Annotated in this window: 110 protein-coding genes, 8 tRNA genes, 1 other RNA gene and 2 pseudogenes (1 of these 121 only partly in view); 58 read left to right on the forward strand and 63 right to left on the reverse strand. The window is 70.5% G+C overall.

The window, feature by feature from the left end; all coding sequences use genetic code 11:
• Window positions 1-95: 95 nt before the first annotated feature.
• Window positions 96-764: a histone deacetylase gene (locus tag DN051_RS20270; RefSeq protein ID WP_079000943.1), complete on the forward strand. Its 669-nt coding sequence runs from the start codon at window positions 96-98 to the stop codon at window positions 762-764.
• 103 nt (window positions 765-867) lie between these two features.
• On the opposite strand, the pseudogene DN051_RS20275 reads toward DN051_RS20270, so the two are convergent.
• The 3 genes and pseudogenes from DN051_RS20275 to DN051_RS20285 all read right to left on the reverse strand — a co-directional run.
• Window positions 868-999 (reverse strand): annotated as a pseudogene (locus tag DN051_RS20275) (DinB family protein); the annotation flags it as partial.
• Between the two features lie 5 nt (window positions 1000-1004).
• Window positions 1005-1430, reverse strand: a complete 426-nt coding sequence (locus tag DN051_RS20280) for a hypothetical protein (RefSeq protein WP_053759361.1) — start codon at window positions 1428-1430, stop codon at window positions 1005-1007.
• 170 nt (window positions 1431-1600) lie between these two features.
• On the reverse strand, window positions 1601-2473 hold the full coding sequence (locus DN051_RS20285) for a bifunctional DNA primase/polymerase (protein ID WP_112439236.1): 873 nt from the start codon (window positions 2471-2473) through the stop codon (window positions 1601-1603).
• A gap of 359 nt (window positions 2474-2832) precedes the next feature.
• On the opposite strand from DN051_RS20285, the gene DN051_RS20290 reads away from it, so the two are divergent.
• From DN051_RS20290 to DN051_RS20315, 6 genes are all read left to right on the forward strand, one after another.
• Complete coding sequence (locus DN051_RS20290; RefSeq protein WP_053759363.1) at window positions 2833-3159, forward strand: hypothetical protein; 327 nt, start codon at window positions 2833-2835, stop codon at window positions 3157-3159.
• 318 nt (window positions 3160-3477) lie between these two features.
• A complete protein-coding gene (locus tag DN051_RS20295) occupies window positions 3478-4434 on the forward strand; it encodes a bifunctional MaoC family dehydratase N-terminal/OB-fold nucleic acid binding domain-containing protein (RefSeq protein ID WP_053759364.1) in 957 nt (318 codons plus the stop codon).
• A gap of 2 nt (window positions 4435-4436) precedes the next feature.
• Window positions 4437-4832 carry a MaoC/PaaZ C-terminal domain-containing protein gene (locus DN051_RS20300; protein WP_053759365.1) on the forward strand — a complete coding sequence of 132 codons (396 nt, stop codon included), beginning with the start codon at window positions 4437-4439 and terminating at the stop codon, window positions 4830-4832.
• A complete protein-coding gene (locus tag DN051_RS20305; RefSeq protein WP_053759366.1) occupies window positions 4829-5977 on the forward strand; it encodes a lipid-transfer protein in 1149 nt (382 codons plus the stop codon). The genes DN051_RS20300 and DN051_RS20305 overlap by 4 nt, the downstream gene beginning before the upstream one ends.
• 149 nt (window positions 5978-6126) lie before the next feature.
• The gene (locus tag DN051_RS20310; protein WP_053759367.1) at window positions 6127-6693 is read left to right on the forward strand and encodes a SigE family RNA polymerase sigma factor; all 567 of its coding nucleotides are present in this window, start codon (window positions 6127-6129) and stop codon (window positions 6691-6693) included.
• Between the two features lie 125 nt (window positions 6694-6818).
• The gene (locus DN051_RS20315; protein ID WP_112439237.1) at window positions 6819-8495 is read left to right on the forward strand and encodes a long-chain fatty acid--CoA ligase; all 1677 of its coding nucleotides are present in this window, start codon (window positions 6819-6821) and stop codon (window positions 8493-8495) included.
• A 100-nt stretch (window positions 8496-8595) separates the two neighbouring features.
• On the opposite strand, the gene DN051_RS20320 is transcribed toward DN051_RS20315, so the two are convergent.
• Window positions 8596-12768: a PAS domain-containing protein gene (locus DN051_RS20320; protein ID WP_112439238.1), complete on the reverse strand. Its 4173-nt coding sequence runs from the start codon at window positions 12766-12768 to the stop codon at window positions 8596-8598.
• A gap of 298 nt (window positions 12769-13066) precedes the next feature.
• The gene (locus tag DN051_RS20325) at window positions 13067-13603 is read right to left on the reverse strand and encodes an SSI family serine proteinase inhibitor (RefSeq protein WP_112439239.1); all 537 of its coding nucleotides are present in this window, start codon (window positions 13601-13603) and stop codon (window positions 13067-13069) included.
• A gap of 170 nt (window positions 13604-13773) precedes the next feature.
• Here DN051_RS20325 and DN051_RS20330 point away from each other — a divergent pair.
• Together DN051_RS20330 and DN051_RS20335 are read left to right on the forward strand one after the other, a co-directional pair.
• Window positions 13774-13864: transfer RNA gene (locus tag DN051_RS20330), tRNA-Ser, on the forward strand.
• 191 nt (window positions 13865-14055) lie between these two features.
• Window positions 14056-14128, forward strand: a tRNA-Arg gene (locus DN051_RS20335).
• Between the two features lie 136 nt (window positions 14129-14264).
• Here DN051_RS20335 and DN051_RS20340 read toward each other — a convergent pair.
• Window positions 14265-15332: a CU044_5270 family protein gene (locus DN051_RS20340; protein WP_112439240.1), complete on the reverse strand. Its 1068-nt coding sequence runs from the start codon at window positions 15330-15332 to the stop codon at window positions 14265-14267.
• Window positions 15329-15949 carry an RNA polymerase sigma factor gene (locus DN051_RS20345; protein WP_053759377.1) on the reverse strand — a complete coding sequence of 207 codons (621 nt, stop codon included), beginning with the start codon at window positions 15947-15949 and terminating at the stop codon, window positions 15329-15331. The genes DN051_RS20340 and DN051_RS20345 overlap by 4 nt, the downstream gene beginning before the upstream one ends.
• Window positions 15950-16190: 241 nt before the next feature.
• On the opposite strand from DN051_RS20345, the gene DN051_RS20350 reads away from it, so the two are divergent.
• Together DN051_RS20350 and DN051_RS20355 are read left to right on the forward strand one after the other, a co-directional pair.
• Window positions 16191-17066, forward strand: a complete 876-nt coding sequence (locus DN051_RS20350) for a DUF2797 domain-containing protein (protein ID WP_112439241.1) — start codon at window positions 16191-16193, stop codon at window positions 17064-17066.
• Window positions 17067-17264: 198 nt separating this feature from the next.
• On the forward strand, window positions 17265-18005 hold the full coding sequence (locus tag DN051_RS20355; RefSeq protein ID WP_063797306.1) for a response regulator transcription factor: 741 nt from the start codon (window positions 17265-17267) through the stop codon (window positions 18003-18005).
• A 74-nt stretch (window positions 18006-18079) separates the two neighbouring features.
• Here the strand turns inward: DN051_RS20355 and DN051_RS20360 are convergent, their stop codons facing one another.
• On the reverse strand, window positions 18080-18550 hold the full coding sequence (locus DN051_RS20360) for a PPOX class F420-dependent oxidoreductase (RefSeq protein WP_053759380.1): 471 nt from the start codon (window positions 18548-18550) through the stop codon (window positions 18080-18082).
• 326 nt (window positions 18551-18876) lie between these two features.
• On the reverse strand, window positions 18877-19245 hold the full coding sequence (locus tag DN051_RS46575) for an STAS domain-containing protein (protein ID WP_053759381.1): 369 nt from the start codon (window positions 19243-19245) through the stop codon (window positions 18877-18879).
• Window positions 19246-19504: 259 nt separating this feature from the next.
• Between DN051_RS46575 and DN051_RS20370 the strand changes: the two genes are divergently transcribed.
• Together DN051_RS20370 and DN051_RS20375 are read left to right on the forward strand one after the other, a co-directional pair.
• Entirely contained in the window at window positions 19505-20248 is a 744-nt protein-coding gene (locus DN051_RS20370) for an ANTAR domain-containing protein (RefSeq protein WP_053759382.1), read from the forward strand.
• 89 nt (window positions 20249-20337) lie between these two features.
• Window positions 20338-21048, forward strand: coding sequence for a GAF and ANTAR domain-containing protein (locus tag DN051_RS20375; RefSeq protein ID WP_053759383.1), 711 nt, complete (start codon window positions 20338-20340; stop codon window positions 21046-21048).
• Here the strand turns inward: DN051_RS20375 and DN051_RS20380 are convergent.
• From DN051_RS20380 to DN051_RS20390, 3 genes are all read right to left on the reverse strand, one after another.
• Window positions 21028-21852 (reverse strand): YceI family protein, encoded by an 825-nt coding sequence (locus tag DN051_RS20380; protein WP_112439242.1) that lies wholly within the window; start codon window positions 21850-21852, stop codon window positions 21028-21030. The two genes, DN051_RS20375 and DN051_RS20380, sit on opposite strands and share 21 nt — an antisense overlap.
• 96 nt (window positions 21853-21948) lie before the next feature.
• A complete protein-coding gene (locus DN051_RS20385) occupies window positions 21949-24393 on the reverse strand; it encodes an MFS transporter (protein ID WP_053759429.1) in 2445 nt (814 codons plus the stop codon).
• 96 nt (window positions 24394-24489) lie between these two features.
• Window positions 24490-24981 (reverse strand): MarR family winged helix-turn-helix transcriptional regulator, encoded by a 492-nt coding sequence (locus DN051_RS20390; RefSeq protein WP_053759385.1) that lies wholly within the window; start codon window positions 24979-24981, stop codon window positions 24490-24492.
• 246 nt (window positions 24982-25227) lie between these two features.
• Between DN051_RS20390 and DN051_RS20395 the strand changes: the two genes are divergently transcribed.
• Complete coding sequence (locus tag DN051_RS20395; RefSeq protein ID WP_053759386.1) at window positions 25228-25422, forward strand: hypothetical protein; 195 nt, start codon at window positions 25228-25230, stop codon at window positions 25420-25422.
• A gap of 1 nt (window position 25423) precedes the next feature.
• On the opposite strand, the gene DN051_RS20400 is transcribed toward DN051_RS20395, so the two are convergent.
• The 9 genes from DN051_RS20400 to DN051_RS20440 all read right to left on the reverse strand — a co-directional run bounded on the left by DN051_RS20400 (window position 25424) and on the right by DN051_RS20440 (window position 31161).
• Entirely contained in the window at window positions 25424-26215 is a 792-nt protein-coding gene (locus DN051_RS20400) for a hypothetical protein (protein ID WP_053759387.1), read from the reverse strand.
• Window positions 26216-26254: 39 nt separating this feature from the next.
• On the reverse strand, window positions 26255-27199 hold the full coding sequence (locus DN051_RS20405; RefSeq protein ID WP_053759388.1) for an RNA polymerase sigma factor SigF: 945 nt from the start codon (window positions 27197-27199) through the stop codon (window positions 26255-26257).
• Between the two features lie 660 nt (window positions 27200-27859).
• Window positions 27860-28717, reverse strand: coding sequence for an RNA polymerase sigma factor SigF (locus DN051_RS20410; RefSeq protein ID WP_112439244.1), 858 nt, complete (start codon window positions 28715-28717; stop codon window positions 27860-27862).
• A 131-nt stretch (window positions 28718-28848) separates the two neighbouring features.
• Window positions 28849-29142, reverse strand: a complete 294-nt coding sequence (locus DN051_RS20415; protein ID WP_053759390.1) for a Dabb family protein — start codon at window positions 29140-29142, stop codon at window positions 28849-28851.
• Window positions 29139-29318: a hypothetical protein gene (locus DN051_RS20420; RefSeq protein WP_053759391.1), complete on the reverse strand. Its 180-nt coding sequence runs from the start codon at window positions 29316-29318 to the stop codon at window positions 29139-29141. The genes DN051_RS20415 and DN051_RS20420 overlap by 4 nt, the downstream gene beginning before the upstream one ends.
• Before the next feature lie 155 nt (window positions 29319-29473).
• A tRNA-Ser gene (locus DN051_RS20425) sits at window positions 29474-29558 on the reverse strand.
• Window positions 29559-29603: 45 nt separating this feature from the next.
• On the reverse strand, window positions 29604-30035 hold the full coding sequence (tadA, locus tag DN051_RS20430; protein WP_199314626.1) for a tRNA adenosine(34) deaminase TadA: 432 nt from the start codon (window positions 30033-30035) through the stop codon (window positions 29604-29606).
• Window positions 30036-30091: 56 nt separating this feature from the next.
• Complete coding sequence (locus tag DN051_RS20435) at window positions 30092-30628, reverse strand: tRNA adenosine deaminase-associated protein (protein ID WP_112439245.1); 537 nt, start codon at window positions 30626-30628, stop codon at window positions 30092-30094.
• A 302-nt stretch (window positions 30629-30930) separates the two neighbouring features.
• Window positions 30931-31161, reverse strand: coding sequence for a hypothetical protein (locus DN051_RS20440; RefSeq protein WP_053759394.1), 231 nt, complete (start codon window positions 31159-31161; stop codon window positions 30931-30933).
• 95 nt (window positions 31162-31256) lie between these two features.
• Here DN051_RS20440 and upp point away from each other — a divergent pair, with 95 nt between their 5' ends.
• On the forward strand, window positions 31257-31892 hold the full coding sequence (gene upp, locus DN051_RS20445) for a uracil phosphoribosyltransferase (protein ID WP_053759395.1): 636 nt from the start codon (window positions 31257-31259) through the stop codon (window positions 31890-31892).
• Between the two features lie 45 nt (window positions 31893-31937).
• On the opposite strand, the gene DN051_RS20450 is transcribed toward upp, so the two are convergent.
• Window positions 31938-32552 (reverse strand): LytR C-terminal domain-containing protein, encoded by a 615-nt coding sequence (locus DN051_RS20450; protein WP_112439246.1) that lies wholly within the window; start codon window positions 32550-32552, stop codon window positions 31938-31940.
• A gap of 146 nt (window positions 32553-32698) precedes the next feature.
• Window positions 32699-32995 (reverse strand): type II toxin-antitoxin system VapB family antitoxin, encoded by a 297-nt coding sequence (locus tag DN051_RS20455; protein WP_053759397.1) that lies wholly within the window; start codon window positions 32993-32995, stop codon window positions 32699-32701.
• Between the two features lie 105 nt (window positions 32996-33100).
• Here DN051_RS20455 and DN051_RS20460 point away from each other — a divergent pair.
• Window positions 33101-34011, forward strand: a pseudogene (locus tag DN051_RS20460) (helicase HerA-like domain-containing protein).
• On the opposite strand, the gene DN051_RS45110 reads toward DN051_RS20460, so the two are convergent.
• The 5 genes from DN051_RS45110 to DN051_RS20480 form a co-directional block, all read right to left on the reverse strand.
• Window positions 33986-34123, reverse strand: a complete 138-nt coding sequence (locus tag DN051_RS45110; RefSeq protein ID WP_159054066.1) for a hypothetical protein — start codon at window positions 34121-34123, stop codon at window positions 33986-33988. The pseudogene DN051_RS20460 and the gene DN051_RS45110 overlap by 26 nt on opposite strands.
• A 65-nt stretch (window positions 34124-34188) precedes the next feature.
• Window positions 34189-34515, reverse strand: a complete 327-nt coding sequence (locus DN051_RS20465; protein WP_234388815.1) for a hypothetical protein — start codon at window positions 34513-34515, stop codon at window positions 34189-34191.
• Window positions 34516-34599: 84 nt separating this feature from the next.
• The gene (locus DN051_RS20470) at window positions 34600-35277 is read right to left on the reverse strand and encodes an HdeD family acid-resistance protein (RefSeq protein WP_053759399.1); all 678 of its coding nucleotides are present in this window, start codon (window positions 35275-35277) and stop codon (window positions 34600-34602) included.
• Window positions 35278-35338: 61 nt separating this feature from the next.
• The gene (locus tag DN051_RS20475; protein WP_053759400.1) at window positions 35339-35932 is read right to left on the reverse strand and encodes an HhH-GPD-type base excision DNA repair protein; all 594 of its coding nucleotides are present in this window, start codon (window positions 35930-35932) and stop codon (window positions 35339-35341) included.
• 24 nt (window positions 35933-35956) lie between these two features.
• Window positions 35957-36667 (reverse strand): siderophore-interacting protein, encoded by a 711-nt coding sequence (locus DN051_RS20480; RefSeq protein ID WP_112439247.1) that lies wholly within the window; start codon window positions 36665-36667, stop codon window positions 35957-35959.
• 80 nt (window positions 36668-36747) lie between these two features.
• On the opposite strand from DN051_RS20480, the gene DN051_RS20485 reads away from it, so the two are divergent.
• The 8 genes from DN051_RS20485 to DN051_RS20520 all read left to right on the forward strand — a co-directional run bounded on the left by DN051_RS20485 (window position 36748) and on the right by DN051_RS20520 (window position 46213).
• A complete protein-coding gene (locus tag DN051_RS20485; RefSeq protein WP_112439248.1) occupies window positions 36748-38811 on the forward strand; it encodes a penicillin acylase family protein in 2064 nt (687 codons plus the stop codon).
• A complete protein-coding gene (locus DN051_RS20490; RefSeq protein WP_112439249.1) occupies window positions 38804-39412 on the forward strand; it encodes a GNAT family N-acetyltransferase in 609 nt (202 codons plus the stop codon). The genes DN051_RS20485 and DN051_RS20490 overlap by 8 nt, the downstream gene beginning before the upstream one ends.
• Window positions 39409-39882, forward strand: coding sequence for a cupin domain-containing protein (locus DN051_RS20495; RefSeq protein WP_112439250.1), 474 nt, complete (start codon window positions 39409-39411; stop codon window positions 39880-39882). Before DN051_RS20490 ends, DN051_RS20495 begins: the two co-directional genes overlap by 4 nt.
• Window positions 39879-40637 carry an SDR family NAD(P)-dependent oxidoreductase gene (locus DN051_RS20500; protein ID WP_112439251.1) on the forward strand — a complete coding sequence of 253 codons (759 nt, stop codon included), beginning with the start codon at window positions 39879-39881 and terminating at the stop codon, window positions 40635-40637. Before DN051_RS20495 ends, DN051_RS20500 begins: the two co-directional genes overlap by 4 nt.
• 97 nt (window positions 40638-40734) lie before the next feature.
• Entirely contained in the window at window positions 40735-42810 is a 2076-nt protein-coding gene (locus DN051_RS20505; protein ID WP_112439252.1) for a copper resistance CopC/CopD family protein, read from the forward strand.
• A 222-nt stretch (window positions 42811-43032) separates the two neighbouring features.
• Window positions 43033-44343 carry an ABC transporter substrate-binding protein gene (locus DN051_RS20510; RefSeq protein ID WP_053759406.1) on the forward strand — a complete coding sequence of 437 codons (1311 nt, stop codon included), beginning with the start codon at window positions 43033-43035 and terminating at the stop codon, window positions 44341-44343.
• Complete coding sequence (locus DN051_RS20515; RefSeq protein WP_053759407.1) at window positions 44340-45320, forward strand: carbohydrate ABC transporter permease; 981 nt, start codon at window positions 44340-44342, stop codon at window positions 45318-45320. Before DN051_RS20510 ends, DN051_RS20515 begins: the two co-directional genes overlap by 4 nt.
• Window positions 45317-46213, forward strand: a complete 897-nt coding sequence (locus tag DN051_RS20520; protein ID WP_112439253.1) for a carbohydrate ABC transporter permease — start codon at window positions 45317-45319, stop codon at window positions 46211-46213. The genes DN051_RS20515 and DN051_RS20520 overlap by 4 nt, the downstream gene beginning before the upstream one ends.
• Window positions 46214-46271: 58 nt before the next feature.
• Here the strand turns inward: DN051_RS20520 and DN051_RS20525 are convergent, their stop codons facing one another.
• From DN051_RS20525 to DN051_RS20535, 3 genes are read right to left on the reverse strand one after another with little or no spacing between them, the layout of a single operon-like run.
• Entirely contained in the window at window positions 46272-48482 is a 2211-nt protein-coding gene (locus tag DN051_RS20525; protein ID WP_112439254.1) for a bifunctional serine/threonine-protein kinase/ABC transporter substrate-binding protein, read from the reverse strand.
• A 52-nt stretch (window positions 48483-48534) separates the two neighbouring features.
• Window positions 48535-50679, reverse strand: a complete 2145-nt coding sequence (locus DN051_RS20530; RefSeq protein WP_112439255.1) for a bifunctional serine/threonine-protein kinase/ABC transporter substrate-binding protein — start codon at window positions 50677-50679, stop codon at window positions 48535-48537.
• Window positions 50679-51569, reverse strand: coding sequence for a hypothetical protein (locus DN051_RS20535; protein ID WP_112439256.1), 891 nt, complete (start codon window positions 51567-51569; stop codon window positions 50679-50681). Before DN051_RS20535 ends, DN051_RS20530 begins: the two co-directional genes overlap by 1 nt.
• Before the next feature lie 737 nt (window positions 51570-52306).
• Between DN051_RS20535 and DN051_RS20540 the strand changes: the two genes are divergently transcribed.
• On the forward strand, window positions 52307-52534 hold the full coding sequence (locus DN051_RS20540; RefSeq protein WP_112439257.1) for a hypothetical protein: 228 nt from the start codon (window positions 52307-52309) through the stop codon (window positions 52532-52534).
• A gap of 118 nt (window positions 52535-52652) precedes the next feature.
• Window positions 52653-53324 (forward strand): 8-oxoguanine DNA glycosylase OGG fold protein, encoded by a 672-nt coding sequence (locus DN051_RS20545; RefSeq protein ID WP_246040643.1) that lies wholly within the window; start codon window positions 52653-52655, stop codon window positions 53322-53324.
• Window positions 53325-54020: 696 nt separating this feature from the next.
• Here the strand turns inward: DN051_RS20545 and DN051_RS20550 are convergent.
• The 6 genes from DN051_RS20550 to DN051_RS20570 form a co-directional block, all read right to left on the reverse strand.
• Entirely contained in the window at window positions 54021-54956 is a 936-nt protein-coding gene (locus tag DN051_RS20550; RefSeq protein WP_162624959.1) for a hypothetical protein, read from the reverse strand.
• Window positions 54957-55711: 755 nt separating this feature from the next.
• Window positions 55712-56317 carry a macro domain-containing protein gene (locus DN051_RS45115; protein ID WP_162624960.1) on the reverse strand — a complete coding sequence of 202 codons (606 nt, stop codon included), beginning with the start codon at window positions 56315-56317 and terminating at the stop codon, window positions 55712-55714.
• Window positions 56318-56601: 284 nt separating this feature from the next.
• A complete protein-coding gene (locus DN051_RS20555; RefSeq protein ID WP_342781446.1) occupies window positions 56602-57426 on the reverse strand; it encodes a hypothetical protein in 825 nt (274 codons plus the stop codon).
• Between the two features lie 307 nt (window positions 57427-57733).
• Window positions 57734-58183 (reverse strand): hypothetical protein, encoded by a 450-nt coding sequence (locus DN051_RS46580; protein WP_246041105.1) that lies wholly within the window; start codon window positions 58181-58183, stop codon window positions 57734-57736.
• The gene (locus DN051_RS20565; RefSeq protein ID WP_053759414.1) at window positions 58183-58611 is read right to left on the reverse strand and encodes an ATP-binding protein; all 429 of its coding nucleotides are present in this window, start codon (window positions 58609-58611) and stop codon (window positions 58183-58185) included. Before DN051_RS20565 ends, DN051_RS46580 begins: the two co-directional genes overlap by 1 nt.
• Window positions 58612-58657: 46 nt before the next feature.
• On the reverse strand, window positions 58658-59065 hold the full coding sequence (locus DN051_RS20570) for an NUDIX hydrolase (RefSeq protein ID WP_053759415.1): 408 nt from the start codon (window positions 59063-59065) through the stop codon (window positions 58658-58660).
• 110 nt (window positions 59066-59175) lie between these two features.
• Between DN051_RS20570 and DN051_RS20575 the strand changes: the two genes are divergently transcribed.
• The 10 genes from DN051_RS20575 (at window position 59176) to DN051_RS20620 (ending at window position 66172) form a co-directional block, all read left to right on the forward strand.
• Window positions 59176-59967 carry a GntR family transcriptional regulator gene (locus DN051_RS20575; RefSeq protein WP_053759416.1) on the forward strand — a complete coding sequence of 264 codons (792 nt, stop codon included), beginning with the start codon at window positions 59176-59178 and terminating at the stop codon, window positions 59965-59967.
• A 168-nt stretch (window positions 59968-60135) separates the two neighbouring features.
• Window positions 60136-60492, forward strand: a complete 357-nt coding sequence (locus DN051_RS20580; protein WP_053759417.1) for an SCO3933 family regulatory protein — start codon at window positions 60136-60138, stop codon at window positions 60490-60492.
• Window positions 60492-61868 (forward strand): FtsK/SpoIIIE domain-containing protein, encoded by a 1377-nt coding sequence (locus tag DN051_RS20585; RefSeq protein WP_053759418.1) that lies wholly within the window; start codon window positions 60492-60494, stop codon window positions 61866-61868. The genes DN051_RS20580 and DN051_RS20585 overlap by 1 nt, the downstream gene beginning before the upstream one ends.
• Before the next feature lie 85 nt (window positions 61869-61953).
• Window positions 61954-62580 (forward strand): DUF2637 domain-containing protein, encoded by a 627-nt coding sequence (locus DN051_RS20590; RefSeq protein ID WP_053759419.1) that lies wholly within the window; start codon window positions 61954-61956, stop codon window positions 62578-62580.
• A gap of 11 nt (window positions 62581-62591) precedes the next feature.
• Entirely contained in the window at window positions 62592-62783 is a 192-nt protein-coding gene (locus tag DN051_RS20595; protein WP_053759420.1) for a mobile element transfer protein, read from the forward strand.
• Window positions 62784-62799: 16 nt separating this feature from the next.
• Entirely contained in the window at window positions 62800-62994 is a 195-nt protein-coding gene (locus tag DN051_RS20600) for a hypothetical protein (protein ID WP_053759421.1), read from the forward strand.
• A gap of 24 nt (window positions 62995-63018) precedes the next feature.
• Window positions 63019-63267: a hypothetical protein gene (locus tag DN051_RS20605; protein WP_053759422.1), complete on the forward strand. Its 249-nt coding sequence runs from the start codon at window positions 63019-63021 to the stop codon at window positions 63265-63267.
• Between the two features lie 158 nt (window positions 63268-63425).
• Window positions 63426-64712: a replication initiator gene (locus tag DN051_RS20610; RefSeq protein WP_053757701.1), complete on the forward strand. Its 1287-nt coding sequence runs from the start codon at window positions 63426-63428 to the stop codon at window positions 64710-64712.
• Window positions 64705-64911 (forward strand): excisionase family DNA-binding protein, encoded by a 207-nt coding sequence (locus tag DN051_RS20615; protein WP_053757697.1) that lies wholly within the window; start codon window positions 64705-64707, stop codon window positions 64909-64911. The genes DN051_RS20610 and DN051_RS20615 overlap by 8 nt, the downstream gene beginning before the upstream one ends.
• 10 nt (window positions 64912-64921) lie before the next feature.
• Window positions 64922-66172 (forward strand): tyrosine-type recombinase/integrase, encoded by a 1251-nt coding sequence (locus DN051_RS20620; RefSeq protein ID WP_053757698.1) that lies wholly within the window; start codon window positions 64922-64924, stop codon window positions 66170-66172.
• Window positions 66173-66991: 819 nt separating this feature from the next.
• Here the strand turns inward: DN051_RS20620 and DN051_RS20625 are convergent.
• The 8 genes from DN051_RS20625 to DN051_RS45125 all read right to left on the reverse strand — a co-directional run bounded on the left by DN051_RS20625 (window position 66992) and on the right by DN051_RS45125 (window position 74382).
• The gene (locus DN051_RS20625; protein WP_162624961.1) at window positions 66992-69733 is read right to left on the reverse strand and encodes a DNA primase family protein; all 2742 of its coding nucleotides are present in this window, start codon (window positions 69731-69733) and stop codon (window positions 66992-66994) included.
• Between the two features lie 352 nt (window positions 69734-70085).
• Entirely contained in the window at window positions 70086-70295 is a 210-nt protein-coding gene (locus tag DN051_RS20630; RefSeq protein WP_112439261.1) for a hypothetical protein, read from the reverse strand.
• Window positions 70292-70555, reverse strand: a complete 264-nt coding sequence (locus DN051_RS45120; RefSeq protein ID WP_162624962.1) for a hypothetical protein — start codon at window positions 70553-70555, stop codon at window positions 70292-70294. Before DN051_RS45120 ends, DN051_RS20630 begins: the two co-directional genes overlap by 4 nt.
• 714 nt (window positions 70556-71269) lie before the next feature.
• A complete protein-coding gene (locus tag DN051_RS20635) occupies window positions 71270-71974 on the reverse strand; it encodes a hypothetical protein (RefSeq protein ID WP_162624963.1) in 705 nt (234 codons plus the stop codon).
• Window positions 71975-72207: 233 nt separating this feature from the next.
• Complete coding sequence (locus DN051_RS20640; RefSeq protein ID WP_112439263.1) at window positions 72208-72570, reverse strand: hypothetical protein; 363 nt, start codon at window positions 72568-72570, stop codon at window positions 72208-72210.
• Between the two features lie 244 nt (window positions 72571-72814).
• Entirely contained in the window at window positions 72815-73045 is a 231-nt protein-coding gene (locus DN051_RS20645; protein WP_112439264.1) for a hypothetical protein, read from the reverse strand.
• 85 nt (window positions 73046-73130) lie between these two features.
• The gene (locus tag DN051_RS20650; protein ID WP_112439265.1) at window positions 73131-73583 is read right to left on the reverse strand and encodes a hypothetical protein; all 453 of its coding nucleotides are present in this window, start codon (window positions 73581-73583) and stop codon (window positions 73131-73133) included.
• Window positions 73584-73968: 385 nt separating this feature from the next.
• Complete coding sequence (locus tag DN051_RS45125; protein ID WP_162624964.1) at window positions 73969-74382, reverse strand: hypothetical protein; 414 nt, start codon at window positions 74380-74382, stop codon at window positions 73969-73971.
• A gap of 262 nt (window positions 74383-74644) precedes the next feature.
• Between DN051_RS45125 and DN051_RS20665 the strand changes: the two genes are divergently transcribed.
• Complete coding sequence (locus DN051_RS20665; protein WP_162624965.1) at window positions 74645-75106, forward strand: hypothetical protein; 462 nt, start codon at window positions 74645-74647, stop codon at window positions 75104-75106.
• 291 nt (window positions 75107-75397) lie between these two features.
• Window positions 75398-76009: a hypothetical protein gene (locus tag DN051_RS20670; protein WP_162624966.1), complete on the forward strand. Its 612-nt coding sequence runs from the start codon at window positions 75398-75400 to the stop codon at window positions 76007-76009.
• 21 nt (window positions 76010-76030) lie between these two features.
• Here DN051_RS20670 and DN051_RS20675 read toward each other — a convergent pair whose 3' ends face one another.
• Window positions 76031-76375, reverse strand: coding sequence for a hypothetical protein (locus DN051_RS20675; RefSeq protein WP_162624967.1), 345 nt, complete (start codon window positions 76373-76375; stop codon window positions 76031-76033).
• Between the two features lie 355 nt (window positions 76376-76730).
• Here DN051_RS20675 and DN051_RS20680 point away from each other — a divergent pair, with 355 nt between their 5' ends.
• On the forward strand, window positions 76731-77303 hold the full coding sequence (locus DN051_RS20680) for a uracil-DNA glycosylase (RefSeq protein WP_162624968.1): 573 nt from the start codon (window positions 76731-76733) through the stop codon (window positions 77301-77303).
• Between the two features lie 73 nt (window positions 77304-77376).
• Here the strand turns inward: DN051_RS20680 and DN051_RS20685 are convergent, their stop codons facing one another.
• Window positions 77377-77718, reverse strand: coding sequence for a hypothetical protein (locus tag DN051_RS20685; RefSeq protein WP_246040644.1), 342 nt, complete (start codon window positions 77716-77718; stop codon window positions 77377-77379).
• Window positions 77719-78159: 441 nt separating this feature from the next.
• On the opposite strand from DN051_RS20685, the gene DN051_RS46585 reads away from it, so the two are divergent.
• Window positions 78160-78594 (forward strand): GntR family transcriptional regulator, encoded by a 435-nt coding sequence (locus DN051_RS46585; RefSeq protein ID WP_246040645.1) that lies wholly within the window; start codon window positions 78160-78162, stop codon window positions 78592-78594.
• On the opposite strand, the gene DN051_RS20695 is transcribed toward DN051_RS46585, so the two are convergent.
• The 3 genes from DN051_RS20695 to DN051_RS20705 all read right to left on the reverse strand — a co-directional run bounded on the left by DN051_RS20695 (window position 78482) and on the right by DN051_RS20705 (window position 81493).
• Window positions 78482-79918, reverse strand: a complete 1437-nt coding sequence (locus DN051_RS20695; RefSeq protein WP_425471787.1) for an IS1380 family transposase — start codon at window positions 79916-79918, stop codon at window positions 78482-78484. The genes DN051_RS46585 and DN051_RS20695 overlap by 113 nt on opposite strands.
• 214 nt (window positions 79919-80132) lie before the next feature.
• The gene (locus tag DN051_RS20700; protein WP_162624969.1) at window positions 80133-81272 is read right to left on the reverse strand and encodes a tyrosine-type recombinase/integrase; all 1140 of its coding nucleotides are present in this window, start codon (window positions 81270-81272) and stop codon (window positions 80133-80135) included.
• A gap of 133 nt (window positions 81273-81405) precedes the next feature.
• Window positions 81406-81493, reverse strand: a tRNA-Ser gene (locus tag DN051_RS20705).
• A 72-nt stretch (window positions 81494-81565) separates the two neighbouring features.
• Between DN051_RS20705 and ffs the strand changes: the two genes are divergently transcribed.
• The 6 genes from ffs (at window position 81566) to DN051_RS20735 (ending at window position 91010) form a co-directional block, all read left to right on the forward strand.
• Window positions 81566-81664, forward strand: an RNA gene (gene ffs, locus DN051_RS20710) — signal recognition particle sRNA small type.
• Between the two features lie 140 nt (window positions 81665-81804).
• A complete protein-coding gene (locus DN051_RS20715; protein WP_112439273.1) occupies window positions 81805-84237 on the forward strand; it encodes a DNA polymerase III subunit gamma and tau in 2433 nt (810 codons plus the stop codon).
• A 362-nt stretch (window positions 84238-84599) separates the two neighbouring features.
• Window positions 84600-85850, forward strand: a complete 1251-nt coding sequence (gene purD / locus DN051_RS20720; RefSeq protein ID WP_112439274.1) for a phosphoribosylamine--glycine ligase — start codon at window positions 84600-84602, stop codon at window positions 85848-85850.
• Window positions 85851-86145: 295 nt separating this feature from the next.
• Window positions 86146-88176 carry a M48 family metalloprotease gene (locus DN051_RS20725; RefSeq protein ID WP_246041110.1) on the forward strand — a complete coding sequence of 677 codons (2031 nt, stop codon included), beginning with the start codon at window positions 86146-86148 and terminating at the stop codon, window positions 88174-88176.
• A 276-nt stretch (window positions 88177-88452) separates the two neighbouring features.
• Window positions 88453-89961: a N,N-dimethylformamidase beta subunit family domain-containing protein gene (locus DN051_RS20730; protein WP_112439276.1), complete on the forward strand. Its 1509-nt coding sequence runs from the start codon at window positions 88453-88455 to the stop codon at window positions 89959-89961.
• A gap of 149 nt (window positions 89962-90110) precedes the next feature.
• Entirely contained in the window at window positions 90111-91010 is a 900-nt protein-coding gene (locus tag DN051_RS20735; protein WP_053763371.1) for a phosphoribosylaminoimidazolesuccinocarboxamide synthase, read from the forward strand.
• A gap of 46 nt (window positions 91011-91056) precedes the next feature.
• On the opposite strand, the gene DN051_RS20740 is transcribed toward DN051_RS20735, so the two are convergent.
• The 8 genes from DN051_RS20740 to DN051_RS20775 all read right to left on the reverse strand — a co-directional run bounded on the left by DN051_RS20740 (window position 91057) and on the right by DN051_RS20775 (window position 95601).
• Window positions 91057-91129, reverse strand: a tRNA-Gly gene (locus DN051_RS20740).
• 23 nt (window positions 91130-91152) lie between these two features.
• Complete coding sequence (locus tag DN051_RS20745; protein ID WP_053763370.1) at window positions 91153-91761, reverse strand: response regulator transcription factor; 609 nt, start codon at window positions 91759-91761, stop codon at window positions 91153-91155.
• Window positions 91758-93029 carry a sensor histidine kinase gene (locus DN051_RS20750; protein ID WP_053763376.1) on the reverse strand — a complete coding sequence of 424 codons (1272 nt, stop codon included), beginning with the start codon at window positions 93027-93029 and terminating at the stop codon, window positions 91758-91760. Before DN051_RS20750 ends, DN051_RS20745 begins: the two co-directional genes overlap by 4 nt.
• Before the next feature lie 40 nt (window positions 93030-93069).
• Window positions 93070-93837, reverse strand: a complete 768-nt coding sequence (locus DN051_RS20755; protein WP_053763369.1) for an ABC transporter permease — start codon at window positions 93835-93837, stop codon at window positions 93070-93072.
• Window positions 93834-94796 (reverse strand): ABC transporter ATP-binding protein, encoded by a 963-nt coding sequence (locus tag DN051_RS20760; RefSeq protein WP_112439277.1) that lies wholly within the window; start codon window positions 94794-94796, stop codon window positions 93834-93836. The genes DN051_RS20755 and DN051_RS20760 overlap by 4 nt, the downstream gene beginning before the upstream one ends.
• A 123-nt stretch (window positions 94797-94919) precedes the next feature.
• Window positions 94920-94995, reverse strand: a tRNA-Gly gene (locus tag DN051_RS20765).
• A gap of 80 nt (window positions 94996-95075) precedes the next feature.
• A tRNA-Gly gene (locus DN051_RS20770) sits at window positions 95076-95147 on the reverse strand.
• A 136-nt stretch (window positions 95148-95283) separates the two neighbouring features.
• Window positions 95284-95601 carry a histone-like nucleoid-structuring protein Lsr2 gene (locus DN051_RS20775; protein ID WP_053763367.1) on the reverse strand — a complete coding sequence of 106 codons (318 nt, stop codon included), beginning with the start codon at window positions 95599-95601 and terminating at the stop codon, window positions 95284-95286.
• A 349-nt stretch (window positions 95602-95950) separates the two neighbouring features.
• On the opposite strand from DN051_RS20775, the gene purS reads away from it, so the two are divergent.
• The 10 genes from purS (at window position 95951) to purM (ending at window position 105125) form a co-directional block, all read left to right on the forward strand.
• On the forward strand, window positions 95951-96214 hold the full coding sequence (gene purS / locus DN051_RS20780; RefSeq protein ID WP_053763366.1) for a phosphoribosylformylglycinamidine synthase subunit PurS: 264 nt from the start codon (window positions 95951-95953) through the stop codon (window positions 96212-96214).
• The gene (gene purQ / locus DN051_RS20785; RefSeq protein WP_053763365.1) at window positions 96211-96891 is read left to right on the forward strand and encodes a phosphoribosylformylglycinamidine synthase subunit PurQ; all 681 of its coding nucleotides are present in this window, start codon (window positions 96211-96213) and stop codon (window positions 96889-96891) included. Before purS ends, purQ begins: the two co-directional genes overlap by 4 nt.
• Window positions 96888-99146: a phosphoribosylformylglycinamidine synthase subunit PurL gene (gene purL / locus DN051_RS20790; protein ID WP_053763364.1), complete on the forward strand. Its 2259-nt coding sequence runs from the start codon at window positions 96888-96890 to the stop codon at window positions 99144-99146. The genes purQ and purL overlap by 4 nt, the downstream gene beginning before the upstream one ends.
• 109 nt (window positions 99147-99255) lie before the next feature.
• A complete protein-coding gene (locus DN051_RS20795; protein WP_053763363.1) occupies window positions 99256-99756 on the forward strand; it encodes an ArsR/SmtB family transcription factor in 501 nt (166 codons plus the stop codon).
• 37 nt (window positions 99757-99793) lie between these two features.
• Window positions 99794-100099: a hypothetical protein gene (locus tag DN051_RS47805; protein WP_162624970.1), complete on the forward strand. Its 306-nt coding sequence runs from the start codon at window positions 99794-99796 to the stop codon at window positions 100097-100099.
• Window positions 100015-100725 (forward strand): M23 family metallopeptidase, encoded by a 711-nt coding sequence (locus DN051_RS20800; protein ID WP_162624971.1) that lies wholly within the window; start codon window positions 100015-100017, stop codon window positions 100723-100725. Before DN051_RS47805 ends, DN051_RS20800 begins: the two co-directional genes overlap by 85 nt.
• 4 nt (window positions 100726-100729) lie before the next feature.
• The gene (locus DN051_RS20805) at window positions 100730-101527 is read left to right on the forward strand and encodes a maleylpyruvate isomerase family mycothiol-dependent enzyme (RefSeq protein ID WP_112439278.1); all 798 of its coding nucleotides are present in this window, start codon (window positions 100730-100732) and stop codon (window positions 101525-101527) included.
• Between the two features lie 60 nt (window positions 101528-101587).
• Complete coding sequence (locus DN051_RS20810) at window positions 101588-102391, forward strand: META domain-containing protein (RefSeq protein WP_112439279.1); 804 nt, start codon at window positions 101588-101590, stop codon at window positions 102389-102391.
• Window positions 102392-102452: 61 nt separating this feature from the next.
• Complete coding sequence (gene purF, locus DN051_RS20815) at window positions 102453-103979, forward strand: amidophosphoribosyltransferase (RefSeq protein WP_053763359.1); 1527 nt, start codon at window positions 102453-102455, stop codon at window positions 103977-103979.
• A 75-nt stretch (window positions 103980-104054) separates the two neighbouring features.
• Entirely contained in the window at window positions 104055-105125 is a 1071-nt protein-coding gene (gene purM, locus DN051_RS20820) for a phosphoribosylformylglycinamidine cyclo-ligase (protein ID WP_053763358.1), read from the forward strand.
• Window positions 105126-105194: 69 nt separating this feature from the next.
• On the opposite strand, the gene DN051_RS20825 is transcribed toward purM, so the two are convergent.
• Both DN051_RS20825 and DN051_RS20830 read right to left on the reverse strand, forming a co-directional pair.
• Complete coding sequence (locus DN051_RS20825) at window positions 105195-105443, reverse strand: DUF3073 domain-containing protein (RefSeq protein ID WP_053763357.1); 249 nt, start codon at window positions 105441-105443, stop codon at window positions 105195-105197.
• A gap of 303 nt (window positions 105444-105746) precedes the next feature.
• Window positions 105747-106838, reverse strand: coding sequence for a Leu/Phe/Val dehydrogenase (locus DN051_RS20830; protein WP_053763356.1), 1092 nt, complete (start codon window positions 106836-106838; stop codon window positions 105747-105749).
• 252 nt (window positions 106839-107090) lie between these two features.
• On the opposite strand from DN051_RS20830, the gene DN051_RS20835 reads away from it, so the two are divergent.
• The gene (locus tag DN051_RS20835) at window positions 107091-107942 is read left to right on the forward strand and encodes a DUF8083 family protein (RefSeq protein WP_053763355.1); all 852 of its coding nucleotides are present in this window, start codon (window positions 107091-107093) and stop codon (window positions 107940-107942) included.
• A 510-nt stretch (window positions 107943-108452) separates the two neighbouring features.
• A complete protein-coding gene (bldC, locus tag DN051_RS20840; protein ID WP_003949541.1) occupies window positions 108453-108659 on the forward strand; it encodes a developmental transcriptional regulator BldC in 207 nt (68 codons plus the stop codon).
• A gap of 458 nt (window positions 108660-109117) precedes the next feature.
• Here the strand turns inward: bldC and DN051_RS20845 are convergent, their stop codons facing one another.
• The 3 genes from DN051_RS20845 to hrpA form a co-directional block, all read right to left on the reverse strand.
• Window positions 109118-109309, reverse strand: coding sequence for a DUF6274 family protein (locus DN051_RS20845; protein ID WP_053763354.1), 192 nt, complete (start codon window positions 109307-109309; stop codon window positions 109118-109120).
• A 121-nt stretch (window positions 109310-109430) separates the two neighbouring features.
• Window positions 109431-109505: transfer RNA gene (locus tag DN051_RS20850), tRNA-Asp, on the reverse strand.
• Window positions 109506-109597: 92 nt separating this feature from the next.
• Window positions 109598-112443, reverse strand: the 3' portion of a protein-coding gene (gene hrpA, locus DN051_RS20855) for an ATP-dependent RNA helicase HrpA (RefSeq protein ID WP_112439280.1). The gene runs 1132 nt beyond the window's last position; the window shows 2846 of its 3978 coding nt (coding positions 1133-3978); the start codon falls outside the window, past its right edge; the stop codon is at window positions 109598-109600.

The raw sequence follows: 112443 nt of genomic DNA on the forward strand, positions 1-112443 counted from the left end.
GCCCGCGGTCGTGCCCCCGTGGCTGTCCGGCCACGCGCGGGGTACGACGGAGATGACCGCCCTCCGCGGGACCCCGTCCGTCAGGAGCTCGCCGGGTGAAAGCGCTCACGACGATCGACCCGACGCCGCCTCCGCGGACGCGGCCCGAGCGGGTCTGGTACACCTCCTACGGCTCCAACACGCACCTCGGCCGGCTCGCCCACTACATCCGCGGCGGCCGCCCACCCGGGGCGGTCAGGGCGTATCCAGGTTGCCGCGACCCGGCGATGCCGCCGTGCTCGCTCCCGGTGGAGCTGACCGGCGCGCTGTACTTCGCCACCGAGTCGCCGGTCTGGGGCGGCGGCCGGGCCTTCTACGACCCCGACGCGAGCGGTCGGGTGCTGGCCAGGGCCCATCTGGTGTCCGCGGACCAGTTCTCCGACATCGCGGCGCAGGAGATGTACCGCGAGCCCGGCCCCGCGCTCGATCTGACCGAGGTGCTGACCGAGGGCCGGTCGGTCCTGGGGGAGGGCCGTTACGAGACGCTCGTCTGCCCGGGGCAGGTGGACGGCCTGCCGGTGCTCACCTTCACCGCCCCGTGGGGGATGCACGACGTGCCGTGGGTCGCGCCTTCCCGCGCCTATGTGCGGTTCCTGGCCGCGGGTCTGCTGTCCGCGGGCGCCTGGGACGGCGACGCGGTGGCCGAGTACGTGGCGGCGTGCCCGGGCGCGCTCGACCACTGGTCGCGGGAGGCCGTCGTCGAGCTGCTGCGCGAAAGGGCGTAGCCACCTTCGTACGGCCGGCGGCGGGCGGGGACGTGGGCCGTGCGGGTCACCCGGAGCCGTACCGCCCGGACCGGGAGGTGCTGCTTACGGCGGGGTCCGCCGCGCACAGGGCGGCCGGCTCCCAGAGGAAGTCCTCGGGGACGAGACGGTCCAGGTGGTACGCGAACAGCGACCAGGTCAGGTCGAACTGCCCGCGCAGCAGCGCGGATCGGGCGGCGGTCGTCCGACGGTTCACTCCGCTCAGAGCTCGTGGTCCTGCGCCAGCCGCTCCCACTCCACGTCCCGCAGCCCCGGGTCGGCCTCGTGCCCAGCCGGGGCCTGCGGCACCGGCTGGAACCAGACGACGGTGAGGTGGGACCGGTGCAGTACGGGGTCGTGGTCGAGGGCCTCGGAGTGGAAGGCGCCGACGCAGGCCACGGCCGGCAGCATCTCGACCGGGCCGAAGCCCCCCGCCGGCTGGTCGGGCCGCTCGCGCGGCGGCGTGACGAGGTGCACCGGCGTGGTCGGGTAGGCGCGTTGGGCGGTGCGCAGCAAGGCGTTGATCTTCATGTCGTTGATGCGCTCGCAGGGATAGCCCTCCAGCATCCCGGCGTACGTAGAGGTCATCCGCAACTCCGTGAGGTCGATCGAACGGCCGGAGGACAGGACGACTCGGGTCAGCGACATGGGCCCCACCCTAGGACGGCGCCCGCCCTCGCCGCCCGGGATTTCCGGGGCGACCCCCGCCCCCGGAGCAGCCCGAACGGCGACCCCCGCCCCCGGAGCAGCCCGAACGGTCACCCCCGCCGCCGGAGCGGCCCGAACGGTCACCCCCGCCGCCGGAGCGGCCCGAACGGTCACCCCCGCCCCCGCGTCAACCGTGCCGCCGACGCGATCGTCGCCCGGGCTTCCCGCTCGCTGAGGCCGGTCCCCCGGGCCGCTTCGATCAGGGCCGGGATCAGGGCGGGCCCCAGGCCGTTCTCGTAGGCGCGGCAGGCCGCCCAGAAGAGGCGGGTGTTGCGCTGGCCCTCGTGGGCGGCGAGGACGAACTGGACCAGGCCCTGCCCGTGTCCGGCGGTGGATGTCCCGCTCCCCGTGCGCGATGCGGCGCGGGGCGGCGGGAGCAGCAGGCGCAGCAGGGCGCGCGGACAGGGGGCGGGCGGCAGGTGCGCGGTGCCCGGGGCGGCGCCGTACACACCGTGTTCGGTGCGGGAGCCGGGTCCGACGAGGTAGCCGCCGGCGCCGCGGACGTCGATCCCGGGAGCGAGGCGGCCCGCCGAGTTGGGGACGGCCACGTCGGGCGGTCCGGTCAGCCACAGGTGGCGGCCGCCGCTGGGCGTGAGGACGACCACGGTCGGAGGGATGGTGAACAGGTGCCGCAGGGCCAGTTCGCGCAGCGCGGTCGAGGAGTCCGTGCCCGATTTGGTGTCCAGGTCGATGCCGATGAGGTGGTGCGGGGGCAGTCCGCAGGCGATGCCGTAACCGGTGGCCCAGGGTGCGGCGGCGAACAGCTCGCGGATGCGGCGCGCATCGGTCGAGGCGTCGTACACACCGTGTCCGAAGCGGCCGCATTCGCCGTGGCAGACGGGCGCGGCGGGGTTGTCGCGGTGGGGGGAGCGCAGGGCCGGGAGTTTCGTCCGGGTCAGCGGGATGACGGCCAGCCCGCGTTCGGCGGCTGTCAGGGCGTGTGCGAGGGCCAGCGTCGTGGCCTGCCGGTCGGTGGTGGCCATGGGATCATTTTCGTACGAGTGTTCGAAGAAGGGAAGAGGGGGTCGTCCTGGCGTGCCACGGAGGGTGCGCGGGGCCGGGCTGCTGCCGGAACGCTTCGCCTCTTGTGCCGCTTGGGGTGGAGAGGTCTGACCTGCACCGACCTGTGGATGGATGTGGCGAAAGGGGTTTATCGACTTGTCATCACGCTTGAGGGCGAATCACGCCTTCCGGGGTGGTTCGCCGGGGATCGATGGGCAACTCTGATCTTGCGACGTCGTGCTCACAGCACCGGGGCGGTCGGCCAACTGCCCTGGAACTAGCCGTTACTTCAGCGCTCTCGGCCGTTCGGCCGGTGCGTCATCGTTCTGGAGGAACAAACATGGCAAGCATCCGTACCGCCCGCGTTGTCGCAGCCGTCTCCGCCCTTCCGCTCGCGGCCGCTCTCTTCACCGGTGTCGCGAGTGCGGACAACGGCTCGTTCGCGGACAACGGATCGACCGCCTCCGTCACCAACGCCTCCGCGGGCATCGTCGGCAGCGGCGTCGGCGACGACAACAACGGCAACTCGTCCACCACCCAGCAGCAGGCCGTCGGGTCCGGCGCGTCCAACCAGAGCAACACCGCGCAGGTCGACGGCTCCGCGTTCACGGCGATCAACCAGGGCAACGACAACACGGCCGTGAACTTCACCCCCCTCTGGTGGTGATCCGAGGGGGCCGGCGCACCGGCGTCCGGCCCCCTCGTTCTTCGTGTGGGGTGCGCTCTGTGGGGTGAGCAAGGTCCGTCCGCGCGGCGGTGCTTCGGCACCGCCGCGCCGGCGTTTCCGGACGGTCTTGACACCCGGCTGTATCTGACGGACAGTCAGAAACCGTGCCGGAGGGCCGGGACGGATCCGGAGCCGAGGCGGGAGCCTGGGTTGAGGCGGAAGCCCGAGCATGGGTCGAGGCGGAAACCGAAGCCCGGGCGGAGGCCGGAGCCGTACCCGGAGCCGGGCGGGACGCGCCGAGCGGGAGGGGGCACCACCGTGGACGACGACGACCTGTCCGTACGCCTCAAGGCCTACGAGGGACGGCCCGCCGCCGTCGCCGGAACAGGCCACGACCCCGTGAACCTGCCCATGATCCGGCACTGGTGCGAGGCGCTCGGCGACACCAACCCGGCCTACACCGGACCCGGCGCCGTCGCCCCGCCCGCCATGCTCCAGGTCTGGACGATGGGCGGCCTCGGCGGGCACACGGCGCGCACGACGGCGTACGACGAACTCCTCGGCCTGCTCGACGCGGCGGGCTGCGTCGCGGTCGTGGCCACCGACTGCGAGCAGGAGTACCTGCGCCCGCTGCGACCGGGCGACGAGATCACCTTCGACACGGTGATCGAGTCGGTGTCGGCGCGGAAGACCACCAGGCTCGGCTCCGGGTACTTCGTCACCACCCGCACCGACGTCCGGGCGGGCGGCGAACTCGCCGGCACCCACCGCTTCCGCATCCTCAAGTACGCGCCCGCGGCACGGCAGCGCACCGCGCCGCGCGACCGCCGCCCCCGGCCCGTCGTCAACCGCGACAACGCCGGATTCTGGGCGGGCGTCGAGCGGGGCGAGCTGCTGATCCAGCGCTGCGCCGGCTGCCGGACGCCGCGCTTCCCCTGGCTCCCCGGCTGTCCCGACTGCGGCGGCCCCGACTGGGACACCGTCCGGGCGAGCGGCGAGGGCACGGTCCACTCGTACGTCGTCATGCACCACCCGCCGTTCCCGGCGTTCACCGAAGCCGACGACACCGAGGGGGCAGAGGGGGCCGAGGACACCGAGGCGACGGCGGGTCCCTACGCCGTGGGGCTGATCGAACTGGCCGAGGGGGTGCGGATGGTGAGCAATGTGATCGGGGTGCCGTACGACAAGGTGCGGATCGGGATGCCGGTGCGGCTGGAGTTCCGGCGGTACGACGACGAGCTGGTGCTGCCCGTGTTCCGAGGGGGGACGCCGTGAGCGTGCGCGTGGGCGACGAGCTGCCGCCGCTGGAGATCGAGATCACCCGCACGCTGATCGTGGCGGGGGCGATCGCCTCGCGGGACCACCAGGACGTGCACCACGACCACGAGGCGGCCCGGCAGAAGGGCTCCCCCGATGTCTTCATGAACATCCTGACGACGAACGGCCTGGTCGGCCGCTACGTCACCGATCATTTCGGACCGGCGGCCGTCCTGCGCGGGGTGGCCGTCCGGCTCGGCGCGCCCAACCACCCCGGCGACACCATGGTGCTCACCGGCCGGGTCGAGGAGGTCGACGGACGCACGGCCGTCGTCCGGGTGACCGGCGACAACGGCGTCGGCAGGCATGTGACCGGCACCGTGAAGGTCACGCTGCCCGAAGGGGCGCGCCCATGAGCGCCCGGGTCGCCGCGATCGCCGGCATCGGCGCCACCGAGTTCTCCAAGGACTCCGGGCGCAGCGAGCTGCGGCTGGCCGTGGAGGCGGTGCGGGCTGCCCTCGACGACGCCGGGCTGACACCGGCCGACGTGGACGGCATGGTCACGTTCACCATGGACACCAACCCGGAGATCACCGTCGCCCAGGCCTGCGGAATGGGTGAGTTGTCCTTCTTCTCCCGGGTTCACTACGGGGGTGGCGCGGCGTGCGCGACCGTTCAGCAGGCGGCGCTGGCGGTGGCGGCGGGCGCGGCGGAGGTGGTCGTCTGCTACCGCGCCTTCAACGAGCGGTCGGGGCGCCGCTTCGGCTCCGGAGTGCGGCACCGGGAACCGTCGGCGGAGGGTGTGGCACTCGGCTGGGTGATGCCGTACGGGCTGCTCACCCCGGCCTCCTGGGTGGCGATGGCCGCCCAGCGCTATCTGCACACCTACGGGCTGACCCCGCAGGAGGCCTTCGGCCCGGTCGCGGTGACCGCCCGCCGGCACGCGGCGACCAACCCGGCGGCGTACTTCCACGGTCGTCCGATCACGCTCGCCGACCACGCGGCCTCCCGGTGGATCGCCGAGCCGCTGCGCCTGCTGGACTGCTGCCAGGAGACGGACGGCGGCCAGGCGCTGGTCGTCACGACCCTCGAACGGGCCCGTGACCTGCCGCGTCCGCCGGCCGTCGTGACGGCCGCCGCGCAGGGCGCCGGCCGCGGGCAGGAGCAGATGACCGGCTTCCACCGCGGCGACCTGACCGCGCTGCGCGAGTCGGCGGTGGTCGCCCGGCAGCTGTGGCGGACGTCGGGACTCGGCCCGGCCGACATCGACGTGGGGATCGTCTACGACCACTTCACGCCGTTCGTCCTCATGCAACTGGAGGCGTACGGGTTCTGCGGGCCCGGCGAGGCGGCCGGCTTCGTCGCCGCGGACCGGCTGCCGCTGAACACCCACGGAGGCCAGCTCGGAGAGGCGTACCTGCACGGCATGAACGGCATCGCGGAGGCCGTGCGCCAGGTGCGGGGCACCTCCCCGAACCAGGTGCCGGGCGCGGCACGGGCCCTGGTGACGGCGGGGACCGGAGTGCCGACCTCGGGGCTCGTCCTCACGGCCGACGGATGAGGCCCCCCAGGGGTAAACCCGCAGGAGGTCTCGACCCCCGCTCCACCTCCAGGAGGTGCACCCGGCACCACCCCTACAACCTGAGGGGGAGTCGTCTTCGGGACCTCCGGCCGATCCGCCCGAGGCGGTCTCGAACCTAGCGTGGAGACATGACCACACCCGTCTGCACCAGCGCTTCGACCGCTGCTACGACAGCGAGGCAGACCCATCCGTACGCGGCGTACCCGTCCTTCTCGTCGTACGTACGGGCCCGCGGGCCGGTGCTGCTGCGTACCGCCCGGTCGCTCACCGCGAACCCGTGCGACGCGGAGGACCTGCTCCAGACCGCGCTCACCAAGACGTATGTCGCGTGGGAGCGCATCGAGGACCACCGCGCGCTGGACGGCTACGTCCGCCGCGCGCTGCTGAACACCCGCACCTCGCAGTGGCGCAAGCGCAAGGTGGACGAGTTCGCCTGCGACGAACTGCCCGAGCCGGAGCCGGTGGCCGCGGCGGACGACCCGGCCGAACACCAGGCGCTGCACGACGCGATGTGGCGGGCGATCATGCGGCTGCCCGCGCGGCAGCGGGCGATGGTCGTCCTCAGGTACTACGAGGATCTGAGCGAGGCGCAGACGGCCGAGGTGCTCGACGTGTCGGTGGGCACCGTCAAGTCGGCGGTGTCCCGGGCGCTGGGCAAGCTGCGGGAGGACCCCGAACTGGGGCTGGTCCGCTGAGCTGCGACTTGTTCGATCGCGCGCCGTCGTGTCCGGCAACGTGACGTGATCGATCACCCGGATCTAGTGACATACCGCGCGGTATGTGCGCAGAATCAGGCGCACACCTTACCGCCGCGTAGGCAATGTCGCCCCGGGAGGACGCCGTGCTGAGCACGATGCAGGACGTACCGCTGCTGATTTCGAGGATCCTGACCCACGGTTCCACGGTCCACGGCTCGTCACAGGTGATCACCTGGACCGGCGAGGAGGAGGCGCAGCGCCGCTCGTTCGCCGAGATCGGCACCCGAGCCGCCCAGTTGGCCCACGCCCTGCGCGACGACCTGGGGGTACGCGACGACGACCGGGTCGCCACGCTCGCCTGGAACAACGCCGAGCACGTCGAGGCCTACTTCGCGATCCCCTCCATGGGCGCGGTCCTGCACACCCTCAACCTCCGGCTGCCCCCGGAGCAGCTCGCCTGGATCGTCAACCACGCCGCCGACCGCGTGATCATCGCCAACGGTTCGCTGCTGCCGCTGCTCGCCCCGCTGCTGCCGCACCTGAAGACGGTCGAACACGTCGTCGTCACCGGCCCCGGCGACCGCGCGCTGCTGGCCGACGCCTCCGCCCAGGTGCACGAGTACGAGGACCTGCTCGCCGGCAAGCCCACCGCCTACGACTGGCCGGAGCTGGACGAGCGCTCCGCCGCCGCCATGTGCTACACCTCGGGCACCACGGGCGACCCCAAGGGCGTGGTCTACAGCCACCGTTCGGTCTATCTGCACTCGATGCAGGTCAACATGACCCAGTCGATGGGCCTGACCGACCAGGACACCTCCCTCGTCGTGGTCCCCCAGTTCCACGTCAACGCCTGGGGCCTGCCGCACGCCACCTTCATGACCGGCGTGAACCTGCTGATGCCGGACCGCTTCCTGCAGCCCGCGCCGCTCGCCGCGATGATCGAACGCGAGAAGCCGACGCACGCCGCCGCCGTGCCCACCATCTGGCAGGGCCTGCTCGCCGAACTCACCGCGAACCCCCGCGACGTCTCCTCCCTCACCCAGGTCACGATCGGCGGCTCCGCCTGTCCGCCCTCCCTGATGGAGGCCTTCGACCGGCTGGGCATGCGGGTCTGCCACGCCTGGGGCATGACCGAGACGTCCCCGCTCGGCACCGTCGCCCGCCCGCCGGCCCACGCGGTGGGCACCGACGAGGAGTTGGCCTACCGCCTCACCCAGGGCCGCTTCCCGGCCGGCGTCGAGGGCCGGCTGACCGGCCCCGGCGGCGACCGGCTCCCCTGGGACGGCGAGTCCGCCGGCGAGCTGGAGGTCCGCGGCCCGTGGATCGCCGGCGCCTACTACAACGGCCCCGACGCCGAACCGCTGCGCCCGCAGGACAAGTTCAGCGAGGACGGCTGGCTGAAGACCGGCGACGTCGGCACCATCAGCCCGGACGGCTACCTCACCCTCACCGACCGCGCCAAGGACGTCATCAAGTCCGGCGGCGAGTGGATCTCCTCGGTGGAGCTGGAGAACGCCCTGATGGCCCACCCGGCCGTCGCGGAGGCCGCCGTGGTCGCCGTCCCCGACGACAAGTGGGGCGAACGCCCGCTGGCCACGGTCGTGCTCAAGGACGGCGCCACCGCCGACTTCGAGACCCTGCGGGCCTTCCTCGCCGCCGAGGGCAAGATCGCCAAGTGGCAGCTGCCGGAGCGCTGGACGGTCATCCCGTCGGTCCCGAAGACCAGCGTCGGCAAGTTCGACAAGAAGGTGCTGCGCCGGCAGTACGCCGACGGGGCGCTCGAAGTCACCCGCCTCTGACGGACGCGCGCGGCGGTACGGCGGTGCACCTCACCGCCGTACCGCCGCGCACCCGTTTCCGATGACGGCCACCGGCCGCCGACGCGCCCGCCGTCCGGACTCAGTTGGTCCCGATGCGGGCCAGCAGGTCCACGATCCGGACCTGCACCTCCGCGCTGGTGGACCGCTCCGCGAGGAACAGCACCGTCTCGCCCGAGGCCAGCCGGGGCAGGTCCGCCTGGTCGACGGCGGCCGTGTAGACGACCAGCGGCGTGCGGTTCAGCTGCCCGTTCGCCCGCAGCCAGTCGACGATGCCGGCCCGGCCCCGGTGCACCTGGTGCAGATCCATCACGACCAGGTTCGGCCGGAACTGCCCCGCCAGCGTCACCGCGTCCGTGTCGCTCGCCGCGCGGGCGACCTGCATCCCGCGCCGTTCCAGCGTCGCCGTCAGCGCCAGCGCGATCTCCGCGTGCTCCTCGATGAGCAGGACCCGCGGCGGGTGCTGCTCGCTGTCGCGCGGCGCGAGCGCCTTCAGCAGCACCGCCGGATCGGCGCCGTACGCCGCCTCGCGTGTCGCCTGCCCGAGCCCGGCCGTGACCATGACCGGCACCTCGGCGGCCACCGCCGCCTGCCGCAGCGACTGGAGCGCGGTCCGGGTGATCGGCCCGGTCAGTGGATCGACGAACAGGGCCGCCGGGAACGCGGCGATCTGCGCGTCGACCTCCTCGCGCGAGTGCACGATCACCGGCCGGTAGCCGCGCTCGCTGAGCGCCTGCTGGGTCGACACGTCCGGCGCGGGCCAGACCAGCAGCCGGCGCGGGTTGTCCAGCGGCTCCGGCGGCAACTCGTCGTCCATCGGCTGCGGCCGGGGCGTATCGGCGACCTCCACGGCACCGCCCGGACCGTCCAGCGGCTCGGGTCCCTCGGCGGCGTTCTCGTCCGGTGCGCCTATGGCGTACGACCGTCCGGCACCCTCACTGGGCTGCGCGGGCAGCCGTGACTGCCCCGCCGCGGCCGGCTGCGGCTGCTGCGGTACGGGGGTCTGCTCGGCCGGCGGATGCGGACGCGCCCCGGCCGGGTCGGGCGGCGTACCGAGCTTGCGGCGCCGTCCCCCGGCGGTCGACTGCTGCGGGGGAGGAGTGGCGCCCGCCGCCGGCTGCTGCACCTGCGCCGCCTGCCGGTTGAACGGAACACCCTGCCCGAGCGTCCGCACGCTGATCGCCCGGCCCTGTGTGGAGTTCGGGTCCACCGGCGCGGCGGCGGTCTCGGCGGGCAGCGGCTGCGCCGTCCGCGTCCGCGCCGCGGCGGCCTGCGCCTCGGGGGGCAGCGGGGTACCGGGGGCCGGGGTCGGCGCACCGGCCTCGGCCGGGGTCCGCACCGCCGCGGCGTCGGGCGGCACGGCCGCTCCCGCGGGCGGTACCGGGGCGCCCGCGCCGGAGGTGTCGTCGTGTCCGGCCGCCGTGCCGGGCCACTGCGGCGGGGCCGGAGTGGCGGCCCCGGGCGTCGCCTCCGCCGGGAGCGGCCGGGCCGCGGCACCGGGGCTCTGCGCGGGCTGCGCGACCGGCTCGGCGACCGCGGGCGCGGGCAGACCGAGCTGTCCGGACGGGTGCTGCGCGGGCACGCCCTGGCGCCGGTCGGCCGTCGCCGGGCCCGGTTGCGCGGCCGGGGCCGGCTGCGCGGGCCGGGCCTGCGCCGGAGCCATCTGGTCCGGGGTCATCTGGGCCGGGATGGCCTGCGGGGCGACGGTCGCCGTCTCCGCCTGCTGGGCGACGGCCCGCCGGCGACGGCCGGTCGGGGCGCTCGCGGGGTGCGGCTGGGGCGGCGTGTGGTCCTCGGACTGGTCGTGCGGCACCGCGTCGTGCCGTCCGCGGTCGTCGGCGGGCCCGGCGCCCGGAGCACCCTGGCTCGGCAACTGCGCGGCGGGTGCCTGGACGGCGACGGCGGTCTGCCCGGCGGCGGCCCCGCCGTCCGGCGTCCGGTCAGCCTCGGCCGGCGGCAGCGCGAACACCGTGCGCGGTCCCGTGTCCTGTGCGGCGGCACGCTCCTGTGCGGCGGCGAGGGCACGCCTGCGGCGCCCGGTCGGTTCCTGGTCCTCCGCGCCGGAGTCGGCCGGAGCGGCCGCGGGCAGCGCCGGCGGCAGGGCGTTCTGCTCGCCCGCGGCCCGCCGGGCCCGCCGTCCACCGCCGGACGCGGGCACACCCTGCGGCGGAACGGTCCCGCCCAGACCCGTACCGACGGCCGCGGAGCCCGCGGCGTGCTCGGCGGCCGTGACCACGGCGCCCTCGGAGACACCGTCCGCCGCGTCCTGCGCCGTACCGTCCGCCGCGCCGGCGACCTCGGCCGGCCGCCCGCGCCGCCGCCCGGTGCCGCTCGTGACCTCGGTCGCCGCGACCGGCGCCTCCAGGGCCGGGGGCGCGGCACGCCTGCGCCTGCGCCCCGTCGGCGCCGCCGCCTCCGTCCCGGGTACGGCGATCTCCGTCCCGGGCGCGGACTGCGCGGTGTCGCTCTCCAGGAAGGCGTCCACGGAGGCCCGCCGGGACCGCCGCCGCCCACCGCCGCCGGAGGTCTGATCGGAGGCGTCGGTGCTGTCGTCACCGGCGGACTCCGGCGCGGCCGGCGCGGAGACCGCCCCCGCCCCGCCCCCGAGCGGAACCTCCAGGACGAACGCGCTGCCGCTCATCCCCGGCACCTCGTGCGTCTGGAGCACACCACCGTGGGCCCGCACGATCCCGCGCACGATCGGCTCGTGCACCGGGTCTCCCCCGGCGTACGGCCCGCGCACCTCGATCCGTACGACCTCACCGCGCTGCGCCGCCGCCACCACGACGGTGTTGTCCAGGTAACCACCGGCCGAGACGGGCGAGTTGCCGGTCGCGTCCACCCCGGCGACATCGGCGACGAGGTGCGCGAGGGCGGTGGCGAGCAGCTGCGGGTCGACCTCGGCCTCGATGGGCGGCGCGTGCACGGCGAACTGCACGCGGCCGGGCCCGATCAGTTCCACGGCCCCGTCGACACCGGCCGCGACGACACCGTCGAGCATCACCTTCGTACGGGTGATCGCCGCGGTACCGGCGTCCAGCTGCTGGTAGCCGAGGACGTTGTCGATGAGCTGGGTGATCCGGGAGTACCCGGCCGACAGGTGGTGCAGCACCTGGTTGGCCTCGGGCCACAGCTGCCCCGCGTCGTCGGCGGCCAGCGCCGCCAGCTCGCGGCGCAGCTCGTCCAGCGGTCCGCGCAGCGACCGGCCGAGCAGCGTCAGCAGCTGATCGTGCCGCCCCGCCAGAGCCTCGTACCGGTCCTTCTCCCGCTCGGCGAGGGCGGCGTACCGGTCGTCGCCGGCCGCCAGTTCCTCCTCGTGCTGCTCGCGCAGCTCCTCCAGCTCCGTGACGTGCTGCTGGCGCAGGGCGGTGAGGTCGCTGGCGTGCTCCTCGGCGAGCCGCTCCAGCTCCTCCGCGTGCCGCTTCTGCGCGACCTGCTTCTCCTCGGCGAGCACGTCGTAGGGCCGCCGGTCGGTGAAGGTCATCACGGCGCCGACCAGTTGGTCGCCGTCGCGCACCGGCGCGGTGGTCAGGTCGACGGCCACCTTGGTGCCGCTCTTGGACCACAGCGCCTGCCCGCGCACCCGGTGCTTGCGCCCCGAACGCAGGGTGTCGGCGAGCGGGGACTCGTCGTACGGGAAGGGGGAGCCGTCGGCGCGCGAGTGCAGTACGAGCGTGTGCAGTTCCTTGCCGCCGAGTTCGCCGGCGCGGTAGCCCAGTATCTGCGCGGCGGCCGGGTTGACGAGGACGATCCGCCCGTCGGTGTCGGTGCCCACCACACCCTCGGCGGCGGCCCGCAGGATCATCTCGGTCTGCCGCTGCGAACGGGCCAGCTCGGCCTCGGTGTCGACGGTCCCCGACAGGTCCCGCACGACGAGCATCAGCAACTCGTCCTGGGTGTAGCCGTGACTGTCGTAGGCCTGCTGGGCGTTCTCGAGGTTCGCGCTGGTGACCTCGACCGGGAACTCGCTGCCGTCGGTCCGCCGGGCGATCATCCGGGTCGGCTTGGTCCGGCCGCGCGGATCGATGTGGTCGGGGCGGCGCATGGAGCCGGGGATCAGCTTGGAGTCGAACTGCGGCAGCAGATCGAGCAGCCCGCGTCCGACCAGCGCGGTGCCCGGCGCCTCGAAGGCCTCCAGCGCGATGGTGTTGGCGTTGACGACGGTCCCGTTGGCGTTGACCAGCACCAACGCGTCGGGCAGCGCGTCGAGTATGGCTGCGAGGCGAGCAGCGCCTCGGGATGGCCTGCTGCTCACGAGACGCTTCCTCCCTGTTACCGCACCTTGCCGACCGCTCGGGCCATCTTGCCAACCTGCCCGCGACGTGTCACGCGAGGGAGTCTAAAGGCTGGGGTTGTGCTCGCGACCCAGGATGAGACAGAGGCCGCATCACGAGGTGACGACGGCCGGACGGCGCACCCGCGCGAATCGGGGAAGCCCGCACATCGGCGGCACGCCCCCTCCGTGCGGCCTGCGCCAGACCTTCACGGCGGCGTCGTCCCCGGTTGTCCGCGCCGTCGCCGGCGGGCCGCCCCGGAGGGACGTCCGGCGGCCGTCACGCCCCCGTCGCGGGCAGCAGCGGCACGAGCCGGTCCCAGCGGGCGATCTCGCACCCGTTGCTGCGGTCGAACGTCGCGTCGACGGGGCGTCCGGACCAGGTCCCGGTGACCCGCGCGGTGGCGGGCCCGCCGTACTGCATGGTGCAGACGCTGTCCCCCGGAACCGGCGCGAAGGCGTCGCTCCCCCATCGCGTCTCCCGGTCCAGGGCCCGGCACGCGCCGCCGGCGTCCGGATGACTGCCCCCGGCCGGATTGCACCGCAGCTCGTACGTCCTCGCGCCCTGCCCGCCGGCGTCCCGGACGGTGACGGTGAGGCGATCACCGTCCCGGGCGGCGCCGAGGGCACCCGCCGGGAATTGACCGGCGGGTGCGGTGGGCGTGACGGGTGTGCCGGGAGCGGCGGGCGTGGCGGACGCGGGGCCCGCGGACAGGGCGGTGATCGCGGCGAGCGGGGCACCGGCGGCGAGGAGGAGCCGCCGAAGGGCCGTGCCGGGCGCGCGAAGGGCGGGGGAGGCGGGGGTGACCTGCGACATGACCTGACTAACGCGACAGGTCCCCGGATGTTGCGGCCCCGGCCCGCCGCCCGCGGGGCCCTTTGCTCTGCGGGCCGCCTGCCTAGTACCGTGGGGGGCGATTGGTGACAGCACGCTCGACTGTGTCATCATCTGCACGCACCTTTCGCGCTCGCGCGAGGGGTTGTGCTGGAGGCGTCGCCTAGTCCGGTCTATGGCGCCGCACTGCTAATGCGGTTTGGGCCTTAAAGCCCATCGAGGGTTCAAATCCCTCCGCCTCCGCTTGATCGCCGAAGCCCCGGTCCATCGACCGGGGCTTCGTCGTTTCCGGGCCTCGATGGATGAGTTTGTGCAGGTCGCAAGGGGTATGGCTAACGGATTTCACATGGCGGCGGCAGTCATGTAATGTTCTTCCTGTCGCCGCGAGCGGGCCGAAAGGGCCGGGAACGGCGGGGAAAACAGAACAAAGACAAGCACTCGTAGCTTAACGGATAGAGCATCTGACTACGGATCAGAAGGTTGCAGGTTCGAATCCTGCCGAGTGCACAGTGACCGGAAGCCCTGTGGAGTGATCCACAGGGCTTCCGGCTTTTGCCGTGGACGCGGCCTGACGGCGTGGTACTTCCACCGGCACCCCGCGGGCGATCCGGGCCCGGAGGCCGCCCCCGCCCGCGGGCCGGATTCAGCCGGCGGTCTTCGCGGGCACCTCGCCGTGCCGGTCGACGACCCCGCGCTTCATGACGGCGTCGATGCCGAACAGCACGTCGCCCGTGGTCCCCCCGGCCTCGGTCCCGTCGCTGACGAGGTACCCCTGCGAGCCGGTGTAGGCGAGCGTCTCCTTGTCGAAGATCAACACGGTGCGGGTCGCGGAACCGGGGTCCTCGTGGGTGATGCCGATGCCGTGGCGCCCCGCCGCGTCGACGGCGTCGGGGATCCAGGTGACGCCGGGAATCCTGGCGACGGCCTTGTACAGGGCGGAGGCGGTCGCGGGCGGCATGATCACACTGCCCAGCAGCTCGCCGATCGTCCTGAAGACCGCCTCGTCCTTCGAATCGCCCTTTTCCACCGTGGTCTGGGAGTAGAGCAGCTCGAGCAGCGCCTCGGGGTCGGTGGGCAGCGAGGCCAGCCACGCGTAGGTGGGGTACCACAGTCCGGGGCCCACGGGCGAGGCGGACGTGATGGGGCCCAGCTGACCAGGCATCACGGCGTCCTTGCCGCTCGAGCGGAGCCAGCCGGTCGTGGTGACGCGGCCGGGCTTCTGAGCCATCCAGATCTCTTCCTTGTGCGCGGCGCCGAGCACCACCGGACCGCCGAGGGCGCCCTTGTTCACGCGCGCCAGGCGCTCGACGTACACGAACTGGTCCTCCCTCACCGGCGTCGCGTCCGTCTTCATGGCCGCGGCGGCGATCCGGCCGAGGGTGACGGACGCCTTGGTCGCCCGGGCCGGTGCGGAGGCGGTGGACCCGGCCGCGGGGGCGGAGCCGTGCTCACCGGCGGAGAACGTGACGACCAGGGCACCGGCCAGGGCCAGTGACGTGGCGGGCAACACCAGGGCCAGGCGGGGCAGCCAGCGGCGGGAGGGAGCGGGCGACGTCGCGTCGGCGGCGCTGTGGTCGAGGTCGATCTGCTGCATCAGAAGGTCCTTGTGGTGAAGACGGCGGCTCGGCGAGAGGTCCCAGTCGGCCGAGGCTGCCAGCAGTTCTTCCGCCTCGCTCCGGGCGGAGCCGGCGCGCGGGTTGTCGGCGTTCATCGGGTTTCCTCCCGCAGGAACAGGGCCGCGATCGCGGCCTCACTCTCTTTCTCTCCGCGACGACCACGCGGTTCCGCGTCCTCGCGAGCCGCTGGACCGGCGCTGTACCGGGCCAGTCGCGCCCGGGCGCGCGAGAGCCGGGACCTCACGGTGCCGACCGGGATGCCCAGTGCCTCGGCGGCCTGCCGGTAGTCCAGTCCGGCACCCACGCACAGGGCGATCACCTCACGGTCCGGGCGGTTCAGCCGACGCAGGGCCGCGTGGACCGACGCGAGGCGGCGGGTGTCGTCGATCCGGCCGGCCGTCTCGTCCGCGAAGTCCTCCACCGAACGGGGCTCCGGGCTGCGGGCCAGGAAGGCGAGCCGCCGGCGCAGACCGCGGTTGGCGTTGTGCGCCTTGTGCGTCGCGATACCGAGCAGCCACGGTGTGAGTGAACCGCCCTCCGGATCCACCGTCTCCCGGGTACGCCAGGCGCCGAGGAAGGTCTCCGACATCACTTCCTCGGCCTCGGACCAGTTGCCGGTCAGCCGCAGGGCATGGGTGTAGACCGCGCGAGCGTTCTGGTCGTACAGGTCCGCGAACGCCGCACGGTCCCCTGCCCGTACTCGCGCCCGCAACGACTCACTGGGTTCTGTATGACTCACACTGTTTTCTCTCCGCCGACCCGGCCCCGTTCCCGTGTCCTGCGCCACACCGCCGCGACGGTGGGGAGGACGAGATGCCGCCGCAGCAAGAACAGGACGAGGCCCCGGCCCACGCCGTCATTGTCCCCGGCGGTCGGGACGAGCCGGGGGCGGGACCACCGCGGCGGCGGAGCCGGCGCTCCGTTGTCAGTGCTGCGTCCTACGCTTCGGGGTGATGGTTCGTATGTGGAGGTGCTCGGGGCTGCGGTGGGCGTCCGAAGGGCCCGAGTTGGTGTGGAGCGGGGGGCGCGGCAGCGCGCTGACCCGGGGGAAGCGAGTGGCCTTCGAGGTCGCCGAGGGGGGTGTGCGGACCTGCGTCGGAGCGCGGGGGCACGCGTGTCCGGGGCGGACCGCCGTGTCCGGCCGGGGCACGGGTGCGCGGTGCGAGGAGTGCGCCCGGCTGGACCGTGCGCACTCGGTGGCCGCCGACGGGGTCCCCGACGATCCCCGGCCGTATCGCGTCTATCTGGCGTGGTTCGGGCCCGGTATGGCCAAGGTGGGGATCACGGCCGTCGAGCGGGGTTCGTCGCGGCTGCGGGAGCAGGGGGCGGTGTGCTTCAGCTGGCTCGGGACCGGGCCGCTGATGGCCGCGCGGCGAGCCGAGGAGCTGCTGCGGGCGGCACTGCGCGTACCGGACCGGATCCCGTACGCCGAGAAGCGGGCGGTGCGGGCCGCGCTGCCGCCCACGGAGGCGGAGCGCGCCGCGGAGATCGCGGAGCTGCACGGGCGGGCGGTGGCGCTCGGCGGCTGGCCGGAATCGCTGACCCGGGAGCCGTTCCGGACGGTGGACCACCTGGAGTTGTTCGGGCTGGAGGGGGCGCCGGCCGCGGTCGGGGAGGTGAGTGAGCTGGTCGCGGGTGGAGCGGTGATCGGGGAGTTGGTGGCCGCCGCGGGGCCCGATCTGCATCTGGCGTGCGCGGGGCGGGGTGTCGTCGTCCTGGACACGCGGCTGATGACCGGATGGGGGCTGATGCCGGCCGGCGGCGGGGAAACCACCGTGCCGGTGCGGGAGTTCAGGAGCGGAGGCGCGTCGCAGGACGGGTTGTTCTGAGGCGGGACGGACGTGGGAGCGCGCGGGGGACCGGGAGTTGCCGTGCCGCGGTCGAGCCGTCGCGCGCTGGTGCCGCGTCCGGCGCTTCTGTTCCCGGGGGCGTTCCCGAGCGGTTCCTGAGAGACGGCTGTGTGTTTCTCAGGAAAATCACATGCCGGGGAAAGGGCGCTCTCACCGGACGTCGACACAGTGGCCGCCATGACTACGACCTCGCCCCAGGGGCGTACCGAACTGCTCAGGCCGGACGGGAGTCCCGTCCGCGTGCTCGTCGTGGACGACGAGCAGTCCGTCACCGAGCTGCTGTCCATGGCACTGCGCTACGAGGGCTGGCAGATCCGCAGCGCGGGGGACGGCCGGGGCGCCGTCCGGAACGCGCGGGAGTTCCGGCCCGACGCCGTCGTCCTCGACATGATGCTGCCCGACATGGACGGGCTGGCCGTCCTCGGGCGGTTGCGGCGGGAGCTGCCCGACGTACCGGTGCTGTTCCTGACGTCCAAGGACGCGCTGGAGGACCGGATCGCGGGGCTGACGGCGGGCGGTGACGACTACGTCACCAAGCCGTTCGGCCTCGAGGACGTCGTCGCCCGGCTGCGCGGGCTGATTCGCCGCGCCGGTGCCGCCGACCGGCGGTCCGACTCCGTGCTCGTCGTGGGCGATCTGACCCTGGACGAGGACAGCCACGAGGTCACCCGGGCCGGTGAGGGCATCCATCTGACGGCCACCGAGTTCGAGCTGCTGCGCTTCCTCATGCGCAATCCCCGGCGCGTGCTCAGCAAGGCGCAGATCCTCGACCGGGTCTGGTCGTACGACTTCGGCGGGCAGGCCAACGTGGTCGAGCTGTACATCTCGTACCTGCGCAGGAAGATCGACGCCGGGCGGGAGCCGATGATCCACACCCGGCGCGGCGCCGGCTATCTGATCAAGCCCGCCACCACATGACCCCCGACGGCTGCTCACGGCACGCCATGAGGGCGGTGAATGCGGGCATCGGTGCGAAGGTCGCCCGGGGCTGACTACTCGTCGGCCACCAGCCGCGCCGGGAAGCCCCCGGTCGCCACCGGTCCCCACCGCTCGGGGGTGACCCGGATGATCGACTTGCCCTGTCTGGCCATGGCCTCCCGGTACTCGGCCCAGTCCGGGTGCTCGCCGGCGATGTTCCGGTAGTACTCCACCAGGGGTTCCACGGAGTCGGGCGTGTCGATGACCTCGGCGGTGCCGTCGATCTGGACCCAGGGCCCGTTCCAGTCGTCGCTCAGCACCAGCACGCCGACCCGGGGGTCCCGCTTGGCGTTGCGCGTCTTGGCGCGCTCCGGGTAGGTCGAGACCACGATCCGGCCCGAGTCGTCGACGCCGCAGGTCAGCGGGGAGGCCTGCGGGCTGCCGTCGGCCCGCCGGGTGAACAGGATGGCGCGGTGCCTGGGGCGTACGAAGTCCAGCAGCTCGTCCAGGGACACGCGGGTGTTGGTCGCGATGTTCGGTGCCATGAGCGGCAGCCTAGGGCTTGTCGGACAGGCCCCGGGGCGCGGCGCGCGCCGGATGCCCGACCCCGCTGTGCGTACGTCCGCACCGCCATCGTCACCGCCATCGCCGTCGTCGGGCCGTCGTACCGTCAGCGCCTCCGCGGGGCCGTCGTACCCAGCGCCTCCGCCGGGCCGTCGTACCGTCAGCGCCTCCGCCGGGCCGTCACGGCCTGAGTGCATTCGTCTCCCCCGGGCCGTCGTACCGTCAGCCCTTCCGCCGGGCCGTCATGCCCTGAGTGCATCCGCCTCCCCCGGCCGTCACGGCCTCACCGCATCCGCCTCCCCGGCCGTCACGCCGCCAGGGCCTCCGCCAGGTCGTCGTAGACCGGCACGTCGCGCCGTACCCCGGTGACCTCCAGTACCCGGCCGGGCAGCCCGAAGGGCACCGCCACGATCCGCAGTCCGATGTGCGGGGCCAGATACCGGCGGACGTCCTCGACGAGCCGGGCGCCCTGGGAGTCCATGAAGGGGGTCCTCGTCAGGTCCAGCACCATCAGCCGCAGCCGGTCGGCGCGGGCTTCGGCGGCACGGGCGTCGGCGGTGGAGGTGACGGCCGCGTACAGGGCCGTGGCGTTGCTGAGGTCGATCTCGCAGGGCAGGGAGAACAGGATGCAGCCGGGCAGGTCTCGTACCCAGCAGGGACTCGGGAAGTGGATCACGGCACTCACCTGGCAGACGGCGGACGGCACACGGCGTACGGGGACGGACGTCCGGAGTTCGGGGTCCGCCTCCCGAGCAGGCCGCTTTCTGACCCGTCGACCCCATTCCACCACGCCCGAAGTCGAGTTCAAAGGTGTCCGGAAAGACCGTCGGCGGGCGTCACCCCGATGCAACCGAGCAGCTAAAGTGGCTGCTCGTCCTGTGCTCGCAGTCGGGAATGTGCTGCGGAGCTCTCCTGCGCGCGGTCTTTGGCCGTGCATGCCGAAGAGGTTCGTGGTGACTGCGTCCGAGTTTTCTGGTTTGCCCCGTTTCCCGGTTGGTTTCGAGCTGGCCGAAGCCCTGACGGCGGCGGCTCAGCAACTGCACGAGACGATCAGTCCCGCCAACACCCTGGACACCGCGGTCCGGTTGGCCGTGCACCTGCTGCCCGGCGCCGAGCACGCCGCCATCTCCGTCATAGAGCGCGGCGACCTGCGCCGCACCGTCGCCTGGTCCGACGAGGTGGTGCGTGCCGCCGAGAGCCCGCGCGACGACCGGGACGACGCTCACGCGGACGGCTCCCGGCCCCCGTACTGGACCCGGCTGTGGAACGCGCCCGTCGTCCATCTCGCGGACGGTGACGCCGAGGCGGGCGCCGCCGTCCCGGCCGCCTTCGGCCTGCGCTCCGCGCTCGCCCTCAGACTGCGCGCGGACCGGCGCAGCCTGACCGTGCTCACCGCCTACGCCCGCAAGCCGCGGGCCTTCGGCGACGACGCCACCCGGATCGGCCGCCTGTTCACCGCGCACGTCAGCATCGCCCTCGACTCGGCGACCGTGCGCGAGCAGCTGACCCAGGCCATGCACACCCGCGACCTGATCGGCCAGGCCACCGGCATCCTCATGGAACGCCTCGACATCGACGCGGCGGAGGCCTTCGAGAGCCTGGTCAGGGCCTCGCAGCGGGAGAACATCAAGCTGCGCGATCTCGCCCGGCGCCTCGTCGAGGCGCATCCCCCGCGGTGACGACCGGCCGCCCCGGCGCGCCTCGCCGCACCACCCCGAGGCCCTGAACCTCCCTTTTGCGAGGGCGTTTCCGGGATACCCGTACCTTCATGAGACCTGAGACGCCCGAGACGCTGGACAAGGCGATGTCGCGCAGCACCGGCCTCGACACCCTGCTGCGCGACCTGACCGACCGTGCGGTCGAGGCGGTGCCCGGGGTCGCCGCGTGCAGCGTCACCGTCCGCCGTGCGGAACGCCTGCTCACCCTGGCCGGGAGCCGGGGTCTGCCCAGCGGGCTCGACCAGCGCCAGTACGAGAACGGCTCGGGCCCTTGTGTGGAGGCAGCCGACACCGGCGTCGAACAGTACGCGGCCGACCTGGTCACGGAGGACCGCTGGCCGGAGTACCGGTCGTACGCGCTGTCCGTCGGCGTCCGCAGCGTGCTGGCGTTGCCGCTGCGGACGACCGGCGGGCGCAGCGGTGCCGCGCTCAACTTCTACGGCACCGGACCCGGCGCGCTGGGCGGCAGCCGCGACGCCGCCCGGGAGTTCGCCTCGCGCGCGCGGGACGCGATCGACATCGCGCTGCGCATCGAGCACGAGCGCACCTCGGCCGGCGATGTGCGCACCGCGCTGCTCTCCCGCAGCGTCATCGACCAGGCGATCGGCATCCTGATGGCGCAGGAGCGTGTCGACGCCCACGCCGCCCTGGCCCGGCTGCGCCGCGTCTCCCAGAAACGCAACGTCAAACTGCGGGACCTGTGCACCGAACTGGTGGCGGGCGTCGCGCGGGGCGGCGGGTCAGCCGGCCGCCGGCAGTGACTCGCCCCGCACCGCCTGCACGTCCAGTTCCACCTTCAGTGTCGCCCCGACGGCGGCGATGCCCGCCCGCACCACCTGGTTGTAGTGCATGGCGAAGTCCTCGCGCCGCAGCTCCGTCGTGGCCCGGAACGCGGCCCGGGTGCCGCCCCACGGATCGGCGCCGGTGCCGAGCCGGGTGAGGTCGAGGTCCACCGGCCGGACGATGCCGCGCAGCGCGAGTTCGCCGTGCACCGTCCAGCGGTCGGCGCCCGCGGCCGTCAGTCCGGTGGACCGGTAGGTGATGTCCGGGCAGCGCTCCACGTCCAGGAAGTCCGCGGACCGCAGGTGCCGGTCGCGCACGTCGTTGCCGGTGCTGATGGAGGAGGCCCGGATGACCGCCTCCACCCGGGACTTGGTGATGTCGTCCGGGGCGATCTCGATGGTGCCGGCGAAATCCGTGAACCGGCCGTGCACGCTGGAGATCCCCAGGTGCTGGGCGACGGCCGCCACGCTGGAGTGCGCCGGGTCGATGGTCCACGGCCCCGGCGCGGGCAGCTCCGCCCCGTCCTGCCGGCCCAGCGTCACCGTGCCCAGTTCGGCGCGTCCGCTCGCGGTGACGATCGCGCCGGCCGCCGCGGGCCCGTATCCGACCGCGGTCACGACGGCGGTGTACGCCCCCGGCACCAGCGGTGCCGGGTCCCGGACCGCGCCCTCGCCGTCCGCCTCGGCCCGCAGCACCTGGACGCCCCTCGCGTCCATCACCGTGACGACCGCGTGCGACACGGCCCATCCGTCGCGGGTACGGATCCTCGCGGTCAGTCCCATGTCCTTCAAACTCCTTGCCGCAAATGGAACCGGTCCGCGGCGGGGCGCACCTCCGCTCAGAGCGCGCCCCCACCGCGGACCGGGGCTTTTCGGGAACTACTCGCCGGGGTGGCCGAGTGCGATGTCGTGGCCGTCGACGCCGGGGCCGGTGACCGTCAGGGCCGTCGCCACCGGCGGGTAGCCGGTCGCGATGACCGTGTACTCGCCGCCGTCCAGGTCGGTGAAGGCGTAGGCCCCGTCCGTCCCGGTCGTCGCGGTGCCCACGACGTTGCCCGCCGCGTCCACCAGCGTCACCCGCGCGTCGGCCAGCGGCCCGTGCGGGGCCCGTACGACGCCGAGCAGCCGGGCACCCGCGTCCAGGTCGACCTCGACCCGGGTCACGCCCGTGCCGCCCACCTCGACGGGCAGCGCCCGCGGCCGGTACCCGGCGGCGTTCACCGCGACCGTCACCGGCCCCGGCACCAGCTCCGAGAAGCCGAACTCGCCGAATTCGCCGGTGGTCCGGGCGGCCAGCAGATCGCCGCGCACATCGGTGACGACGACCATCGCGTCCTTCACCGGCAGCGCGCTGCCGGCGGCTCGCACCACACCGGTCAGCCCGCTGGTGCCCGAGAGCAGGATGTCGTACGCCAGCGGCTCGCCGTTCACCACGATCGTGGCCGCCTGCGGCTGGAACCCGTCGGCGGCGGCGATCAGGACGTACGAACCGGTGCCCGGCGCGTCCAGCGTGTACGAGCCGTCGGCCTGGGCGACCGACCGGCCCAGCTGGCGGCCCGACAGGGAGATCAGCGTGACCGCCGCCTGCGGGACGGGGGCGCTCTCGGCGTCGCGGACGTGCCCGCGGACCGGGACCCCGATGCCGCCGGTGGTGGCCGGACCGGCCGCGGCCGAGGCCACCGCCGCGAGCCGCTGGGTGCCCTCGGGACCGGCCTGCGGCACGGCGGCGGCGACGGCCGGGACCTTCTCCTCGACCGGCGTGCCGGTCCCGGCCGCGAAGTCCGGGTCTGGCGTGGCGGATTCGGTGGTCTGCGCCAGCGCGGCCTTCGTCTTCAGCGGGACCTCCTTGATGAACAGGGAGCACAGCAGCGCCAGCAGCGCGACGGGCGCGGCGTAGAGGAAGACGTCGGCGATCGCGTGGCCGTAGGCGCTCTCCAGGAGGGTGCGCAGCGGGCCGGGCAGGGCGTCCAGGTCGGGGATGCTGCCGCTGGAGGAGCCCGACTCGGCGAGCGCGGAGGCGTACTTGCGCGGCAGGGCGGCGGCACCGTCCTCGACGTAGTCCGCGATCCGGTGGGTCATCACGGCGCCCAGCGCGGAGACACCCACCGCGCCGCCCAGGGAACGGAAGAAGTTCACCACCGAACTCGCGACGCCCAGGTCGCCCGGCGCCACCTGGTTCTGCGTGGCCAGCACCAGGTTCTGCATCATCATGCCGACGCCGAGGCCCAGCATGGCCATGTAGACGGCGACGTGCCAGTAGGCCGTGTCGTACCGGATCATGCCGAGCAGGCCGAGGCCCGCCGTCACCAGCACACCGCCGGCGAGCAGCCACGCCTTCCAGCGTCCGGTGCGGGTGATGACCTGGCCGGAGACGGTGGACGAGACGAACAGGCCGCCGATCAGCGGGATGGTCAGGATGCCGGACATGGTCGGCGACTCGTCGCGGGCCAGCTGGAAGTACTGGCTGAAGAAGATGGTGCCGGCGAACATCGCGATACCGACGAACAGGGAGGCGAGCGAGGCCAGCGTGATGGTGCGGTTGCGGAACAGCCGCATCGGGATGATCGGCTGGGACGCCTTCGACTCGACCAGTACGAAGACCAGCAGCAGCGCGACCGTGCCGCCGACCATCGCGTACGACTGCCAGGACACCCAGTCGTACTTGTCGCCCGCGAAGGTCACCCAGACCAGCAGCAGGCAGACCGCGGCCGTGATGAACAGCGCGCCCGCCCAGTCGACCTTGACGCGCCGCTTGACCACCGGCAGGTGCAGGGTGCGCTGGAGCACGAACAGGGCTATCACCGCGAACGGCACGCCGACGTAGAAGCACCAGCGCCAGCCCAGCCAGTCGGTGTCGGTGATGACACCGCCGATCAGCGGGCCGCCCACCATCGCGGTCGCGAACGTGGCGCCGAGGTAGCCGTTGTAGCGGCCGCGCTCGCGCGGCGAGATCATCGCCGCGAGGATGATCTGCGCCAGCGAGGACAGACCGCCCATACCGATGCCCTGGACGGCGCGGAAGGTGATCAGGGTCGCCGCGTTCTGCGACAGTCCGGCAGCGGCCGAGCCCAGTACGAAGACCACCAGCGCCAGCTGGATCAGCAGCTTCTTGGAGAAGAGGTCGGCCAGCTTGCCCCACAGCGGGGTGGACGCGGTCATCGCCAGCAGCGACGCGGTCACCACCCAGGTGTAGGCGCTCTGGCCGCCGCCCAGGTCCTGGATGATGTCCGGCAGGGCGTTGGAGACGATCGTCGACGAGAGGATCGCGACGAACATGCCGAGCAGCAGCCCGGTCAGTGCCTCCATGATCTGCCGGTGCGTCATCGGCGCGCCGTCGGCGGAACCGTGCGCGCCTCCTCCGTGCTTGGCGTGGGCCCGCACACCGGCTGGTGTGGTCGTTGCCATGGGCTTCCTTTTCTCTTACGTGTTCGCGGGCGTACGGGTGGTCGCCTCGGGTACGGGAGGCGCTGTCCGGTGGGTGGACCGGCAGTCGCCGAAACTCGTGCGGAGCCGGGACATCAGCCGCGCGAGCTGACCGACCTCCTCGTCGCTCCAGTCCCCGAGCCGCTCGGCCAGCAGGTCGGTGGCGCGCCGGGACAGCTCGTCGAGCCTGGCGCGGCCGACCGGCGTCAGGCGCAGGATGCGCGAGCGCTTGTCCGCCGGGTCGGGGGAGCGCTCGATCCAGCCGCGCTCGGCGGCGTGCGCGACATGGCGGCTGGTGACCGACATGTCCACGGCCAGCAGCTCGCCGAGCCGGCCGATACGCATGTCGCCGTGCCGGTCGAGCAGGGTCAGTACGGCGGCCGAACCGGCCGGGCAGTCCGTCGGCAGGGTCCGGGCCAGCTCACGCTTCACGGCGGCGATGCCGCTGAGCTGGCGGGCCAGCTCCTCGTACTGCCCCTGTCCGGCCATGACGTCTCCCGAGTTTGTTGCTTAGAGCAACCATAGGAACAGTTGGTTGCCGCAGGCAAACTAAAAGGGGTGTACCCGACATAAAAACTTGGCAAAGGCAACTATTGGCGGGTGTAAAGGGCCCGGTGGGGTGGGTGAGGGGTGGTGCGCACACCCCCCGGCCGGGATGACCGGCGGCGGAGGGGCCGAGGCCCACCGGGAACCCGCACTTGGGCAGCCCCGGCATATTCGCTAGGGTCTGGGCGCATGGCCAACACCCAGAACCCGCAGGGCAACCACGACCCCGCAGGCAGCACCCAGATGTTCCGCGCGTTCGTCGACGAGGAGCCCCAGGCCCGGCAGCAGGCCGCCGCCCCGGCGGGTCCGCGCATCGGCCTCATCCTCGGCATCGCGGCCGCCGTCGTGGTGGTCGCCGCGGTCGTCTGGCTGGCGCTGAAGTAGCTCACTTCCACCGGACGTCGACGTCGCGCGTCTCGATGTGCATGCCGAGCGGCACGCGCCAGGCGTCGACGCACACCGTCCAGGTCCCTTCCTTCCGGGCGCCGGCCCCGATCGGCGCCGGAAGCGCCACCTCGGACTCCAGGGTCGCCCAGTCGATCCCGAGCGCGCCGATCACATGCGTCCCGAAGGTCACCGTGCCCGAACGCACCGCGCTCGCGCCGGTGTTGTGAAAGGCGAGGGTGACCTTCTCGCACCAGCGCCGGTCGGTGGGCTCCCGTTCGGGCGCGCCGACACTCAGCACCGCCGGACCCGGGGGTGCCGCCGGAGTGGGGGAGGGCGTCGAGGGCCGCGGACTCCCCGCCGCGGGTCCGGGGCGCGCACCCTCGCCCGAGGGGGCGTCGGCGCCCGGCGCGTCCGCCCGGCCGCCGCTCGCGGCCGCGGAGCCCGCACCGTCCGATCCGTCGCCGCCGTCCGGTCCGGTCGCGCCGTCCGGGTCGCCCGTCGGATCCGAACCGGGCCCTGTCTCCGTCGACGACCGGCCTGAACCCGCGCCCTCGGCGGCGGTTCCGTCCCTGTCCGGTTCGGCCGTTCCGTCGAGCGGGACCAGCCGCACGTCCCCCGTCGGACCCGCCTGAGCGCGCCCGGACGGGCCGCCACCGGCGCCGACCGCGACGTATCCGCCCCCGCCGTCCCCGCCGCCGAATCCGGTGAGGACCGCTCCGAGGCAGACGACGGCCGCCGACGCACCGATCACGGCGCCTCGACGGCCAGATGTCCAGGTCGCTGGAAGCATCGCGCCATAGTGGCTGACGCTCCGTCAAATAGGAAGTGCTCAGTCGGAGATGAGCCCCTCACGGAGCTGGGCCAGGGTCCGGGTGAGGAGCCGGGAGACGTGCATCTGGGAGATGCCGACCTCCTCGCCGATCTGCGACTGGGTCATGTTGGCGAAGAAGCGCAGCATGATGATCCGCCGCTCGCGGGGCGGAAGCTTGGCCAGCAGCGGCTTGAGGGACTCGCGGTACTCCACGCCCTCCAGTGCCGTGTCCTCGTAGCCGAGGCGGTCGGCCAGCGAGCCCTCGCCGCCGTCGTCCTCGGGGGCCGGGGAGTCCAGCGAGGACGCCGTGTACGCGTTGCCGACGGCGAGGCCGTCGACGACGTCCTCCTCCGAGACACCGAGCACGGTGGCGAGTTCGGTGACCGTCGGGGAGCGGTCCAGCTTCTGGGACAGCTCGTCGCTGGCCTTCGTCAGGGCCAGGCGCAGTTCCTGGAGGCGGCGCGGCACGCGCACCGACCAGGACGTGTCCCGGAAGAACCGCTTGATCTCGCCGACCACCGTGGGCATCGCGAACGTCGGGAACTCCACGCCCCGTTCGCAGTCGAACCGGTCGATCGCCTTGATCAGCCCGATCGTGCCGACCTGGACGATGTCCTCCATCGGCTCGTTGCGGGAGCGGAAGCGGGCTGCCGCGTACCGGACGAGGGGGAGGTTGAGCTCGATCAGGGTGTCCCGGACGTAGGCACGCTCCGGGGAGTCCGCGTCGAGGGCGGCGAGCCGCAGGAACAGGGAGCGGGACAGGGTGCGGGTGTCGATGGCCTCCGAGGTTTCCGGAGCCTGCGGGTCCGGTGAGGCCGGGGCGGGCGTGGCCGGGGCCGGCGCGGCCGCGAGGGCCGACACGTCATGGAGAGCGTCGATGGCGTCGAGCACGTCGAGAGCCTCCGGCGCTGCCTCGCCCTTAGTGAGCGTCAGCACCTTCGAGCTGCCCTGGTCTGCGGACATGCCACCCCCTTTGGGTCGCGGGACGGTCGCGGCGGGCGTTCCGGTCGAGGAACGTCAGCCTTCACCTGAATACCGGAGCAGGGGCACCGGCAAACGCACTTCCCGCAGAATGTCACATGTCGGCAACACGCTGTAGAGACATGTCGACACGTGAGATACGGATCCGCCCTGGAAGAAGGGGGTCTGACGGTTCCTCGGCCCGATTTTCGCGCCATCACCGCTGGTGAACGATTCGCTCGTGCCGGTTACGACTCGATCCCGCTTTCGGTTGTGCGCCGGTTCGATCCGGGGCGCTGTGGAGATCGGGTCCGGGGGCTGTGGAGATCGAGTCCGGGGTGGCGCGGAGATGGGGTCCCGGGTGGCGCGGAGATGGGCCACGGAGCGCTGTGGAGGTCGGCCACGGGGTGGCGCGGACGCCGGGTCCGGGGTGGCGCGGAGATGGGGTCCCGGGTGGCGCGGGGACGGGCCACGGAGCGCTGTGGAGGTCGGCCTCGGGGTGGCGCGGAGGTCGGCCTCGGGGTGGCGCGGAGGCCGGGTCCGGGGTGGCGCGGAGATCGGCTCAGGTATGGCGTGGAGGTCGGCTGCGGGAGTGACCCGGGGATCGGGTCCGGGGTGGCGCGAAGGTCGGCTGCGGAGCGATGTGGAGATCCGTTTCCGCACTCACGCGTCGATCCGGTTCGCCGACCGCAGGCGCTGGAAGCTGCGCGCGAGCAGCCGGGAGACGTGCATCTGGGAGACGCCGAGCTCGGCACTGATCTGCGACTGCGTCAGATTGCTGTAGTAGCGCAGCAGCAGGATCCGCTGTTCGCGTTCCGGAAGCTGGACGAGCAGGTGCCGGACCAGGTCGCGGTGCTCGACCCCGTCGAGGGCGGGGTCCTCGTAGCCGAGCCGGTCGAGCAGGCCGGGCAGCCCGTCGCCCTCCTGGGCCGCCTCCAGCGAGGTGGCGTGGTACGACCGTCCGGCCTCGATGCAGGACAGCACCTCGTCCTCCGTGATGCGCAGCCGCTCGGCGATCTCCGCGGTCGTCGGGGAGCGGCCGAAGGCGGTGGTCAGGTCCTCGGTGGCGCTGTTGACCTGGACCCACAGCTCGTGCAGCCGGCGGGGCACGTGGACGGTGCGGACGTTGTCCCGGAAGTACCGCTTGATCTCGCCGACGACCGTCGGCATCGCGAACGTCGGGAACTGCACGCCCCGGTCCGGGTCGAAGCGGTCGATGGCGTTGATGAGCCCGATCGTGCCGACCTGGACGACGTCCTCCATCGGCTCGTTGCGGGAGCGGAAGCGGGCCGCCGCGTAGCGCACGAGGGGGAGGTTGGCCTCGATGAGCGCCCCGCGCACCCGGGTGTGCTCCGTGGTGCCTGGCTCCAGCGTCTTCAGCTCGCCGAACAGGACCTGGGTGAGGGCCCGGGTGTCGGCGCCCCTGCTGCGCGGCGGCGCAGCTTCCTGAGGCGGCGCTTGAGGCGCAGTACTGGCCGACACGGTCAACTCCACCTCATGGTCCGTCAACTCATTCGTCAAAAGCGGTCATAGCATCACAAGACATGTGCACTGTGTGCAAGCACCGCATTACGCCGTGTTGAGGGCAAGTTGGGGCATAAGGCATGGAAAAGCCCTCCGTCGGGCGACGAAGGGCTCCGGAGAGGGCGGGTCTAGTACTCGTAGTCCACGACCACCCAGGTGGCGAACTCGCGCCACAGCGCCACCCCCGCCTGATGCGCCGGGTGCTCCAGATAGCGCCCGAGGGCGTCCCGGTCGTCGACGGCCGAGTTGATCGCGAAGTCCTGGGCGATGGCCCGGTCGCTGATGTTCCAGCCGAGTTCCCAGAAGCGCAGCTCCGGGATCTGGTCGCCGAGCGCCCGGAAGGCCTCGACGCCCCGCTCGACGCGCGGGTCGTCGCGCTCGACGCCCTCGTCGAGCTTGAACAGGACCAGGTGGCGGATCATGAGTCTCCTCCGTTGGCCACCCAGGTCATGAAGTCGCCGATGGCCTTGGCTGCGTCCGATATGCCCTCGAACCCTATCTGGACGTAGTCGGCGGCCTTGGCCGGGTCGGTGATGATCACGTAGAGCGCGAAGACCACGAGCACATAGACGGCGATCTTCTTCGAATTCACCGCCACCGCGGCCTCCCCTGTGCCTGATGTGCCTTGCGGGACCCCTGTTGCCGGCGGTGAGTGTAACTTCACGTCGTATTTGACGACCATCGGCTCGCCGCCCCGGATCATGCCCGGGGAAGCAGTGAGGGCCCCGTCTCTCGACGGGGCCCTCATTCAAGCGGTAGCGGAGGGATTTGAACCCTCGGTGACTTGCGCCACACTCGCTTTCGAGGCGAGCTCCTTCGGCCGCTCGGACACGCTACCGAGGGAGACCTTACAGCACGTTGGGGCGTGCTCAGAAATCGGAATTCAGCGGTCCCGGAAGAAGTCGGTGAGCAGCCGGGCGCACTCCTCGGCGCGCACGCCCTCGATCACTTCGGGCCGGTGATTGAGCCGCCGGTCGCGCACGACGTCCCAGAGCGAGCCGGCCGCGCCCGCCTTCTCGTCCCGCGCGCCGTACACGACGCGGTCGACGCGGGACTGCACGATCGCGCCCGCGCACATGGTGCACGGCTCCAGGGTGACCACCAGGGTGCAGTCGGTCAGCCGCCACCGGCCGAGCGCGGCGGCGGCGCGCCGAATCGCGAGGACCTCGGCGTGCGCCGTCGGATCACCGGTGGCCTCGCGTTCGTTGTGCCCGGTGGCGAGCACGGTCGTGCCGTCCGCGGACAGGACGACCGCGCCCACGGGGACGTCCCCGTGGGCGAGGGCCCGTTCCGCCGCGGTCAGGGCGAGCCCCATCGCGGGCCGCCAGGGATCGCGGACGGGGTCCGGGAGGCCCGCGGTGCCGGGCGGGGTCAGCGGACGGTCTCCAGGACGTCGGAGGCGCCCAGGGCCTCGGCGATCTCGCCCAGGGCGTCGTCCGACAGGGACAGCAGCTCCTTCTCGCCGACGCCCAGGTCGTCGAGGATGGCGGTGTCGCCGACGGGGCCGTGCGGCACGGCCTCGGCGGAGCCGCCTTCCCCGGAGCCCTCGTCGTCGTCGCTCTCGCCGTCCTCGCCGTCCTCGGTGCCGTCGAGGTCCAGGGAGTCCAGGTCGTCGTCGTCGCCGGGCTCCCGGCCGAGCAGTTCGTCGGTGAGCAGGATCTCGCCGTAACTGCTGCGGGCAGCCGCGGCGGCGTCGGAGACGTAGATGCGGGGGTCCTCCTCGCCGTCGATGCGGACGACGCCGAACCAGGCGTCCTCCTGTTCGATCAGCACGAGCACCGTGTCGTCGTCGGGAGAGGCTTCCCGGGCCAGGTCGGCCAGATCCGACAGGGTCTCCACATCGTCGAGCTCTGTGTCGCTCGCATCCCACCCGTCTTCGGTGCGCGCGAGCAGTGCGGCGAAGTACACCGTGACTCTCCCACTGGTCATAGGCGTGCCGGTTGGGGGTCCCCCCGGCGGAGGTTACGGGCGGGCAGAGCTCGGGCTCCGAGTCCCACCCACTCGGAATCGTGGCAGAAACAAGGCGCTCAGGGGACGTCTTCGGCTCCCTGTGTCCGGCAGTTTCGATCGTGTCTCCGCGAACGACTCACCGGCACACTCGTTGCCACCACCTGCGGATCGTACGCGGCTTTCCAGGTCGGTCGCGCACGCCCACCCCCACAACCACCGTGCCGGGGCCGGATCTTCCCGTTGTCCCGACGGACCGCGTCCTACCAGCGGAACGTCCGCATGCGCATCGCGTGTCGCAGCCGCGCGGTCTTGGCGCGCCGGGGCTGAACACGATCGCGAAGCTGTCGCGCTTCGGCGAGTTCGCGCAGGAACTTCGCCCGGCGCCGCCTGCGCTCGGCGTCGGTCTCCGGCGGTGACCCGGGCGGCCGGCCGCCGACGGACTCCCGGTCCGCCGCGGACGCGCTCTCGGTCGGGTCGGGCAGGTCAGGCATAGGAACAGCACCCCCATCCGTCCCTCTCACCTTCCCCCGGACGGGCGGTTTGACGCCAGCGCGTGGCCCAATCCGGGCGCGGCTAGTGTGGGGGCATGCGTCTCCACGTCGTCGACCACCCCCTGGTCGCCCACAAGCTCACCACGCTGCGCGACCAGCGCACCGACTCCGCGACCTTCCGCCGTCTCGCCGACGAGCTGGTCACCCTGCTCGCCTACGAGGCCACGCGCGACGTGCGCACCGAGCAGGTCGACATCGCCACGCCGGTGGCCAGGACCACCGGTGTGAAGCTCTCCCACCCGCGTCCGCTCGTCGTGCCGATCCTGCGGGCCGGCCTCGGCATGCTGGAGGGCATGGTGCGGCTGCTGCCGACCGCCGAGGTGGGCTTCATGGGCATGATCCGCGACGAGGAGACGCTCCAGGCCTCCACGTACGCCACCCGTATGCCGGAGGACCTCTCGGGGCGTCAGGTGTACGTGCTGGATCCGATGCTCGCCACCGGCGGCACGCTGGTCGCCGCCATCCAGGAGCTGATCGAGCGCGGCGCCGACGACGTCACCGCCGTGGTGCTGCTGGCCGCGCCGGAGGGCGTCGAGGTCATGGAGCGCGAGCTGGCGGGCACCCCGGTGACGGTCGTGACGGCGTCGGTCGACGAGCGCCTCAACGAGCACGGCTACATCGTGCCGGGCCTCGGCGACGCGGGCGACCGGATGTACGGCGCGGCCGAGTAGGCCCCGTCCGGGCTGCGAGGCCCTTCCGGTCGGTGCGTACCGGATTCAGCAGTACTTCTTCGACGCGGCGGGCGTCGGCTGCGGCGCGGTCAGTGCGGCCAGCGCCCGGTCGGCGTCCGCCTGCCCGGCGAGCCCCTTGAAGCCGTTGCCGATGATCAGGTCGAGGGCGGGTCCCTTGCGCGCGGCCTCGGTGCGGCGCTCGGCGGCGGACAGCTGCGTGCCGAGCACGGGCAGCGAGCTGTTCAGGGCCGAGGCGGGGCCGAGGAGCAGTCCCGTCCCCTTCACCTTCTTGTCGTACTGCTTGGGCGCGTTGCCCACCTCGCCGATTTTGAAGCCACGTTTCTTCAGCTCGTCGGCGGTCTTCTTGGCCAGACCGCTCCGGGTCGTGGCGTTGAGCACGTTGACGGTGATCGTCCGAGCCGGGGGCAGGGCCTTCGGTGCGCTGGGCGAGGGGCTCGCCTTGGTCGCGCAGCCCGCCCGGGCACCGGTCGCCGACGCCTTGTCGCCGCCGGTGAAGACCTCGATGAGCTGGAGCGTTCCCCAGCCGAGGACGCCGAGCACGGTGACGGACGCGGTCGCGAGGAGTACGAGCCTGCCCCGCCGCCGGGGTGGGCGCATCCGCGGGTACTTGTCCCCCGTGATGCGGTACTGGCCGCCCATGCCGGGTGGAGTCAGCATGCTCATGGGCGCAGCGTAGTGCTCCCGGGCGGCGATGCCTACTAGATGATCATTCGACGCCGCTCAGGAGAACCCGAAAGGGCCAAGCCGTCACCGGCGGGGTGCCTTGTGCGGATGCCCGTGCGGGGTCAGTCCAGTTCCAGGACGCGCGCGTGCAGCACCTGGCGCTGCTGGAGTGCCGCCCGCACCGCGCGGTGGAGACCGTCCTCCAGATAGAGGTCGCCCTGCCACTTCACGACGTGCGCGAAGAGGTCGCCGTAGAAGGTCGAGTCCTCGGCGAGCAGGGTCTCCAGATCGAGCTGCTGCTTGGTCGTCACGAGCTGATCGAGGCGGATCGGGCGCGGCGCGACGTCCGCCCACTGCCGGGTGCTCTCCCGGCCGTGGTCGGGGTACGGCCGGCCGTTTCCGATGCGCTTGAAGATCACACGGAAAGCCTACCGGCCGAGACGTTCCGGGCGCAGCCATGACGTCGGAGTGCGGCGCTGGAAAAGATGCCGTAAAGCAGGGCGAACCGGAAACAGGGGGCCGACATGAGCGACGGGGAGACCATGCCCGCAGCCATCATGCCCGAGGCGCCGGGCAGTGCCCCCGCCCTTCCGGAGGAGGCCCTGAGGATCGCCGCCGGCTACGCCTTCGGCGGGCCGGCCCTCGATCCGGGCGCCCTGCTGCGGGACGGGGCGTGTCTGCCCGACGCGCAGATCCGCGTCCCGCCGGCCATGCTCAACCGGCACGGTCCGGTCGCGGGGGCCACCGGTACCGGCAGGACCAAGACGCTCCAGCTGCTCACCGAGCAGCTCTCGGCGCAGGGCGTGCCCGTGTCCACGATCTGCCCGAGGTCGGCGACGTCGACCGGCCGAAGCTGGTCTTCTTCTTCGACGAGGCCCATCTGCTGTTCTTCGGCGCGTCCCGGGAGTTCCTGGAGGCGATCACCCGGACCGTCCGGCTCATTCGCTCGAAGGGGGTCGGGGTGTTCTTCGTGACGCGGACGCCGAAGGACGTGCCCTCCGACGTCCTCGCCCAGCTCGGCAACCGCGTCCAGCACGCCCTGCGCGCCCCGGAGTCGCTGATGGGCCCGGTGGAGACGGCCGCGCTGGACCGGGCGGTCGCCTCGTCGCCGCTGTACGGGCGGTAGGCGCAGGCGGTCGACCGGGAGTCGGCGTACGAGCGGCTCGCGGCGGAGCGGCGTGCGCCCGCGCGGCCCGAGCCGGAGAAGCCGGCGGGCAGGGCGGCGGGCAAGTCGCGGGCTGAGCGGGCCGAGGAGGAGCGGTCCCTGGCCGAACAGGTCGTCGGCAGCGGCGTGTTCAGGTCGCCGGCCCGCTCGATCGGCACCCGGATCGGGCGCGAGATCACCCGCTCCCTCTTCGGAACGGCCCCGTCGCCGGTGAGCCGGGCGCCATGTGGCGCCCGGCCCTGCGTCACCCGTGCCGCCGCCGTTCCCTGACGTGGCCGGGCTCTTGCTGGGACTTGGCTTCCTTCGCTTCGGGTTTCGCGGCGCTGCGGGCGGCCTCCGCGCGCAGCAGGGCGCGCAGGACCGCATACGGATCTGAGGCCATGGCTGTCGTCTTCCTTGCGTCTGTCTTCCTTGCGTCGTACTGACTGACCTGGGGTGACGGTTCTGTCAGCAGCGCAGGACCACCGAACGCAGGGCCCGTGGGGTGTACGGCGGCCAGGTCGGCGCCGGGCAGGGCCGGACGGGCGTCCCGTGCGGCGGCGGGGCCGCCGGACGGACCGGCCGGCGCGGCACGGCGGGCTGCTTCCCGGCCCGGTGCGGTGGCCGCAGGGCGGTGTCCAGCAGGTCGACCTCGGCGACCTCGCCCGCCACCGGGACCGGCACGGCGACGGCCGCGGCGTGCGCGCCCGGCACGAGCAGGACGAGCAGGAGCACGATCACCCATGGCCGGGCCGTACGGCGCACGGCGCTGCGGGTCCGCGGTGTGGTGCTCACAACTGGTCATCTCCCCTGGGGGCGCACGGAGCGGATCGTCCCGCCCGTGAGATCCGCCCGCTCGGCGTAGGGCCCGGACACCGGTCAGACCTCGCGCGGGATCTGCCGTGCCCGGCCGCGGATGCGGATGGCCGTGATCAGCTCGACGACGCCCACCGCGACCAGCCAGCAGCCGCCGACGACGGTCAGGACGGCCACCGACTCGAACGGGGAGACGATCAGGACGACCCCGGCGAGCGCGGTCACGACGCCGAGCAGGATCTGCCAGCCGCGGGCGGGCACCCCCGGGTCGGAGGCGGCGGCCAGGGTCTGGGTGATCCCGCGGAACAGCCAGCCGATACCGATCCACAGCGCCAGCAGCAGGATCGACTGCATGGCGCCGCGGAAGCAGAACAGGCCGAGCAGGATCGACAGGGCGCCGCTGACGAAGGCCAGCACGCGCAGCGCGGTCGTCTTGTGGGTGCCGAAGGCGGCGACGAGTTGGAGGACGCCGCTGAGCAGGAGGTAGAGGCCGAACAGCACCCCGGCGACCCGCAGGGACGTCTCCGGCCAGGCCAGCACCAGGATGCCGAGGACCAGCGAGACCAGGCCGGTGACGAGGACCGCCTGCCAGGCGGCCCGGGAGATCAGGTGCAGCGGCCCTTCGAAGGGCGGCTCGGGCCCGTCGTACGACGATCTCGGCACGTGCGGGTCACGCGCGGCGTGGACGTGCCGGTCGTCGTACTCCGGGCTCCAGCGGGAACCGGACGGTGGCTCGGTCATGCTCCATGCTGGGAACGCCGGGGTGTGCCCTGCATCCCGGAGCGGGCCAGTCGGCTGACGGTTACTTCTTCGCGGCCTTGGCGGCCTTCGCCGCCGCCTTCAGTTCCTGCTTGTGCGCCCGCACCAGGGCCAGCGACTCGGGGCCGGTGATGTCGGCCACGGAACGGTGGGAGCCGGGCTCGCCGTAGGCGCCCGCGGCCTGCGCCCAGCCCTCGGGGCGCACACCGAGCTGCTTGCCGAGCAGGGCGAGGAAGATCTGCGCCTTCTGCTTGCCGAAGCCGGGCAGCTCCTGGAGCCGCTTCAGCAGCTCCCGGCCGCTGTCGACGCCCTCCCAGACGGCGCTCGGGTCACCGTCGTAGTGCTCGACCAGGTACTGGCACAGCTGCTGGATCCGCTGCGCCATCGACCCCGGGTAGCGGTGCACCGCGGGCTTCTCGGTCAGCAGCGCGGCGAACTCCTCCGGGTCGTACGCGGCGATCCCGTGCGCGTCGAGGTCCCGGGTGCCGAGCCGGTTCGCGATCGTCGACGGTCCCTTGAACGCCCACTCCATCGGGATCTGCTGGTCCAGCAGCATGCCGACCAGCGCGGCGAGCGGTGAGCGTCCGAGCAGCTCATCGGCGTCGGGGTCCTGGGCGAGGTGCAAAGTGACGTCCATGGACCGATGATCCCGCGTACCGCGTCAGGTCGCGCGCCAGTACCCCAGCGCGTGCACACGGTCCTTCGGCACGGCCAGGTCCTTGCGGACGTACGCCGACAGCGTGCGGGTGGTCCGCGTGTCGCAGGCGATCCACACGTACGGGTGCCCGGTGGTCGCGAGGAGTCCGGGCAGCTCCGAGCGCACGGCGTCGACCAGGCCGTGGCGGGGGAGCGAGCGCAGCTCGTGCCGGTCCTTTCCGGCCCGGCACGGCAGTCCGTCCGGTTCGCCCCCGAACCAGATCGTGACCGGGGCCGAACCCAGCGCGTCGACGAGGGAGTTGAGCGCGGGCAGCGAGGCCGGGTCCCCGATCGCGAAGACGTGCGTGGGCTCGGGACGGGGCCGCTGGAATCCCGTGCCCTGCACCGTCGCCCCGATCGTGTCCCCCGGCCTCGCCGCCCGCGCCCAGTCACTGGCGCACCCCGGGTGGAGTGCGAACTCGAGACTGAAGGTGCCGGCCGCCGGATCCGGGTCGACCAGCGTGTACGCCCGCTGGTGCGGCCTGCCCGCGTCGTCGAACCACAGCCGGACCCACATCGTCGGGTGGATCCCGGTGGCGGCGAGCAGCCCGCCGTCGGTCAGGTGCACCCGGCGGTACTCCGGCGTGACGTCCTCGGCGCCGGTGACGGTGAAGACGAAGTCCTTCGCCCGCATCAGCCTCAGGACCGCGCCCTGCCAACCGTGCCCCTGCCCCATGGCGCCCCTTCACCTGTCGCGTACTATTCCGGCACGACTTACTTAGGTGAGCCTAACCTAAAGCACGGAGGGACGACAGGGTGACCATCGAGATCCACCGCGATGCCTGGGGCATACCGCACCTGCGCGCCGCCGACGCCGACGAACTCGCCCGCGCCCAGGGCCGGGTCACCGCCCTCGACCGCGCCTGGCAACTGGAGGTGGAACGCCACCGTGCCCAGGGCACCTCGGCCTCCTTCCTCGGCACGGAGGCCGCGGCCTGGGACGTGTTCGCGCGGCGGGCCCGGCTGGACGACACGGCGAAGCGCTGCTTCGACGCCCTCGACCCCGAGACGTCGCGATGGGTGCGGGCCTACGTCGACGGCGTCAACGACCGCCTGGCGGAAGGCGCCCGCCGCACGCCCGAGTTCGCCGCGACCGGTCTGAACCCCGGCCGCTGGGAGCCCTGGACCCCGCTCGCCGTCTGGCTCGCCACGCACATCCTCTTCGCCGGCTTCCCCGCGAAGCTCTGGCGCGAGAGGGCCGCACGGCACCTCGGGCCCGAGGCCGTCGGCCTGTTCGCCGCCGACGGCCCCGGCACCTCCGGCAGCAACGGCTGGCTGGTCTCGGGCGAACGGACCGTCACCGGACAGTCCGTCATCGCCGGCGACCCGCACCGCTTCATCGAGGACCCCGGCGTCTACCAGCAGATACGGCTCAGCTGCCCGGAGTTCGACGTCGTCGGGATCGCCGTGCCCGGCGTCCCCGGCACCGCCCACTTCGGCCACGCCGGCACGGTCGCCTGGGCCATCACCAACGCCATGGCCGACTACCAGGACCTGTACGAGGAGCGGCTGCGGCGCACCGGCGCCGGCGTGGAGGCGCTCGGCCCGGACGGGAGCTGGACGCGTGCGCTGCGGCACACCGAGTCGGTCGAGGTGGCGGGCGAGGACCGGGTGCCGGTCGAGGTGATCGAGACCGACCGCGGCCCGGTGATCGCCGGCGGGCCCGAGGGACTCGACGACGGCACACCCCTCGCCCTCAGCCTGCGCTACCCGCCCCGCGTCACCGGCGACCTCGGCTTCGGCGCCCTGCTTCCGCTGCTGCGGGCCCGCACGGTCGCCGACGTCGACCGCGCCCTGGACCGCTGGGCCGAGCCGGTCAACGTCGTGCAGGCCGCCGACACCGCCGGCGGGACGCTGCACCGGGTCGCGGGCCGGGTGCCGGTACGCGCCGAGGCCAACGGGATGCGGCCCGTGCCCGCCTGGGAGCCCGGCCACGAGTGGCGCGGCTGGCACGAGCCGCCCCGCGCCGGACTGACCGACGGCGTCGCGGTGATGGCCAATCAGCGCGGTACCGCCACGCCGCTGGGCGTCGAGTTCGCCGCGCCGCACCGCGCCGAGCGCATCACCGCGCTGCTGGGCGAGAGGGAGCGCTGGTCGGCGGCCGACATGCCCGCGATCCACACGGACACCCGCCTCGCCTCCGCCGCCGCGCTCCTGGACCGGCTGGCGGCCCTCGACGACCTGCCGCCCGAGGCCGCCGGCCTGCGCGACCGGCTGCTGCGCTGGGACCGCCGGATGGACGCGGCCGGCACGGACGCCGCCGCCTTCGCCGCGCTGCGCGGCGAGGTGGTCCGCCGTATCGCCGCCCACCCGGCGCTCGCCCCGCTGACCGAGCCGCCCGCCTACCCGGAGGTCCTGCTGCCGTGGCTCGCGCTCGTCCCGCGCGTCGGCTACGCCCTGGAACACCTGCTGACCGCCGAGGAGTTGTACGGCATCGACCGGACCGCGATCGTGCGGGAGGCGCTCCAGGAGGTCGCCGGGCAGCCGCCGCGCACCTGGGGCGACACCCACCGGCTCACCCCGTGGCGGGCGCTGCCGGGCACGGAGTACGACGAACCCGGTCTGTCCGGCGACCACGACTGCGTGCTGTGCACGTCCGCCGTGCCCGGTGTCACCGACCGCGCCGTACGCGGCCCGGCCGCCCGCTACGTGTGGGACCTCGCCCGCCGCGAGGACAGCCTGTGGGTGGTGCCGTTCGGCGCCTGCGGCGTCCCCGGCTCGCCGCACCACCGCGACCAGCTCCCCCTGTGGACCCGGGGAGACCTCGTCCCGGTCGTCACCGACTGGGACCGCCTGACGAAGGAGACCGACGATGTCTGACCCGTACGCCGCCCGCGCCGCCGTCCACGAGGAGACGGTCGACGGCTACGGCACCGTCCGCCTCCTGCCGCTCGACGCGAAGGCCGACGCCGAGGTGGTCCACGTATGGGTGAGTGAGGAACGGGCCGCCTTCTGGGGCATGAACGGCCTCACCCGCGACGAGGTCGCCGACGTCTACGCCCACCTGGACACCCTCGACACCCACCACGCCTTCCTGATGGTGCGGGACTCCGAGCCGGTCGGGCTGTTCCAGACGTACGAGCCCGAGGCGGACCGGGTCAGCGAGTGCTACGAGGTCCGGCCCGGCGACATCGGCGCCCACCTGCTGATCGCGCCCGCCGGACCGGGCGGGGTCCGCCCCGGCTGGACGGCGGCGCTGATGCGCGCCATGACCGCCTACCTGTGGCGCGGCCTCGACCGGCAGCGGGTCGTCGTCGACCCCGACGTGCGCAACGAGAAGGCCGTCGACCGCTTCGTGCGGCAGGGATACGTGCTGGGACCGGAGGTGGTGCTGCCGGAGATCGACCTTCCGGACGTGTACCTGCCCGAGAAGCGGGCGCGACTCGCCTTCCTCAGCCGGCCGGTAGCCTTCCCCGCGTGACCCCAGAAGACCTCGTCGCGCACTACGCCATGGAGCCGATCCCGCGTGAGGGCGGCCTCTTCCGGCAGACCTGGGCCGGGCCCGCACGGCCCGACGGACGCCCCGAGGGCACCGCCATCGTCGCGCTGCTGCACCGGGACGACTACTCCGCCCTGCACCGCCTGCCCACCGACGAGGTCTGGCACTTCTACCTCGGCGACCCGCTGGAGCTGCTGCTCCTCGCGCCCGACGGCACCTCCCGCACCGCGGTGCTCGGACCGGACGTGCTCGGCGGCCAGCACCCCCAGTTCACCGTGCCGGCCGGCACCTGGATGGGCGGGCGGGTCGCCGAGGGCGGCTCGTGGACCTTCTTCGGCTGCACCATGGCACCCGGGTTCACCTTCGAGGGGTACGAGCACGGACGGGCCGCCGAGCTGACGGCCGCCCACCCCGACCGGGCCGACCGGATCGCGGAGCTGTGCCGCCCATGAAGCTGCCGGCGGGACAGGTCGCCCTCGTCACCGGCGCGGGCGGCGGTATCGGCCGGGGCATCGCGCTGCGGTTCGCACGGGCCGGGGCCGCGGTCGCGGTGCACTTCCGTACGGCGCCGGAGCCGGCCCGTGAAGTGGCCGGACTGATCCGGGAGTCGGGCGGCCGGGCCGTCGTCGTCCAGGGCGATCTGACCGACGAGGACGACTGCCGGCGCGTGGTGCGCGAGGCGGCCGAGTGGGGCGGCGGCCTCACGGCCCTGGTCAACAACGCCGGCGTGCAGCCCGTGCGGGAACTCGCCGGGATGACCGCCGAGGAGTGGCGGGCGGTCGTCGACACCAACCTGACCAGCGTCTTCGCCTGCACACAGGCCGCCGCCGAGATCATGCGGGAGCGGGACGGCGGATCCGTGACCCACATCGCCTCCATCGAGGCGAGCGCACCGGCCCCCGCCCACGCCCACTACTGCGCCTCCAAGGCGGCCGTGGTGATGCACGCCCGCTCGGCGGCCCTGGAGTACGGCCCGCTCGGCATCCGCGTCAACACCGTCTCGCCCGGACTGATCGACCGGGAGGGCCTCGCCGACGCCTGGCCCGAGGGTGTCGAGCGCTGGCGACGGGCGGTGCCGCTGGGCCGGCTGGGCCGGCCGGAGGACATCGGCGACGCCTGCGTCTTCCTCGCCTCGCCGATGGCGTCCTGGCTGACCGGTCACGACCTGGTGGTGGACGGCGGGGTGTCCGCACGGCCCACCTGGTGACGGCGCGGTCCGGCGGGTGAACGGACGGCCGCGGCCTGAGCACACCGGAGCCGGCGTCCGTACCTGTCCGGGAGGCACATCCGACGACGGAGATGCGATGGGACTGCGCGAAGGCGGACGACGGGACGGCTGCGACCGGGGAGCGCGCGGGCGGCCGCGGCGACTTCACCGGCTCGCGCTGCTGGGCCCCCTGCTGGTCCTGTTCCTGCTCGGCGGTGCCGGGCCCGCCTCCGCGCACGCCGGACTCGGCGGCACCGACCCCCGGGACGGCACCGTCCTCGACTCCGCCCCCCGGCATCTCACCCTGAACTTCACCGAGTCCGTCGGACTGCTCGACGACTCGGTCCGGGTCATCGGGCCCGACAACCGCCGGGTCCGCACCGGTGAGGCCGAACTCGTGGACGGCGGTTCCGACACGGTCCGGCTGAGCCTGCCGCCCGGCCTGCGGGACGGCACCTACACCGTGGCCTGGCGGGTGGTCTCCGCGGACAGTCACCCCGTCTCGGGCGCCTTCCTCTTCTCGGTCGGCGCGCCCTCCGCGACCACCACCGCCGTCACCGCGCCGACCGAGGACCCGGCCACCACCGGGCTCCACAACATCGCCCGCTATGCGGCCTACGCGGCGCTGGCGCTGCTCGTGGGCGTCCTGGTGTTCACGGCCGCGGTGCTCGGCGGCCCCTCCGAGGCACTGCGCCGGCTGGTCCCGGCGGCCGGTACGGCGCTGCTGGCGTCCACGGCGGTGCTGCTGCTGGTCCGCGGCCCCTACGAGCGCGGCACCGGCCTCGCGGACGTCCTCGACCCCGGCGCCCTGACCGCCACGCTGACCAGCCGGCCGGGCATGGCGCTGCTGGCCCGGCCCGTACTGCTGGCCGGGGTCTTCCTGCTGGTCCGCCGCGCGCCGCGCCCCTGGCGCCGCGGACACGCCGTCCTCGGCGGGGTCCTCGCCGTCGGCCTGGCGCTCACCTGGGCCGCCGCCGAGCACGCCTCCGCGGGTATCCAGGTCCCCCTGGCCATGACCTCCTCGGTGCTGCACCTGCTCGCCATGGCCGTCTGGCTGGGCGGGCTGGCCGCCCTGCTGACCGTGCTGCGCCGCGCCCCGCGGGACCTCACGCTCCCCGCCGTCACCCGTTTCTCCCGGCTCGCCCTCGCGTGCGTGGCCGTCCTGACCGTCACCGGCGCCTACCAGTCCTGGCGCGGCCTCGGCTCCTGGGACGCCCTCACCGGTACGGCGTACGGCCGCCTGCTGCTCGCCAAGCTGGTCGCGGTGACCCTGCTGCTCGCGGCGGCGGCCGTCTCCCGCCGCTGGACATCCGACTGGGCGTCCTCGGCCGGGGTGAACCGGGAGTCGGCGGAGACTGCTTCTGCCGGCGTGGGCGGCGAGTCGGCGGAGGCTGCTTCTGTCGGCGTGGGCGGGTCGGCTGAGGGGGCCTCAGCCGGCGAGCCCCGAGTGGCGGCCGAGGTGGCATCGGGGGTCGCGGTGGCGTCGTCCGCGGGCGGCCCGGGGGCCGTGGCCGGAGTGGTCGAGGGCGCCCCGACCGGCACGAGCGGGGCGACGGCCGAGGGTGAATCGGGGCCTGCGAGCGGTCCGCCGGCCCGTGGCTTTGGGGATGCCGCCGCGCGGTCGGCCGGCGACACCGAGGACCCGGCACTCCCCGCACGCTCCGCACCGCCGGACGGCACCCACCACCGGCGAGCCCTGCGCCGGTCCGTCGGCGTCGAGTTCGCGACGGGCGTCGTCGTCCTGGCGATCACCACGCTGCTCACGGTCACCCTGCCCGGCAGGGCCGACGCGGAGAGCGCCGCCGCGCGATCGGCCCAGGCGTCCGGCACGGCCGACGCGTTCAGCGGCATGGTCCCCTTCGACGTCGGTACGCCGACGGGGCGGGGCAAGGCGCAGATCGAGGTCTCCCCGGGCCGCGTCGGCACCAACCGGATCCAGGTGGTGACGTACGGCCCGGACGACGGTCTGTCCATCGTTCCCGAAGTACGCCTCACCTTCACCCTGCGCGCGCAGGACGTCGGCCCGATCGACGCCGAACTGGAGAACCGGGGCGGCTACTGGGCCACGGACTCGCTCCGGCTGCCGCTGCCGGGCGTCTGGACGATGAAGATCACCGTCCGGACGACGGAGACCGACCAGGTCACGGTGGAGAAGGACATCCGCGTCGGCTAGTTCCGGACCCCGAGCGATGTTTGATTCTGTCGGTTTCCTCCTGTGGTGTTCGGTGTCCCACCCTGCCCGAAGATGACGATCACGTTTCAACAAAGGGTGAGGAGTGGTCTTGACGCATGACAGGACATGCCGCTGTGATTACGCCACCCTCGTGTTCGGACGGGTTGATTTCTGATTGTTTTCGACCAGCTGTCGGGTCGGATCGTCCCCCCAGGAGCCGTCATGCGCAGAACTCCCTCCGGTCTCACCCTCCCTGACCCGAGCCGCCGCACCCTGTTGCGCGGCATCGGCGGCGCCGCCGCTCTAGGCGCCGGAATACCCCTGCTCAGCGCGTGCGGCGGCAGCGGTACGGCGGCCGACCCCAAGACGATCACCCTGGGCTCCAAGGCGTCCGACCCCGTGCCGAAGAAGGCGTTCGCCGACATCTACGCCGCGTTCCGGAAGAAGTCCGGGCTCACGGTCGACGTGAACACCAAGGACTCCAACACCTTCCAGGAGCAGATCAACTCCTACCTCCAGGGCACGCCCGACGACGTGTTCACCTGGTTCGCGGGCTACCGCATGCAGTTCTTCGCGGCCAAGGGCCTCGCCACCCCGATCGACGACGTCTGGGAGACGATCGGCGGGAACTTCCCCGACGCGATGAAGGCGCTCAGCAAGGGCGAGGACGGCAAGTACTACTTCGTACCGCTCTACACGTACCCCTGGGCGGTCTTCTACCGGAAGAGCCTCTTCGCGGAGAAGGGCTACGAAGTCCCCACCACCTGGGACGACTTCCTCGCCCTGTGCGAGCGGATGCAGAAGGACGGCCTGGTCCCGATCGCCTTCGGCGACAAGGACGCCTGGCCCGCCCTCGGCACTTTCGACCAGCTCAACTTCCGCAAGAACGGCTACGAGTTCCATGTCGACCTGATGGCCGGCAAGGCCTCGTGGACCGACGCCAAGGTGCGGGCCGCCTTCGACCTGTGGGCGGAGATCCTCCCGTTCCACCAGGAGGGCGCCATGGGCCGCACCTGGCAGGACGCGGCCCAGACCCTGGTGGCGAAGAAGGCCGGCATGTACCTCCTGGGCACGTTCGTGGCGCAGCAGTTCACCGACCCGGCCGACCTGGACGACCTCGACTTCTTCGCCTTCCCGGAGATCGACCCGGCGCACGGCCAGGAGACCGTCGAGGCGCCCACCGACGGCTTCATGCTCAGCAAGAGCCCCAAGAACAAGGCGGGTTCGGTCGAACTGCTGGAGTATCTGGGCAGCCCGGAGGCCGAGGAGATCTACCTCGAGTCCGACCCCAGTGTGGTGGCCGCCTCCACCAAGGCCGACACCTCCGCGTACACCGCGCTCCAGAAGAAGGCGTACGAGATGATCAGCGGCGCCGGGAACCTCACCCAGTTCATGGACCGCGACAGCCGCCCGGACTTCACCTCCACCGTGATGCAGCCCGCGTTGCAGAAGTTCATCCGCGACCCCAAGGGCATCGACGCGCTGCTCACCTCGATCGAGCGCCAGAAGAAGACGATCTTCGCGTCCTCATGACCACCGACATCACCGAGGAGATCCCGGAGGCGGGCACCGTCCCGCCCCCGGGTGGCGCGCCCGGCCGGCGGAAGGTGCCGTCCGGGCACCGCCGGCTGCTCACCCGCCGCGACCGGCTCACGCTCGGTCTGATGGCGGGCCTGCCCACCGTCCTGCACATCGCCCTGGTCTGGGTGACCGCGCTCGCCTCGATCGCGCTCGCGTTCACCACCTGGGACGGCATCGGCTTCGACGCCATCCGGTGGGTCGGACTGCAGAACTTCCGGGAACTGTTCGAACAGAACCCGCAGTTCTGGCCCGCCGTCCGGCACAACGTCGTCTGGTTCGCCGTGCTGATCGTGATCCCGACCCCGCTCGGCCTCTTCCTGGCCGTGCAACTGGACAAGCGGATCCGGTTCAGCCGCGTCTACCAGACGGCGTTCTTCCTGCCGGTCGTACTGTCCATGGCCGTGATCGGGTTCGTCTGGCAGCTCGTCTACAACCCCGACACGGGCCTGATCAACAGCGTCATCGGGGCCAACGAGCCCGGCAAGTACATCGACTGGATCGGCGACCCCGACCTCAACCTGTGGGCCGTCCTGATCGCCGCGTCCTGGCGCCACACCGGCTACATGATGATCCTCTACCTGGCCGGCCTGAAGAGCGTCGACCCGTCCCTGCGCGAGGCCGCCGCCCTCGACGGCGCCGGCGAGTGGCAGGCGTTCAGGAACGTCATCTTCCCGACCCTGCGCCCCACCAACACCATCGTCCTGGTCGTCACGGTCATCGAGGCGCTGCGCGCCTTCGACCTCGTCTTCGTCTTCAACGGCGGCGCCGAGGGCACCGAACTGCTGTCGATCCTGGTGACCAGCAACATCATCGGTGAGTCGAGCCGGATCGGCTACGGATCGGCCATCGCGGTCGTCCTGCTGCTGATCTCCCTCGTCGTGATCGTTCCTTACCTGGTGAGCACCTTCCGGAAGGAGCGGCGAGCATGAGCACCGCGACCGCACCGGTGAACGCGCCGCGCAGGCGCCCGCCGGTCCGTCCCGCCCGGGTCCTGCTGCACATCGTCCTCGGCAGCATGGCGCTGGCCTGGCTGGCCCCGCTGCTCTGGGCGGTCTACGCGGCCCTGCGCCCGTACGCCGAGACCAGCGAGAAGGGCTATGTGTCCCTGCCGGACACGCTGAGCCCGGACAACTTCACCGACGCGTTCACCCAGTCGGACATGACGCACTACTTCGGCAACACGCTGCTGATCGCGGTCCCGGCCGTGCTGCTGACGCTGTTCCTGTCGTCGATGGTCGCCTTCTACGTCGCCCGCTTCGACTTCCGGGTCAACCTGGCGCTGCTGCTGGTCTTCACGGCGGGCAACCTGCTCCCGCAGCAGGTCCTGATCACCCCGCTGTACCGCCTGTACCTGCTCGTGGACCTGCCGGGCATCACGATGAGCGGGAAGCTGTACGACTCGGCGCTCGGCCTGGTGCTGATCCATGTGGCGTTCCAGTCCGGCTTCTGCGCCTTCGTCCTGAGCAACTACATGCGCTCACTGCCGCACGAGCTGACCGAGGCGGCGCTCGTCGACGGGGCCTCCGTGTGGCGGCTGTACTGGCAGATCACGCTGCCGCTGTGCCGTCCCGCGATGGCCGCCCTGGCCACCCTGCTGTCCATCTGGATCTACAACGACTTCTTCTGGGCCCTCGTGCTGATCTCCACCGGCGAGAACATGCCGATCACCTCGGCGCTGAACAACCTCTCCGGCCAGTACTTCACCGATCCCAACCTGGTCGCCGCCGGCGCCCTGCTCACCGCGATCCCGACGCTGATCGTCTACTTCCTGCTCCAGCGGCAGTTCGTCAGCGGCCTCACACTCGGCGCCAACAAGGGCTGACGCCCGCCCGGACCGCCCGGACCACCCCGCCCGGACCCGCCCCGTCCGGGCGGCCCGTTCACCCGTCCTCGGCCCGCACCTGGTCGTGCCGCCCCAGGAACCGGAAGGAGCCGCCGGCGACCTGGTACAGGAAGCCGGCGTTCTCCGACTCCAGGGTGCGCTCCGAGCGGAACCGGAGCGTCTTGGCGACACCGTCGTGCACGACGCGGAAGACCCGCTCGCTGACCTGCCCCCGCTCGATCCCGGAGCCCGCGCCGAGTGCGTCCAGGGTGCGGGCGACCAGCCCCACCGCGTCGTACGCCTCGGCGGCCCACCGGCCGGGATCCGCGCCGTAACGTGCCCGGTGGACGGCGGTGAACGCCTCGGCGGCCCCGGTGCGGGCCGCTTCGGGCTCGGTGTACGGCGCCTCGAACAGCCAGCCCTCGGCGGCCTCGCCCGCCGCCGTCAGGAAGGCCGGGCGCATCGCGGGCTCGAAGCCGAGGCGCGGTCCGTCGAAGCCCGCCGCGGTGAGCGCGCGGGCACACGCCGCGGCCCGGTCCGGTGAGGTGCCGGCGTAGACGACGGCCTGCGCGCGGGCGGCCAGCGCGGCGTCGGCGGCCCCGCGCGGGCCGTTCCCGTCCACCGCCGCGGGATGGACGGTGACGGTGCCCCCGATGTCCCAGTTCGGCGGGGTCGCCCGAAGGTCGCGGGCGAGGTCCCATGCCGTGTCCCCCGCCGCGCGGTCCTCGACGACGGCGGTGCGGCGGGTGCGGCTCACCCGGGTCAGGTAGTCGAGCACGGGCAACTGCCGTTCGCGGCCGAGCAACGTGGTGGGGCAGACGACGCGCGGCTTGTTCGACGGCCAGGCGGTGTCGGCGTCCACCGAGACGAGGAGGAGCGCCAGGGAGGCCTTCTCGTACACCGGGGCCGCGGCGCGGGCGGCGGCCGTGGCCGTGGGCCCGACCACCGCGACGACCGTCCGGTCCGCGGTCAGACGACGGGCGCTCTCCCGCGCCCCGGCGGCCCGCCCACCGTCGTCCTCCACCTTCAGGACGAGCCGGAAGCGGGCGTCCGCACGGCTGTTGAGGGCGGCGACGGCGAGCCGGGCCCCGCGCTCCTGCGCTCTGCCGGACGCCTTCCCGGGCCCCGTCAGATCCGCCTGGAAGCCGATCGTCCGGGTCGGTGGGGCACCCCCTTCCGATCCGCCGGCGGCCGCGTTCCGGCGCGCCAGCAGCACCGCCGCCCCGGCGCCCGACGCGGCGAGCACGGCCGCCGTCGACCCGGCGAGGGCGAACACCCGTCGGCGCGACGGCCGGGCGGCCGCGGAGTCGTCCCCACCGGAGAACTCCGGCGCGGCGGAGGGTGCCGAGCGGGGCGGCGGATCGAGGGCGCGGGCGGACCGCTCGGCCACCACACGCAGCACCGCGGGCGGCAGCCAGTCCCCGTCACCGGAGGCGCCGTGCCCGGGTCCGGCGGCCACCGCCTCCAGCACCTGCCGGAGAGCGGCCGCCGTGGGCCGCCGCCCCGGTTCCTTGGCCAGGCACTCCCTGACCGCCGTACGCATCGGCGGCGGCAGCCGGTCGAGCCCGGCCAGGTCGGGCTCCTCGTGAACGGTGCGGTAGAGCACCGCGGCCGGACCACCGGTGCCGAACGGCCGCGTCCCGGTGGCCGCGTACGCCAGCACGCAGCCGAGGGAGAACACGTCGCCGGGCGGACCCACCTCGTCCGCGTCCGCCCGTGCCTGCTCCGGGGAGAGGAAGCCGGGAGTGCCCACGACGGCGTCGGGCGCCGTGAGCGCCGTCGAGTGGGTGCCCTGCGCGATCCCGAAGTCGATCAGGCGCGGCCCGTCCAGCGCGAGCAGGATGTTGCCCGGTTTGACGTCCCGGTGCACCAGACCCGCCGCGTGCACCTCCGCCAGCGCCCGCGCCAGGCGCGCGCCGAGCACGGCCACGCCGTGCCCGGACAGCGGCCCGTGGCCGTCCACCGCCTCGGCCAGCGAGGGGCCGGGCACGAAGGCGGTGGCCAGCCAGGGCTCACGGGCCTCGGGATCGGCGGCGGTCACCGGCACCACCCAGCGTCCGGTCAGGCCCGTCGCCAGCCGCGCCTCGCGCCGGAACCGCGCCCGGAAGGCGGGGTCGGCGGCGTACTCGGCGCGGATCACCTTCAGCGCCAGCAGCGCCCCGCTCTCCGTGCGCGCCAGATAGACCACGCCCATGCCGCCCGCGCCCAGCCTGGCCAGCAGCCGGTGCCCGCCCAGCGTCTCGGGGTCCTCCGCGCGCAGCGCCCGCATCACCCGTCCCGTTCGTCCCGTTCGTCCTCAGCGGTGCGGCGCGTCGGCGGCCTCAGGACGTCGGGAGGTCCGCCGTACCGACGTACTCGAACCGGCCGCCGGCGGCCCGGTAGTGATGGAACCGCGGTGAGCTGCGCCGCCCCTGCTCGTCGAACGCGTACGTCCCGGCGAGGCCCTTGAACTCGGCCTTGGCCAGGGCCGCGGCGACCTCGGTGCGGCGAGGCCGCCGGCCGTCCTTCCCGGCGAGCGCGGTGAGCCGGTCGATCACCAGTCGCGTGACGTCGTAGGCCTCGGCCGCCCAGATGCCCGGCGCCGCGCCGAACCGCTCGCGGTACGCGGCGGCGAAGTCCCGCAGCGGCTCGCCGGCCGGATCGATGTACGAGGCCAGCACCTGCCAGTCGTCCTCCGCGCCGCCCGCCGCGGAGGTGAAGCCGGCGGTGGCCGAGGACGCCTCCAGGAACCGCGGTCCCGCGAAGCCCCGGTCGGCGAGGGCCCGCGCGACGGCCGCGGCCCGCTCGGGGGTGCCCTTGTAGCAGAAGCCGTCGATGCCGTGGTCCAGCATGTCGGCGACCACCGACGCCGGATCGGGCGCGACGGCGGGCACGACCCGCGTGTACAGGTCCATGTCCATGCTCTGCGCCACCGCGTGGGTGATGCTCACGGACTCCATGACGGTGACCCCGCCCGCCCGGTCGGCCAGCAGCCCCGGACGCCGCGAACCCTGCGCGCCGAGCTGGACCAGGGTGGTGACCGCGGCGAAGTCGGCCGTCGGCGCGGCGTGGAAGTAGATCCCCGACTTGCTCAGCCGGGCCGCGAGCGCCGCGGAGGCGGAGAGTTCGGAGACCGTCACCAGCGGCAGCCCCGCCCCCTCGTACACCTCCAGCGCGCCCTCCGCCGAGGCGTAGCCGGTCGGACCGAGGACGGCGAGCGCGCCGCTCTTCCCGGTGAGCCGCTGCGCCGCCGCCCGGGCCCGCGCGGCGTCGCCCCGGTCGTCCGCGACGTCGAGCGCGAGCGTGAACGGCCTGTTCTTGCGGGAGTTGAACCGCTCCACGGCCAGCCGCGCCGCCCGCTCCTGCTCCCGCCCCGCTTCCTTCTGCGGCCCGGTGAGGTCCGCCTGGACCCCGATCACCCAGGTGGGACCGGTGGACCGCGCCGGAGCCTCCTCGTCGTCCCGCAGCGCCGCCCACAGTGCCGCGCCGCCACCGGCCGCGAGTACGGCGGCACCACCCGCCGCCAGCGTCAGGAACCGGCGGCGGCCCGGCGCCGGGGTATCGGCCTGCGCCCCGACCTCGGTGGGCTCGACGCCGGGCAGGGCCAGCAGCTCCGCCGAGCGGTCGGCCACCATCCGCACCACCGGGTCCGGCAGCCAGTCGACGGAGTTCTCCGGCGCGTCCTCCACCAGCTCCGCGTCGACCTGCTCGGCCGTGGGCCGGTTCGCCGGATCCTTGTCCAGGCAGCGCACCAGCAGGGCCCGCAGCTCCTCGTCCGCTACGCCGTCCAGTTCCGGGGCGTCGTGGACGGTGCGGTACAGCAGCGCGTCCACCGCTCCGGTGCCGAACGGCGGCCGGCCCGTCGCCGCGTACGCCAGGACGCAGCCCAGCGAGAACACGTCGCTCTCCGGGCCCACCCGACGGGCCCGTGCCTGTTCGGGGGAGAGGAAGCCGGGGGTGCCGACCACCATGTCGGTGGCGGTCAGCTCCGTCGCCCCGGCGGCCGTGGGCCGCGCGATCCCGAAGTCGATCAGCCGCGGCCCGTCCAGCGCGAGCAGGACGTTGCCGGGTTTGACGTCCCGGTGCACCAGCTCCGCCGTGTGCACCGAGGCCAGGGCCCGCGCCAGCACCTTGCCCAGCACCCGTACCGCGCGCGCCGGCAGCGGCCCGCACGCCGCGACCGCCTCGGCCAGCGACGGCCCCGGCACGAACGCCGTCGCCAGCCACGGTGCCTCGGCCTCCGCGTCGGCGCCCAGCACCCGTACCACCCAGGGACTGTCCACCCGCCCGGCGGACGCCGCCTCGCGGCGGAACCGGGCCCGGAACTCCTGCTCCCCGGCGTACTCGGGCAGGATCACCTTCACCGCCGCCAACTCGCCCGACTCGGCACGGGCCAGGTACACGACACCCATGCCGCCCGCGCCCAGCCGCCCCAGCAGCCGGTGGCCGCCCAGCCGCGACGGATCCGACGGAATCAGCCGCTCCATCACGCACCTCCGTTCGTGCCCGACGCGGACGCGCCCTGCGAGCTCTCGGGCTCCGGCGTGCCGGTGGCCGCCGCGGCGTCCGGGCCGATCTCCCGCTGCACGTGCACCATCACCCGCGCCAGCGGCTCCTGGACCAGCCGCTGCACCTCGTCGGCGGAACGTCCGGGACCACCGCACGCGGAGACGGCCGCGACCACCGAACCCAGCGTCACCTGCTGCCACAGATACGGATACGGGCCGCCCCGGGCGTCACTGCTGCACCGGCCGCTCTCCAGCAGCGAGTCCTCGGTGTCGACGTTGCCGCCCTCGCCCCGACCGAACGCGCTCGATGTGAGCCCGATGAGCCGTTCCCCCGGCCGCAGCAGCTGCTCCTCGCAGCCGAGGGCCTCCTCCAGCATCGTGGCCTGCTCCCACGCCGCGTCCGTCGCGGTGCGGTGCACGGTGACCGTGGCCGACAGCCGCATCGACCCCTTGCCGCCCCCGGTCGGCACGTCGAAGTGGCGGGTCAGCGTGGCCAGCACGTCCTTCGGCAGCTTCCGCAACTGCCAGGCGCAGTTCTCGCCCAGCACCGCCCACCGGCTCGGATCGCTCTCGTACGGCGTCGCCGGCACCACGTCCGGGCCGAACAGCTCCGGATCGGCGATCACCTTCCGGATCAGCGCCCGCGCCTGTGCCGCGGACCCGGGCTGCCGGGCCGGGTCGACGGCCGGCCCCGACGGCGTCCCCGTCTCACCGGCCGAACCGACGTCCGCGCTCCCGCTCCGGCTCGCCTTCGGCGTCGACGGCGCGCTCGCCCCCTCGCCACCGCCCCCGCCGCCGGTGCACCCGAGCGCCAGGACCCCGCATGCCGCCAGGGCTCCACCGACGCGCAGTGCTCTCGCGTGTGCCACGATCCCCCCTCCCTGTCGATGTCCCCTGCGTTTCCCCCGCGCGGCGGCGCCGACAGCGCCGACGGCGCCGTACGCTCCGCCGCTCACGCCCGTCACACGCCTGTACCGATGCACCGCACCCGCCACCCGGTTCCCGGCCCCCCGCCCACGACGGCGAACCGCATCGCCCCACCGGTCACCCCAACTCCCGCCAGTCTCACGGAAGTTGCAACCCCAGGGAAGCCCGGAACGCGCACGGGGCCAGGTTCCCCACGGCATCGGTCGGCCACCGGAGAACCTGCTGAACGGAAGAAGACCGTTCGACGCGAGCACGGTCGGGCCCGGTGCCGGCTCCGAGCCGGACAACGTCGAAGGGCCCCACCGCGAACGGTGGGGCCCTTCGACATCGTGCCCGGTGAGGCACTGGCGGAGGATACGAGATTCGAACTCGTGAGGGGTTGCCCCCAACACGCTTTCCAACTGTGGTGGTGGGGCGATGGGGTGCGTGCAGGGGCGTTCACCTGCGTTCGTGGGCGAGCCACTCATGGGCTGCGGTTGACTCGTGGTCTCGCCTGAACGGCTGTGAACGGGGCTGAATGAGACGGAAACTGAGACGGATCGAGGGTGCGGGCCTGAGCCCGGATGGACCCCCGATCTGGGGACGCCGATCCGAAGATGACCACTACTACCCGGTACTTCTCTACTCTGTGGCCCATCGCGCGGGGGTTGGGAGCCGCCGCAGACGCAGGGGTGGGGGCATGATGCTAATCATTCTCATCGGGTTGGCTGTGGGTGCCGCATACGTGTGTCGCGACACACCGCTTTTCATCCCGGCAGTCATCGTCGCGATTTGCTCCTTCTGGTCCAACGGAGTCATGTCCAACTTCCGTCGAACGCATGAGGTGCCGCGCCTTGCGACGGCTGTCAGTCTGATCTGCTTCGTGTTCACCCTGATCTTTGGTGTCACCGGTTTGATCATCAGCTGATCAAACCGGCCGAGTTTCGAGCATGGGCCAGAGAGACGAGCTCCCTGGGCGTGTGCGCTTGGCATGTCCTCTCATACGCTGTGGCCCACGGCACGCCGCCGTCATGGCCACGGGGAGCATGATGGAGCAGCTTCATAAGCTCGTTGTCCGCTACGGCGATTGCAAACAGAAGCCCGTGCGCTTCCGTCCAGGAACGTGGCGCTCATGGCTGGAGCCGCACGAAGCGGCGCACGTACTCGATATCGGCGTTGGATGTGTGAACGGTCCGAGCGGTGACCGTCTCATCAGCCGGGGCGACCTGTCTCACCTCCGTGACCGTGTTGGCGACGATCCCAACAGCCTGCGTGACCTGTTCGTGGCCGTCATGATCTGGGGCTCGGGCACCACAAACGGACGAGGGCCGCGCCACACCGAAGCGGCCCTGTCAGACGCCCGCATGCCCACTGTCCTCCGCACCACATCCGAAGCGGTTCGAGAAGGCGACCTGAGCGGGGCCTACCGGCAGTTCGTCCTCAACGGTGTGGGGCGGTCCTTCTTCACCAAGTGGTTCGCGGCCGTTGATGACCGCGACACCACTTGCGACCGGGCCTTGATTCTCGATGATCGGGTCTTCCGTTCACTGAACGCACTCGGGTGGTCCAGCTGGAAGGCGGCCGGCACTCGCCAATGGCCCACCCGATACGCCACCTACGTCAGCTCCATGCACGACTGGGCCTCGGCTCTGGGAGTCACGGCGGATTGGCTTGAATGGCTTCTCTTCCATCTGAACGGTCGCGTAGACGAGCTCTGAGCTTGGGAAGCTTGGGTCTTCTACGGGCGCTCGTTGGGCTGACCTGCGGCGGAGCGGCTGCAGCAGCTGACTGGCTCATGACCCGGTCTTCACCATTCCCCGTGGTTCCCCGCACGACCTGGCACGGTTCTGGCACGACCTCTTCGTCCCGAAGCAACTTGGGCACGGGGCTGAACAGGGGGCAGTGTGCCGCTGACCTGCTTAGGTAGTTGGTGTTCGTCCGACGCCGTCCGGCGCTGTCTGCTGTGGTTGTCACGCAGTTAGACACTCAGCGGTGTTGTCCTGGCCTTCCGCAGACCTCGGCCCTCCTCTGCGGGATGGCCGAGGCTTCGTGCCGCTCATGCGGTGGATCAACGATGCTGAACCCACCACGTGATGCCAGAGACGACAGTGGTGCCGAGTCCGGCAGCGATCCCTCCAAGGAGTCCGTGGCCGGCGGTGCGTCCCAGCGCGCGCACGTTGCGGCGCCGGGCTGACGATGTCCACTGGGCACGGGCGTTCCGCAGCCAGAGCCCCATGCGGGTGGGCAGAGTCGACGGCTTCCGGGGCTGCCCCGTAGCCTTGAGGGTGTTACTGATGGCTCCTCCTGAAGGTCGAGCGATTGGTTGCTTCATCTGGCGGCTCCCTGCGGGAACAGGGGGCCGCCGCCTTTTGGGCGGCGACCAGTGCCGTTTGTCCTCACCTGGGTGATGTGGTTCAGCCTGCTTCGCCCTTGCGGACTAGGAACTCCACGGTCGAAAGCAGTGGCTCGTGTGGGGCCGAAATGGGTGCTGCCTGCCCGTCTTCCTCGGCCTTGGTCTCGTCAGCTGCGGAGCAGTCAGACGCTGTGGTGCGCTTGCTGACGTTCAGGTTGTAGGGAGCCTGGAAGGCATATTTGTCGGCGGTCGTCGTGAGGGTGGGCAGAGAAGTATCGATGTAGATGCCGTACCCAACCGTGGTAAGAACCCCCGACGTCAGCAGCTCCTCACGCCCTTTGCGGATCGTCTTCGGCGATAGCCCGTACCAGTCCGCAAACACCTCGGGAATGTAGAACTGCGGATCGCGTCGGCTCATGCAGATGAGCAGCAGCGCCTTACCTGACAGGGTCAGCTTCTTATGCAGTCCATCGATCCAGTACTGGAACGGCAGCCGGAAGTAGATGTCCTCTAAGGGGCCGTCGGCCAGGCCGATGGGTGGACGGTAGGAACCGCTCGTACCGTCTTCCATGAGCTTCGTAATCTTTGTGAACTTGCCGTTTTGGGATCTATTGATCAAACCGAGTTGCTCAAGCTGCAACCAGAGGCGTGAGACCATGACACTGGCTGAGGCGCCCGGCGCGTGGTGGCCCAGGCAGCGGGCCCAAAGCTCGGACCGCTCGGTCACGTCATACGGGGCTGCGGTGGTGACGGCTGCCATGAGCAGGTACAGGTCCAACGCCCGCTCGCGGCGGGCACGTACCAGTGCGCTCAGCGGACTAAGAGCCTTAGCGTCTCCACTGGCTCCCTCGACGACACGTTGCACGAGGGACCGGCGGATGGGTACCTCTCCCTTACGCCGCTTTGAGGAGCCCAGAAGCGCGGCGATGCTGTGCTCCTGGGAGAGGCCGCCATCCGGGAGGGGATCGTCGGCTGGTGGAAAAATGATCCGTGGCATAGCCCCAGCATGCACGCCAGTCCGTCGGCTTGAGGTGCCGTCACTGGAACCTGTTCAACAGCCGGTTGCTCCTCTGAGCAGGCATTAGATATCCATGATAACTAGTAACAACTACCTAATACAGGAGAGGTGGGCGCGACGCCCGTCTCTGCAGATGGGACAGCCTCTAGAGAAAAAGATCTTTAACGTCATGACTCCATGATCTTTGCTGGTCCTAGGAAGATCCCTTGACTTTTCTTCCGGACGCCCGTTGCGCCGGTGTCCCGGCTCCGCAGGGTCTGAACGGGAGGACAGCGACCTGTCTTCTTGCCCTGGGTCTTGCCGGGGATCTTGGTGAGCTGGGTTTTTGCTGGTCAGGGGCGGTGGGACCGTGCGCCTGGTGGTCGTCGGTGGTCGTCATTGGCCGCTGTTGAGCGGCGTTGGACGGCCCAGGGACGGCCCAGCTCTGCCGCACTCGACTGACGGCCGACACCCTCGATGGGCCCCGTCTGAACTTCCGCCGACGACAGTCAGCCACGGCGGCGGGCGCGCCGACCGACCACGCGCGTGTATGCCTCGCTGCACCCCCACCGGCCTCAGCCACGCCATTGGGATTTTGCGTCGACCAGAGCAACGAGTGAAGGCTAGTCCGTGGAATACGGCCGTCTTCTAATCTGAATCTCTATATAGATCGCATTGTCGGCCAGGAGAAGGCTCGACGACTGGCCCTTAATAGCAGTGGGTCCGCAGTGCCATCGGGGGCGTATGTCCTTTTGTTATACAGACCTCAAGAAGGCTTGAACCTCATTCATGTCGATCTGATCGGCGTCCTTCGGGTGAATTACCACTGTCAGACTCCTGCTAATAAGGCCCTCCCGTGATTTCGCCACAAAAGACAAGAGTATCATTTTCAGGAGGCTCTCTCGCCCAAGGTTGTCGACGCGAGCAAGTTCGGATCCAACGATTGGCATGGCTATGGAATTGGAGTGTCCATGAACGGCGATCACGGACCATGCACTCCTCAAACTTGCCCATAGGTCATCTACACTCGACCTGGCCACCAAGGCGTTACTCATCTTCGAGTAGGCCACACAGTAGTATCGCGTTGACCCCTTCGACAGGACTGCCACAGTTCCAATCGGATAGCGAACCAGTTTCCCTCTAGGCTTTTCGGGCCTGCTTTCGGTGGATAATTGGGACACTCCATAGAGTGAATCCTGAAGTGCCGAATCCAAAGCTTGGGAATCGCCGCCGTAAATTTTTTGAAGGAGCTGCCCTTGGACGCTCCTTGGTGAAATGATGCTCGCATCATCGCTGGAAGTGTCATAGGTATCGGTAAAGCCGACTACTAGATCAGCATCCTCGGAGAAAATGTCACCCACTTTCACCGTGACTGTAAAATTGGGATGCTTAAAATCATGCGAAACCCTGGTGCGAGGGGTAGACCGTGCGACGGCCCATGCGGCTGAGACCGCCACCGTACCCGTGATCGTCGAGTAACCCTGCAAGTAGCTCACAGGGTGAGCCGCGAGGATCAACTGTATACAGCCGGCGATTGCTGCGAATGAGACCGAAAAGTGCGCCGTGAGCAGCCCCCACCCCCGGCGGGTGCGAAACAATTGAGAGAGGCCGCTGCGGGTGAGTTGAAGCTGCATATTGCGACTCTCTAGAACGGCGGATAGGACAGCATTTCATTTTCGGATTCACAGATAATGTCGATTCCTGTATTGGCGCTGGCGGCAAGTGACTCCAAGTCGCGCGCTACGCCCTTTGCTCTGCTAAATCCTTCCGAGGTTACGCTTACATCGATAGCGTAACCTCGCCTGGATACATGCTTGATGTGTTCTTCGCCAATCAGCTTTCTGACTCGCGCGGCTGCCGTCGCTGCTCGCTTATTGCTCGACGGTCCATCTTCGTCGACAATGCGAACTTCCTGAGGCTCATTGATCGTGTAATGGACGGACTTCCTGTCTTTTCTTACGGCGTTTTCGAGTACGCTGATTCGAGAGTTCTGCTCTCGGACGAGCCCAACTAGTTCGTTAAGAATATCCTGCGTGTCCCGCTCCGGAACATCACTTTGTGGGTGATTATCTCGAATTTCCGTTAGATCGCTTTCCAGGTCTTGCCAAAATCTGTCGAATGTTGTTCGCAGCATCTCCTGTTCTAGTGTGACTTCGCACTTCTCATTGATCGACTTGATCATCGCCCATACGTCTTCCTTATTTGAGCTGTCGGTTGCCTGAAATTGCGTGAGGGGGCCAGAAAGCTCCTTGATTTGCATATCAAGTAGAAATGGCGCCACGGAATTTTCGCCAAGTTCTCGCGAAAGGGCTCCGGATTCGAAGTTGATCCACGATGCCCCTTGGTTTTCACGGGTAACGCAGATTACTCCGAAATTGCATTCTTGCAGCTGGTTGGCGATTTTATTGAGCCCCCTCTCTCCTTTAGAAATATCTTGAGAAGATGTAAACGGGATGATGGCTTGGTTCATGAAGGGCAACCATTTCCTCAGCGCTTCCGCGCACCTTTGTGATGCTGGACCAGACCAACTGATGAAAACCTTCATACGAGTTCAGACCTCCTGAAGTAGCCGATCAGTGGAATCATGCCGTATTGGCACGTGTGTTGTCCGGTGTCTCTTGAAGCTCCATTGCTCTCAGACGGTTGGTCGCGGGAGCGCGGCACGGGCCCCGGCCGGGTTGGAGCGGGACGGAGGCAGGAGCGCAGGCCCGGCCGGGGGCCGGGCCGCGTGCGGGGAGCGGAGCGAGCCGCCTTGAACCAGTAGAGAAAGTTGTAACTCAGTCCGGCAGGTGGGCTGTTCCGCCTCGGTGGATGGCTGGCGTTGTCGTCCGGAGTGGCCGCTCGGACCGGTGGTCAAGTGCTCCGGGCTTGAAGGCGTATGCGCATGCTGGGAGCTCGACACCTTGGCGCTGGTGCAAGGGTAGGAAGACCACTGGGCGGATCGTCCATGTGACGCGGATGCGGTCCTGAGTGATGGACACGGTGCAGGGCTCGGACCGCAGGAGGGCCCGGCGCGTCTCGATGCGGCCTTCGTACAGCCAGTCCCAGGCCTCGTCGCAGGCTTCGGAATCCAGTGCGGGTGTGATCGTACGTAGTGTGACGGCAACCCATCTGTCTGCCTGCGCTGCGAAGTACGCGTCGATTGATGCCAGCAGCGCCGGCCGCCGCTCCTCGTCCAGGTTCTCGGTCCAGCACTCGCACCAGTAGCCCCGCCGAGGCTTGTCCATCACCACGGGTGGCCTCCGGGGAGCGTGCGGGCGAAGAGTTCCGCGGTGACGGTGTGGCCCCCGTCGGTTTCGTGGACCACGATTCGGTGCGCGATGACGCTGACCATGCCCAGACCTCGACCGTGCTCGGCCTCCTGGTCCTGTTGCCCGACTTTCGGGGCCATGCCGGTGCCGCCGTCGTCCGTGACCGAAAGGGCGATCACCCGCGGGGATACCGCGAGTGCAAGGTGGAAGCTGCCGGACTCTCGGCCGCTGGCCGTGTGGAGGATCGCGTTCGCGCTCAGCTCGCTCACGATCAGTTCGGCGTCCTCGGCTAACGGCGAGTCGCGCAGGATGTCTCGGGTCCATCGGCGGGCTCGGCTGACCTCTTCCGGAAATCCTGGGCAAGTGAGGCCCCAGACCCGCGTACTACTCGTATACTCGTGCATACAAGTTCCTTCATGCTGGTAGGCCGCCATGTGCAGCGGGTTCGGACTAGACGAGTTTCACGCCGTCGTGGGCGCGGACGGCCGGCGGAGACACCGCGTCCAAAGCGTCGATGACGCGGATCGCGTAGGCCTCGTCGGCGAGTTCGGAGACTTCTTCACGGGTGGCCCAGCGCAGTGCGCGGGTCTCGTCGCCGGTGGTGGGAACGCCGTCGGCGGCCTCGCACCGGAAGACGAGCGAGACGATCAGACCCGTCATGTTCTTGTAGACGCCGGTGAGGGTCGCGGGAAGCGCGATCTTGACGCCGGTCTCTTCGAGGACTTCGCGCTGAAGGGCCTCGGGGATGGTCTCCTCGCGTTCGAGGATGCCGCCCGGCGGTTCCCAGTGACCGTTATCGCGGCGCTGGATGAGGAGGGCCCGGCCCTGGTCGTCGACGACGACCCCGGCCACGCTCACGGAGTGCGGGCGGTCTGTGCTCACGTTCCTCGGCCCTCTCGGATGGCTAGGCTCTCCACCGTAGCAACAACACTCGACCACTCGTCTAGATACCTAAAGGAGTACACCTCGTGAGCCCTTCACTTCCTTCGGGCCTCCTCGGTGCTCTCGACCCCACGAGCGATCGTGCGGTCTTCCGGCAGATCGCCGACCAGCTGCGTGAAGCCATCGACCGTGGGCGGTTCCGCGAGGGTGAAAAGCTGCCCTCGGAGGCTGAGCTTGTCGAGCATTACGGGGTTTCGCGGATGACCGTCCGCAACTCCTTCTCCGTTCTCACCGGCGAGGGCCTGGTGCACGCCGAGCACGGCAAGGGCGTCTTCGTCCGGCCGCGTCCGCCCGTGCGGCGACTCGCTTCCGACCGGTTCGCCCGGCGCCACCGCGAGCAGGGGAAGTCCGCATTCATCGTGGAAGCGGACGCGGCCGGCAGTCACCCCCAGGTCGACAGTCTGGAAGTGAAGGAAGAAAAGGCCAGTCAGGACGTCTCCACCCGGCTCGGCTCCGTGCGGCGAGTGCTTGCCCGGCGCCGCCGGTACCTCCTCGACGGGCGCCCGGTCGAGTTCGCGACCTCCTATCTGCCGCTCGACATCGCGCGCGGTACTCAGATCGCCGAACCCAATCCCGGTCCTGGCGGCATTTACGCCCGTCTCGAAGAGTTGGGACACCGCCTCGACCACTTCGAGGAGGAGATCCGGGCCCGGATGCCCTCGCCCGCCGAAGTGAAGACGCTTCATCTGGCGGCCGGCGTACCCGTCATCCATCTGATCCGCACGGCCTTCGACACTGAGGGGCGGGCCGTGGAGGTCTGCGACACGGTCATGGCGGCGGACGCGTACGTCCTGTCGTACCAGCTCCCCGCCACGTGAGCGGGTGATGGGCGGTGGTGCGCGGGGACGTTTCTCCGAACTCGTACACCCCAACAGGCATACTCGTATAGACGAGTGGGCAAGTTGTGTGGCAGGGTGGTCCGTAGGTCCGGGAGATCGGGCTCGCAGGCTGCTACATGTATAGACGAGTAGATGGGAGAGTGTGCCTTGCGCACCATCCGTGTTGAGACCTCCGCCGCGACGATCCTGCTGACAGAAGCCCCGGAACCGAAGGTCCGTGACCGGCAGACGGGCGAGATCGCCAAGGACGCCGTCAGCGGTGAGGCGCTGATGACCGTCGGCGTCGTGTACATCGAGGACGGGGAGTCCTCTCTGATCAAGGTCACCGTCCCGGAAAGCGGTGTCGCCGACGGGTTGATCCTCGGCTCGCCCGTCTCACTGCCAGGGCTGGTCGCCCGGCCGTGGGAGTCGGTTTTCAACGGGCAGCAGCGTCATGGCATCGCCTACCGCGCCGCCGCTGTCACCCCGGCCGCCTTCCCGGCCGCCATGGGGGCCACGGCCTGATGATCGACTTGACGACGCTCCTGGAGGTGGGTGGTCCTGTCGCCGCGCTCGGCGGCGGGGCCGCCTACGCCCGGGCCAAGCACCCGGCGCTGTACTGGTCGGCGGTCGGCGGTCCGATATCCACCGTCCGGCTGCTCAGCTCGTACGCCTCGGTCATGGAAGCCTGCGGTCTCACCGTGGCCCCGTCCCGGCTGCGGGTTCTCGCGGTCAAGGCCACCACTCGGCGGGAGGTGCGGCCCGTGCCTCCCCGTCGGGGCATCATCCGGCCCACCACGACCGGGCTGCGGATCCGGCTCCGCCTCGCTCCGGGGCAGGAACCCGCCGACGTCGCCGCCTCGGCCGAACGGCTGCGGCACGCCTGGGGCGTCCACGCCGTGTACGTCACCACCGTCAAGCCCGGTGTCGTCGAACTGCGGCTGGTCGGCTTCGACGTCCTGCGCAAGGTGCGGATGCCGCGTAAGACCGATGCCGGGTTCCTCAAGGTGCCGGTCGCGCTGCGGGAGGACGCCATGCCCTTCGTACGTGACTACCGGGCCGTCCCCCATCAACTCACGCTCGGTGCGACGCTGTCGGGCAAGTCCATGTACCTGCGGCATCTCGTCTCAGGGCTGGCCCGGCAGAACGTTGCCATGGTCGGCTTCGACTGCAAGCGCGGTGTCGAGCTGGCCCCGTTCGCCCCGCGGCTGTCAGCCCTCGCCACGGAGCCGGATGAAGTCGCTGAGCTGCTGCCCGTCCTGGTCAAGGAAATGGACGACCGTTACGACCTGATCAGAGCCCGGCAGGGCATCGCGCCCGGCACCCCCGACGAGGAGATCACCTCGGACATCTGGGGTCTGCCGGAACACCAACGGCCGGTACCTATCGTGCTGTTCGTGGACGAGGTGGCGGAACTCTTCCTCGTCGCTACGAAGAAGGACGAGGAGCGGCGCGACGAGATGGTCACTCAGCTCATCCGCCTCGCCCAGCTCGGCCGCGCGGCCGGGATCTACCTGGAGGTGTGCGGGCAGCGCTTCGGCGCCGAACTCGGCAAGGGCGCCACCATGCTCCGGGCCCAGCTCACCGGCCGCGTCTGCCACCGCGTGAACGACGAAGCCTCCGCCAAGATGGCCTTGGGCGACATCGCCCCGGAAGCGGTCATGGCCGCCTGCGCCATCGCTCCTGAGCTGCCCGGTCTCGCCGTCGCGGGGGACACGTCCGGCGGCTGGTCCCGGATCCGCACCCCCTACCTCTCCCTCGGCGACGCCGCCGACATCTGCCGCGAGACGTCCCACCTGGTGCCCGACCTGTCCGCGCTGAAGCCCTTCCGGCCCGACGTCCCCGTGCGGACGGCTGGGGCCCCCGTACCGGCCGTCCAGCCCCACGCGGTCACCGACTGACACCCCTTACCTCCCCGGTCGGCGTGGCCGTCTCCGCGCCACGTCCCTACCCCTCCCATGCCTGAACCCGGAAGGAGCCGCCTTCATGCGCGCCCAGATGGCCCGCCTCGACGCGGTGCTCGTACAGGCGCTCATCGCCGCCGCGCTGTCCTTCGCCCACATCCACGACGTCGCCGTGGCGGCCGGACAGGACGGCTGGAAAGCCTGGGCCTACCCCGTCTCGGTCGACCTGCTGCTCGTCGCCGCCTGGCGTCGGCTTCGCTCCGGCACCGCGAAAGCGGCGGCCTGGTGCTGGTTCGTCATCGCGCTGGCCGCGTCCCTGGGAGCGAACGTCGCCACCGCCGGCCTGCTCGACCTGGCCGACGTCCCGGCCTGGCTGCGCATCCTCGTCGCAGGCTGGCCCGCTGTCGCCTTCCTCGGCGGCACCCTCCTGGCCCACTCGACACCCCATACGGTCCCGGCTTCCGAGGTCATCGAGGACCAGGAGGACGACCCCGAACCCACACCGGAACCGCCGGCCCTCGACCTGCCAGGCATCGAGGCACCGCCGGCACGGCCTCCCGTCCCGGTCCCGGCCGCCCTCATCGACCACGCCCGCAAGGTCGCCGCCGAGCACCACACCCGCACCGGCGCCCCGATCGACACCCCGACCCTGCGCGCCCGCCTCGGCGTCCCGGCACCCATGGCCGAAGCCATCGCCGCCCATCTCTGAAAGGAAGTCCGATGTCCGCCAACCGCCGCTTCCGCAACGTCACCCGCATCGGCCCCGTACACGTCGGCACCGCCTACGACGGTCGCGGCCGCGAGAAGCACACCGCCGCCTGCACGGCCCCGCGCTGCAACTTCTCCGCCGACTACGACAGCCGCGCCGCCGCCGAACTGGCCGCCCGTACCCACCGTTGCCCCGTCCGCTGAAAGGACCCCGCACCCCGTGACGCTCAACCTCCCGCTCGTCGTCGTCCTCGGCTTCTTCGCCTGGGCGACGGTCAAGTACCTCGGCGTCCGTACCTGGATCGTCGTCCTGATCGCCCTCTTCGGCTTCTGGCTCTCGCACACGTTCCTCGCCCCCGCCATCGAGTCCGGCACGCGTACCGGCGTGACCGTCATAAACGGTCAACACGCCTAGACGAGTAGACAGGAGATCGCAGTCGTGTTCCTGCCCAAGTACCCGGACAACCCCACCCCGCAGCCCACGCACACCCACACCCCCGCCGACCCGGCTCCCGTCCGGCGTCCCGCCCTCCCGTCGGTCTCCATAGATCAGAAGACCGTCGCCGCCGTGCTCGTCGGCGGAGTCGTCCTCACCGCACTCCTGACCGCCGTCGCTGTCACAGCCATCTCAGTGGCCGTGGCGGCCGTCGTCCTGCGCTCCATGCTCCGCGACCACCACCGCCGCTGATCGGCGGTCCGGCCTCCGGGGCGGCATGACACGCCCAGGTATCCGCCGCCCCGGTGGCCGCTTCCTCTTCAAGCGCTCGTCAGAAGGAGATCGCCATCTTCACCCCGCCCACCCCGCCCCCACTCCCGGAACTCGGCAAGCTCGCCGCAGACGGCCTCCTGCCCGGTATCCACCGCCAGCTCTCCGGACTCGGCGGCTGCACCCACCCCATCCGCCTGGACGGCCACCGCACCGAATACGAAGTCGACACCGCCACCGGTGAGATCGGCCGCATCCTCCAGCACCTCGACTCGACCACCCTCCCGGCCGGCCAACTCCTCGTCCGCTGCAACAACCGCCGGAACACCCGCTGCCCGGCCTGCTCCGAGGTCTACCGCCGCGACACCTTCCAACTGATCACCGCCGGTCTCCGCGGCGGCAAGGGCACCCCGGAACAGGTCGCCACGCACCCCCGCGTCTTCGCCACCTTCACGGCCCCCGGCTTCGGACCCGTCCACAACCGCCGCACCGACGGGCGCCCCTGCCGCTGCGGCATCCACCACGACCAGGAGGACGAGACACTCGGCACCCCGCTGAACCCGGACACCTACGACTACGAGGCGGCCGTGCTGTGGAACGCGCACGCCGGGTCCCTCTGGCGGCGCTTCTCGATCTCCCTCCGCCGGGAGGTCGCCAGGCGCGCCGGTCTCTCCCAACGCCGCCTCCGCGACCACGCCCGCGTCTCCTTCGCCAAGGTTGCCGAGTACCAGAAGCGTGGGGCGGTCCACTTTCACGCCGTGATCCGCATCGACGGGCCGACCGGCGGCGACACCTCGCCCCCGTCCTGGGCCACCGCCGAACTTCTCACCGACGCGATCGAGGCCGCCGTGTCCAAGGTCCAGGTCGACGGCCCGACCATCGACAACCGTGCCCACACCTTCACCTTCGGCCGCCAACTCGACGTCCGCACCATCCGATCCGCCGACTTCGACGACGGCCAGGAGCTGACTGAACGAGCCGTAGCGGCGTACGTCGCCAAGTACGCCACCAAGGGCGCCGAAACCGCGACCGGGGCCCTCGACCGCCCGCTGAAGTTCGCCGCCGAACTCGCTCAACTCGACATCAGCGACCACGCCCGCCGCCTCATCCGAACCGCTTGGACCCTCGGCGCTCGCAAGAGCCTTGGACACCTCCGCCTGCGCGCCTGGGCTCACATGCTCGGCTTCCGCGGCCACTTCTCCACCAAGTCCCGCCGCTACTCCACCACCCTCGGAGCCCTCCGTGACGCCCGCGCCGAATGGCGCCGAGCCCGAGCCGCAGCCGACAACCCCGACACCGGGCCCGAGACGACATACGTCCTCGCGCACTGGGTCTTCGCCGGCACCGGCCTGTCCGACGCCGAAGCCTGGCTGGCCGCGTCCATCGAACCCGCCCCCGGAACGGAGGGAGAACCCACCCATGGCTGAGCCCTTCGACCCCTCCTTGGTCCTCCTGACCGTGGAAGAGGCCGCCCGACGGCTCCGCATCGGCCGCACGACCTGCTTCCGGCTCGTCCTCGCCGGAGAGATCGATTCCGTCACGGTCGGGCGCCTCCGCCGGGTCCCCGCCGACGCCTTACCCGCCTACGTGGCCAAGCTGCGCCACCTACCCGCCCACGCGGCCTGAGAGGGACGACATGGCAGAGCAGAGGCGCACCCGGCAGCCCAACGGAGCCTCGACCATCTACTTCGGCAAGGACGGCAAGTGGCACGGGCGGGTGACGGTCGGCGTCCGTGATGACGGCAAGCCCGACCGCCGCCACATCGAGCGCAAGACCAAGGCCGAGGTGACCAAGGCCGTCCGGGAGATGGAACGGGCGCGCGACGACAAGAAGCTCAGGAAGCCAGGGCAGAGTTGGACGCTCCAGGCCTGGCTCGACCACTGGGTCGAGAACATCGCCAAGCCGTACGTCTCCGAGAACACGTACGACGGCTACGAGGTCGACGTCCGCGTTCACCTGGTCCCCGGCCTGGGCGCTCACAAGCTCGACCGCCTGGAGCCCGAGCACCTCGAACGCTTCTACCGCAAGATGCAGGAGTCCGGGAGCTCCGCCGGCACCGCCCACCACGCGCACCGCACGATCCGGGTCGCTCTCGGTGAAGCGGTCCGACGCGGGCACGTCGTCACCAACGCGGCAGAGATCGCCAAGGCTCCTCGCCTCGAAGAAGAGGACATCGAGCCGTTCACGATCGAGGAGGTGCGGAGCCTCCTCGTCGAAGCGGCCAAGCTCCGCAACAGCGCGCGCTGGGTCGTCGCCCTGGCCCTCGGCCTCCGCCAAGGGGAAGCGCTCGGGCTCCACTGGGAAGACGTCGACCTGGACGCGGGGTACGTCCGCATCCGCAAGAACCGGCTGCGCCCCAAGTACGCGCACGGCTGCGACGGCGAGCCCTGCGGCCGTAAGGCGGGCTACTGCCCGAAGCGGCAGCAGACCCGACGCGAGCACAAGTCCACCAAGTCCCGGGCGGGACGGCGCACCATCGGACTGCCCGATCCGCTGATCAAGGTTCTCCGCCAGCACCAGGAAGCGCAGGAGCAGGAGCGCGGTGCGGCCGGACTCGACTGGGAGGGCAAGGGGTACGTCTTCGCCTCCCCGACCGGCGGGCCGCTGAGTCCCAACACCGACTTCCACGTCTGGAAGCGCCTGCTGCGGGATGCGGGCGTACGAGACGGCCGGCTGCACGACGCTCGCCACACCGCCGCGACCGTCCTCCTGATCCTCGGCGTCCCCGACGTCGTGATCGACTCGATCATGGGTTGGGAGCCCGGGGGAGCGGCGCGGATGCGAGCCCGCTACATGCATGTGACGGGGACCATACTGCGCAAGGTCGCTCAGCAGGTCGGAGAAGCACTCTGGGAACTGCCCGGCGCGGCCCGGGAAACCGACTGAGACGGAAACTGAGACGGACAACGTCGAAGGGCCCCACCGCGAACGGTGGGGCCCTTCGACATCGTGCCCGGTGAGGCACTGGCGGAGGATACGAGATTCGAACTCGTGAGGGGTTGCCCCCAACACGCTTTCCAATCAGGTCACCCAACGACCACGTTCACACTGCGACTACGACCAGTCTGACCAGCACGTTTGTCCTGGGTCAACAGAGACCAGGCACAACGCTGGCACACGAAGCGTCTCGCGTAGGAGCCAGACCTACATGGTCTGAGGAGCACATGGCATCACTGAAACGAGCTGCCGCAGTCACAGCGCGTCGAGCGGGTGCCTGTCTTGGCGGACTACCGATAGCCGTCTTTCCGGGGGGTAGTGCCTGGACCACTCCCGCCCACGCGAGACGGACCACCCCGCATCCACCACACACCTGTCCCACACCGCCCGTTGACAGTTCGTGCCCATCCCATTCCGTAGACGTGCGCCCCGATCCTCCGGCTCGGTTCTCCAAGCGTTGCGCCCTAGACCCCTATGGCTCAGACGCCCGCGTCTCACGACTCACCCGCTCATCCGCTGCGAGTCATCGAGCGACTACCGCACTGTCACTGCCGATCAACAAAAAAACTGTGATTCTAGGTAAGTTCTTTAACGCGTATCGAGAACATACTGAGGAACACAAAAAATATGTAGATCGGTTAGCTCAGCGCGGTACTCGCCAGTAGCCACGTGGCAAACGAAACGGCGAGCACTCACCCGCTCAGTGCCCGCCGTCTCCGCGTCTCGCTCGCGTTCGTCCTCACTCTCACGCGCGCTCACCCTCGCTCGCTAGATGTCCAGCTCCTCAGGCTCCACGTCTGCCAGGTCGTCTTCCTCCGGTTCCAGGTCCAGCGTTCCCTGGCCCGTCTGCACAGCCGACCCGCCCGGCTCTGCGTGAACTCCCTTGCCCCCGCTGCCGCTCTTTCCCTGTGTCGGCACGTAGTTGAGGAGGCGGATGCCCTTGAATATGCGCCCCTGGTTCTCTTCCTGGACATCGTGACCACTTGCCAGGAGGAGTTCCTTAACCCGCTTGGGCGTCCACTCGGTCGGCCCGCACTGGTTCGCCTCACGCCACGCCCTCAACAGGCGGTTGAACTCGGGCCGAGACGCCCGGCTATTCTCGTCGTACTCGAACAGCTCCCCGACCATTCCAGAGTCCAGAAGCTCATCCGATCCCTCCCGGTACTTCTCCGTGGCCTTGGACACGCTCTCGGCGTCCCTCAGACCCTCCGAGTAGTACCGCACAGCACCACGCACGACCCACGCGGCGATGCCCTCGGCTTCCTTGTCGCGGAACGTGTCCTTGAGCGTCCTGTCCTCACGGCCAGCGAACGAGACGGGGAAACGCACGGCCTTGACTCGTGACCACAGCGCCCAGTCATTCGCCGGGAACTTGGGCAGGTGGTTGGTGATCATCACCAGGGTGAACTTGGGGTCCATCTGGAACACGCCCTTGCGCAGGTGCCGCGCCTGGATGATGTCCCCACCCGTGTGGTTCTTGATCATTGCCGTGTTCATCTTCACCCCCTGCTTACCCTCATTGGCCACGATCACGTTGGCACTGCGGAGGGCGGCGATCTCCTCGTCATGAGGCTTGTGGTTCGCCCCCCGGTTCTCGTACATGGAGAACTCCACGGAGCGCACGAGGGTCATGCCGAACACGTTCTGGAGCGTGCGCATGATGAGGGTCTTACCGTTGCGCCCCTTCTCCCCGTAGAACACGACCAGGATGTGTTCCCGCGTCTCCCCGGTCACGCAGTAGCCCAAGAGGGTCTGGACGTACTGCTGGAGCTCCGCGTCATCCGGGAACACTTCCTCGATGAACTGGAGCCAGCGCGGGCAATCGGCCTGAGGGTTGTAGTCGACCTCGGCGCACCGGCTCAGCATGTCGTCGGGGCGGTGTGGCAGAAGTGCACCCGTGCGGAGATCCACGGTCCCATTGCGGAACGTCAGGAGGTGCCGCTTGGCGTCCATCACGTTCACGTTGGTGTGAAGCTCAGGCAGTACCGCCATCTCACCCACCACAGCCTTGCGGAAGTAGTGGTTCGTCAGCTTGCTGGCCGCGAGGGAACACCACGTGGCGTCACCCGGCGAGTCCGCACCACGCGCCATGAGGACTTGCTGAGCCTCGTTGATCGCCTGGTACGCCGCGCCGTCGTCGCCTGTCGGAGACCACACAACACCGTCCCACTTGAACCAGCCCACGTCCGTCACGTACCTGAGACCGTGGCCGCAGTGGTCGGCCACGAAGCGGGCGAAATTCAGGTGAGGCATCTTGCCCTCGGACAGATCCAACAACTTCTGTTGCTGGTCCCAGTAAGCGGTCCCAAACGACTTCTCGGAAGCCGCAGATATCGCGCTAGTCTCTTCCATGAGTGAGCGTCCTTTCTCGTTTCGTCGCGCAGGTGAGGACTCATCGGAGCGGTCCGCTATCCCGAGCGGGCCGCTCTGCTCATTCCCCTTGTCTTCCTCGGACTTCTGGCGACGGCCCGCTTTCCCGAACACCCTCACGATGTCGGCGGCGATCTGCGTATCCGTCCACTTGTCCTGAGCGGCCAGGCAGCCGAGGAACGGAGAGGACTCGTCATCGCCCACGAGCGAGTCATCCCCGAGAGCCACGCCCACCACTTCGGCCTCAGTCATGCCGAGTTCCAGCAGGCTCATCCAGAGACCACCGGCGAGCTTGTGGCGGCCGTCGTGGTTCCCAGCCTCGAACCGCTGGTTCGCCTTGACCACGAGTCGCTTGCCGCTCAGACCCTTCACCGTGCGGCCGTGGTGTCGCTCGAACGCGTCAGAAGCGCTTACGGCGCTCAGAACGGCGACAGACGCACGCTGATACTCGCTCGCACTCAGAAGCTCCGTACGGAGCGCTGAGACAGCGTCAGGGACGCTCACACGCTGACTCGCGTACGTCTCGACACACACGAGACGACCGATGCCGTCCGCGTCGCGGTTCTCCGGCTTCCAGTTCCGCGTGCCGGGCAGGCGCAGGATCACGCCCACGCTGGTCTTGCTGTCCGCGCCGAGCCGCTTGGTCAACGCCTGGTTGAGCTGTTCGACCTCGTGATGGGCGGGTGTGGAACTCCCAGCGTCCAGCGGCAAGTGCACGTGGTAGCGCGGCAGTTCCTTACCTCCGTGCTGTACCACACCGCCCGAGCGCACGAGGCAGGCGCCCAGTCCGCGAAGCCAGGCCAGAGTGCGAGCCGGAAGGGCGCTCTTGTCCACGTCGGCGTAGATGGTGCGAGGCACGCCGGCGTTCGCCGCCGACGGGTCACCCTTGGCGCTGCGAGGCACCGGGGTGAAGAACACTTCCCGGCCCGGCTTGTCCGACGCGGCCACAAGGACGCTGATGTTCTTGTCCGTCAGGCGGATGTGCCGGACGCGGCGGTTCTTCCAGTCCAGTTCGCCGTCATCCTGTCGGATGGCCACGACAACGGTGAACCAGAGATCCGCGTATTCCCCGCCATACAGCGTCTCCAGGAATTGCCGAATTCCCTTTTCCCGTGCCTCTTGAGAGCGTGCTACGCTCACGAGTGGTTCCTTTCTCATGGTGAGCGGTCGTCTCCCGCTCGTGTCTCTCGTGGTTCCTGAGAAGCCCCGTGCTGAATTCCGCGCAGCACGGGGCTTCCTGGTGGATTCAGATAAGGCCCATCTTCGCCAGAGCGGCTAGACGCCTAGCCGGGTCCTCGCGGGTATCCGTGGCGCGAGACTTACCCACTCTTGAGGACCAGTACGGGCGGCCGTAATGGACCTTCGCGGCGACACGCCCGTCACGTCTCGTGCACGGTTCGCCTCGCCCTGCCCCACACTTGGGACACTTGGACTTCTGGTGCTCGGGTTCCTGCATGACTCACCTCTCCTGGTTCGAGATGAGCCCTCACTCTCAGAGCGGATGTACTTCCGCGATGGCGTACGCCTCTTCGCCTTCCAGGTCGCTGATATCGGCCATGACGAACGTGTGGCCTCCCAGCTTCTGAAGGGCACGCATCCGCTCTCGCGCACCCTCGTCCATCGAGACCACCTCTTCCGCAATCCGCGTCTTCACGCGCGGATCCTTGCTGGCCTCGAACAGGAAGTCACCTATGCCGCTCACTGCTTGATCTCCTCGGGTACGGGGAGGAACTGGAACACAGCCACGGACTCACCCTCGACCTTGGCGCGCACACGGAACCCGTGCCGCTTTGCCCACTGTCGAGCGGCCATCAGGAAGGCATTGGGGTCCACGTCGAAATCCTCTCCGCGCGTGGCTACCCAAGCCTCGCCAGTAGCCCATGACGACCACGGGTACTTTGCGTTGCCCGGTGGCTTACTACGGGAATAGTCGAGCCTCGAATGGTCGACCTTGCCAGCCATAAAGGTTCCTCCTTTCTGCGCTGCTCTCGCTGACAACAACGACAGTACGCGTTTCTGAAAAGGCATGGGAAACATCAAGATTACCGGCGTGGATAACGTTTTGATCACGCTTCTGTGGCGTCATTGAGGCGGGTCAAAGTCGAGTTGTCGGCGGGCTCGAAAACGTGCCACGAGGAACTAGCTGGCTGCAAGCGTGGCCGGTTACTGGCCGGTAGGTACCCTCGGTCCGTGTATGCGCCACGTAACGCTGTGACCTGTGGGGACGCGCGCCCTGTGATATGTGCCACACCAGCCCGTACGCGTGAGCGCGTGCGTGACGTGCGCCGACTACAGAGCCGAACCGATCACAAAGAATCTGTGTTCTCTGGATAGTTCTCTAAGGCGTTTTAGAGGCTTACTCAGAATCACAGAAAATCTGTAAGAGTGCGGATCACGAGAACGCGCAGGGTGGTGTGGAAGAGTTTGCGTGCGCTGAGCGACGCGCTTACTACTGCGCTTCGCAGTACATTGTTAGGAGCGCGTGAACGCGTCTCTAGGCGCTTCTCAGTGCGTGCGTGTCTCTCACTGCACACGAGAGCGTCAGGGCGCCGTACGCGTCGATTCTGAGTGATTCCAACCCAAAGCCCCTGAGCGGGGAGGCTCAGGGGCTAGGGGCCATCAGTGCGGCTGATGTCGAGAACGCTACACGCTCAAAGTCCTACGTTCCAAAGGAAGTCATGCGGGCTGCCAGTAAAGGAACTTGCCTTCCCGCTCGCTCGTGATACGCCCCTCATTCTCCAGGGCGGATAGGTAGCGGGTAGCGGTTCGTTTGCTGTCGATGAGTTCCCGTACCACGTCCATGGAGATAGCCGGACTCTCTGACGGCACAACCTCAGCGAGTGCCGCGCGCCAAGTGATGTAGTCAGCAACCCGGTTCATCAGGCGGCGGTCCAGACGGTATTCATCTCGCACCTTCTTCGGAACCGATGCGGCCTTTACCTGGTCCACAGTTCCCATGCAGAAGGTGACCGCCCCTTCGGTGTTGCGCAGCTTGGCCACCATGCCATTGTCGAAGGCGTACGCGTACAGCTTGCGGCGGAATTGCTCGGGCGAGAGTTGGAACCGGTCTCTCACCTCTTCCACACCCACCGTGTGCAGTTCGCCGTCTGCCCACTTCTCGACAGCCTCACGGAAGAGAGCCCTCGGCGAGTTGGAATAACGCGGACGCTTGCGCGTTCCTGATCTATTAGCCGGGGCCACCACACAGAAGCTGGTAACCATGCCATCGGGAGCGGGAGTGATACGGGCTACGTTGAGGCCCCGTCGAATGGCATTGATGTGTAGGCGAGCCTCGAACTCGGGTGTGGCCATGCCGTAAGCATCGAGTTGCTGTGCCGACAGGGAGTGTGTCTCACCGCCCATGAAGTCCAGCCAAGACACCGGCTCTCGCGGTCCCTCAGCCAACGCGGCTAGTCCGCTTTCAGTCGCCCGATACCGCTCGGTCTTATGGTCGTACGAGACGTAACCGTCCCCGTCAAGGCCCATAAGAGCCCTACGGACGTTGGACTGCGTCGTAATGGAGTGCTCGTACAGGTCCTCAGACGAGAGCCCGTCGGCGTGCTTCTGGAGTTCTGCAACCACCCACGAGTCAAAGTCAGCTAGCCGTCTCATGGCTACGTCCCAATGCGGAAGTAGAGAACGCCGAGGCTTTTGTGAGCCATGTAGGCGCGGCCCCGACGACGGCAACACATGGACAGACGCTTACGGAACTGCGGAATGGTGATCCCGTGCCGTGCCTGGATCACCTCTGCCGTGAGCTGGTGAGTCTCGCCGTCCGCGTACTGGTCCCAGTCGATATCCCCGGACCTGAGCCTCTTGGTCGTCGTTCTCCCAGCCATGAACAGATCGAGACATGCCCTGGCCATGCTGGGGTCATCCGGGAAGAATTCCCGAGTGATGTCCTCGGCGGTCACGTTCTCGTGGTCGCGGATGAAGTCACGGACCCATCCCAGGAGTTCGGAGTCAAGCTCAGTCATGGTTCACCTCCCGCGGATTCGACAGCAGAAACGGGCTGGTGTGGAAGAGAAGGGAATGAGAACCTTCCACACCAGCCCGTCTGTTCCCGGTGACGGCTTCCGGGACTCCCGGCTCACTCACGAGGCCGGGTCTCCCGGACACCCAACGAACCGGGAGTTGAGAGGCTGGTGCGGGACGGCCCTCTGGATAGCCCCGGAGTCGGAGGGTCATTGACTCCTCGTCCCACACCAGCCCGCTTGTGTGTCAGGCCGCCGAGGAGATCGCCGACTTCACGCGGGTGACGGTGACGCCCTCCAGCTCGTTCGTGCCGGGGCTGGTCGGGTTGAGGACGACGCTCTCCGGGCCGGTCGCGGTGGACGCGCTGAGCTTGGCACGGCCCTGGTTGTAGAGGTCGAGGAAGACGGCCCGCCGACGCTGGGTGCCCAGCGCCATCAGGGAGTTGAAGTCCTGGAGGTTCATCGTGATGTTGGCCATTGCGGGGCCCCTTTCTACTGACGGCACGAGGGACGTGCACGCGTTCTACGCAGTTACATGGCCGATGCAGTCGGCCGGCTGTTGTTCAGGCGGTGGCGCGGATCTCGGCCAGGAGCTTCTGGAACTGGCGCTGTGCCCGCTCCTCGCGTCGCTCCTTGGTCGCGGCCGTGACGCGCTCTCGCAGGGCGGGCGTGGAGTTCGCCTCCATCTCCGCGCGGTTGTTCGCGGTCATCGCCTCGTGCACGGCGCGGCGCTCGGCCTGCTCCTTACGGCTCTGTGCGGCCATCTGGAGCTCCATGCGAGCGGTCGACTCCGGATGTGCCACACCCGCCGAGCGGAGCTCCGAGGCACGCTTACGGACGGCCCGCTCGTACTCGGCCTGACCCTGACGGTTGGCCTCGTGGACGTAGCTGTAGTCCGTGTCCCCGCGACCCTGGCGGGCCAGCGCGAGCGTGGTTGCGTCGACCTCGGGCGCCTTGACCTCGTAGCGGGTGGCGTCACCCCGCATGGCGGCCATGAGCTGTTCGGCTGTCGGCATGGCTATTCCATCTCCTCAAGGGCGGGTGTGGTAGATCCGTAGCCCTCTCGCACGTCTCGGATCATCTCGGCTAGCGCGGGGTCGAATGTGACCCACGGAGGCCGGGGCGGAAGTTGGTTCTTCTTGACGGCGGCGCGGTACGTCTCCACGTATTCGCGTCGGGTGCGGATCTGCTCATCCGAGAGTTTCCGCGTCTTGCATGGGCGGGGAGTTTCCCCGGCGCCGGATGCCCGAAGCATCTCGACCATCTCCAGGTCGAAACGGCTTACGCGGGATTCCGGGTTCATGGTGTCCGGGTACTTCTCGCAGGACGGGCCGTGTGTGAGGCAAACTTCCACACCAGCCTGAGCACGTTCCCGCAGAATCCGAGAGGACATGAGTGGCATTAATCGGCCCCCCATACCGGGTCAGGCTGGGTGTGGAGAAGCTGTAGAGCCTGCTCCATTTCCAGCGTGACCTTGGATGGCATGTCGAGACCGAGGAGCTTGGACTTCTTGGCCTTGAGGTCGGCAATGGTGCGGATGATGCTGTTTCGCTCCATGACGGTTTCGGCGTCTTGGAGGTTCCGGTACGACCGTCGAACCAGTTCGTCCAAACCGGCTTCGATGTCAAGCCGCATATCCGCCAGCGCGTCCTCTCCGAGGTTGCGCCGGGCACGGGCAATTCGCCGCCTGGCGACTTCTCGCGTGATGTTGAAGTGGCGGGAAATGGCTTGCAGGTTGTGACCCGCCAGCACGAGCCGGTAAACCTTCTCGGCTTCGCGGTCCCATTCTGCTTCCTGCTCAGGAGATCCAGGCACGGTACCTCCCCTCTCAATTCCTAGTCGATTCCGTCGCATTCGTTACCACAGATTGTGCACACAGTTGACAGAAAACGGCAAGGCGATGTATATGGCGCGCAAGTGTGGGGAGTTTCGGCGAATAGCAAATATCGCGGTTCGCTGCTTCTGGCCATCGCTTGATAACGACTCTCCATGGAATCCAGCGATAGCCCTTCGGACTGGGTGTCTCGCCTTGGGAGCGTCTGCCGTGTCAGCACGACGACGACCCGAGGAGCACACGATGACCAAGACCCGTTTCTCCCACGCACAGTGCGAGCACCCCTCTACGAAGGCCGCTCGCGCCAAGTGCCGTAAGGAGATGCGAGGCGAAGCCGTCGCAGCCAGCGCGCCGAAGCCGGTTGCCGTGACGCCGACCAAGAAGAAGGACCCGCGCAAGGTCGCTGCCGCCCCGAAGCCTGCTGCCGCCGTCGTCACCGTCGAGACGCCCGCCGACGAGAGCACCCCTGCCGTGCAGGTCGAGACGGCTCCCGGGACGCCTGCCGCTGCTGGTCCCGTCGAGATCACGCCCGACACCTGGCGCGACCACAAGGACGCCGCTGCGCTCGTCCACATCAACGGCGTTGCCGAGCCGTTCGCCGCCCAGTGCATCACCGGCTGGAGCATCAAGTTCCTCCAGTTCACTGACGCCGAGGGCAAGCGCCAGCGCATCCCCGCCAGCACGGTTGAGCGCGTGACCGTCTGACGTTCCACACCACCCAGCAGAGAGGCCCGGCACTCGTCAGAGTGGCCGGGCTCTCTCGTGGTCTGACCAGCCGAGACGTGCTCGCCGGCATAGCACCGAAGCTCTGAGAGCGCGTCTGGCGAGATCGGTTGCTGAGCGCGTGTCTTCTGTCGCTCTCGCTCTGCTGGGAGCCGAGAAGCGCGCTCACGCGCTCCTAACGCACAAGCGCGCGCGAGAGCGTAAGCGCAGACGCGCGACGAGATCACACGAGAGCCTGCCCGGCGCGCAGTTGGGTCGGCATAATCGCGCAGCATGGACGAGGGCGTGGCGGCCATATGGGCTGCGGGTATCGGCGTGGGCGGTGTGGTGATCACCGCCGCCATGGGTTTCTACCAGGCTCGCAAGGCTGCGGCAGCGCAGGTTGAGTCGGCTCTGGCTGGAGCGCGTGAACAGATCCAGGGGCAGCACCAGGCGGCGTTGTGGCAGGTACGACGCGATGCTTATGCCGCGTTCCTCGGGCAAATCGAGTCCGTGCGCATGAGCGTGGCGCACATGTTCGGCCTGTGTGCTGTAGCCATCGATATCTTGGGCGGGGCCCCCGGCCAACAGCCCGACCTAGCGACTGCGCGCAGCGAACTGACGGAGAGTTTCAAGACCCTGTGGATGCGTGAGTCAGCGCTACGCCTCGCTGTCGATGCCCAGGAAGCAGAACAGGCCGAGCACTTGATGCGCCTGGCCAGGCGTGCGGTTGAGCATGTGGGCGAGGTAGCCGAAGCCATCTGGGCCCGCCAGGACGTCGCTGGAGCACAGACCCGGCTGGAGATCTCCATGGAGGAACTGCGTGCCGGTGTGGAGGAGTGGGCGAGTAATGCCCGGCGCAAGCTGGAGACGGGCGGCCAGGGTCCTGCTATCGCCATCGGCTGAAGGCCGACAAGCGAGTTACGGCTACTGAGCTTGAGCCTTGCGGCACTCCTGGTCCAACACACGGACTACCTCTTGCGGGCCCAGCCGATCAATCTGAGCCTGGGCATCGTCGCGGTCGTACTGGGGGAGCGTTTCGTCCTTGGCCTTGGCCGTTAGCTCAGTCAATGCCTGGAAGTCGGTGACTGCGTTGGAGAGCTTGTCCCAGCGCCGATCTTCGCGTGCTGCGCGGGCGGCCCTGTTGGCTTCCTCGTTGAAGTCGTCGGCCACCTCAGTCCACTTCGCTGCGTCCCAGCCGTCCGTCCCGCTGTCCGAACTCTTGGAGGAGTCGTCGCGCGTGCCGCTCTCGTAGCCAAGGTTCGTGCACACCTGCTGAGCGTCGGTCAGGGCGGTATCTGTCTGGGACCCACACCCGACCAACGCCAGGCCTGCTGCGAGGGCCACGCCAAGTCTTCGGATACCCACCAAGATCCCCCCACCCATTGCCGCGCGCTCCCCAGCACGCTCGCGGCGCTACGCCGCGCTTGATGCGAGGAGAGTAACGGCCTCTGGCACGTCCGTGTACTCCTGTGAGTAGGAGCACCGACTGGGACTGGAACCTGCGTTTGCTGGCACACTGCGGCCTATGTCTCGTGACGATGCCTTCCGCACCACGGCGCCTCGGGCGCTGCGTGACCCTGACACCCTTCAAGCTCGGCTGAGTGCAGTGCGTACCGAGCCCACGGTGAAGCCACTGAACGACTGGGTGGAGACCCTGCGAGAGCGCCTGGGTGATGGCGAGTCTGTGCCATGGTTCGACCCTGCCTCCGGTGGCATACAGGCACGGAGTCTCTTCCTCCTGGAGGCACCCGGGCAGAAGTCCATGGGAGAAGAGGCCGCGCTACGCCGCACAGGGAGCGGAATCATCTCGGTCGACAACGACGACCAGACAGCACAGAACTGTTGGACGCTCCGTGCCGAGGCAGGGCTCCCCTACCGGGAGTCTCTGCACTGGAACGTGGTGCCGTGGTATCTCGGCACAGCCGACCGCATCGCGGCACCCGGGCGGACAGAGATACAACGCGCGGCACCGTTCCTGCACGAGGTGATCTCCATGCTTCCGGCGCTGGAGGTGGTCGTGCCGATGGGGCGCAAAGCTCAGGCCGGCTGGTCGGCTTACCAGGAGCGGTACGCACCGAACGTGCACACCCTTCCTACCTGGCACCCCAGCCCCCGTGTGTTCGCCTCTCGCCCCGCCGCGCGCCAAGAGGTCCTGCAAGTCCTTAAGGAAGCCGCCAGGCTTCTTGGCACTGCCTGACGCGGAGCAGACCAAACGCGAGAGCCCCACCTCGGTTTTGCTGAGGTGGGGCTCTCTGCTGTGCGCGCTGCCGCTACTTCTCGTCAGCGGGGTCGGGTGTCTCGTCGTACGGCGGGATACGTCCCGCTCGGCTCTCGCAGACGCGTAGGACGTCCGTCAGGCTCTCGATGAGCCGCGTGGCGATCCACCGAAGCTCGGGAGCCGTGAGGTTCGCCGTGTCCTCGACCATCGGCTTGGCAAGAGACCTGATCACGTTTGCCGTCTCGATCTGCTGTGCCTCCATGCGGTCAGCCATGAGGGAGAGATGAGTGGCCGTGCCGTCCGTGACTAGGTGAGCGGGCTTGCCGTCGTGGCTCCACGGCAGGAGGCGGAGATGCCTGATGTTTGGCATTTGAGGCTCGGGCTGGGTGCTCATGCTGCCGCCTCCTGGTGGTAAATGCCGTGGGCGCGTTCGTAGGCGACGAGATACGGGCGGATCAGTGGCACGTCCTCGCCCCGCAGGAACTCGGGCGAACGGGGAGAGCGGAGCCGGGGAAGAGATTGGGTGGGACGTTCCACACCCCCCGGGTGGGTGTGCTGTGTCGGCGCAGCCTGTGAGGCGGCTCGCCGCTTGCCGGTCGATGGCATGAGCCACGAGAGGATGAGGCCCAGTACAGTTCGCACGTCGGTCACTCCTTGGGTGATCGGCCATGCCCCCGGACAGTTCGCCCTGTCGCGGGGGTCCTTCCATGCCCACCCCGAGGGGTGGGCATGGTCTTCTGTTGTGTCCTGCGTCACGAGCTTACGCGCTATCGCGAAACCGCACTACCGCACTAGCGCGATAGCTGGATGACGCGTAACCGCGCAGGCTTGGGATATGGACCTTGATCGCTCGGTGCCCGTCTGGCCTCAGGTAGCGGATGAGCTGCGGAGACGGCTCGACGCTGGGCGCTACCCGGTTGGTGAGCGGTTCCCCGGCACGGTGGACATCGCCGCCGAGTTCGACGTGAGCCAGTCCACGGCACAGAAGGCGGTGGCCGCTCTCAGCCTCGCTGTTTCGCTTCGGGTGGCTGAGCTGGTCTGGTGGCGGTCGACCGATGATTTCGGTCGCTGGTCGGCCGGTGAGTATGGCGAAGGCCCGACGCTCGGGCCGGGTTCTCCAAGGTCTTTCGGGTCGTGGGCGGTCTGGGGTTTGCTGGTCAGCCGGCGGGACGGGGCAGTGAGGCGAGGCGGTGGAAAGCCGTGGCGAGTTCGTGTCTCCACGGCCAGGTCGCCGATATCCGCAGGCGTAGTCGCCGGCCGCCGCGGGTGAGGCGGGCGGCGACGTGCAGGAGTCGGTGGCGGAGCTTCTTCGGCTCGGCGGTGGCCATCTCCCCGTCCAGCAGCAGGAGGCACGTCCAGGCCAGCAAGTCGATCGCGGTGAGACTGAGTTCGAGCCAGACGGCGTTGACACCGAAGTCGCGGGAGGGGAAACGGCCGAACCCGGTGGTCTTGCCGCACCGGATGCGGTCCTCGACGGTGGCATGCCCGCGGTGGCGGACCTCGAGGAACTGGGCCGAACCACCACCGGGATAGGGAGTGTCGGTGAGGAAGACCTGGTGGCGCAGTCCCTCGTCCAGGTCGAACAGCGACAGCTGTGCTCCTGGGTGTGGCCGCTCGCGGCGCACGATGATGCGGGTGCCGGCCGGGTAGCCGCCCAGATCGACCATGCCGGTCAGCTCGGCGACTTCGGTGCCATCACGCAGTGTCCCGTCCTGGTCCAGGGCGGGATGCCAGAGGCGGTCGGGCATGGCCCGGATGGCGCGGCGGATCGGCTCGGTGATGGCGTATCCGACCGAGAAGAAGGTACGGATTCCTCGTTTGCGCAGGTCACGGACGTGAGCGAGGAAGGCTTTCGCGGATCCGGCGCTATCGGTGCGGACCAGGATGTCGGTGCCGTGCCGGTGGGCATCGGGGATCTGCGCGAGTGCCTGGTCGAGGACCGCAATGTGATCGGCGGCAGTGTTGGCTCCGGAGTTCCCGGGCCGCAGCTGCCCGGACAGCGCCTCGCCGGTGTTGGCCAGGAAGCACACCAGCGGGTGGAACCCGAAACCGCCCTTGTAGGTGGGCGCGGCCGCCTCCTTTTCCGAGTGGCAGGCCACCAGCGTGGCGTCGAGGTCCAGGACCAGGCCGGGCAGCACACGACCCGCGGCCCGGGCAGCGGGTATGCCCTCACCGTTCTCGGCGGCCTGCAGCCAAGCGACCTCCCGAGCCGAAGCGCGGGCCGAACGCAGCGAAGCAAGTGCCTGCTCGTCCATGTCGGCGAGCAGCCGCCAGGCCGTCGGTGTCGAGGCAACCGAGCCGAACACTTCGGCCTGGTCCCGCAGTACGGCCAGGTCCGCAAACGCCTCGCCGCCGTCGGCGAGCATCACCGCCAGGTCGGTGGTGATTCGTCCTGGATCGTGTCCGGTCCCGCGTGGCCGCAACGGCCTGAGCGCGGTGGAGTACGCGGCGGTCAGCCCCGTGGCATCGGCAAGATCCGCCAGCAACCGTGTCCCGGCACGACCGACCACCCCCGAACCATCGGCACTGACATAGATCTTGGGACGCAACCCGATACCCTGCACGTAGAAAGTGCCCTCCGCCTGGACCGACAGAACCCCTCAGCAAGGTTCATCGTTCCAGGTCAGGAAGGCACTTTCGCGTTTTCGCCTCGGCAGCCACCAACCCCAAGCGAAACAGTGAGGTCAGGGCAGAGGGGCGGCTGTACACGATCCTGGGTCAAGGCTCGTTCGTGAAGGGCGACGAGTAGCAGCAGCGCCGTAGGCGAGGCGGGCGAGCCGACGACTGACGGGGCGGTGTGGAACATGGTCAGTACCTGTCGCCCAGGGCGTGCACCGCGTCTACCGCTCGGCGTGAGGCCATGTCCGCGCCGTAGCGTCGGAGCATCGCGGGAGACTTCCACCCGCGCACGGCCATGATGTGCTCGCCCGAGACTCCCGCCGCCTTGAGGTCGTCGGCCCAGGTGTGACAGAAGGAGTGGGGCGAGACGTGCGCCGGGTCGTAGCCCGCTGCCGTGGCGATCTTCTTCACGAGACGGTGAAGACCCTGGTAGCCCAGCTCTCCACGGTTGCGCGTGCCCAGCCACAGCCACTCGACGTGATCGGGTGAGTTCGGGTTGGCCATGCGGTGCAGTGCTCGCACGCGGAGATAGCGGGTCAGTGCCTTGACCGTCTTGGGCTGGAGCGGGATGACGCGGCCGTCCAGAGAGTTCCTGTCCATCTTGATCGGGACGACGACCAGGGTGCCGTTCGGGAGATCCAGGTCGTTGGTTCGAAGGTTCAGCAACTCGTCCGAGCGCAGGCCCTCAGTCAAGGTGCGAAGGATCGCGTGGTTCCTCACCGTCTCGAAGTCTCGGACCTTGGGTGAGCCGTTGCCCGTGGCTGCGAGGCAGTCAGTGATGAACTCCTCGGACAGTGTCTTGGGCTTGCCCATCGGAGGCGTGGCGTAGCGCTGGAGCTTGGGGTCGTCGTACGGGTTCGGGTGGTCGTACTCCTCGGCCAGGTAGAGGAAGAGCGCCCGGAGGTTGCGTTGCGTCGTGCTGGTCCCGCCTGTGTATCCGCCTTTCCCGTCCTGGCTCTTGGGCACGTCGTGCTCCGTGTAGTACCAGCGGAAGTAGCGGTTCAGCGTGGCGGTGTCCACGTCGGTGAACGACTGCACTCCCACACCCACCGTGTTGATCTGCGGAGATCGGGTCAGCCAGTGGTGGAGCTGTGTTGCCGCGTACTTGTACGCGTTGACCGTGCGCCGCTGGAAGGGGCGACCGTGCTTGTTCGTCGTGGTCGAGAGGTGTAGCTCAAGCTCTGCGATCGTTGCGAGACGTACGTCCTCAGCGCTCCTGACGCTGCGCACAGGCGCCGCTGAGAGCGTGCGTGTGCTCTCGCTCGATCGTGCTGTGTCGGCGCTCCTGACGCGCTGCTGTGCGCGCAGTGGGTTCCGTGCTGCGGTCACTCTCTGGCTCCTCGTGACAGGGAGCTAGACGAGTCCGAGTTACCGAAGCGTCTCGCCTAGCTCCGCCGGGTTGCGGAGCCGCAGTGAGAAGCAAAGAGGCCCTGATCCGCGTTGTCGCAGATCAGGGCCACTATGGCGGAGGATACGAGATTCGAACTCGTGAGGGGTTGCCCCCAACACGCTTTCCAAGCGTGCGCCCTAGGCCTCTAGGCGAATCCTCCGCCGGAAACATTACATGACCGAGAGGAGTGCTCGCGAACTCGTTCCCGCAGGCCGGCATCAGGTAGGCTGTGCGAAGCCCCTCACGCGGCGCTATCTGACTGAACTCCCCCAGGGCCGGAAGGCAGCAAGGGTAGGTCGGCTCTGGCGGGTGCGTGGGGGGCGCTTGCGTTTCCCGCCCGGCCCCACCCCGCCCGCCCCGCCCCACCGCGTCCCCGGTGCGGGATCGGTCCGCCGCCGGTGCCGCCACCCGCGCTCGGGCCGCTTTCCGGGGCGGGACCGGTTGTCGGTGGGCGCCTATAACCTCGTATGCGTGTCGTCTCTCGCGTTGTACCGCCGCTATCGCCCGGAGTCGTTCGCCGAGGTCATCGGGCAGGAGCATGTCACCGACCCGTTGCAGCAGGCGCTGCGGAACAACCGGGTCAATCACGCGTACCTGTTCAGCGGTCCGCGCGGCTGCGGCAAGACGACCAGCGCCCGCATCCTCGCCCGCTGTCTGAACTGCGAGCAGGGCCCCACCCCCACCCCGTGCGGGGAGTGCGACTCCTGCCGGGACCTCGCACGCAACGGGCCCGGCTCGATCGACGTCATCGAGATCGACGCGGCTTCGCACGGCGGTGTGGACGACGCCCGTGACCTGCGGGAGAAGGCCTTCTTCGGGCCCGCCCGCAGCCGGTACAAGATCTACATCATCGACGAGGCCCACATGGTCACGTCGGCCGGTTTCAACGCCCTGCTCAAGGTCGTCGAGGAGCCGCCGGAGCACCTCAAGTTCATCTTCGCCACGACCGAGCCCGAGAAGGTCATCGGCACGATCCGGTCGCGGACCCACCACTACCCCTTCCGTCTGGTGCCCCCCGGCACCCTCCGGGACTACCTCGGCGAGGTGTGCCGGCAGGAGGACATCCCCGTCGAGGACGGCGTGCTGCCGCTCGTCGTGCGGTCCGGGGCCGGGTCCGTGCGTGACTCGATGTCCGTCATGGACCAGCTGCTCGCGGGCGCCGGTTCGGACGGTGTGACGTACGCCATGGCCACCTCGCTGCTCGGGTACACCGAGGGTTCGCTGCTCGACTCCGTCGTCGAGGCCTTCGCGACCGGTGACGGAGCAGCCGCCTTCGAGGTCGTGGACCGCGTGATCGAAGGGGGCAACGATCCCCGGCGGTTCGTCGCCGACCTGCTGGAGCGGCTGCGGGACCTGGTGATCCTCGCCGCCGTCCCGGACGCGGTCGACAAGGGACTGATCGACGCCCCGGCCGACGTGCTGGAGCGCATGCTGGCGCAGGCGGGCACCTTCGGGCCGGCGGAGCTGAGCCGTGCGGCCGACCTGGTCAACGACGGGCTGACCGAGATGCGCGGCGCCACCTCGCCGCGCCTCCAGCTGGAGCTGATCTGCGCGCGCGTGCTGCTGCCCGCGGCGTACGGGGACGAGCGGTCGCTGATGGCCCGCCTCGACCGCCTGGAGCGCGGGGTGAACTTCTCGGCGGGCGCCGGTACGCCCGCCATGGCGTACGTGCCCGGACCCGAGACGCACGGGGGAGCCGCCGGTGCGGCGGTCATGCCGGGCGGCGGGGTCGCCGCCGCGCGCGCAGCCGTGCGGGGTACGCAGGGATCGCCGGCCCCCTCGGACCCGGCGACCGGTGTCCCGTCCGCCGCTCCGCGGCAGGGCGCGGCCGAGAGCGGCGTTCCGGGCGGGCCGGTCGTGCCCGGGGACCAGCGCGCCACCACGCCGCAGGGCGCTCCGACCGGCCAGGACCTGCCCACCGGACCCGGACCCGGACCCGGACCTGGTTCCGGACCCGCTCCCGCTCCCGCCGTCGGCGAGACGGCCCACCCCTCGCCGCCCACTCCGGCCGCCGCCCCGGCACCGGACTCCGCTTCCGCCCCCGCCGCCCCGGCGCCCGGCGCCTGGCCCACCGCCGCCCTCGCGGGCGGTGCCGCGCGACGCCCCGGCGGCTGGCCCACCGCGGCTCCCGCGGGCGGCGGCCGATCCGCGCCGCCCCCCGGGCCCACCGCTCCCGGCGCGCCCCCCGCGCCTTCCGTCCCCGCCTCACCGCCGCCCGCCACCACGGCTCCCGCGCCGCCGTCGCCGGGCGGTGGACTCGACCCGCGCGCACTCTGGCCCAACATCCTGGAGGCGGTGAAGAACCGCCGCCGGTTCACCTGGATCCTGCTCAGCCAGAACGCCCAGGTCGTCGGTTTCGACGGCACCACCCTCCAACTCGGCTTCGTCAACGTCGGCGCCCGCGACAACTTCGTGAGCAGCGGCAGCGAGGACGTGCTGCGCCAGGCGCTGACCGAGCAGTTCAACGTGCACTGGAAGATCGAGGCGGTCGTCGACCCGTCCGGCGGCTCGGCCCCGCCGCCCCCGGGCGGCCCGGGCGGCGGTGCGCCCGGTGGTTTCGCCGGCGGACCGGGGGGCTCCGGCTCCGGCGGTCACGGCGGTGGCGCCACGGGCGGTTACGGCGGCCAGCCCGCCGGTGGTTACGGCGGCGGAAGCGCCGCGGGCGCGGCCCCGCAGCGACCCGCGGCCTCGCAGTCGGCGGCGTCCGCGGCCTCGTCCCCGTCGGCCCGCGCGTCGGCTCCCGCCGCCCCGCCGGCCGACATTCCGGAGCCGCCACCGGTCTCCATCGAGGACGACATCCCCGAGGACGACGACCCCGACCTCGACGAGTCGGCCCTGTCCGGCCAGGAGCTGATCGTGCGGGAGCTGGGCGCGACGGTCGTGGAGGAGATCTCCAACGACTAGTGCCGCGGCACTAGCGCGGGCCGGTCCGGAACGGCGGCCCGTCCCGGACGAACAGATGACCTCCCGGCGAGGCTTCCCGGCGAGGCTTCCCGACCCCGCGGTGGGCGGCTCGGACCGACAGCGGCCCGCCCCGGGGCAACGGCGGCCGCCACGACGGCGACAGGGGCCCACTCCGACGGCAACGGCCGGCCGTCCCGTACGTATACGAACAACGCCCGTCGACGCGCCGTCCCGGCGCAACGGCCGGCCGGCCGACGTGGACGCACACAGGGCCGTCTTGGAGGAACGGACGAGCGACCGGCCCCCGTCGCTTCGGAAGCCCGCACAAGGGCAGTGCCCCACCTGCCGTTAGGCTGACCCCCGTGAAGGTCCTCGTCATCGGCAGCGGCGCCCGCGAACACGCCCTGTGCCGCTCCCTGTCCCTCGACCCCGACGTCACCGCGCTGTACTGCGCCCCCGGCAACGCCGGCATCGCCGAGGTCGCCGAGCTGCACCCGGTCGACGCGCTCGACGGCGCGGCCGTGTCCGCGCTGGCCGTTCGGCTCGGCGCCGAACTGGTGGTCGTCGGTCCGGAGGCCCCGCTCGTCGCGGGTGTCGCCGACGCCGTCCGCGAGGCGGGCATCCCCGTGTTCGGCCCGTCCCGGGAGGCCGCGCAGCTGGAGGGGTCCAAGGCCTTCGCCAAGGACGTCATGGCGGCGGCCGGAGTGCCCACCGCCCGCTCCTACGTGTGCACCACCGAAGCCGAGGTCGACGAGGCGCTCGACGCCTTCGGCCCGCCGTACGTCGTCAAGGACGACGGCCTGGCCGCCGGCAAGGGCGTCGTCGTGACCTCCGACCTGGCCGCGGCCAAGGCGCACGCGGCCGCCTGCGAGCGCGTCGTCATCGAGGAGTTCCTCGACGGCCCGGAGGTGTCCCTCTTCGCCGTCACCGACGGCGAGACCGTCGTACCGCTCCAGCCCGCCCAGGACTTCAAGCGCGCCCTGGACGGCGACGAGGGCCCCAACACCGGTGGCATGGGCGCGTACTCCCCGCTGCCGTGGGCGGACCCGAAGCTGGTCGACGAGGTCATGGAGACGGTCCTTCAGCCGACCGTCGACGAGATGCGGCGCCGCGGTACCCCGTTCTCCGGCCTTCTGTACGCCGGTCTGGCCATCACCGGCCGGGGCGTACGGGTCATCGAGTTCAACGCCCGTTTCGGCGACCCCGAGACCCAGGTGGTCCTCGCCCGGCTGAAGACCCCGCTGGCGGGTGTCCTGCTCGGCGCCGCGAACGGCACGCTCGCCGATCTGGAGCCCCTGCGCTGGAGCGGCGACGCGGCCGTCACCGTCGTCATCGCCTCGCACAACTACCCCGGCACACCGCGCACCGGCGACCCGATCACCGGTCTGGACGAGGTGGCCGCACAGGACGCCCCGCACGCGTACGTCCTGCACGCCGGCACCGGGCGCAACGGCGGCTCCGTCGTCAGCGCGGGTGGTCGTGTGCTGTCCGTCACAGCGACCGGCGCGGACCTCGTCGAAGCCCGGGACAGGGCCTATCGGGCGGTCGCCCGCATTGGTCTTGATGGCTCCCAGCACCGTACGGACATCGCGGCGAAGGCGGCGGGCGCGTAACGCCCCCTGCTTCGACGATCGACCGCCTGACCAGGCACTTCGCAGGCCCCGGAGACCTCTGGAATCCGGGGCCTGATCCTTGCCCTGGGTCATACACCTTTCCCCAGAGCCATTCCATCGAGTGACCGATGGCCTATCCGGCTGACGGGGGCCGGGGCCCCAACTAGGGTGCGGCGCAAGCATTCCGGCACTTGGCCCACCGGCATTGCGATGTCAGTGGCGGGTGCCACAGTGGGGGAGTGAGCAACGCCAGGAGAGCCAGCACGGGAGGGGGTGAGGTCCGGTCGTGACCGGCATGGGTGTGGAGGTGGGAGCGCAGGCCGCGAGGGCCCGTGCGCTGGCCGTGCTGCGGATCCGCGGCCGTGCGGTGGCCGTCGCCGTGCTGCCCGCGGCCGTCGCCGTGGTCCTGCTGGCGGGCGGTTCCACGGGCCATCTCGTCGGCCTGGGCTGGGACATCGCCCGCTGGACGGTGGGCGTGCTCGCGCTTCTCGTGCTGCCGGCCGCCGCGGGCTTCGCGCTGATAGTCGCCCGGTCCCGCCCCGCCGTCAGTCCCACGGTCCCGATCACCGAGGCCGCGGCCCCGGACCTGTACCGGCTGGTGCGTGACCTCGCCGACCGGCTCGACGTCCCCGCCCCGTCCGCGATAGCCCTCACCCCGGACTGCGACAGCTGGCTGGAGGACCGCACCCATCCGGCCCACGGCCCGCCGCGCTCGTCCGCACGGACCGACGCGGCGTCCTTCCTGGGACGCCGCACCCGGAGCCGCGCGGCCGCCGCGCCCGTCCTCGTCATCGGCTCCCCGTTCCTGTGGTGGATGCGCGTCGGCGAACTGCGCGCCGTCCTCGCCCCGGTCGTCGCCGGCACCGGACCCTCCGCACACCCCGACATAGCCGCGGCCCGGCGCTTCGTCCGGGGACTGGACGCGGCGGTGGCCGCCGTCTCCACCACCGGGCGGCGCCCCGTCGTCCGTACGGTCTGCGCGGGCGTCGGCTGGCTGGCCCGTCTGCTGCTGCACGGCTGCCGGGAGCACGCGGCCCAGATGGAGCGGGGCGTCGCCGCTGCCGCCGCCGAGCGTGCACAGGCTGTGGATTACGGCCTGCGGATCGTCGCCCAGGAACAGGTGGGACTGGCGTACGCGGGCTGGGACCGCCTGCTCACCCGGGTCGCGCTGCCCGCCTGGCGCATGGGCCGCTGGCCCTCCCGGCTGGACGCGGGTGTCGTCGCGGCCCTGACCGAGCTCTCCCGGCGCGACCGCCTGGCCGAGGGGTTCGCCTCCCGTCTGGGCGAGCGCCCCGCCTGCGATCTGCTCGAGGAGCCCGGTTCGATCGACGAGGCCACCTCGCTGCTCGCCGCCCGTCTCTTCCACGGCGGTCCGGCCGAGTCCGGCCCCACCTGGTCGCCGGTGGACTGGCAGGAGTATCCGGACGAGGTCGTCGACCGCAAGTGGCGCACCGACGCCGCCCGTCTGCACCGCGTCCTGGACACCCTCGGCGTCCGCCGTGCGACCCGTGGCGCCGACGGCGGCCCGACCCTCTCCCGCGTCCTGGACCACCTGTCGGACCCGGCCCCCGCACCGGACGGTCCGACACCACCATCGGACCCGGCCCCCGCACCGGACCTCACGCCCCCGGCCCTCGCATCGAGCCTCACGCCCCCGGCGACCGGCCCGGCAGCGTCCCCGGCACCGCCCGCCTCCGACCCCGGCCGGACCCTTGAGCCAGGCCCGCACCGGACACCGGAGCCGACAGGCACGCGCCCGGCCTCCGAGTCGGACCCGCACCCGCCCCCGGAGCCCCCCGACCCGCCCGGTCCGCCCCCCGCCCCCCACTCGCCCACCCCCTTCGACGGGGATCTCGGCGACGGGGATCTCGGCGAAGGCGCTCTCGGCGACGACGATCTCGACAACCCGCCACCGCAGGACCCCCGCTGCGCCGCCCTCGCCGACGGACTGAGCGCGGAGATGGCCCGCGAGGAGGAGGCCTCCGGCGCATCCCACCCGGCCGCCCCACCGGCCGCCCCGGCCCCCGACATCCCCTTCTGGGACGGCGGAGCGCTCCCCCTCTTCCCGCTCCAGCCCCCACGCACCCCCCGCGAACTGCTGGCCGACCATGTGACCGCGATGGTGTGCTGCGCCGCGATCGACACCGTCGGCGCCACCCCCGCCCTCGACTGGCTCGACGGCCCGTCACTTCTGGTCAACGGCGAACGGGCCACCGACCTGACCCCCAGAGTCCTCAGCCTCATAGAGGACGGCGATCCGGCGCCGCTGCGCACATGGCTGGCCGAGGTCGGCATACGTCCGGAGAAGCCGGTACGGCTCGTCTGACCTCCGGCGGGAAGCCGCTGGGGAGGCCGATCCGGAGGCCGATGCGGAACGCCGGCACGGCCCGGTGCCCGGCATCCGAGACGGAGCCCGCACTTCCGCTTTCGGTCAATTCGAAACGAATAGTGACGGAGTCGGTGCGCAATGTGATGTGCTGGGAACGGAACGCGCACATGGCAAGCGCGCGCGACATAAGACAACCGCGCGCGACATGAAGGACAACTGCGCACCCGCCACCACCCGCACCACACGAACGGGGCTCGAGGGAGGGGAAGGACCATGGGGTCGGAGCAGATCCGCCGCTGGGAGTCCGGGGCACTGGCGCACGCCGTCACGGATCCCTTCGGCCAGGGCCCGGTTCCCTGGCTGCGCGGCAGCGAGACCTATTTCGACGACACCGGCCAGGTGGTCCCGTGGTACGTGGACCCGGCGCCGGGCCTGCACCCCCCGATCACCGGGACCGGCGCCCCCCGGGTCCCCGGCCCGCGCCCCGCCGCCGGCGGTCCCCGCGCCGCGGACGACGTGCGCCGCCAGATCAAGGGCTTCACGTCCACCGGCGCGGTCGCCCCCGGCGAGGCCGTCGACTTCCACGTCACCGTAGACCCGCCGCAGGAGTTCGGCGTCGACGTCTACCGCATCGGCCACTACGGCGGTGACGGCGCCGCCAAGATCACCACCAGCCCCCGGCTGTCGGGCATCGTCCAGCCCCCGCCGCTCACCGCCGACCGCACGGTCTCCTGCCACCACTGGTGGCTGTCGTGGCGGCTGTCGATCCCCGCGCACTGGACCGCCGGCGCGTACGTCGCCGTCCTGACCACCGCCGACGGCTACCGCTCGCACGTCCCCTTCACCGTCCGCCACCACCACCCGGCCGACCTGCTCCTGCTGCTCCCGGACATCACCTGGCAGGCCTACAACCTCTACCCGGAGGACGGCCGCACCGGCGCCAGCCTGTACCACGCGTGGGACGAGCGGGGCCGTCTGCTCGGTGAGGCCGACGCCGCGAGCACGGTCTCCTTCGACCGGCCGTACGCGGGTGCCGGCCTGCCCCTGCACGTCGGCCACGCCTACGACTTCATCCGCTGGGCCGAGCGCTACGGCTACGACCTCGCCTACGCCGACGCGCGCGATCTGCACGCGGGCCGCATCGACCCCACTCGCTACCGAGGACTGGTCTTCCCCGGCCACGACGAGTACTGGTCGACGAGCATGCGCCGCACCGTGGAGCTCGCCCGCGAGCACGGCACGTCCCTCGTCTTCCTGTCCTCCAACTCCATGTACTGGCAGGTGGAGCTGGGCACGTCACCGTCCGGCACCCCGGACCGGCTCCTGACCTGCCGCAAGCGCAAGGGCCCTGGCCGTCCGTCGCTGTGGCGTGAGATCGACCGGCCCGAGCAGCAGCTGATCGGCATTCAGTACGTCGGCCGTGTCCCCGAGCCGCACCCGCTGATCGTGCGCAATGCCGACCACTGGCTGTGGGAGGCGACCGGAGCGCACGAGGGCGACGAGATCGCGGGCATGGTCGCGGGTGAGGCTGATCGTTACTTCCCGCGCACCCCGCTCCCCGACCACGACGAGCGCGTCCTGCTCGCCCACTCGCCGTACACGGACGGCGAGGGTGTGCTCCGCCACCAGGAGACGTCCCTGTACCGGGCCCCCTCCGGCGCCCTGGTCTTCGCGGCCGGAACCTTCGCCTGGTCACCGGCGCTGGACCGTCCCGGCCATGTGGACCCCCGCATCCAGCGCGCCACGGCCAACCTCCTGGACCGCATCTGCAAACACGGCTGACCCCGCCCGTCCGGGGCCGGACCGCCCGCGCCCGCACCCCCGGTCGGCGAGCGCGACCAGCACCGCGACCCCCATCGCCACCCGATGTCTCCACCCAATCCGGCATACGGGAGAATCGACCCAGTTGGACAGAACCACGGGGAGGAACCGTGTCCGGATTCGTCGAAAAGCCCGAGCCGCTTCAGGTTCCGGGTCTGGTGCATCTGCACACCGGCAAGGTGCGCGACCTGTACCGGAACGAGGCGGGCGACCTCGTGATGGTCGCGAGTGACCGGATCTCCGCCTACGACTGGGTGCTGCCGACCGAGATCCCCGACAAGGGCCGCGTCCTGACCCGGCTCTCCCTGTGGTGGTTCGAGCAGCTCGCCGACCTCGCCCCCAACCACGTCCTGAGCACCGAGCTCCCGGAGCACGCCCCCGCCGACTGGGCCGGCCGCACCTTGATCTGCAAGTCCCTGCGGATGGTGCCCGTGGAGTGCGTGGCGCGCGGTTACCTGACCGGTTCCGGCCTCGCCGAGTACCAGGAGTCCCGTACGGTCTGCGGCCTCGCCCTCCCCGAGGGCCTGGTCGACGGCTCCGAACTGCCCGCCCCGATCTTCACCCCCGCCACCAAGGCCGAGGTCGGCGAGCACGACGAGAACGTCTCCTACGAGGAGGTCGCCCGCCAGGTCGGCGCCGACACGGCCGCCCGACTGCGCCAGACCACCCTCGCCGTCTACTCGCGCGCCCGCGACATCGCCCGCGACCGGGGCATCGTCCTCGCCGACACCAAGTTCGAGTTCGGCTTCGACGGCGACACCCTCGTCCTGGCCGACGAGGTCCTCACCCCGGACTCCTCCCGCTTCTGGCCGACCGACCAGTGGCAGCCCGGGCGCGCGCAGCCGTCGTACGACAAGCAGTTCGTCCGTGACTGGCTGACGTCCCCGGCGTCCGGCTGGGACCGCCGCGGTGAGCAGCCGCCGCCCGCGCTGCCGGTCGAGGTCGTGGAGTCGACACGGGCCAAGTACCTGGAGGCGTACGAGCGCCTCACGGGCACGAGCTGGACCTGACCCGACGAAAAAGCCCCCCGGTGGAGACCGGGGGGCTTTTCTTCCGAGCGGACGACGAGGCTCGAACTCGCGACCTCAACCTTGGCAAGGTTGCGCTCTACCAACTGAGCTACGTCCGCAGTGCGCCGTGGCGCGAGAGCAACTATACCCAACCTCGCTCGCGGGCGAGCCGTACCGCCGCATGACGGTTCTCCGCCCCGAGCTTCGACACGGCCGAGGACAGATAGTTCCGCACCGTCCCCTGGGACAGCGCGGCCCGCCGCGCGATCTCCGCGACGGGCGCCCCGTCGGCGGCCAGCTCCAGCACCTCGGTCTCCCGCGAGGTCAGCGGCGAGTCCCCGGCGGAGATCGCGTCGGCGGCCAACTCGGGGTCCACGTAACGGTTTCCCGCATGCACCGTGCGGATGATCTCCGCGAGCCGCTGGGCGCTCACCGTCTTCGGGACGAACCCCCGCACACCGGCCGCGAGAGCCCGCTTCAGATGACCCGGCCGCCCATGACTGGTGACGATCAGGGCCCGGCAACCGGGGAGTTCGGACCGCAGCGATGTGGCGACCTTCACACCGTCGGCGCCGGGCATCTGGAGGTCGAGCACCGCCACATCGGGTGCGTGGGCCCGGGCCATCGCCAGCGCCTCCGGACCGGTGGCCGCCTCGGCGACGACCACGAGGTCCTCCTCCAGGGAGAGCAGCGCGGCGAGCGCGCCCCTGATCAGATGCTCGTCGTCGGCGAGCAGCACACGTACCGTCATGACGCCGCACCGCTGCCGGCCACCGCGCAGGGCACCTCCGCCACCAGCCGGAACACTCCGCCGCCGACCGGTCCCGCGGCCAGCGTCCCGCCGACGGCGGTCAGCCGCTCCCGCAGTCCGGTCAGTCCCGATCCCCCGCCGCGAGAGACGGCGGCGCTCGCGCTGTCCCGGCCCGGCCCGTCGGCGCGGTCGGCCGCTGTGTCGAGGACGCCGTCGTTCTCCACCGTGAGCACCACGTTCCCCTCCCGTACCCGTAGCCCCACCGCACACCGTCCCGCGTCTCCGTGCCGCAGCACGTTCGTCGTGGCCTCCCGGACCACCCAGCCGAGGGCCGACTGCACCTCCCCCGGCAGCCCGGACACCTCACCGGTGACTTCGCAGGCGATGCCCGCGGCCGTCAGAACGCCTTGCGCACCGGCGAGTTCCGCGCCGAGGTCGACCTCCCGATACCCGCGTACGACATCCCGCACCTCCCGCTGCGACTCCTGCGCGATCCGCTGCACCTCGATCATCTGCTCCACCGCCTCGGGCCGCTCCCGTCGCGCCAACTGCACGGCCAGCTCGCTCTTGAGCGCGATCACGGCGAGGTTGCGCCCCAGTACGTCGTGCAGATCCCGCCCGAACCGCAGCCGCTCCTCCGCCACCGCGAGCCGGGCCCGGGTCTCGCGGGCCGCGTCGAGTTCGTAGACGGCGTCGAGCAGCCAGACGGAGAAGACGGAGGTGAAGGAGAGGAACGAAGCGCCGAGCAGGATGACGAGCGCGATGACCAGGGCGGTCGTCACGGGAGCGCCCAGCGCGAGCGACACCAGCCCGGCACCCACCGAGAAGCCGCCGACGACCGCGAGCACCCGCCGGCGGTCGCGTTCCGCCAGCGAAAGGATCCCGGCCCCGAAGATCACGACGACGGCGAAGACCGAGCCCGCGGCGGATCGGACGTCCTCGCGGTCCGGGGCGGCCGCCGAGACCGCCAGGGCGGTGACGGCGAACCCCGCGGTGACCGCGGTGAACGCCCAGATCAGCCGCACGGGCCGCGCGCGGGTGCCGCGGGTCCAGTCCAGTGCCCGCGAGGCGGTCACCGCGCTGAGCACGGCGTGCACGCCCACCATCAGAAGCAGCAGTCCGCCCAGCCGCGGCCCGAGCTCCCCCACGGCCGGGAGCCCTGCCGTGAGGAACTCGATCACCGCGAAGAAGTGGAACGACCACCGGGTGTACGTCTCGATCTTCGCGGGCGTGCTCTTGCCCCGCCACCATGTGCCCGGCTCGCGCAATGCCCGCTCCCCGTGTTCGTCGGCGTGTTCGTCGGCCTGGTCAGCGCCGAGGTTCCCAGCGGAACCACCGCCGTACAGCAAACACCGCGAGCACGATCCAGGCCAGCGCCGTCGTCACGGCGCCCAGCGCCTCGTAACCGGACAGGTCGCCGGTCCAGGCGCCGCGCACCAGCGTGATGGCGGGAGTGAGCGGCAGCAGTTCGCAGACGGAGGCCACCCGGTCGGGAAGCACCTCCAGCGGGATGGTCACGCCCGAGCCGAGCATCGAGACGAACAGCAGCGGCAGGCTCGTCACCTGGGCGCTCTCGGCGGTCCTGGTGAACGCGGCCGTCACCGCGGCCAGCGCCGCGCACAGCACGAGCCCCAACAGCACCCCGAGGACGGCGAGGTGGGCCGCGCGCGGTGCCCCGAGGTCCAGCAGGACCGCGCCGCCGACCGCGAACACCACGCACTGCGTGAGCCCGATCGCCGTCGCGGGCAGCGCGGTGGCGACCAGGATCTCCCGGTCGTGCAGCTCGCCGGTGCGCAGCCGCTTGAGCACGAGTTCCTCGCGGCGGACGACATAGGCGCTGGTGAGGGAGGCGTAGACCGCGAAGAGAAGGGAGAAGCCGACGGCCGCGGGCAGGATCACGGTGCCGACCGTGAGCCCGGCGTCCGCCAGGTCCATTCCGTCGAGCGCGGGCCGCACGCTGAGCGGCAGCAGCAGCGGTACGAGCACCGCGGTGACGATGGTGGCGCGGCTGCGCCCCAGCAGGGTCAGTTCGGCGCGCGCCAGCGCGCTCATCCGGGCCGTCACGGTCGTCGTCATGCCGCCACCTCCGTCTTCTCGGCCGCGTCGGCCGCGTTCCGTCCGGCGATCCGGAGGAACGCCTCCTCCAGCGAGGCCGACCGCACGTCCAGCCCGTGCAGCTCGACACCGTTGTCGCGGGCCCACACCAGCAGTTCGGTGGCGGCCCGCTGCACCTCGTAGGTGCGCAGCCGCACGGTCCGGCCGGCCTGCTCGTGCCCGACGACGCCCAGTTCCCCCAGTGCCGGCAGATCTCCGAGGAAGTAGCCCGCGGGCAGCTCGAAGGAGATCCTGGCCGGCTGCGACGCCGTCACCTCGGCCGGTGTCCCGGTGGCCGCGATCCGCCCCTGGTGCAGGATGGCCAGCCGGTCGGCGAGGACCTCGGCCTCCTCCAGGTAGTGCGTGGTGAGCAGCACGGACGTACCCGTTTCCTGCAGTCTGCGGACCAACTCCCAGGTGTCGCGGCGCCCTTCGGCGTCGAGACCGGTCGTCGGCTCGTCCAGGAACAGCACCTCGGGGTCGCCGAGCAGTGCCAGCGCCAGGTCCAGTCGGCGCCGTTCGCCGCCGGACAGCTGCTTGACCCGCACCCGGGAGCGCGGCCCGAGTCCGACGAGGTCCAGCGCCTCGTCCACCGGCCGTGCGCCGCTCGTGCAGCCCGCCCACATGCGCACGGTCTCCGCGACGGTCAGTTCCGACGGAAACCCGCCTTCCTGGAGCATCACCCCGGTCCGGGGCCGCACCACCGAGCGCTCGGTGCGGGGATCGCTGCCCAGTACCCGGACGCGTCCCGCGGCGGGTGCCGCGAGTCCTTCCAGCACTTCGACGGTGGACGTCTTGCCCGCCCCGTTGGTGCCCAGCAGCGCGAAGATCTCCCCACGTTTCACGTGGAACGTGATCCCGCGCACAGCTTCGAACCCGCCCCCGTACACACGCCGAAGGTCGGTGACCTCAATCACGTGCTCGTGTTCGTTCGTGTCCATGACCTCAGCATCCCGGCGGTCATGGCGGGGTTGCAGTGCGCGGTGTCATCACTCGCCATGACAAATGTCAGAGGGGAAGGGCCACACGCCGAAGGCCCCGGTCGATGACCGGGGCCTTCACGATGGAGCGGACGACGAGGCTCGAACTCGCGACCTCAACCTTGGCAAGGTTGCGCTCTACCAACTGAGCTACGTCCGCATTGCCTCCGACCGGCTTTCACCGATCGGCGCGAGCACCAGCCTACCTGATCCACAGGAGTGGTAGGTCCGGCGATGCAGAGCGGGTGACAGGAATCGCACACTGCGCCTTCCCCCTGGAAGGGGGATGTTCTACTACTGAACTACACCCGCATGTACTCCGTGGGCCGGGCTTTTCGGCCTTGCCCCTCGGCGTGCTCCAGACTCTAGCTGATCACCTGGGGTGCTGTGCAAGTCGGTTGTTCCGAGGGGCGGGTGAGCGGCCGTCGGCCGCGGCCGACGGGCGGGCTCACTGAGCCGCGGCGAACGCCTCGTAGACCTTCTTCGGGATCCGGCCCCGCGCGGGCACCTCCATCTTGTTCGCCTGGGCCCAGGCGCGGACGGCCGCCGGGTCGGGGGCGATCTCCGTCTGCCGGTAGGCCTTGCCGGACCTCGACCGCTTGCGGCCGGCCTCCACGTAGGGCGCGAGCGCCTTACGCAGTTTCTTGGCATTGGTTTCGTTCAGGTCGATCTCATACGACTTGCCGTCGAGTCCGAAGGCGATCGTTTCCGCCGCTTCCGAGCCGTCGATGTCGTCAAAGAGAGTGACCACGACACGCTGCGCCACGAATATCGGTCCCTTCGTGCGGCACCTCTGTGATGACGCGCCAGGGCGTCGGGAGATGCCACGGAGATGTCGGCTGTCCGCCAGTTATCGGGGAAAGTATCAGCTATTGCCAATTCATTTGTACAGTGCTTGGCAAAGCAATGTGAAGCCCGACTAAATCTCTCCGCGTGTCCCGGCGCAATAGCCATCGCGTGCGGATCCTGGATCTTTCCCGGAACTTTTCGTGAACGCCCGCCTCCGATGCCGGATCGTGACGATCACTCCGTAGCTTCCTACAACTCTACCCGCGTAGAAATTTTGTGCAGGTAGTCTGAAGGAACCTGCTCAGCACCACACACCGGGAGTGCCAGTGGCACGCGTCGTAGTCGACGTCATGCTCAAGCCGGAGATCCTCGACCCCCAGGGCCAGGCGGTGCAGCGCGCACTGCCGCGGCTGGGTTTCGACGGGATCTCCGACGTACGTCAGGGAAAGCGATTCGAACTGGAAGTTGACGGGCCGGTCGACGAGGCCGCGCTCGCCCGCATCCACGAGCTCGCGGAATCCTTCCTCGCCAACACCGTGATCGAGGACTTCACCGTCAAGGTGGAGGAAGTCGCGGAGGCCGCGAAGTGACCGCTCGTATTGGCGTCGTCACTTTCCCGGGCAGCCTCGACGACCGGGACACGCAGCGCGCGATCCGACTCGCCGGCGCCGAACCCGTCGCCCTCTGGCACAAGGACAAGGACCTGAAGCAGGTCGACGCCGTCGTGCTGCCCGGCGGATTCTCCTACGGCGACTATCTGCGCGCCGGGGCCATCTCCCGCTTCTCGCCGGTGATGGAGACCGTCATCGAGCAGGCGAAGGCCGGACTGCCGGTCCTCGGCATCTGCAACGGCTTCCAGATCCTCACCGAGGCGCATCTGCTGCCCGGCGGGATGCTCGGCAACGACCACCTGCACTTCATCTGCCGCGACCAGAAGCTGCGCGTGGAGAACGCGGAAACCGCCTGGACCAGCGATTACACCGCCGGCCAGGAGATCCGTATTCCGCTGAAGAACATGGACGGGCGGTACGTCGCCGACGAGCGCACCCTCGACATGCTGGAGGCCGAGGGCCGGGTCGTCTTCCGTTACGTGGACTTCAACCCGAACGGCTCGCTGCGCGACATCGCCGGCATCACCAACGAGGCCGGCAACGTGGTCGGCCTGATGCCGCACCCCGAGCACGCCGTCGAATCGCTCATCGGCACCGGCCGCACCGACGGCCTGCCCTTCTTCACCTCGATCCTCAAGAAGCTGGTCAACGCATGAGCAGGACGCCTCTGGACACGGTCGAGAACGCGGCCGCGACCCCCGACGTCGAGCTGCCCTGGGCCGAGCTCGGGCTGAAGAAGGACGAGTACGAGCGGGTCGTCGAGATCCTCGGCCGCCGCCCGACCGGCGCCGAGCTCGCCATGTACTCGGTCATGTGGTCCGAGCACTGCTCGTACAAGTCCTCCAAGGTCCACCTCCGCCAGTTCGGTGAGAAGGCTCCCCGGTCCGACGCCCTGCTGGTCGGCATCGGCGAGAACGCCGGCGTCGTCGACGTCGGCCAGGGCTACGCCGTGACCTTCAAGGTGGAGTCGCACAACCACCCGTCGTACGTGGAGCCCTACCAGGGCGCCGCGACCGGCGTCGGCGGCATCGTGCGCGACATCATCGCGATGGGCGCGCGGCCGGTGGCCGTCGTCGACCCGCTGCGCTTCGGCGCGGCCGACCACCCCGACACCAAGCGCGTCCTGCCGGGCGTCGTCGCCGGCATCGGCGGCTACGGCAACTGCCTGGGCCTGCCCAACATCGGCGGCGAGGTCGTCTTCGACTCCTGCTACCAGGGCAACCCGCTGGTCAACGCCGGTGCCATCGGCGTCATGCGGCACGAGGACATCCACCTCGCGAAGGCGTCCGGCGCGGGCAACAAGGTCATCCTCTACGGGGCCCGGACGGGCGGCGACGGCATCGGCGGCGCCTCCATCCTCGCCTCCGAGACGTTCGACGACGCCAAGCCCTCCAAGCGCCCGGCCGTCCAGGTCGGCGACCCCTTCCAGGAGAAGCTGCTCATCGAGTGCACCCTGGAGGCGTTCCAGGAGAAGCTCGTCGTCGGCATCCAGGACCTGGGCGCCGCGGGCCTGTCCTGCGCGACCAGCGAACTGGCCTCCAACGGCTCCGGCGGCATGACGGTCGTCCTCGACGACGTACCGCTGCGCGACTCGACGCTCTCGCCCGAGGAGATCCTCATGAGCGAGTCGCAGGAGCGCATGTGCGCGGTCGTGGAGCCGGCGAAGGTCGACCGCTTCCTCGAGATCTGCGAGAAGTGGGACGTCATCGCCACCGTCATCGGTGAGGTCACCGACGGCGACCGGCTGGAGATCTTCTGGCACGGCGAGAAGATCGTCGACGTCGACCCGCGCACCGTCGCGCACGACGGCCCGGTCTACGAGCGGCCGTACTCCCGCCCCACCTGGCAGGACGCCCTCCAGGCGGACGACGCCAACAAGCTGCCCAGGCCGGAGACGTCGGCGGAGCTGAAGGACCAGGTCCTGAAGCTGGTCGGCTCCCCGAACCAGGCCTCCAAGAAGTGGATCACCTCGCAGTACGACCACTTCGTGCAGGGCAACACCGTCCTCGCCCAGCCCGAGGACTCCGGCATGATCCGCATCGACGAGGAGTCCGGCCTCGGCGTCGCCATCGCGACCGACGGCAACGGCCGGTACGCCAAGCTCGACCCGTACAAGGGCGCGCAGCTGGCCCTCGCGGAGGCCTACCGGAACGTGGCCACGACCGGCGCGAAGCCGCTCGCGGTGTCCGACTGCCTGAACTTCGGCTCGCCGGAGGACCCGGCGGTCATGTGGCAGTTCGCGGAGGCCGTGCGCGGACTGGCGGACGCCTGTCTGCAGCTGGGCACCCCGGTGACCGGCGGCAACGTCTCGCTGTACAACCAGACCGGCGAGGCGGCCATCCACCCGACGCCGGTGGTGGCGGTACTCGGCGTGATCGACGACGTGGCGCGCCGCACTCCGGTCGCCTTCCAGGAGGAGGGGCACCTGCTCTACCTCCTCGGCGACACGCGTGAGGAGTTCGGCGGTTCGGCCTGGTCCCAGGTGGTCCACGACCACCTCGGCGGTCTTCCGCCGGAGGTCGACCTGGAGCGTGAGCGGCTGCTCGCGGAGATCCTGATCTCCGCCTCCCGCGACGGGATGGTCGACTCCGCGCACGACCTGTCGGACGGCGGTCTGGTCCAGGCGGTCGTCGAGTCGGCGCTGCTCGGCGGGAAGGGCGCGCGTCTGGTCGTACCGGACGGACTCGACGCCTTCACGTTCCTCTTCTCGGAGTCCGCGGGGCGCGCGGTGGTCGCCGTGCCGCGTTCGGAGGAGGTCCGCTTCAACGACATGTGCGGAGCGCGCGGTCTGCCCGCGACCCGTATCGGTGTCGTCGACGGCGACTCGGTGGAGGTCCAGGGCGAGTTCGCGCTCTCCCTGACGGAGCTGCGCGAGGTCCACGAGGCGACGATCCCGGCGCTGCTGGCCTGATCACCCGCTTGTCGTCGAAGCCCCCGCCCGGTCCGCCCGGCGGGGGCTTCGTCGTCACCGCAGCCGGAAGTGCTTGCACGTAATTACGTACTTCCGTAATCTCTGGGCCGTGGACCTCGAACAGCGCGTCGCCGACCTCGAACGCCGACTGGCGGCACTGGAGGAGGAGCGGCGCACCGCACCCGCCCTGGACGACGGCGATTTCTGGGCGCTCAGCGGATTGAAGGAGCAGCTGGCCCGGCTGGCCGCCGCCGACGGAGGCGTCCTGTTCACCGGGGCCGTGACCCTGCCGACCGGCGAGCACTACGAGTGGCAGCACGGCGCCCTCACCGAGGGACTGCTCGCCGACGACTGGACACCGGCCGCCGAGTCGTTCGCCGCGCTCGGTCACCCGGTCCGGCTGCGGCTGCTGCGCGAGATCCTCGCCGGCCGGGGCACCGCGGCCGAACTCGCCGAGCTGGACGGGGTGGGGACGACCGGCCAGATCTACCACCACCTGCGCCAGCTGACCGGCGCGGGCTGGCTGCACGCGGCCGGCCGCGGTCGGCACCAGGTACCGCCGGGACGGGTGGTGCCGCTGCTGGTCGCCCTCGCGACGACCCGGCCCTGACGGGGTCCGACCGCCTACGCCGATCCCAGGGGGAGCGATGCACGAGGCACCTGAGAGACCTGCCGTGGCCGTCGAGTCCGGTTCGGTCACCACCCGTGCGCGGGGCGCCCGCAAGATCGCGATGACGGTCCACCGCTGCCTGGTGATCACCTTCGTCGGGCTGGTGACCGCCCATGCGGTGGCGGACCTCGGCTACCCGGCCTGGTGGAACTTCGCACCGTTCGTCCTCGCGTACGCCCTGGTCACCGTGGTCAATCGATGGGGCGGCGCCCCCGACAGCGCCCGCGCGGCCGGCCGCCCAGGGCGGTCGCCCCACCGGTCACCGGCCGCTGGTCGGCGCTGAACAGCCCGGCCGAGCGCACCCCCAGCCACGGCACCCACGCCTACGGGCAGACGTACGCCATCGACATCGTCGCCGAGCCCGCGCCCGGCGCCCGCCCCGGCTTCCGCTCCCTGTGGCCCTTGGCCCGGCGCAACCGCGACTTCCCCGGCTTCGGCGCCCCGCTGCTCGCCGTGGCCGACTCCACCGTCGTCCGCGCCACCGACCGGCAGCGCGACCATCTGAGCCGCACGTCCGTGCCGGGCCTGCTCCACCTGATGCTGGTCGAGGGCGCGGTCCGCGACGTCCTCGGAGCCGGCCGTATCGTCGGCAACCACCTGGTGCTCGACCTCGGCGACGGCACCTACGCGCTCTACGCCCATCTGCGGCACGGCTCGCTCACCGTGCGCGAGGGCGAGCGGGTGCCGGCCGGCCGGGTCGTCGCCCGGTGCGGCAACTCGGGCAACTCCAGCGAGCCGCACCTGCACTTCCAGCTGATGGACGCCCCGGACCCGGACGGTGCCCGCGGCCTCCCCTTCACCTGGCACGGCGTCGGAGTCCCGCGCAACGGCGAGGTGTTCGAGGTGCCCGAGCCGCCCGACGGGGCCGCCGGCCCGGAATCCGGCCGCGCGCCGCGCACCCTAGGCTGACGCCATGCCACCGGCCAAGAAGCGCCCCCGTACCTACGATCCCGCCAGGACCCGCGCGGCCGTGCTGACCCAGTTCGGCCATGTACGGCAGGCCGTCCGCACCCTCGGACCCGACCGGCTCGGCCTTCCCACCCGCCTCGGCGACTGGACGGTGCGCGACCTGATCGCGCACACCGGCATGGCGCTCACGGCGGTCGACCTGCTCCTGCGCGAGCCGGAGCCCGCACGGCAGACCGCCCGCCTGACCGACTGGCCCCTCGCGATCGGCGCCGAGGCCCCGGACATCGCCGGCACCGCCCGCCGGCCGGCCGCCGAGCACCCCGACCCGGACGCCCGGCTCGCCGCAGCCGAGGAGCGCTTCGTCGCCGACCTCGACACCCACCCCGGCACCCGGCTGCTGCCCACCGGCGCGGGCGCCCTCCCGTTGGCCGACTACGTCGTCACCCGCACCGTCGAACTCGTCGTCCACACCGACGACCTCAACGCCGCCGTTCCGGGCCTCGACATCCCCTACGACCGCCAGGCGACGGCCGCGGCCACCCGGCTGCTCGCCGACGCGCTGGCCGTGCGGGCACCCGGCGGTTCCACCGAGGTGCGCATCCCGCCGTACGCCGTGGTGCAGTGCGTCGAGGGCCCCCGGCACACCCGCGGCACTCCGCCCAACGTCGTGGAGACCGACCCGCTGACCTGGATCCGGCTCGCCACCGGCCGGCTGTCCTGGGCCGAGGCCCTCCGGGAGGCCGTGGTCAGCGCCGGCGGGGAGCGGGCGGATCTGGCCGAGTTCCTGCCCCTGATGCGCTGAGCCGCGCACGGTCCGACGTCCGCAGGGAACCAATCACCCCACTCGTCCCGTCGAATCGGCATGTACAGGCAGACGCAGCGCATCACGCTCACGGCGGCCCTCGTTCTCGCCCCGCTCGCCGCGGCCTGCGGCACCGAGCAGGCGGGCAGTACGTCGGCCGACGCGCAGAAACCCCTCACCGGCGTGCACTGGACCGTCGACAGCGTCACCGTCGACGGCAAGAAGCACGACGCACCCACCGACGCGCACGTCACCATCGACGACAGCGGCCGGGCCCAGGGCAACTACGGCTGCAACCACTTCAGCGCCAAGGCCGCCTTCGACGGCGACCGCGTCCGGATCGGCGACGCCACGGTGACCGAGATGGCCTGCGAGGACGCCCCGATGACCTTCGAGGAGACCCTGGCCCGCACGCTCGCCGACGGCTCGCTCAGGACACAGGTCACCGACGGCCGCCTCACCCTCACCACCGACACCGGCGACACCGTCCGCCTCTCCGAGGAGAAGGCCGCCCCACTCAAGGGCACGAAGTGGACCGTGACGTCCCTCGGCCAGGGGGAGGTCGCGCAGTCCCTGCCGAAGGAGGCCGAGGGCAGGGCGTACCTCACCTTCGACGAGAAGGCCGGCCGGGTCGACGGCCGGCTCGCGTGCAACAAGTTCAACGCCGACGCCACCGTGCGCGACGGCCGCATCACCCTGGGCACCGCGGCCACCACGCGCATGATGTGCGACGCCTCACTCATGGACACCGAGATGCGCATGCTGCGCCTCTTCGACAGCACGGTGAGCTACCGCCTGGATCACCGCACACTCACTCTGACCAGCGAAAACGGCGAAAGTGTGACGGCGACGGCCGAACAGTGATCGATTACTGTCCGGTATCCCCAATTCGGACCAGTGGTCGATCTCGCCTACACTCGGAGCCGTGCCACGTGGTGACGGTCGACTCAATCACGATCTGCTTCCCGGCGAAAAAGGCCCCCAGGACGCCTGCGGCGTCTTCGGTGTCTGGGCTCCGGGCGAAGAGGTCGCAAAGCTCACGTACTTCGGGCTCTACGCCCTCCAACATCGGGGCCAGGAATCCGCGGGAATCGCGGTCAGCAACGGCTCCCAGATCCTCGTCTTCAAGGACATGGGCCTCGTGTCCCAGGTCTTCGACGAGACCTCGCTCGGTTCTCTCCAAGGTCATATCGCGGTCGGACACGCCCGCTACTCGACCACCGGTGCCTCGGTGTGGGAGAACGCCCAGCCGACGTTCCGTGCCACCGCGCACGGCTCCATCGCGCTCGGCCACAACGGCAACCTGGTCAACACCGCCCGGCTCGCCGAGATGGTCGCCGACCTGCCCAAGCAGGACGGCCGCACCACCCGGGTCGCGGCGACCAACGACACCGACCTCCTGACGGCGCTGCTCGCCGCCCAGGTCGACGCCGACGGCAAGCCGCTGACCGTGGAAGAAGCGGCCCCCGTGGTCCTTCCCCAGGTCAGGGGCGCGTTCAGCCTCGTGTTCATGAACGAGCACACGCTCTACGCCGCCCGTGACCCGCAGGGCATCCGCCCGCTGGTCCTCGGCCGCCTGGAGCGCGGCTGGGTGGTCGCCTCCGAGAGCGCCGCCCTCGACATCGTGGGCGCCAGCTTCGTCCGCGAGGTGGAGCCGGGCGAGTTCCTCGCGATCGACGAGAACGGCCTGCGCACCTCCCGATTCGCGGATGCGAAGCCCAAGGGCTGTGTCTTCGAGTATGTGTACCTGGCCCGCCCGGACACCGACATCGCCGGCCGGAACGTGTACCTCTCGCGCGTCGAGATGGGCCGCCGCCTGGCCAAGGAAGCGCCCGTCGACGCCGATCTGGTGATAGCCACCCCGGAATCCGGCACCCCCGCCGCGATCGGCTACGCCGAGGCCTCCGGCATTCCCTTCGGCGCCGGTCTCGTCAAGAACGCGTACGTCGGCCGGACCTTCATCCAGCCCTCGCAGACGATCCGCCAGCTCGGCATCCGTCTGAAGCTGAACCCGCTGAAGGAAGTCATCAAGGGCAAGCGCCTGGTCGTCGTCGACGACTCGATCGTGCGCGGCAACACCCAGCGCGCCCTGGTGCGCATGCTCCGCGAGGCGGGCGCGGCCGAGGTCCACATCCGGATCTCCTCGCCGCCCGTGAAGTGGCCGTGCTTCTTCGGCATCGACTTCGCCACCCGCGCCGAGCTGATCGCCAACGGCATGACCATCGAGGAGATCGGCACCTCCCTCGGCGCCGACTCCCTGTCGTACATCTCCCTCGACGGCATGATCGAGGCGACCGCCATCGCCAAGCCCAACCTGTGCCGCGCCTGCTTCGACGGCGAGTACCCGATGGAACTCCCCGACCCCGAGCTGCTCGGCAAGCAGCTTCTGGAGACCGAGCTGGCGGCCGGGCCCGCCGCCACGGCCGCCGCCGACGCGATCCGCCGGCCGTAGAGGCGCCCGCACGTCCAGGGGGTCGGGGGCGCTCCCCCCGTAAGACCCCCGAACCAACCCGAAAGATCCCAGGCAATGTCTGAGACAACCACCGGTGCTTCCTACGCGGCCGCAGGCGTCGACATCGAGGCGGGCGACCGCGCGGTCGAGCTGATGAAGGAGTGGGTGAAGAAGACCCGCCGCCCCGAGGTCCTGGGCGGCCTCGGCGGCTTCGCCGGCCTCTTCGACGCCTCCGCCCTCAAGGGCTACGAGCGCCCCCTGCTGGCCTCCGCCACGGACGGCGTCGGCACCAAGGTCGACATCGCGCGCCAGATGGGCGTCTACGACACCATCGGCCACGACCTGGTCGCCATGGTCATGGACGACATCGTGGTGTGCGGCGCCGAGCCGCTGTTCATGACCGACTACATCTGCGTCGGCAAGGTCCACCCCGAGCGGGTGGCCGCCATCGTCAAGGGCATCGCCGAGGGCTGCGTGCTGGCCGGCTGCGCCCTGGTGGGCGGCGAGACGGCCGAACATCCCGGTCTGCTGGGCGAGGACGATTTCGACGTCGCCGGCGCCGGTACGGGCGTCGTGGAGGCCGACCGGCTGCTCGGCGCGGATCGCATCCGTTCGGGTGACGCCGTCGTCGCCATGGCCTCGTCCGGTCTTCACTCGAACGGGTACTCGCTCGTCCGGCACGTCCTGCTGGACCGCGCGGGCATGGCGCTGGACACCCAGGTGGCCGAGTTCGGCCGCACCCTCGGTGAGGAGCTGCTGGAGCCCACGAAGATCTACTCGCTGGACTGCCTGGCCCTGACCCGCACGGCTGAGGTGCACGCTTTCAGCCACGTCACCGGCGGCGGACTCGCGGCCAACCTGGCCCGTGTCATCCCCGACGGGCTGCACGCGGTCGTCGACCGCACCACCTGGACGCCGGCCCCCGTCTTCGACCTCGTCGGCCGGACCGGTGACGTCGAACGGGCGGAGCTGGAGAAGACCCTCAACATGGGCGTCGGCATGATCGCGATCGTGCCGGAGGAGTCCGTGGAGGTGGCCCTGACGACACTGGCCGACCGCGGGGTCGACGCCTGGGTCGCCGGTGAGATCACGGAACGGGGCGAGCACACCACCGGTGCCGCGCTCGTCGGTGACTACGCCGGCTGAGACCGAGCGGACAGCACAGAACCCGGTCGGTGACCGAAGTCACCGACCGGGGCGATGCTCAGTGCAAGGTCAAGCGCCTCGACGGTGTTGCGAGGACTGGTCGTCCTCGTCCTCCTCGTCGTCCTCATAGAGGTCGGCGTACCGTGCGTACAGGTCGTCGTCCTGCTCATCGTCCTCGAAACTGTCGCCGTTCGGCGGCTGATTCGACGTCGATGCGCCCAGCTCCTCGGCCAGGCGTGAGAGATCTGTCCCACCGCTGTTGTACTTCAGCTGGCGGGCGACCTTCGTCTGCTTGGCCTTGGCCCGGCCGCGCCCCATGGCTCGACCCCCTCAACGACGGGGCTCGACGGCCCCAGAGTCTTGACACGCGTTCATGATCCGGAACGGGCTCTCCGTGGAGAGACCGGTCCGTAGGGCTTCCACGGTACCTGAGCCCACGCCCATACGGTACGTCGCCCGCAGGAAGGGCGTGTGCACAGGACCTGCGAGGCGCCCCGTCCTCGCTGGTCAGTGGCGATTTTAACCACTTATTGGCGGACGACCCGCCGGTGGAAGTGAGAGTTGTCTCCAACTGCCCACCGGCAGGTACCGCCCAAACCTGTCAGGCACCCTCGCGGAGCGTCACCGTCCCCGGGCCGCGGCGGCGTCGTGCATCCGCTGCTCCGCGATCCGGTCCGCGGCGGCGGCCGGCGGAATCCCGTCTTCCTTCGCACGTGCGAATATTGCCAGCGTGGTGTCGTAGATCCGCGCCGCCTTCGCCTTGCACCGCTCGAAGTCGAAGCCGTGCAGCTCGTCGGCGACCTGGATGACGCCACCGGCGTTCACCACGTAGTCCGGCGCGTAGAGGATCCCGCGGTCGGCGATGTCCTTCTCCACGCCCGGGTGGGCGAGCTGGTTGTTGGCCGCGCCGCACACCACCTTGGCGGTCAGCACCGGCACCGAGTCGTCGTTGAGCGCGCCGCCGAGCGCGCAGGGGGCGTAGACGTCCAGCCCCTCGACGCGGATCAGCGCGTCGGTGTCGGCGACGGCCCGCACCTCGGGGTGCCGCTCGGTGACCCGCCGTACGGCCTCCTCGCGCACGTCCGTGACGTAGACCTCGGCGCCCTCCGCCAGCAGGTGCTCCACCAGGTGGTGGCCGACCTTGCCGACGCCCGCGATGCCGACCCGGCGGCCACGCAGCGAGGGGTCGCCCCACAGGTGCTGGGCGGAGGCCCGCATGCCCTGGTAGACGCCGAACGCGGTGAGCACGGAGGAATCGCCGGCGCCGCCGTTCTCCGGCGAGCGGCCGGTCGTCCAGCGGCATTCGCGGGCGACGACGTCCATGTCGGCGACGTAGGTGCCGACGTCGCAGGCGGTGACGTACCGGCCGCCGAGCGAGGCCACGAACCGGCCGTAGGCGAGCAGCAGCTCCTCGGACTTGATCCGGTCGGGATCGCCGATGATCACGGCCTTGCCGCCGCCGTGGTCCAGCCCGGCCATGGCGTTCTTGTACGACATCCCACGCGCGAGGTTCAGCGCGTCGGCCACGGCCTCCGCCTCGTTGGCGTACGGGTAGAAGCGGGTTCCGCCGAGGGCGGGGCCCAGCGCTGTGGAGTGGATGGCGATGACGGCCTTGAGGCCGCTGGCACGGTCCTGGCAGAGCACGACTTGCTCATGACCCCCCTGGTCCGAGTGGAACAGGGTGTGCAGGACGCCGTCGGTTACCTCGGTCACTGTGGTGACTCCTGATGTAAGAAGCGGCGGTTGGGACGGGGCTCCACCGGGATCCCCCCACGCTTGTGGCGGTGGGGGAGTGCGGCGGATGCCGTGAGCATGAGATTAGAGCCTTTGAGCCCCACCGGCCGGGCAGTGCTCAGGATCACCTACTGACGGAGTAGTTCCGTGCGACGATTTGCATAGTTTTCCCGTGGGTTTGTCGGCGGGTTCCGCAGGTTTCCGCGGCAGCCGGCGGGGGAGGGAGCAGGCGTGCCCAAGGTGTCCTCGGTGATCGTCCCGTATGCGGCGTATCTACGCGTGTACGAGCCGCTGGCCGCCTTCCCCGAGCCGGAGCGCGGCGAATGGGCGCGCTACGCCCGCCGTACCGGCCACCCGTCCTACCAGGACGAACTCCGCCGCTCCCTGGCCGACTTGCTGCCCACCCCGCCGGTGCCGGTGCCGGTGCACGAGAGCGGCGACGCGTTTGTGCTGGAGTCCGACGGGGTGATCCACATCTGCCCCTGGCGCACCCGGCTGCGCGGCTGGCGGGCCCTCGGGGAGCTGACCGCGGACTACCCGCCGCTTCTCCTGGAGGCCGCGCTGCCCGCCGTCGTGCGCCGCCAGGCGGCCCAGGACTACGAGCGCTGGCTGGCGATCAACCCCGACGCCCGGCCCTGGATCCGCACGGCGACCTGGCAGGTGCCGCTGACCTGGTTCGTACTGGTCTCGGACGAGGAGCGGGAGTACGGCAAGGGTGCCGGCGGCACCGAGGACTCGGTGCCGGTGCTGCGGTACCGCACCCCGATGGTGCAGGCCCGGCGCCGGGTCGCCCGGGGCCTGCGCACCCTGAAGAACGCGATGGACGAGGGCCCGCTGATCGACGGCCTGGTGGACGTCGGCCGCTGGCTGGAGGAGTTCCATCCGCGCTCGCTGGTGGAGCTGGACTACGGCGGGCTGGTGCACGCCCTGCCGTCCGGCGATCTCGAGGGCGACCACTCGGCGGCCGACGTGGCCGAGGGCATCGAGGCGCTGCGCAACGGCGACGGGGTCGCCGCGGGCGAGGCCTACGGCCGGCTCGTGCAGCGCTGGCGCTCGGTGCGCGACCTGCGTTCGGCGAACTGACGTACTGTTCTGTGACGCACATTACGGCGCGTCAACCTTGGGCGTGAAGCCCGATCTGGGTGTTTATGTCAAGTGTGTGACGCACGCGACAAACGTGATGGAGCGCACTTACACGGCCCTTGCGTCCCTTGACCCCCCTCGTGCCAAAATAGGACAAGGAGTCCGGGGAGGGCTCCATCCGTCCCGTGTGTTCAACTATGGGCGGATTCTCCGCATTGCACGCTATAGGGGGTCTGGTGACTCCTGATCGTCCTGTGACTGATCGTCACAGTGGCGTGACTGTCCGCTATGGCATGGTCCATCGGCTTCCGTCGCTGATGAACACCTGGGAGGGCAATTCCATCGGTTTGGCCGACGCGGCTGGACAGATGGTGTAGTTGTAGTGCCGAGGACAAGCCGTTCGTCCTATAACCGACTCGACTCGCGTCCGCCATTTCGGGCAACGCGGGTCAAGGTGCAGAATTTAGAGGAAAGAACCGAGAAGGTTCGGTTCTCCCGAGGAGGCCGCTCATGACCGCTCGCACCCCTGATGCCGAGCCGCTGCTGACCCCGGCTGAGGTCGCCACGATGTTCCGCGTCGACCCGAAGACCGTGACGCGGTGGGCGAAGGCCGGCAAGCTCACTTCGATTCGCACGCTCGGCGGGCACCGCCGCTACCGCGAGGCCGAGGTCCGCGCACTGCTCGCGGGTATCCCGCAGCAGCGCAGCGAGGCCTGAACAACTGAATAACCGGACACATCGGACGGTCCCCCAACCTGCCGAGACGTCCGGAACCAAGCTCCAAGCGACGTGGGTCCTGCCCCAACAGGGCCCTCGCCCAAGCCCTTCAGGCAACTGAAACCGGGTGCGTCGTCGATCGCGCCGGACTCCGCCGAGTCCGGCGCGATCTTTTTTGTGCCCCTGTTTCGCCTCTCCGCGAGGGTCCGTGCGCGGGCTTGTCGGAGTCTGGGGAGGGTCGTCGGATCCGCCGTGGAAGCCCCATCCTGGTAGTGCAATTGCACATATTAAATTGACCAGTTGTAGGTGTGGGGTAAGTACCGGGGTTTCAAAAACTCATGCGGTGACACCCGTCACATGACGGCCCACTTGTTGCCTCTGGCATAGGTACGCTAATGGAGGCACGCGTTCCAGTCCCGGGCGGGCCGACGGTTGTCGAGGCCCTCGCGTCGCCGGCGTCACGCGGTGGAGGGGGTCTCGTCCTCGACGCCCTCCTGCGGCGCCTCGGCCGCGAGGGGAGCGGAGTCCATCGCCAGCCGCAGCAGCTGATGGCAGATCGGACAGTGCCGGGTCAGATGGCGGTACGACGTTGCGGCAGAGAGGTGCGCGCGGAGCAACGCTCGCGTCTCGTGCCTGGCCGATGCCGCCATGTGCCACCTCCGGGAGGCCGTGCCGGAACGCTGCCCTGCTCTCTGAGTACCGAGTGAATGTGACGCCGTCAAGGCACACGAAGAAGCCCGGGTTCCGAAGAACCCGGGCTTCTTACTGATGCGGTCCTGACGGGATTTGAACCCGCGGCCTCCACCTTGACAGGGTGGCGAGCACTCCAAACTGCTCCACAGGACCAGGTTTCGCCGCGCTTTGTTGCGTTGCGCTGCGAGAAGAGACTGTACAGGAGTGCGGGGGCCTGGTCGAACTCACTCAGGGTGCGGGGCCGATCACGGCACCGCGGCGTCGATCGCCTTCACGATGCGCTTGTCGGAGACCGGGTGCGCCGTGCCCAGGGCGTGGGCGAAATAGCTGACCCGGAGCTCCTCGATCATCCAGCGGATGTCCAGCACCGAGGACGGGACCGGACGGCCCTGCGGCATCTGCTCCAGCAGCCAGGCGTACTCGTCCTGCATCTCCCGGACCTTCTCCATACGCGTGGTGTCCCGCTGGACGTTCGTCGGCATCTGCTGGAGCCGGCGGTCGGCCGCGATCAGATAGCGCATCAGGTCGGGCAGCCGCCGCAGCCCCGTCTCCGTGACGAAACCGGGCTTCACGAGGGCGTCCAGCTGCCCGCGCACGTCCTGGAGGTTCGGCAGGAGCGCAGGGCTCCGTACGGCCTTCAGACGGCGTTCACAGGCCTGCCAGGCGGCGAGGACCTGCTGCACCTGCCCGACGGTGCGGACCGTCGTGTCGACGATCTCCGCCCGCACCTTGTCGTACAGCTTCCGGTGCGACTCCTCGTCCCACGCCGGGCCCCCGAAGTCCGCGATCAGCCGGTCGGCCGCGGCCGTCGCGCAGTCATCGAACAGGGCCTGGATCGAACCGTGCGGGTTGGCGGACAGGGCGAGCTTCTGGGCGTTGGTCAGCTTCTCGGACGCGAACTTCGCGGGATTGACCGGGATGTTGCGCAGGATCAGCCGGCGCGAGCCGCGCCACATCGCCTCGGCCTGCTCCGCCTCCGTGTCGAACAGGCGCACGGACACCGTGTCGCCGTCGTCGACCAGCGCCGGGTACGCCTTGACCGGCTGCCCGGCCCGGCGGGTCTCGAAGACCCGGCTGAGGGCGCCGATCGTCCAGTCGGTCAGACCCTTGCGCTCGACGGACTCACCGCCCTGGCGCTCCGCGCTCGCCGCGGCGGCCTGGGACAGGGCCTGACGGGCCTTCGGGCGCAGCTGGAGCTTGAGCGCCTCCAGGTCCTTGTCCTCGGCCAGCTTGCGGCGCCGCTCGTCGACGATCCGGAACGTGATGCGCAGATGGTCGGGGACCTTCGCCCAGTCGAAGTCGTCGGCGGTGAAGGGGACACCGACCATCCGCTTCAGCTCGCGCGCCATCGTCGTCGTCAGCGGTTCCTGCATCGGGACCGCCGTGTCCAGGAACCGCTTCGCGAAGTTCGGCGCCGGTACGTAGTTGCGGCGGATCGGCTTGGGCAGCGAGCGGATGAGTTCGGTGACCACTTCTTCCCGCAAGCCCGGGATCTGCCAGTCGAAGCCCTCGTCGGTGACCTGGTTGAGCACCTGGAGCGGGACGTGCACGGTCACGCCGTCGGCGTCCGCGCCCGGCTCGAACTGGTACGTCACCCGGAACTTCAGCGGGCCCTGCCGCCAGGAGTCCGGGTAGTCGGCCTTGGTGACCGCCTCCGCCGACTCCCGGATGAGCATCTCGCGCTCGAAGTCCAAGTGGTCCGGCTGCTCCTGCCGCTTGCGCTTCCACCACGAGTCGAAGTGGGCGCCCGAGACCACGTGGTCGGGGATCCGCCGGTCGTAGAAGTCGAAGAGGGTCTCGTCGTCGACCAGGATGTCCCGGCGGCGGGCGCGGTGCTCCAACTCCTCGACCTCGGTGAGGAGTCTGCGGTTGTCGGCGAAGAACTTGTGGTGCGTGCGCCAGTCGCCCTCGACCAGGGCGTTGCGGATGAAGAGTTCGCGGGAGAGCTCGGGGTCGATCCGGCCGTAGTCGACGCTGCGCTGGGCGACGATCGGGACGCCGTACAGCGTGACCTTCTCGTAGGCCGTCACCGCGGCCCGGTCCTTCTCCCAGTGCGGCTCGCTGTAGGTCCGCTTGACCAGGTGCTCGGCGAGGGGCTCCACCCATTCGGGCTCGATCCGGGCGTTGACCCGGGCCCAGAGGCGGGAGGTCTCCACCAGCTCGGCGGACATCACGAAGCGCGGGGGCTTCTTGAACAGGGCCGAGCCCGGGAAGATCGCGAACTTGGCGTTCCGGGCGCCGAGGTACTCGTTGCGTCCGCCGTCCCTGCGGGCGCCGGGGCCGGCGTCCTTGGACTCCTTCACGTCCTTCATGCCGATGTGGGAGAGGAGGCCGGCGAGCAGGGAGACATGGATGCGGTCGGCGGGGGCGTCCTGCTCGTCGACGTGGATGCCCATCTGCTTGGCGACCGTGCGCAGCTGGCTGTAGATGTCCTGCCACTCCCGGATGCGCAGGAAGTTGAGGTACTCCTGCTTGCACATCCGGCGGAAGGAGGACGAGCCGCGTTCCTTCTGCTGCTCGCGGATGTACCGCCACAGATTCAGGTGGGCGAGGAAGTCGCTGGTCTCGTCCTTGAAGCGGGCGTGCTGCTGGTCCGCCTGGGTCTGCTTGTCGGCGGGGCGCTCGCGCGGGTCCTGGATGGACAGCGCGGCCGCTATGACCATCACCTCGCGGACGCAGCCGTTCTTGTCGGCCTCCAGGACCATACGGGCCAGCCGCGGGTCGACGGGGAGCTGGGCGAGCTTGCGGCCGGTGTCGGTGAGGCGTTTGCGCGGGTCCTTCTGGGCGGGGTCCAGCGCGCCCAGCTCCTGGAGCAGGTGGACGCCGTCGCGGATGTTGCGGTGGTCCGGCGGGTCGATGAAGGGGAACTTCTCGATGTCGCCGAGGCCGGCCGCGGTCATCTGGAGGATGACGCTCGCCAGGTTCGTCCGGAGGATCTCCGCGTCCGTGAACTCCGGGCGGGCGAGGAAGTCGTCCTCGCTGTACAGCCGGATGCAGATGCCGTCGGACGTACGGCCGCAGCGGCCCTTGCGCTGGTTGGCGCTCGCCTGCGAGACCGCCTCGATCGGCAGCCGCTGCACCTTGGTGCGGT

Origin of the sequence: Streptomyces cadmiisoli, from assembly GCF_003261055.1 — a bacterium.
GTDB lineage: Bacteria > Actinomycetota > Actinomycetes > Streptomycetales > Streptomycetaceae > Streptomyces > Streptomyces cadmiisoli.

What these genes read in the sequence shown, in the direction of transcription:
- DN051_RS20280 (WP_053759361.1), bottom strand. Translation starts at nt 1,430, where the DNA reads ATGTCGCTGACCCGAGTCGTCCTGTCCTCCGGCCGTTCGATCGACCTC.
- DN051_RS20285 (WP_112439236.1), bottom strand. Translation starts at nt 2,473, where the DNA reads ATGGCCACCACCGACCGGCAGGCCACGACGCTGGCCCTCGCACACGCC.
- DN051_RS20290 (WP_053759363.1), top strand. Translation starts at nt 2,833, where the DNA reads ATGGCAAGCATCCGTACCGCCCGCGTTGTCGCAGCCGTCTCCGCCCTT.
- DN051_RS20305 (WP_053759366.1), top strand. Translation starts at nt 4,829, where the DNA reads ATGAGCGCCCGGGTCGCCGCGATCGCCGGCATCGGCGCCACCGAGTTC.
- DN051_RS20310 (WP_053759367.1), top strand. Translation starts at nt 6,127, where the DNA reads ATGACCACACCCGTCTGCACCAGCGCTTCGACCGCTGCTACGACAGCG.
- DN051_RS20315 (WP_112439237.1), top strand. Translation starts at nt 6,819, where the DNA reads ATGTCGCCCCGGGAGGACGCCGTGCTGAGCACGATGCAGGACGTACCG.
- DN051_RS20325 (WP_112439239.1), bottom strand. Translation starts at nt 13,603, where the DNA reads ATGTCGCAGGTCACCCCCGCCTCCCCCGCCCTTCGCGCGCCCGGCACG.
- DN051_RS20340 (WP_112439240.1), bottom strand. Translation starts at nt 15,332, where the DNA reads ATGAACGCCGACAACCCGCGCGCCGGCTCCGCCCGGAGCGAGGCGGAA.
- DN051_RS20350 (WP_112439241.1), top strand. Translation starts at nt 16,191, where the DNA reads ATGGTTCGTATGTGGAGGTGCTCGGGGCTGCGGTGGGCGTCCGAAGGG.
- DN051_RS20355 (WP_063797306.1), top strand. Translation starts at nt 17,265, where the DNA reads ATGACTACGACCTCGCCCCAGGGGCGTACCGAACTGCTCAGGCCGGAC.
- DN051_RS20360 (WP_053759380.1), bottom strand. Translation starts at nt 18,550, where the DNA reads ATGGCACCGAACATCGCGACCAACACCCGCGTGTCCCTGGACGAGCTG.
- DN051_RS20370 (WP_053759382.1), top strand. Translation starts at nt 19,505, where the DNA reads ATGCCGAAGAGGTTCGTGGTGACTGCGTCCGAGTTTTCTGGTTTGCCC.
- DN051_RS20375 (WP_053759383.1), top strand. Translation starts at nt 20,338, where the DNA reads ATGAGACCTGAGACGCCCGAGACGCTGGACAAGGCGATGTCGCGCAGC.
- DN051_RS20380 (WP_112439242.1), bottom strand. Translation starts at nt 21,852, where the DNA reads ATGGGACTGACCGCGAGGATCCGTACCCGCGACGGATGGGCCGTGTCG.
- DN051_RS20385 (WP_053759429.1), bottom strand. Translation starts at nt 24,393, where the DNA reads ATGACGCACCGGCAGATCATGGAGGCACTGACCGGGCTGCTGCTCGGC.
- DN051_RS20390 (WP_053759385.1), bottom strand. Translation starts at nt 24,981, where the DNA reads ATGGCCGGACAGGGGCAGTACGAGGAGCTGGCCCGCCAGCTCAGCGGC.
- DN051_RS20395 (WP_053759386.1), top strand. Translation starts at nt 25,228, where the DNA reads ATGGCCAACACCCAGAACCCGCAGGGCAACCACGACCCCGCAGGCAGC.
- DN051_RS20400 (WP_053759387.1), bottom strand. Translation starts at nt 26,215, where the DNA reads ATGCTTCCAGCGACCTGGACATCTGGCCGTCGAGGCGCCGTGATCGGT.
- DN051_RS20405 (WP_053759388.1), bottom strand. Translation starts at nt 27,199, where the DNA reads ATGTCCGCAGACCAGGGCAGCTCGAAGGTGCTGACGCTCACTAAGGGC.
- DN051_RS20415 (WP_053759390.1), bottom strand. Translation starts at nt 29,142, where the DNA reads ATGATCCGCCACCTGGTCCTGTTCAAGCTCGACGAGGGCGTCGAGCGC.
- tadA (WP_199314626.1), bottom strand. Translation starts at nt 30,035, where the DNA reads ATGGGGCTCGCCCTGACCGCGGCGGAACGGGCCCTCGCCCACGGGGAC.
- DN051_RS20440 (WP_053759394.1), bottom strand. Translation starts at nt 31,161, where the DNA reads ATGCCTGACCTGCCCGACCCGACCGAGAGCGCGTCCGCGGCGGACCGG.
- upp (WP_053759395.1), top strand. Translation starts at nt 31,257, where the DNA reads ATGCGTCTCCACGTCGTCGACCACCCCCTGGTCGCCCACAAGCTCACC.
- DN051_RS20450 (WP_112439246.1), bottom strand. Translation starts at nt 32,552, where the DNA reads ATGGGCGGCCAGTACCGCATCACGGGGGACAAGTACCCGCGGATGCGC.
- DN051_RS45110 (WP_159054066.1), bottom strand. Translation starts at nt 34,123, where the DNA reads ATGGCCTCAGATCCGTATGCGGTCCTGCGCGCCCTGCTGCGCGCGGAG.
- DN051_RS20470 (WP_053759399.1), bottom strand. Translation starts at nt 35,277, where the DNA reads ATGACCGAGCCACCGTCCGGTTCCCGCTGGAGCCCGGAGTACGACGAC.
- DN051_RS20475 (WP_053759400.1), bottom strand. Translation starts at nt 35,932, where the DNA reads ATGGACGTCACTTTGCACCTCGCCCAGGACCCCGACGCCGATGAGCTG.
- DN051_RS20480 (WP_112439247.1), bottom strand. Translation starts at nt 36,667, where the DNA reads ATGGGGCAGGGGCACGGTTGGCAGGGCGCGGTCCTGAGGCTGATGCGG.
- DN051_RS20490 (WP_112439249.1), top strand. Translation starts at nt 38,804, where the DNA reads ATGTCTGACCCGTACGCCGCCCGCGCCGCCGTCCACGAGGAGACGGTC.
- DN051_RS20500 (WP_112439251.1), top strand. Translation starts at nt 39,879, where the DNA reads ATGAAGCTGCCGGCGGGACAGGTCGCCCTCGTCACCGGCGCGGGCGGC.
- DN051_RS20505 (WP_112439252.1), top strand. Translation starts at nt 40,735, where the DNA reads ATGGGACTGCGCGAAGGCGGACGACGGGACGGCTGCGACCGGGGAGCG.
- DN051_RS20510 (WP_053759406.1), top strand. Translation starts at nt 43,033, where the DNA reads ATGCGCAGAACTCCCTCCGGTCTCACCCTCCCTGACCCGAGCCGCCGC.
- DN051_RS20515 (WP_053759407.1), top strand. Translation starts at nt 44,340, where the DNA reads ATGACCACCGACATCACCGAGGAGATCCCGGAGGCGGGCACCGTCCCG.
- DN051_RS20520 (WP_112439253.1), top strand. Translation starts at nt 45,317, where the DNA reads ATGAGCACCGCGACCGCACCGGTGAACGCGCCGCGCAGGCGCCCGCCG.
- DN051_RS20525 (WP_112439254.1), bottom strand. Translation starts at nt 48,482, where the DNA reads ATGCGGGCGCTGCGCGCGGAGGACCCCGAGACGCTGGGCGGGCACCGG.
- DN051_RS20530 (WP_112439255.1), bottom strand. Translation starts at nt 50,679, where the DNA reads ATGGAGCGGCTGATTCCGTCGGATCCGTCGCGGCTGGGCGGCCACCGG.
- DN051_RS20540 (WP_112439257.1), top strand. Translation starts at nt 52,307, where the DNA reads ATGATGCTAATCATTCTCATCGGGTTGGCTGTGGGTGCCGCATACGTG.
- DN051_RS20545 (WP_246040643.1), top strand. Translation starts at nt 52,653, where the DNA reads ATGATGGAGCAGCTTCATAAGCTCGTTGTCCGCTACGGCGATTGCAAA.
- DN051_RS20550 (WP_162624959.1), bottom strand. Translation starts at nt 54,956, where the DNA reads ATGCCACGGATCATTTTTCCACCAGCCGACGATCCCCTCCCGGATGGC.
- DN051_RS20555 (WP_342781446.1), bottom strand. Translation starts at nt 57,426, where the DNA reads ATGAACCAAGCCATCATCCCGTTTACATCTTCTCAAGATATTTCTAAA.
- DN051_RS46580 (WP_246041105.1), bottom strand. Translation starts at nt 58,183, where the DNA reads ATGGACAAGCCTCGGCGGGGCTACTGGTGCGAGTGCTGGACCGAGAAC.
- DN051_RS20565 (WP_053759414.1), bottom strand. Translation starts at nt 58,611, where the DNA reads ATGCACGAGTATACGAGTAGTACGCGGGTCTGGGGCCTCACTTGCCCA.
- DN051_RS20585 (WP_053759418.1), top strand. Translation starts at nt 60,492, where the DNA reads ATGATCGACTTGACGACGCTCCTGGAGGTGGGTGGTCCTGTCGCCGCG.
- DN051_RS20590 (WP_053759419.1), top strand. Translation starts at nt 61,954, where the DNA reads ATGCGCGCCCAGATGGCCCGCCTCGACGCGGTGCTCGTACAGGCGCTC.
- DN051_RS20595 (WP_053759420.1), top strand. Translation starts at nt 62,592, where the DNA reads ATGTCCGCCAACCGCCGCTTCCGCAACGTCACCCGCATCGGCCCCGTA.
- DN051_RS20615 (WP_053757697.1), top strand. Translation starts at nt 64,705, where the DNA reads ATGGCTGAGCCCTTCGACCCCTCCTTGGTCCTCCTGACCGTGGAAGAG.
- DN051_RS20620 (WP_053757698.1), top strand. Translation starts at nt 64,922, where the DNA reads ATGGCAGAGCAGAGGCGCACCCGGCAGCCCAACGGAGCCTCGACCATC.
- DN051_RS45120 (WP_162624962.1), bottom strand. Translation starts at nt 70,555, where the DNA reads ATGGCTGGCAAGGTCGACCATTCGAGGCTCGACTATTCCCGTAGTAAG.
- DN051_RS20640 (WP_112439263.1), bottom strand. Translation starts at nt 72,570, where the DNA reads ATGACTGAGCTTGACTCCGAACTCCTGGGATGGGTCCGTGACTTCATC.
- DN051_RS20645 (WP_112439264.1), bottom strand. Translation starts at nt 73,045, where the DNA reads ATGGCCAACATCACGATGAACCTCCAGGACTTCAACTCCCTGATGGCG.
- DN051_RS20650 (WP_112439265.1), bottom strand. Translation starts at nt 73,583, where the DNA reads ATGCCGACAGCCGAACAGCTCATGGCCGCCATGCGGGGTGACGCCACC.
- DN051_RS20665 (WP_162624965.1), top strand. Translation starts at nt 74,645, where the DNA reads ATGACCAAGACCCGTTTCTCCCACGCACAGTGCGAGCACCCCTCTACG.
- DN051_RS20670 (WP_162624966.1), top strand. Translation starts at nt 75,398, where the DNA reads ATGGACGAGGGCGTGGCGGCCATATGGGCTGCGGGTATCGGCGTGGGC.
- DN051_RS20685 (WP_246040644.1), bottom strand. Translation starts at nt 77,718, where the DNA reads ATGAGCACCCAGCCCGAGCCTCAAATGCCAAACATCAGGCATCTCCGC.
- DN051_RS46585 (WP_246040645.1), top strand. Translation starts at nt 78,160, where the DNA reads ATGGACCTTGATCGCTCGGTGCCCGTCTGGCCTCAGGTAGCGGATGAG.
- DN051_RS20725 (WP_246041110.1), top strand. Translation starts at nt 86,146, where the DNA reads ATGGGTGTGGAGGTGGGAGCGCAGGCCGCGAGGGCCCGTGCGCTGGCC.
- DN051_RS20730 (WP_112439276.1), top strand. Translation starts at nt 88,453, where the DNA reads ATGGGGTCGGAGCAGATCCGCCGCTGGGAGTCCGGGGCACTGGCGCAC.
- DN051_RS20745 (WP_053763370.1), bottom strand. Translation starts at nt 91,761, where the DNA reads ATGACGGTACGTGTGCTGCTCGCCGACGACGAGCATCTGATCAGGGGC.
- DN051_RS20755 (WP_053763369.1), bottom strand. Translation starts at nt 93,837, where the DNA reads ATGACGACGACCGTGACGGCCCGGATGAGCGCGCTGGCGCGCGCCGAA.
- DN051_RS20760 (WP_112439277.1), bottom strand. Translation starts at nt 94,796, where the DNA reads ATGGACACGAACGAACACGAGCACGTGATTGAGGTCACCGACCTTCGG.
- purL (WP_053763364.1), top strand. Translation starts at nt 96,888, where the DNA reads ATGAGCAGGACGCCTCTGGACACGGTCGAGAACGCGGCCGCGACCCCC.
- DN051_RS47805 (WP_162624970.1), top strand. Translation starts at nt 99,794, where the DNA reads ATGCACGAGGCACCTGAGAGACCTGCCGTGGCCGTCGAGTCCGGTTCG.
- DN051_RS20800 (WP_162624971.1), top strand. Translation starts at nt 100,015, where the DNA reads ATGGGGCGGCGCCCCCGACAGCGCCCGCGCGGCCGGCCGCCCAGGGCG.
- DN051_RS20805 (WP_112439278.1), top strand. Translation starts at nt 100,730, where the DNA reads ATGCCACCGGCCAAGAAGCGCCCCCGTACCTACGATCCCGCCAGGACC.
- DN051_RS20810 (WP_112439279.1), top strand. Translation starts at nt 101,588, where the DNA reads ATGTACAGGCAGACGCAGCGCATCACGCTCACGGCGGCCCTCGTTCTC.
- purM (WP_053763358.1), top strand. Translation starts at nt 104,055, where the DNA reads ATGTCTGAGACAACCACCGGTGCTTCCTACGCGGCCGCAGGCGTCGAC.
- DN051_RS20825 (WP_053763357.1), bottom strand. Translation starts at nt 105,443, where the DNA reads ATGGGGCGCGGCCGGGCCAAGGCCAAGCAGACGAAGGTCGCCCGCCAG.
- bldC (WP_003949541.1), top strand. Translation starts at nt 108,453, where the DNA reads ATGACCGCTCGCACCCCTGATGCCGAGCCGCTGCTGACCCCGGCTGAG.
- DN051_RS20845 (WP_053763354.1), bottom strand. Translation starts at nt 109,309, where the DNA reads ATGGCGGCATCGGCCAGGCACGAGACGCGAGCGTTGCTCCGCGCGCAC.